General features: G+C 52.5%; 73 protein-coding genes. 47 read left to right on the top strand and 26 right to left on the bottom strand.

Features of this window, described 5'->3' with window-relative positions:
* The 4 genes from ACYVHX_RS04490 to ACYVHX_RS04475 form a co-directional block, all read left to right on the top strand.
* Window positions 1–232 (top strand): GDP-mannose 4,6-dehydratase (locus tag ACYVHX_RS04490; RefSeq protein ID WP_460670401.1); only part of this gene is annotated, 232 nt, incomplete at its 5' end.
* Between the two features lie 44 nt (window positions 233–276).
* Window positions 277–1,068, top strand: a complete 792-nt coding sequence (locus ACYVHX_RS04485; protein WP_460670400.1) for a WecB/TagA/CpsF family glycosyltransferase — start codon at window positions 277–279, stop codon at window positions 1,066–1,068.
* 20 nt (window positions 1,069–1,088) lie between these two features.
* On the top strand, window positions 1,089–2,567 hold the full coding sequence (locus ACYVHX_RS04480; protein WP_460670399.1) for a capsule assembly Wzi family protein: 1,479 nt from the start codon (window positions 1,089–1,091) through the stop codon (window positions 2,565–2,567).
* A 53-nt stretch (window positions 2,568–2,620) separates the two neighbouring features.
* Entirely contained in the window at window positions 2,621–3,751 is a 1,131-nt protein-coding gene (locus ACYVHX_RS04475; RefSeq protein ID WP_460670398.1) for an endo-1,4-beta-xylanase, read from the top strand.
* 9 nt (window positions 3,752–3,760) lie between these two features.
* Here ACYVHX_RS04475 and ACYVHX_RS04470 read toward each other — a convergent pair whose 3' ends face one another.
* From ACYVHX_RS04470 to ACYVHX_RS04430, 9 genes are all read right to left on the bottom strand, one after another.
* Window positions 3,761–4,912, bottom strand: coding sequence for a glycosyltransferase (locus ACYVHX_RS04470; protein WP_460670397.1), 1,152 nt, complete (start codon window positions 4,910–4,912; stop codon window positions 3,761–3,763).
* Window positions 4,913–4,925: 13 nt separating this feature from the next.
* Entirely contained in the window at window positions 4,926–6,008 is a 1,083-nt protein-coding gene (locus ACYVHX_RS04465; RefSeq protein ID WP_460670396.1) for an acyltransferase family protein, read from the bottom strand.
* Between the two features lie 19 nt (window positions 6,009–6,027).
* Window positions 6,028–7,152 (bottom strand): acyltransferase family protein, encoded by a 1,125-nt coding sequence (locus ACYVHX_RS04460; RefSeq protein WP_460670395.1) that lies wholly within the window; start codon window positions 7,150–7,152, stop codon window positions 6,028–6,030.
* A gap of 19 nt (window positions 7,153–7,171) precedes the next feature.
* On the bottom strand, window positions 7,172–8,305 hold the full coding sequence (locus ACYVHX_RS04455) for a glycosyltransferase (protein ID WP_460670394.1): 1,134 nt from the start codon (window positions 8,303–8,305) through the stop codon (window positions 7,172–7,174).
* Complete coding sequence (locus ACYVHX_RS04450) at window positions 8,302–9,624, bottom strand: O-antigen ligase family protein (RefSeq protein ID WP_460670393.1); 1,323 nt, start codon at window positions 9,622–9,624, stop codon at window positions 8,302–8,304. Before ACYVHX_RS04450 ends, ACYVHX_RS04455 begins: the two co-directional genes overlap by 4 nt.
* Window positions 9,621–11,054, bottom strand: a complete 1,434-nt coding sequence (locus ACYVHX_RS04445) for a lipopolysaccharide biosynthesis protein (protein WP_460670392.1) — start codon at window positions 11,052–11,054, stop codon at window positions 9,621–9,623. Before ACYVHX_RS04445 ends, ACYVHX_RS04450 begins: the two co-directional genes overlap by 4 nt.
* Before the next feature lie 40 nt (window positions 11,055–11,094).
* Window positions 11,095–11,751: a sugar transferase gene (locus tag ACYVHX_RS04440; protein WP_460670391.1), complete on the bottom strand. Its 657-nt coding sequence runs from the start codon at window positions 11,749–11,751 to the stop codon at window positions 11,095–11,097.
* 106 nt (window positions 11,752–11,857) lie between these two features.
* Window positions 11,858–14,203 carry a GumC family protein gene (locus ACYVHX_RS04435; protein ID WP_460670390.1) on the bottom strand — a complete coding sequence of 782 codons (2,346 nt, stop codon included), beginning with the start codon at window positions 14,201–14,203 and terminating at the stop codon, window positions 11,858–11,860.
* Window positions 14,204–14,276: 73 nt separating this feature from the next.
* Window positions 14,277–15,062: a polysaccharide biosynthesis/export family protein gene (locus tag ACYVHX_RS04430; protein WP_460670389.1), complete on the bottom strand. Its 786-nt coding sequence runs from the start codon at window positions 15,060–15,062 to the stop codon at window positions 14,277–14,279.
* 403 nt (window positions 15,063–15,465) lie between these two features.
* Here ACYVHX_RS04430 and ACYVHX_RS04425 point away from each other — a divergent pair, with 403 nt between their 5' ends.
* Window positions 15,466–15,789, top strand: coding sequence for a transposase (locus tag ACYVHX_RS04425; RefSeq protein WP_460670388.1), 324 nt, complete (start codon window positions 15,466–15,468; stop codon window positions 15,787–15,789).
* 551 nt (window positions 15,790–16,340) lie between these two features.
* Here the strand turns inward: ACYVHX_RS04425 and ACYVHX_RS04420 are convergent.
* Together ACYVHX_RS04420 and ACYVHX_RS04415 are read right to left on the bottom strand one after the other, a co-directional pair.
* Window positions 16,341–17,474, bottom strand: coding sequence for a lysophospholipid acyltransferase family protein (locus ACYVHX_RS04420; RefSeq protein WP_460670387.1), 1,134 nt, complete (start codon window positions 17,472–17,474; stop codon window positions 16,341–16,343).
* 10 nt (window positions 17,475–17,484) lie between these two features.
* Entirely contained in the window at window positions 17,485–17,685 is a 201-nt protein-coding gene (locus tag ACYVHX_RS04415) for a hypothetical protein (RefSeq protein ID WP_460670386.1), read from the bottom strand.
* 435 nt (window positions 17,686–18,120) lie between these two features.
* Between ACYVHX_RS04415 and ACYVHX_RS04410 the strand changes: the two genes are divergently transcribed.
* On the top strand, window positions 18,121–18,879 hold the full coding sequence (locus ACYVHX_RS04410) for a LytTR family DNA-binding domain-containing protein (RefSeq protein ID WP_460670385.1): 759 nt from the start codon (window positions 18,121–18,123) through the stop codon (window positions 18,877–18,879).
* 51 nt (window positions 18,880–18,930) lie between these two features.
* Here ACYVHX_RS04410 and ACYVHX_RS04405 read toward each other — a convergent pair whose 3' ends face one another.
* Entirely contained in the window at window positions 18,931–19,629 is a 699-nt protein-coding gene (locus ACYVHX_RS04405; RefSeq protein ID WP_460670384.1) for a LuxR C-terminal-related transcriptional regulator, read from the bottom strand.
* Window positions 19,630–19,949: 320 nt separating this feature from the next.
* On the opposite strand from ACYVHX_RS04405, the gene ACYVHX_RS04400 reads away from it, so the two are divergent.
* Complete coding sequence (locus ACYVHX_RS04400; protein WP_460670383.1) at window positions 19,950–20,375, top strand: helix-turn-helix domain-containing protein; 426 nt, start codon at window positions 19,950–19,952, stop codon at window positions 20,373–20,375.
* 86 nt (window positions 20,376–20,461) lie between these two features.
* Here the strand turns inward: ACYVHX_RS04400 and dnaG are convergent, their stop codons facing one another.
* Window positions 20,462–22,453 (bottom strand): DNA primase, encoded by a 1,992-nt coding sequence (dnaG, locus tag ACYVHX_RS04395; protein WP_460670382.1) that lies wholly within the window; start codon window positions 22,451–22,453, stop codon window positions 20,462–20,464.
* Between the two features lie 142 nt (window positions 22,454–22,595).
* Here dnaG and ACYVHX_RS04390 point away from each other — a divergent pair, with 142 nt between their 5' ends.
* The gene (locus tag ACYVHX_RS04390; protein WP_460670381.1) at window positions 22,596–23,960 is read left to right on the top strand and encodes a vanadium-dependent haloperoxidase; all 1,365 of its coding nucleotides are present in this window, start codon (window positions 22,596–22,598) and stop codon (window positions 23,958–23,960) included.
* A gap of 71 nt (window positions 23,961–24,031) precedes the next feature.
* On the opposite strand, the gene ACYVHX_RS04385 is transcribed toward ACYVHX_RS04390, so the two are convergent.
* The 3 genes from ACYVHX_RS04385 to ACYVHX_RS04375 all read right to left on the bottom strand — a co-directional run bounded on the left by ACYVHX_RS04385 (window position 24,032) and on the right by ACYVHX_RS04375 (window position 28,824).
* Window positions 24,032–25,924, bottom strand: a complete 1,893-nt coding sequence (locus ACYVHX_RS04385) for an amidophosphoribosyltransferase (RefSeq protein WP_460670380.1) — start codon at window positions 25,922–25,924, stop codon at window positions 24,032–24,034.
* A 219-nt stretch (window positions 25,925–26,143) separates the two neighbouring features.
* Window positions 26,144–27,259, bottom strand: coding sequence for a family 20 glycosylhydrolase (locus ACYVHX_RS04380; RefSeq protein WP_460670379.1), 1,116 nt, complete (start codon window positions 27,257–27,259; stop codon window positions 26,144–26,146).
* Between the two features lie 38 nt (window positions 27,260–27,297).
* Window positions 27,298–28,824 carry an NADH-quinone oxidoreductase subunit N gene (locus ACYVHX_RS04375; RefSeq protein WP_460670378.1) on the bottom strand — a complete coding sequence of 509 codons (1,527 nt, stop codon included), beginning with the start codon at window positions 28,822–28,824 and terminating at the stop codon, window positions 27,298–27,300.
* Between the two features lie 136 nt (window positions 28,825–28,960).
* Between ACYVHX_RS04375 and ACYVHX_RS04370 the strand changes: the two genes are divergently transcribed.
* Complete coding sequence (locus ACYVHX_RS04370) at window positions 28,961–29,620, top strand: hypothetical protein (protein ID WP_460670377.1); 660 nt, start codon at window positions 28,961–28,963, stop codon at window positions 29,618–29,620.
* Between the two features lie 60 nt (window positions 29,621–29,680).
* On the opposite strand, the gene ACYVHX_RS04365 is transcribed toward ACYVHX_RS04370, so the two are convergent.
* Entirely contained in the window at window positions 29,681–30,496 is an 816-nt protein-coding gene (locus tag ACYVHX_RS04365; RefSeq protein ID WP_460670376.1) for a TerC family protein, read from the bottom strand.
* A gap of 902 nt (window positions 30,497–31,398) precedes the next feature.
* Here ACYVHX_RS04365 and ACYVHX_RS04360 point away from each other — a divergent pair.
* From ACYVHX_RS04360 to ACYVHX_RS04265, 20 genes are all read left to right on the top strand, one after another.
* Entirely contained in the window at window positions 31,399–33,729 is a 2,331-nt protein-coding gene (locus tag ACYVHX_RS04360) for a GumC family protein (protein WP_460670375.1), read from the top strand.
* 45 nt (window positions 33,730–33,774) lie between these two features.
* Complete coding sequence (locus tag ACYVHX_RS04355) at window positions 33,775–35,148, top strand: nucleotide sugar dehydrogenase (RefSeq protein ID WP_460670374.1); 1,374 nt, start codon at window positions 33,775–33,777, stop codon at window positions 35,146–35,148.
* Between the two features lie 11 nt (window positions 35,149–35,159).
* Complete coding sequence (locus ACYVHX_RS04350) at window positions 35,160–36,320, top strand: DegT/DnrJ/EryC1/StrS family aminotransferase (RefSeq protein WP_460670373.1); 1,161 nt, start codon at window positions 35,160–35,162, stop codon at window positions 36,318–36,320.
* Entirely contained in the window at window positions 36,317–36,901 is a 585-nt protein-coding gene (locus ACYVHX_RS04345; protein ID WP_460670372.1) for an acyltransferase, read from the top strand. The genes ACYVHX_RS04350 and ACYVHX_RS04345 overlap by 4 nt, the downstream gene beginning before the upstream one ends.
* A gap of 36 nt (window positions 36,902–36,937) precedes the next feature.
* Window positions 36,938–38,086, top strand: coding sequence for a Gfo/Idh/MocA family protein (locus tag ACYVHX_RS04340; protein ID WP_460670371.1), 1,149 nt, complete (start codon window positions 36,938–36,940; stop codon window positions 38,084–38,086).
* Between the two features lie 36 nt (window positions 38,087–38,122).
* Window positions 38,123–39,508 carry a lipopolysaccharide biosynthesis protein gene (locus ACYVHX_RS04335; RefSeq protein WP_460670370.1) on the top strand — a complete coding sequence of 462 codons (1,386 nt, stop codon included), beginning with the start codon at window positions 38,123–38,125 and terminating at the stop codon, window positions 39,506–39,508.
* Window positions 39,509–39,529: 21 nt separating this feature from the next.
* Window positions 39,530–40,204 (top strand): acyltransferase, encoded by a 675-nt coding sequence (locus ACYVHX_RS04330; protein WP_460670369.1) that lies wholly within the window; start codon window positions 39,530–39,532, stop codon window positions 40,202–40,204.
* An 80-nt stretch (window positions 40,205–40,284) separates the two neighbouring features.
* Window positions 40,285–41,562, top strand: coding sequence for a hypothetical protein (locus tag ACYVHX_RS04325; RefSeq protein WP_460670368.1), 1,278 nt, complete (start codon window positions 40,285–40,287; stop codon window positions 41,560–41,562).
* Window positions 41,559–42,443, top strand: a complete 885-nt coding sequence (locus ACYVHX_RS04320; protein ID WP_460670367.1) for a glycosyltransferase family 2 protein — start codon at window positions 41,559–41,561, stop codon at window positions 42,441–42,443. Before ACYVHX_RS04325 ends, ACYVHX_RS04320 begins: the two co-directional genes overlap by 4 nt.
* Window positions 42,436–43,338 carry a polysaccharide deacetylase family protein gene (locus ACYVHX_RS04315; protein WP_460670366.1) on the top strand — a complete coding sequence of 301 codons (903 nt, stop codon included), beginning with the start codon at window positions 42,436–42,438 and terminating at the stop codon, window positions 43,336–43,338. The genes ACYVHX_RS04320 and ACYVHX_RS04315 overlap by 8 nt, the downstream gene beginning before the upstream one ends.
* Before the next feature lie 2 nt (window positions 43,339–43,340).
* Entirely contained in the window at window positions 43,341–44,198 is an 858-nt protein-coding gene (locus ACYVHX_RS04310) for a glycosyltransferase family 2 protein (RefSeq protein ID WP_460670365.1), read from the top strand.
* 63 nt (window positions 44,199–44,261) lie between these two features.
* A complete protein-coding gene (asnB, locus tag ACYVHX_RS04305) occupies window positions 44,262–46,127 on the top strand; it encodes an asparagine synthase (glutamine-hydrolyzing) (protein ID WP_460670364.1) in 1,866 nt (621 codons plus the stop codon).
* Window positions 46,124–47,278 carry an N-acetyl sugar amidotransferase gene (locus ACYVHX_RS04300; RefSeq protein ID WP_460670363.1) on the top strand — a complete coding sequence of 385 codons (1,155 nt, stop codon included), beginning with the start codon at window positions 46,124–46,126 and terminating at the stop codon, window positions 47,276–47,278. The genes asnB and ACYVHX_RS04300 overlap by 4 nt, the downstream gene beginning before the upstream one ends.
* 42 nt (window positions 47,279–47,320) lie before the next feature.
* On the top strand, window positions 47,321–48,487 hold the full coding sequence (locus ACYVHX_RS04295) for an N-acetyl sugar amidotransferase (RefSeq protein WP_460670362.1): 1,167 nt from the start codon (window positions 47,321–47,323) through the stop codon (window positions 48,485–48,487).
* Window positions 48,488–48,646: 159 nt separating this feature from the next.
* On the top strand, window positions 48,647–49,318 hold the full coding sequence (gene hisH / locus ACYVHX_RS04290) for an imidazole glycerol phosphate synthase subunit HisH (RefSeq protein WP_460670361.1): 672 nt from the start codon (window positions 48,647–48,649) through the stop codon (window positions 49,316–49,318).
* Window positions 49,275–50,042: an AglZ/HisF2 family acetamidino modification protein gene (locus ACYVHX_RS04285; RefSeq protein WP_460670360.1), complete on the top strand. Its 768-nt coding sequence runs from the start codon at window positions 49,275–49,277 to the stop codon at window positions 50,040–50,042. Before hisH ends, ACYVHX_RS04285 begins: the two co-directional genes overlap by 44 nt.
* Window positions 50,043–50,050: 8 nt before the next feature.
* A complete protein-coding gene (locus ACYVHX_RS04280; protein ID WP_460670359.1) occupies window positions 50,051–51,157 on the top strand; it encodes a DUF354 domain-containing protein in 1,107 nt (368 codons plus the stop codon).
* Complete coding sequence (locus ACYVHX_RS04275; RefSeq protein WP_460670358.1) at window positions 51,158–52,231, top strand: sugar transferase; 1,074 nt, start codon at window positions 51,158–51,160, stop codon at window positions 52,229–52,231.
* Between the two features lie 66 nt (window positions 52,232–52,297).
* Window positions 52,298–54,319, top strand: a complete 2,022-nt coding sequence (locus tag ACYVHX_RS04270) for a right-handed parallel beta-helix repeat-containing protein (protein WP_460670357.1) — start codon at window positions 52,298–52,300, stop codon at window positions 54,317–54,319.
* A gap of 99 nt (window positions 54,320–54,418) precedes the next feature.
* Entirely contained in the window at window positions 54,419–56,410 is a 1,992-nt protein-coding gene (locus ACYVHX_RS04265) for a right-handed parallel beta-helix repeat-containing protein (protein WP_460670356.1), read from the top strand.
* Between the two features lie 23 nt (window positions 56,411–56,433).
* Here ACYVHX_RS04265 and ACYVHX_RS04260 read toward each other — a convergent pair whose 3' ends face one another.
* Both ACYVHX_RS04260 and ACYVHX_RS04255 read right to left on the bottom strand, forming a co-directional pair.
* Window positions 56,434–56,769: a LytTR family DNA-binding domain-containing protein gene (locus tag ACYVHX_RS04260; RefSeq protein ID WP_460670355.1), complete on the bottom strand. Its 336-nt coding sequence runs from the start codon at window positions 56,767–56,769 to the stop codon at window positions 56,434–56,436.
* Window positions 56,769–57,206, bottom strand: a complete 438-nt coding sequence (locus ACYVHX_RS04255) for a hypothetical protein (RefSeq protein WP_460670354.1) — start codon at window positions 57,204–57,206, stop codon at window positions 56,769–56,771. The genes ACYVHX_RS04260 and ACYVHX_RS04255 overlap by 1 nt, the downstream gene beginning before the upstream one ends.
* A gap of 481 nt (window positions 57,207–57,687) precedes the next feature.
* On the opposite strand from ACYVHX_RS04255, the gene ACYVHX_RS04250 reads away from it, so the two are divergent.
* Window positions 57,688–59,637 (top strand): heparinase II/III domain-containing protein, encoded by a 1,950-nt coding sequence (locus tag ACYVHX_RS04250; RefSeq protein ID WP_460670353.1) that lies wholly within the window; start codon window positions 57,688–57,690, stop codon window positions 59,635–59,637.
* 179 nt (window positions 59,638–59,816) lie between these two features.
* Here ACYVHX_RS04250 and ACYVHX_RS04245 read toward each other — a convergent pair whose 3' ends face one another.
* Both ACYVHX_RS04245 and ACYVHX_RS04240 read right to left on the bottom strand, forming a co-directional pair.
* Entirely contained in the window at window positions 59,817–60,320 is a 504-nt protein-coding gene (locus ACYVHX_RS04245) for a hypothetical protein (RefSeq protein WP_460670352.1), read from the bottom strand.
* A 2-nt stretch (window positions 60,321–60,322) separates the two neighbouring features.
* Window positions 60,323–60,877 (bottom strand): DUF4468 domain-containing protein, encoded by a 555-nt coding sequence (locus tag ACYVHX_RS04240; protein ID WP_460670351.1) that lies wholly within the window; start codon window positions 60,875–60,877, stop codon window positions 60,323–60,325.
* 275 nt (window positions 60,878–61,152) lie between these two features.
* Between ACYVHX_RS04240 and ACYVHX_RS04235 the strand changes: the two genes are divergently transcribed.
* The 3 genes from ACYVHX_RS04235 (at window position 61,153) to ACYVHX_RS04225 (ending at window position 64,569) form a co-directional block, all read left to right on the top strand.
* On the top strand, window positions 61,153–62,307 hold the full coding sequence (locus ACYVHX_RS04235) for an esterase (RefSeq protein WP_460670350.1): 1,155 nt from the start codon (window positions 61,153–61,155) through the stop codon (window positions 62,305–62,307).
* A gap of 39 nt (window positions 62,308–62,346) precedes the next feature.
* Entirely contained in the window at window positions 62,347–63,885 is a 1,539-nt protein-coding gene (locus tag ACYVHX_RS04230; protein WP_460670349.1) for a carboxylesterase/lipase family protein, read from the top strand.
* A 288-nt stretch (window positions 63,886–64,173) separates the two neighbouring features.
* A complete protein-coding gene (locus tag ACYVHX_RS04225; RefSeq protein ID WP_460670348.1) occupies window positions 64,174–64,569 on the top strand; it encodes a response regulator in 396 nt (131 codons plus the stop codon).
* 153 nt (window positions 64,570–64,722) lie between these two features.
* Here the strand turns inward: ACYVHX_RS04225 and ACYVHX_RS04220 are convergent, their stop codons facing one another.
* A complete protein-coding gene (locus tag ACYVHX_RS04220) occupies window positions 64,723–67,830 on the bottom strand; it encodes a PAS domain-containing sensor histidine kinase (protein ID WP_460670347.1) in 3,108 nt (1,035 codons plus the stop codon).
* A 309-nt stretch (window positions 67,831–68,139) separates the two neighbouring features.
* On the opposite strand from ACYVHX_RS04220, the gene ACYVHX_RS04215 reads away from it, so the two are divergent.
* The 5 genes from ACYVHX_RS04215 (at window position 68,140) to ACYVHX_RS04195 (ending at window position 72,796) form a co-directional block, all read left to right on the top strand.
* Entirely contained in the window at window positions 68,140–69,282 is a 1,143-nt protein-coding gene (locus ACYVHX_RS04215; protein ID WP_460670346.1) for a putative sensor domain DACNV-containing protein, read from the top strand.
* Between the two features lie 125 nt (window positions 69,283–69,407).
* Window positions 69,408–69,767: a hypothetical protein gene (locus ACYVHX_RS04210; RefSeq protein WP_460670345.1), complete on the top strand. Its 360-nt coding sequence runs from the start codon at window positions 69,408–69,410 to the stop codon at window positions 69,765–69,767.
* Window positions 69,768–70,095: 328 nt separating this feature from the next.
* Window positions 70,096–71,439, top strand: a complete 1,344-nt coding sequence (locus ACYVHX_RS04205) for a Gfo/Idh/MocA family protein (protein WP_460670344.1) — start codon at window positions 70,096–70,098, stop codon at window positions 71,437–71,439.
* Window positions 71,440–71,733: 294 nt separating this feature from the next.
* A complete protein-coding gene (locus ACYVHX_RS04200; protein ID WP_460670343.1) occupies window positions 71,734–72,186 on the top strand; it encodes a cold-shock protein in 453 nt (150 codons plus the stop codon).
* Between the two features lie 211 nt (window positions 72,187–72,397).
* Window positions 72,398–72,796 (top strand): hypothetical protein, encoded by a 399-nt coding sequence (locus ACYVHX_RS04195; protein WP_460670342.1) that lies wholly within the window; start codon window positions 72,398–72,400, stop codon window positions 72,794–72,796.
* A 31-nt stretch (window positions 72,797–72,827) separates the two neighbouring features.
* On the opposite strand, the gene ACYVHX_RS04190 is transcribed toward ACYVHX_RS04195, so the two are convergent.
* Window positions 72,828–73,688, bottom strand: a complete 861-nt coding sequence (locus ACYVHX_RS04190; RefSeq protein ID WP_460670341.1) for a DUF2306 domain-containing protein — start codon at window positions 73,686–73,688, stop codon at window positions 72,828–72,830.
* Window positions 73,689–73,960: 272 nt separating this feature from the next.
* On the bottom strand, window positions 73,961–74,854 hold the full coding sequence (locus ACYVHX_RS04185) for an NmrA family NAD(P)-binding protein (RefSeq protein ID WP_460670340.1): 894 nt from the start codon (window positions 74,852–74,854) through the stop codon (window positions 73,961–73,963).
* Between the two features lie 100 nt (window positions 74,855–74,954).
* On the opposite strand from ACYVHX_RS04185, the gene ACYVHX_RS04180 reads away from it, so the two are divergent.
* On the top strand, window positions 74,955–75,338 hold the full coding sequence (locus ACYVHX_RS04180; protein WP_460670339.1) for a winged helix-turn-helix transcriptional regulator: 384 nt from the start codon (window positions 74,955–74,957) through the stop codon (window positions 75,336–75,338).
* Here the strand turns inward: ACYVHX_RS04180 and ACYVHX_RS04175 are convergent.
* Window positions 75,335–76,288, bottom strand: coding sequence for an NmrA family NAD(P)-binding protein (locus ACYVHX_RS04175; protein WP_460670338.1), 954 nt, complete (start codon window positions 76,286–76,288; stop codon window positions 75,335–75,337). The genes ACYVHX_RS04180 and ACYVHX_RS04175 overlap by 4 nt on opposite strands.
* A gap of 251 nt (window positions 76,289–76,539) precedes the next feature.
* Between ACYVHX_RS04175 and ACYVHX_RS04170 the strand changes: the two genes are divergently transcribed.
* From ACYVHX_RS04170 to ACYVHX_RS04150, 5 genes are all read left to right on the top strand, one after another.
* The gene (locus tag ACYVHX_RS04170) at window positions 76,540–76,893 is read left to right on the top strand and encodes a hypothetical protein (protein ID WP_460670337.1); all 354 of its coding nucleotides are present in this window, start codon (window positions 76,540–76,542) and stop codon (window positions 76,891–76,893) included.
* A 126-nt stretch (window positions 76,894–77,019) separates the two neighbouring features.
* Window positions 77,020–80,214 carry a TonB-dependent receptor gene (locus ACYVHX_RS04165; RefSeq protein WP_460670336.1) on the top strand — a complete coding sequence of 1,065 codons (3,195 nt, stop codon included), beginning with the start codon at window positions 77,020–77,022 and terminating at the stop codon, window positions 80,212–80,214.
* Window positions 80,215–80,474: 260 nt separating this feature from the next.
* Entirely contained in the window at window positions 80,475–82,001 is a 1,527-nt protein-coding gene (locus ACYVHX_RS04160) for a choice-of-anchor I family protein (protein WP_460670335.1), read from the top strand.
* A 3-nt stretch (window positions 82,002–82,004) separates the two neighbouring features.
* A complete protein-coding gene (locus ACYVHX_RS04155) occupies window positions 82,005–82,214 on the top strand; it encodes a hypothetical protein (RefSeq protein ID WP_460670334.1) in 210 nt (69 codons plus the stop codon).
* Between the two features lie 726 nt (window positions 82,215–82,940).
* Window positions 82,941–83,360 carry a response regulator gene (locus ACYVHX_RS04150; RefSeq protein WP_460670333.1) on the top strand — a complete coding sequence of 140 codons (420 nt, stop codon included), beginning with the start codon at window positions 82,941–82,943 and terminating at the stop codon, window positions 83,358–83,360.
* A 64-nt stretch (window positions 83,361–83,424) separates the two neighbouring features.
* Here ACYVHX_RS04150 and ACYVHX_RS04145 read toward each other — a convergent pair whose 3' ends face one another.
* Complete coding sequence (locus ACYVHX_RS04145) at window positions 83,425–84,657, bottom strand: PQQ-dependent sugar dehydrogenase (protein ID WP_460670332.1); 1,233 nt, start codon at window positions 84,655–84,657, stop codon at window positions 83,425–83,427.
* Window positions 84,658–84,886: 229 nt separating this feature from the next.
* On the opposite strand from ACYVHX_RS04145, the gene ACYVHX_RS04140 reads away from it, so the two are divergent.
* The 3 genes from ACYVHX_RS04140 (at window position 84,887) to ACYVHX_RS04130 (ending at window position 88,165) form a co-directional block, all read left to right on the top strand.
* On the top strand, window positions 84,887–85,489 hold the full coding sequence (locus tag ACYVHX_RS04140; RefSeq protein ID WP_460670331.1) for a cysteine hydrolase family protein: 603 nt from the start codon (window positions 84,887–84,889) through the stop codon (window positions 85,487–85,489).
* A 118-nt stretch (window positions 85,490–85,607) separates the two neighbouring features.
* A complete protein-coding gene (locus ACYVHX_RS04135) occupies window positions 85,608–86,843 on the top strand; it encodes a glycosyltransferase family 1 protein (RefSeq protein ID WP_460670330.1) in 1,236 nt (411 codons plus the stop codon).
* Window positions 86,840–88,165 carry a family 1 glycosylhydrolase gene (locus ACYVHX_RS04130; protein ID WP_460670329.1) on the top strand — a complete coding sequence of 442 codons (1,326 nt, stop codon included), beginning with the start codon at window positions 86,840–86,842 and terminating at the stop codon, window positions 88,163–88,165. Before ACYVHX_RS04135 ends, ACYVHX_RS04130 begins: the two co-directional genes overlap by 4 nt.
* Window positions 88,166–88,182: the final 17 nt, after the last annotated feature.

The raw sequence follows: 88,182 nt of genomic DNA, 5'->3' as shown, positions 1-88,182 counted from the left end.
TCCGGTGGAAGTAGGCAAAGAAGTGCTGGCGATCGACGAGCGGTATTTCCGGCCGACGGAAGTGGACCTGCTGCTGGGTGATCCGACCAAAGCGATGACCAAGCTCAACTGGCAGCCCAAGTATGATCTGGTGGGTCTAGTCAAGGACATGATGCGGGCGGACGTAGAGCTGTTCCGACGGGATCAACTGCTGGCCGGCGAAGGTCACCTGGTGCCCAATTATTACGAGTAACGAACACGAGGCCGGTTTTCGGGCCGGTAAACTGCTTATCATTTATGTCATTGACTTCGAACCAACGTGCCAAGGTGATTAGCCTCGATCTTTCACTGGGCAATTACCGGCAATTTCAGGAGGAAATCATACAGGCAGCAAAGGCAAAACAGGCGAAATCGGCCTGTTTTGCCAATGTCCACATGACCATCGAGTCAAAATTCAATTCGAACATCGCGCAGGCTGTCAACGGGGCCGACTGGGTTTTGTGTGATGGCGTGCCTTTGTTGTGGAGCCTGCGGTGGCTTTACGGGGTAAAACAAAACCGGGCTACCGGGCTGGATATGCTGCCTGATTTATTGCAGAATGCCGCCGAGACCGGGGTTTCTGTCTTTTTTTACGGCTCGACTCCGGAGATTTTGCAGCAGACCGTCGACGTTTGCCGGCAAAAATACCCGCAACTGACCGTTGCCGGAACGTTGTCACCCCCGTTCAGAGCCCTCACGCCGGAAGAAGATGAGCAGGTGATCGAGCAGATCAGGCAATCGGGAGCCGGTTTGGTATTCGTCTCGCTGGGTTGCCCGAAACAGGAACTTTGGATGGGTAAAATGCGGGGACGTATCCCGGCCGTACTGCTGGGCATTGGCGGAGCCTTACCGGTTTTGGCCGGTGATGTAAAGCGGTCGCCGGAATGGATGCAGCGGGCGGGGCTGGAATGGTTGTTCCGGTTTTTGCAGGAGCCGAAACGCCTGTTCAAGCGGTATGCGGTTACGAACAGTCTGTATACTTGGTATTTGGTGAAGCAACTGATGAAAGGGAACCAGTCCCCGCGCTACGAGGCAACGATGCATTCGTAGTTGAAAAGGATCGAAAGCCTATGCGGACTTACTTACGGCTTATTGTTTGTGCTTTTTTAGCCGGCCACACAGTCGATGCCCAGAACCAGCGGGCATCGACTGTTCAGTTTTCGGGCGAGCTGGGAGCGATGGCTTCAACAGCGCGCCAGACACCGTTCTGGTTCCGGGCAAATCAGTTCGGAACCGTGCCTTCGACGATGCCGTTGGGCATCGTCCGGCTGGGAAGTTCGGGCGTTTTTTACAAAGACAGCACCCGCCGGGGCTGGGCCTTCGGTTACGGGGCCGAACTGGTGGGCAATGCGGGTCCGGCGGGCCGTCTGCTGCTTCCGGAAGCTTATGTGACAATTCGAAACGGTTCTTTTGAGCTGTTGGCCGGGCGCAGAAAGGATGTTGTAGGTCTGGTAGACAGTACGTTATCCTCCGGTTCTTATTCGTGGTCCACCAATGCGCTGCCGCTCCCGAAAATCCAGCTGGGTACCCGCGGATTTATTCCCCTGCATTTTACGGGCGACCTGATTGCTATCAACGCGTTTTTTGCGCACGCCTGGTTTACCCGAACGGATTCCGTAAAAAAATCCTTTCTGCACCAGAAAGCGTTCTATGGTCGGGTCGGAAAGCCCAACTGGAAGGTGAAATTGTTCGGTGGAATTGTTCACAACGTGCAGTGGGGCGGCCGGTCGGAGTATCTGGGCATAGGAAGTTCGGTTAGCGGGCAATTGCCGTCTTCCTTCAAGGATTTTCTCCACGTCATCGTCGCAAAACCGCCCGTGCAGAACAACAGTGTGTCCTACCACGATCGGGTGAATCAATTGGGAAACCACGTCGGCTCGATCGACCTGGGGGCCGAAATCACTTTTCCAAAATGGGATGCGCTGGCGTATTACCAGCACCCTTTTGAAGACAAATCTGGAATTGCGTTCATGAATTTTCCGGACGGTTTATATGGTTTTCAGCTGAAACGCCGGTCGATAGAAGGGCCATACCCGGTTTTCCGCTTCAATCGGTTGCTGTTTGAATATTTAACGACCCTGGATCAGAGCGGTAATACCATCGAAACCCGGTATACAATGTACCAGGGTATCGACGATTATTTCAACAATTTCCAGTACAAAGACGGTTGGGCGAATGCGCAAACAATTCTGGGGACGCCTTTTTTGTCCCGGCGGCCGGATGTAAAAGAGCGGTGGCAGAACGTGCCCGGGAAGTACGAGTTGATGGTGGTCAACAACCGGGTAGCGGTTTTTCATGTCGGTCTGGAAGGAAAATTCGCGTCCGGAACGCAGCTCATGACGCGGTTTTCAGTGAGCCAGAATTATGGGACCTATCGCAATCCGTTTGGGCAATCGGCTAACCAGTTCTCGGGGGTAATCTGGCTCAAATGGCCAGCGAAATGGTTAGGCGGAACAGAGCTCAACACTGCCGTCGCACTTGATAACGGTAATCTTTATACGAAATCGCTGGGTGGCTGGATAAGTCTGAAAAAAATCTGGAACAGATGAGCCGGTTTTCAGGCTAACGTGGCATCGTAAATACTAAATAAACCGGAAGGAATATGATGCGTTCCCGCTCTTCTCTGTTTTCCTTTTCTTCAAGTATTGTTATTCTGTTTTGTCTACTGCCTATAAGGCAGGATAGCCGGCATTTGCCCGGTAAGCAAAACCGCAGCAATACATCGGGATTCGTCGCCGATCCGCCTGATAGCACAGCCACGTTAAAATCGGCCGCCCCGTTTCCGATTGGAGCGGCTTTTAATTCTGCAATTATTACGAAAAACGCCAGAAACCGGGTTTTATTTTTGAAAGAATTTAACGCTAAAACCGTCCACGTGTACATGAATATTGAGCGAAAACCGGGTCAATTTACCTTTAAAGAACCGGATTTCTGGGTCAATTTTACAGAGCAAAATCCGCTTCGTTTGCACGGGCATTGTTTACTTTATCACATCGGTGCGCCGAATTGGTGGAAGGGCTTTGGTTCTGATACAGCCGGTTTTGAAAAAGCCGTCGAGAGGCATATCAAAACAACGGTTGGGCGCTATAAAGGCAAAATAAAAAGCTGGGATGTCATCAACGAACTTTTCAAATATGATTCCGGTATAATCCGTCCAACTTTTTTTAGGGAGTATTACCCAAATGACAAAGCGTATGTAGCCTTCGTGAAACGATGTTTTCAGTGGGCGCACGAAGCCGATCCGAATGCATTGTTGTTTTATAATGATTTCAGTTTTGAGGATTATCCAGCTAAGGTGCAGGCTGTTCTAGACTTAATCGAGGATTTCAGGGAAAGTGGAACGCCCATTCACGGCATCGGAACACAGATGCATATCCGGTTTAATACCAGCAATAAAGGAATTGAAAGCTCGCTGAGAGCGTTAGCATCAACGGGACTATGGATTCATATTTCAGAGCTGGATATTCAGATGAATCCTAAGAATAACAATGCCATTATTTTTTCAAAATCCTATTTGGATCTGCAGCGTGTTAAGTATCAGGATATCGCCCGGATTTACAGAAAACAGGTTCCTGGGACTCAACAATACGGAATAACGCTCTGGAGCTTTGGCGACGCAGATAGCTGGTTGATTACAGATAAAAAGCAACGTGATATTCCCACTTTATTCGATACAAAATATCAAAAAAAACCGGCTTTTTACGGTTTGCTTTCAGGACTAAAAGAGAACTAATCTGATAAACTACATGATGTCTTTGTAAATAGACATCAAGATATCGTAATTCGATTTCGGCGTATAATTTGTCAAATATTCTTTCCGGCCTTCTAAACCCATCGCCGTTGTTAATTCAGGATTCCGGTAAAGTAATTCGATTTTATCGGCCAGATCCTCAGCGTTTCCACCTTCGTAAGTATAACCGGTAACACCATCTTTTATTAGTTCAGGAATACCGCCCATGCGGGAGCCAATCACCGCCGTACCTTTGGCATAAGCTTCAATAACAACCCGGCCGAATGGCTCATGCCAAAGGGAAGGAATGACCAAAATCCGCGCTTTACCAATAACATCGTACGTATCCAGCAAGGATAGTTTTCCGAGGTACTCTACATTATTTTTCTCCGCATATTTAATGACTTCAGGCGACAGCGGTCCTTCGCCAATTATTTTCAAATGCACTGAGGAACCGAGCAGTGAATGCGCTTTTAACAAATGTTCAATTCCTTTTTCGGTTTGCAGCCGTCCCACATACACAATATAGTTTTCTTTGGTTGGCGATATGCCCGGATCAGGATAAACAAAATTAGGTTTAACGTAGATTTTATCAGCGGGAAAACCACCAGTAATTAACTTTTGCCGGACAAACTGCGAAACGCTAACGAATGCGTCAATTTGCTGCCAGGTGGGCAGCAAATTATGCAGGGCTAACATGGACGATGCTACGGTGGTAGCTTCCCGGTTATCACGGTAGCATTTATGCTGAATAGCGGTCGTTTTAATGGATTTCGTTACGCAGCTTTCGCAAATATTTCCATCGCGATACATCGTTGCGCTGGGACATAATAGGCGATAATTCCGGACTGCTTGTACAACCGGGACATTTTCGGATTTTGCCGCATAATAAACCGAAGGGGATACTAACGGGAAAAAATTCTGGACATGGATAACGTCGTGCTTCTGATCGCGCAGTAATTTCTTTACGTGCTTGTAAGAATCCTGCGACCATAGCGACCGTAAGGCCAGCGAAATTTTTGAAAGCTTCGCAACCTTGGTATTGTTTTCAATGTACGAAGTAACCGTGTTGCCGAACTGTTCCAGTATCCCTACTTCGGCTCTTCGCGATTCGTCTTCTCCACCCTTAATAAGGTACTCGTTATGAATACTTAATACTCTCACGGTTTTAACTAATTTATAAAGGTTGTGTTGTTAATGACAGCATTGATGCCGGGCTGGTTTTAGCTTTCTTTTGGAACCTAACTTCAATATAAGTGTACGTTAATAGTGACATACAATGAATAATACCCAGGCAGAAAATAGCGTAAACGATTTCGTTCGTCAGGGTATGCGGAATTTTAACAACTTTAAAAACGATTAGATTGATAACTCGAACAACAAGATAATGATTTAAATAATACGAATAGGAGTATCGGCCTAAAAATTCAAGCTGATTCCTGGATAATAGTTTGGAAATAAATCCTTCTTCTTTTGAAAATACCAATACAACCAGACTGAACCACAAAGGCATTAACCAGCTTGTTGAAGGGGTATAAGCATATAAGAAATAGAGTGTGATGGCAAGAGTGGATATCTCAATGAGGGAATTAAACCGTAATGAGTTAAAAAATCGGGATTTGTAAACTAAATAAACCAACATACCTAAGATGAACCCATATAGGCACCTCAATGCACCATAATCAAAGGTATAAACGATGTTCCCTGCGTGCTTTACAATAAAGAAGAATAGGACAGGAAGAACCGAGAGTGTTAGAAGAAGCAGATTTTTACGAAAAGCAACTAAAAGCACGGCCCAAATGATGTAGACGTAAAATTCAGCGCTAATGCTCCAGCTTGGAACGTTCCATGATACGTAATCAAATATTCCCAGCGATTGGGTAAGCGTTAAGTTTCCTATAAAAGTGAAGATGTTTTCTTTTACAAAAATAGGATCGTCGATTTTGACAAAATAGCGATTCACTAAAAATCGGAGTGATTCGTATCCAAGTGCAAGAAACAATGTAAACAGATGCAATGGATAGAGTCGGTAAAATCTTCTTTTTAAAAACGGAATAATTTGTGCGTAATCTTTAATCTTTGGCAAACTGCTGTATGAAATCACAAAACCGGATAACACAAAAAAGAAATCGACGAAAATATCACTCTGCGAAATTAACACACTCTTGTTGGCGACTTGAATGCCAAACGATTTCATGTGAAAAAAAATCACCATGATCGCAGCAATACCCCGAAAAGAATCTAAGACCTTGAATCGCATGGTAGTATAAGAGTATCACTTACTTAGCTGACCTAACAAACCCTTTCTTAAAATAAAGAGATTCTAAAAATCTTCTTGGGTATACTTCAAAATACTGATACGTATATCTTGAAATGTAAAATAGTATAGCAACGTAAGGGATGATTGTCAAATCGTACCAGACTGATTCAACTTTCCAAAAGCGTAAGATTGCTATATCAAAGAACGTTTTTATCAAGGCATTATTCATATAGATCGAATAGGATAAAATGCCCAGTTCTTTAAAAAATGAAGTGTCCATTTTCTTTGAGATCCATCCTTGCTCGAATGAAAACACGATAATTGTTAAAAGAAAAAATAGGGGAGAGATGTAGCTAACGGAAGTCCAGTAACCTACTGACCAAAGAGAAATCGATAATGTGGCAAACTCTAGAACCGTAAATAAAGGAAAGTAAGATTTATTTTTTTGATTCAACGAAGGAATCTTTTGAGTCAGAAGGAAATAAACTTCCGCTGCAATACATCCTAGAAAAAAGCTATACGTGCATCTATAAATTCCAGGAATTCCTATTTTTAGTGATAAACTCCCAGTAACATAATAAATGATGATTAAGGAAGTAATCGAAAAGCCAAGAAAGATTAGTATTCTGGTAAATGATGGAAAACGATTGATGTAAACGATTGAAATGCAAAATATAATATAAGCAAAAACTTCGGCACTGATTGACCAACTTGATGTATTCCAAGATAGGTAATCTAACCCGGCTATTGGTAGTCCATATGTTTGCACTAAAAATACGTTAGCTACAAAACCGACAAATCGATGATTGTAAAAAGGTGGGTAATTGAAGAGTCCGTATTTGTAAAGAAACAGCTTGGTAGTCTCGAATAAAAGGAAGATAATCAAAAGAGCAAAGTGTAACGGGTAAAGCCTTATAAAGCGTTTAATCAGAAACTCTTTCTGCTGACTCACGGTCTGAATGTTATGGTAGTTGTAATAAATTACAAAACCACTAAGCGTGAAGAAAAAATCAACAAACAACCATCCATGTGAGATGACGGCAGTATGGCCAATAATACCCGGCCCTGGTTTGAAATGGTACAATGCTACAATAAGGGCAAAAATGCCTCTAAAACCATCTAAAATGTGAAAACGCTTACCCATTTTTATATCTATTATTCAATTAATAATTGGTATTGAAAGCTACCGCATAGTTCTTGAGACTCAATTGATTAAAAACATTTTCATAATGCTCCATAACAATGTTTTCATCATAGAGCCTAGCTCCTTTAATGAGCGTTTCTTTTGCAATTGGATTATCAATTGCGTATTCAATTTTATCTGCTAGCGCATCGACGTCATATACGGGAACGATATAGCCGAATTGTCCATTATCTAAAATTTCAGCCGGACCGCTCTTACAATCCGTTGCCACAATTGTTGTCCCGGCAGCCAGTGCTTCTACCAATATTACGCCAAAGCCCTCCCATTTAGAAGGTAAGACAAACACATCTGCTTTATTAATCCACGAAACCGGGTTTTTCTTAAAACCAACCAGCTTTGCAATATCGTTAATCCGATAGTTATCAATCTTTGATACTAGCTCATTGTGCAAAGGTCCTTCGCCTACTATAATCAGTTTTATTTTTCTCTTTAAAGAAATTTTATAGACAGCATCAATCAAGTCCGAAAAGTTTTTTTGATCCATTAAACGACCGACACCCATGATTACTGGACAGTCTTTTTCAATAAGCCAACTTTCATCTACAAATTCTTCAGCTTTGATTAATAATTCTTCATTATATGCCGGATTATAGATTGTTGTAATTCTATCTTCCGGAATTTTTGCAAACTTACTCAAGTCCTTTGCTACTCCGGTAGAAACAGAAATTATTGAATCGGCATAGCGATACAAGAGAGGTATAAACAAAAAGCTTAGCTTATAAACGGACCATGGTAACATCCTGAATTCTTCGAAAGTATTGCTGTGCTCGGAGATAACTACCTTTACATTAGCGCCTGCAAAATATTTCGCTGTAACTGCTAAAATATTGAAGCTTGGTACACCTGTAAATAGAATATCATATTTTTCAGATCTTAGATGTTGGATCAGATACTTTAGCAAAACGATCCGGTTTTTAGTATTGGGAGATATTACATTTATATTCTCATTTAGAAGATCAAGGTATTGACCGTTTTTTACTCCTAATAATAATGTGACTTCATAGCCATTATTAGCCAGATAATTTGCAACATGCACTATAATTCTTTGTACACCACCTTGGGCTAAATCACGATACATTAATATTATTTTCATAATTGACTTTTAAAAGCTTCTTTCTTCTGTAAGGAACCGTTGGTAGTTACCGGAGAAACACTGATTGCGCAAATCAAAAACATGACCCAGTATACATTGTTGTATTTTAATAGAAAGCTTTCTGTGAAACTTACGATAGTAAGAAATATTAAAACCAATATATACCAGTAAGAGTGATATTCAGGACTATTTTTAATGAAATTGAGAGAACGTTTATACGCTTTTGATAGGATTACAACAAAGAGAGACAAACCAAGTAAGCCTAACTCTAAAGTAATGTCGATAAAGCCGTTATGCCCTTGCTCTGGATTCCAGTCGGCGTCCGTCCAGACACCTTTGGATAATAATTTAGGAATCCAGAATGCACTGTATCCGTAACCGTATATTGGGGATTGATAAATGTATTCCATTAATAACGTCCAGAGTGGCAACCGACCACTGAAAGAATCGTCTTTTCCAATTGCGCTGTAAGCCGTTTCACTACTTTCGATGGCAAATGAAGCCAAAAATTGAGAAGATAATAGAAGGACGACGACTATGGCTATCAGTTTTGATTTCTGATAGTTTTTATAGGCCCACTTCAAGATAAAATAGATAGGGAATAGAGCGAAAAAGGCGATTTGGGAAGTTGATGATCTGGACATCAAAAGCAAGCCTAGACATAATAATGCAATGATTCCGATAGAAAGCCGACTTGACTTAGTCTGCTTGTAATAAAGGATAGTTGATATTAAGCACAATCCAGCAATACGCCCTAATCCATTTTTGTGAAAATATACGCCTTGCCACGCCCCCTGATGAACGCCTGACGCAATTCCATATTCTGGTACTAGTATTATTATTAAGTAACTGCTTGTAACAATCAGACAGGTTAAATAAAAAAATAATTTCAATAAGTTAAGGCCTCTGAATTTATCACTTATATAGAAGGCGAAAAGCAATGTAGATAGAAAAGAGCTTATTTTTCTCAATGTAACATCAGGAGCTTGCGACCAGCCAACTGAGGCAACAACCAGGATTGTTAATAAAACAATAAAAGTGTTCTTCTTAATATCTTTTAATAACTTATAATATCGCTTAGCGAAATAGTAAATCATAATCCCGTAAAGCACCAGCCAAAAGTATTTCACTGCACTGGCCGAGGCAGTGTTATTTTGTATAGCTTGCTCATCAGCAATTAAATACAAAATAGCCCCGCTCAGTATGTATAGAAGAAAAGCATTTACGATGTAAGTAAATGTCCTGACCTTTTTAACCCCTGGAAAGCCATTCGTTAGAAGAAAGGGCTGTTGTGCTTCAATTGGAAAAGCGGTATTCATACATTCGTTCGTTTACTGATTGATATGAATTTTAATTTCTCAATCATGGGATCAATTCTAATGATGTTTAGCTTAATTAAGATGATCACGTAAAATAGAATGCTAATGGTTGATTTAAGAATCAGTGCCGCGTAAATATTATTTATGTCAAGTATCGAGAATAAATAATAAAGTAGGGCGCTGACTACCAATAAGCTCCACATATAATTAAAATTAGGATGTGGAATGTAGTACTCTCGTTTGCCTATAATTATACTGAGCAGCATAATGAGGACATACGTCAAAACCGTTGAATAGGCTGCCACAATAATTCCGTATTGTTGCAGGAAAAAAACGTTAATAATAATTTTGAATACAGATCCTGTCAGATAGATATAAGCTAACTTGTCGGTTCTTCCTTTAAATTGAAAAGAATTGTTATAATGAAAGATGGACAAACCGTACAAAACCGTACTAACGACAATGTAAGGCATAATGAGTGTGGCGCTCGTCCGATAGGCTTCTCCAATAAATAGGGAGGTAATCTCTTTAGATACTAAAAAAAGCAGAGATCCAAGGACGGTAGCTACGATTAACAGAGTATTTCCATTTTCCTTCATTTTCTGAAGAAGCAGACTTTCCTTTTTCTCCTCGTAAATTTTGACGAGCATTGGAAAATTAGTCATATTAATAATCAGAAAAGGAACCCAGATAGCCTGTCTGTATAAATCAAAACCGACTGAATACAAACCAGCTTCTTTATTTCCCAGGAACTCGGCGATTAGTAATTTATCAATTACATTATTAATGAAACTTGACGAAAGCATCAATGCCAGCGGAATTCCGTATTTTAATATATCAACCGACTCTGCTTTAGCAAATCCTTTACCGGAAGACGACAAATTCTTGTCTTTATAAATCAGCAGGGGTACTGATTGTGACAGAATATAAGCGACAACGATGGAAATAAAACTTCTGTACACGTAGGCAAGACTTATCGATAATATTACGAATAACACCGATCGTATTAATTCGGACTTCGCATACGTTTTAGCTTGTAAAGATGACCGTTGCAGTTCCAGATTAACGTCATAAACCGAATAGACAATCAGCCAGATGAAGCCAAGTGTGTAAATGGCCAGTTGATCCGGTTTGAAGCAGACAATTATTGTACTTACGATGAGCGATATGAACAAGGTGATTTTGCCAAATTTTAATACCGTGTTTACAAACTCCTGTTTCGTTATGTCTTCGTATTTATGGATGTAACGCGCAATCGTAACGCGCAACCATTGGAACAATAACGAATTACTCAGCATGACGCCCGCAAAAATTACATTATACGTACCTAATTCTTCAGGTACTAATAAATAGCTGAAGACCGACAAGGTCAGGAAGGTCGCTACCGAAGGAGTGAACCTTGCTATTGTATATAAGATAGTTTGTTTCATTCGTAAGCTAGCCGAATAAATTCGTTGCTGAACGGGCCGTTTATCGGGCGTTCTTATCGCCTTTGATCATTTTTTCTACGGTCCACCAACAGATTTTTATGTCCAGGAGAACGGAAGGATATTTTGTGTACCAGACGTCGTACCGCACCCGGTGTCTCATCTGATTGATTTCGGCCGTTTCTCCCCGTAAACCTTTCGACTGAGCCAGGCCGGTAATACCCGGTTTTACGGCAAATCGTTGTTTATACTCCGGTATCAACGGTAAGTATTGCACGTCCAGCGGAATGGGGTGTGGTCTGGGCCCAACGACGCTCATGTGCCCGGCAATGACATTCAAAACCTGCGGTAATTCATCCAGATTGGTTTTCCGCAAGACGCGCCCGATGCGGGTTATCCGGATGTCATTGTGGGTGGCCTGCTTGAAGGAAGCATTTTTCTGGTACTTCATGGTCCGGAACTTCAGACACGGAAACGGCCGCCCATTTCGGCCTGACCGTAACTGGACGAACAGAATAGGACCCCGGGATTCCAGCTTGATCAGGAGTCCAATCAGTGGCAGCAGCCACGACAGGATGAACACCGTAACCAGAATAGCGACTGTGATATCGAAGAACCGTTTTCCTGCCGGTTGCTGCTTGCTCGCAGCCGTCTCACTGACGACATAATACGAGGAGTCAGGTTGTAATAGGTTGAGCATAACGTTTCCAGTTGAGGGGTGCAATTCGGGCAATCGTCTTACTAACCGGGTCCAAAATAACCCGGTCAGGAAAGATCAAAAGTTGAGAATTGAAGAAAAGCGGTTTTTAACTGCCCGGCAGCAGGCGTTTTAAAAATGGTTTCCGTTTGTCGGATTCCTGTTCGTAGTAACCACCGGAGCCATATCCGTACCCGTAGCCATACCCATATCCGTAGCCATTGCCTTCGTTGATCGAGTTCAGAATCAGGCTCAGCTTCCGGAACCGTTGCTCTTTGTACATCACGTCGACCATCTTCAGGTGCTGCTTTGGCGTTACATCGTGCCGCACCACATACATCGTCGCATCGGTTTTGTCGGCCAGAATCTGGGCGTCAGTAACCAGCCCGATAGGAGGGGAGTCGACAATAATGTACTGAAAACGCTCTCTCAGCTGCTGGAACAACTCATCGACCTTGTCACTAACCAGCAATTCGGCGGGGTTCGGCGGAATCGGGCCACTGGTCAGAATGTAGTAGTTGTCCATGCCCGGGATGGGTTGCAGAATGTCGTCCAGCGTCACTTGCCCCACCAGAAAATTACTGATACCGGCCGTGTTCGGCATGTCGAGCATGGAGTGCAGTTTCGGACGGCGCAAGTCCATTTCCAGAATAACCGTAGGACGGTCGATCAGCGCCAGACTGGCTCCTAGGTTTAACGAGATGAACGATTTTCCTTCCCCACTGATGCTGGATGTAAACAGAATGGCCAGACTTTCGTTGTTGGAGCGCAGGAATTGCAGGTTGGTTCGTAATGCCCGGACCTGTTCGGCCACGATCGACCGGCTGTTGCTCGTAACGACCAGCGGAAATTTGTGCTTGGCGTAGGCAATCTCACCCACGATGGGCGTGCTGGTTAACTCTTCGATATCGGTCCGTTTGCCGATGCGGTTATTCAGCATATCACGGGTGGCAAAAGCACCAATCGGAATCAACAGGCCAACCGCCCCGAACAAGAGGAAAATCAGCGGTTTTTTCGGCTTGATGGGTTTGCTGCTGCTGCGGGCTTTATCAATCGTTCGGCTATCCGCAATGGCTGACGCATACGACAGGGCGGTTTCTTCGCGTTTGGCGAGCAGGTACGTATACAGGTTGTTTTTGATGGCCTGCTGACGGGTAATATCCAGTAAAGCCCGTTCTTTACGCGGAACCGAGCGAATCATCGACTCAAACTTGCGGTTGTGCACCATGAGCTTCTGGCGAGTACCCGTCAGAATATTTTTCATGGTCTGGATATTGTCGCGAATATTGGACTTGGTCGACCGGATCTGATCGTCCAGCGAATGAACCAGCGGGTTATTCTCCGACGTCGTCTTGATCAACTTCTCCCGCTGGAGTTCCAGTTCGGATATTTTCGTAATCAAACCGAGCAGGGTCGGATCGCTCAGGCCCAGCGTGGACGGTGCCGCACCGGTTTCGCCTTCCTTCCGACTGATGTAGTTCGTTATATCGTCGAGCGCACCCAACTGAATGTTCACCTGACTCAGCTGCGCGTCGTTCTGCTGAACGTTTTGCAGGAAGATCTGCGATTCGGTGCTGATGTCCGTAATGCCCTGAGCCGATTTGTAGGTTTCTACATTTTTTTCAACGGACGCTAATTCGCCCGAAATTAATTCAAGCCGTTCTTCAATGAAATCCAGCGTATTGGCCGCCACAAGATTTTTATCTTTAAGAGCAGCATCGTTATACTCTTCGACGATTTTATCAAGGATATTACGTCCTTTTTCAGGAACGGCGGTTTCCAGGCTCAGAATCAATACTGTCGACTGCTTGCTGGTTGCTTCTACTTTCAGATCTTCAACGTATTTCTGAATAACTTCCTGCTTAGGAGCGACATAAACAACAACTGGAAGCGTGTCCAGTTTAGAAGTCCGCTTGGAAAACACCCTGATCCGGCCGTATTCTGTGTTAATGCTTTGATTAACCGGATACCTTTTTTCTCCAATCTTAACCGTAGATGGATTTACATACCCGATGGTTAAAGGCTCTTCGTACAACAGAGCGTTAGGGCGTTCGATAACGAGCCGAAAGGGCGCATTGTTGTAAATTTCGCGTTCACCGACCGGCGTATCATGGAAATAAGTAACGTCCAGTGCCAGAGCATCGTTTACTTTCTCCATGATGGTGTAGGACTTGAGAATTTCAATCTCGTTCTCGACCACTTTCGAGTCGGTGAAGAGATCCATCTCTTTCATGATGTTGTCGGCCGAAATTCCCTTCTTCTCGTCCTTAATTAAAATGCTGCTCTGTACTTTGTAGATAGGCACCTGGTACATCAGGTAGGCATAGCCAAGGCCTAAAGCCACAACGAGCGAGAGCAGGAACCATTTCCAGTTTTTTAAATACCGGAAGAGGATCAGCCGGAGGTCTGGCTCTTTTTCCTCCTGCTGATGGTAAACATACGGAGTTGTGATCATAACGTTGTTGAGTAATTGGGTACTATTGGTTGGCAGTTGGTCCACGCGGGATTTCGCTGCCGGTAATGCTTTATTAACGGCGCAGAATAACCGCTATCAGGGATAGCGCGCCGATAATTGATGGTAGAATGGTGTAAAAACGATCGGCATAGGCCAGTCGGGCTTTACCCGGTTCTACGTATACGACATCATTAGGATGCAGGTAATAATAGGGCGACTTAAACAAGTCCCGCTGATTCATATTGACCCGGCCAAATTCCCGCTTCCCGTTGGTCTCCCGAATAATCATGACATTGTCCCGGCGACCGTAGATGGTGATATCACCCGCCAGGCTGAGCGCTTCAGTCAGCGTCATTTGCTCGTTAGGCACACTGAACATGGACGGGCGGGCTACTTCGCCCAGCACGGAGATTTTAAAATTCAAAAACCGGACAGCCACCGTGGGTTCTTTCAGGTAGTTCTTAAGCTTTTCCTGAATCAGTTCCTGCGCACGAACGGACGTTAATCCGCTTACCTTCACTTTGCCCACAAGCGGCAATTGAATATTGCCATCGGGGTCTACCAGGTAACCCACCACGGCCGTTACCGGAATCTGGCCGTTATAGGTTTGGTAGGTAGACATGCGTTCGGCTCCCGCGTAGGGGTTGAAAAAGTTGCTGGCTTCCTGGTTTAGACTATTGACATTTATACCTAACAAATCGTTGGTCTGAATAGCCGGAATATACCGGTTTGTAATTTCCTGCGCTATGGCTGTGCTGTCGGTTACCGGACTTTGAAAGTAGGTAATCTGCTTTTGTGAGATGCAAGATGAGAAACCAATAATGAATAAGGCAAATACGAGCCAGTTCCAATTCTTCATGTGCTGTGAATGCGATCAATATTTAAATTCTTACCTACTTGTTTATTGCTATATGTCTGGTAAATGCCCCTTAACTGATTTCTCTTTTTCCTAATTGGAGGACTGTCTGAAACAGGTGATTTTGGACTACTCAAGAACGACGCAAAAATAATTTCATAGTTTTTAAGTAGTCATTTTTAGGTATTTTATACCGTATCCTAAATTTTGGGATCAGGATTTTAGGAATTGCAAAAATATTTTCTCATTTTTCGCCATCAAATTATTTGTCAGACTTCTTATTTGTAATTCATCCGTTCGCAGTTGAGGTGCTTACTTTGCTAGTCTACTAAAAATTTGAAATTTTTTTTGCAATTACTTAGTGAAATTAACCAGGTTTTTAATCTTTATCGCTTGTTCGTTTGCCATGCGTAAGTATGAATTGACCGACTCACAATGGGAGAAGTTAAAGGACATGATGCCTTCCAACAACCGCCCCGGCCGGCCGTGGCGTTCCCATCGCCAATCTATCAATGGTATTCTCTGGATCTTGAACTCCGGCGCGCCCTGGCGTGATTTGCCTGAGCGTTACGGTTCCTGGAAAACCATCTATGATCGCTTTCGTCGCTGGCAGCGTGACGGTACGCTCACGAAAATTCTAACGCTTTTGCAGTTGAATTTTCCTGCCGTAACAGCCGCCGAGAATTACACGCCGATTACTTCGGAACAGAATCTCTCAGCAGTTAATTAGGTAGTATTCTACCTCACTATTGAAAAACCGTGTACTTCAAAAGACGAAATAAGTGATACGTGTGGTTGTTGCAACGTTTGTTGAAAAATATCTAGCAGACAGAGGTGTAATAACTTCAACGGATGAAGTGCACTTAAGGCTCAGAGTAAATTATAAACTCTTAAATTACGCTGGAGCAAATTTGAATTCGTACAGTAAATACCTACAATTATCAGTCAATCGTTAAGCTATTTATACGCTTTTGCTCTTGCGAATTACAATTCAAATATAGATAAAATTGTTATAAAACAAGAGTTGTGTCCGTAAAATAAATGTTAATTAGGATTATTGTTATATTAACTTTGTTGAATTAAAGTTTTCTTAACAAGATAACCTTCTAATTAACAGACAAGGGATTCGACCTGTTCAGGCTTATGTAGTCGCAATTTCTGTGCCAGTAGTGATTTTGTCGATCAGTATTGTTGAGATAGTACAAAAGAAAAGTCGGATCTGAACAGACGTTCCGCGACCCGACTTTGGTAATCGAAAACAAGTATAAACTAGGGTGATGATCAGGCAATAATCTGTTTAGAAAGTAAATCAAGATACATTTCGGTGCCCAGCACCTCTTCCGGTGTATCGATCGTTGCTAGCTGAAGCAGAAAGTCGCGCAGATCAGGTGAAATCTCGTACGTGATGTACAACCGGCGGTCGAAAAGAACCGGGGCATCTTCCAGATCACAGATTGAATACCGATCTTGGTTGAATGCGATCCTTTTTTGAACGCGCTGCCGGTGGGGTTTTGGCGTGTCGGCCTGTTGTTCCAGTTCGTGCTGGTCGAGGAATTTATGAATGTAATTCCATCCTTCCCACTGTTCCGGATACTTGGTCAAATAGTGCCAAAACGAATCATAGAGGTGCTGAAGGCTCAGTTGACAATACGTGTCGCGGTCACCAGTAGCCTCCGGTGTAACCGGGTCAAGGAAAGACAGCACGTTGTTCAGGTTTCTATCGCGGTAGCCAATAACCGGAATGATGGGGGTTTTGGTTACATACGATAAGAAACCAACTCCTTTACGGGCCCAAACATTTTTGGCTCCGAAACGTACCTGAATTTCTTTATCTTCCTGACGGTTTACGCCCGTTGTGTTGGTCACACCGTCAATAAAGATAACCAGGGAGGTTCCAGCCCGCAGTTCGCGGATGACCTGCAGCGTCGATGACGGCTGTTCGGCCACAAGAATCTGGAAGGAGTTGGTTAAATTGTGCTTTTTTTGCAGGCCTTTAATGGTGGCCCAAATGTCTTTACCTTGTTCCTGATACGTACCTTTGCTGACTAACAAGGCAACATCGACCCCATTGCGGTAGAGATACGTGGCCATCAGGCGATAAGAACCCAAATGGAACGTGCAATAGATATTAGGTCGCTGGCTCTGAATCAGTTCCCGTATGGGACCTTTGGTTTGAATCAGGTCGTTTGCGGTCAAAAATTGCTGGTCAAACGTGGTATAAACCTGCTGGAGCAGCAATTTCTGAAAAAGATCCTCGTGCTTCTCTATCGGAATCTCAGGCAGAATGTTCTGGACACTGGCCGAGAACGTAGTAAACTTGAAGAGGTATCCTTTTTCTTTCCGGAGATCGAGAGACTCGAATTGTTGGCGACAACGATCCAGTTCCCGTTGATATTGATGCACGAAGTTGCTCATAAGAATTTACTTAAGAAAGGGCCAGTTGATCCGCACCGTTGGGTTGCAAACCGTGGAAAGAAGGCCACCAGTCGCAGCAGATTTGATCGTCTTTTCCGGCTTTCACCAGGTGCGCATTTTCGTTGGTTTCATTTTTGGCTACCACGTTCAGGTTAGCAGCAGCTGAGTTCAATAATTGTTTTGCTGAGTTGATAACAAAGTTCTTTTTCATGACGATAGATGATATGAGAGTGATTAAATTGTCTGTCATCAATCGGTCATTTTGCCCGGGATTATTTGCCGATTGACTGATACAAAAGTACCCGGTCAAGGCAGGCAAAAGAATGGCAACTTTTGTCTAAAATATTATGCAGCTTTAGTAACTAATTACTATTATTTGTTAGTAACTTAGCACAGTCCAAGAAATCGGACCCTGATTGGAGTAGCAATGACGGAAGTACCGCTAAATTTGAAGTATATTCGAAGACCCTTCAAGAGCCTTAGTATTCTGCTGTTAGCGGTGCTTACTTTTGAAGCGTTCAACTGGCTGTTTGCTTTTGAAAAGAAAATTTTAAAAGTTAAAGAGTACGGCGGTGTGCTCGGTTATATCTGGATCTTGTTCCGGGGCGGTATCTTACCGGAGCTCTGTACATTGATTATCCTACTGATGCTTCTGAACGTTTACCATGAAGCCTGCCGGATCAAACGCCTTGAACTGACGCCCCGAAATATCATCAATTACGAGGTGAAAGTTCTGCCCGTTATGCTGCTGGCTTTTTTCCTATTTAATCCGGTTACCCAAACCGTACGTTACCTGCTCGTTGAGTTTCCAAATTACGATCTTGAACTATACCTGGAAAACTACATCCAGGGAACCTACAATATCAAGTATTATTTCTTTTACCTGATTCCAATTCTGATCATGGGCTACGGAGCCGTCAACGGATCCTTGCTCACGGACGTTTTGGAACAACGCCGGCAACGGAAGCGAAACACCGAAACGGCAGACCCTTATCAGTCGCTGACTCCACAACCCGGTTCGTTCCTAACTCACCTCAAAGTCAAAAACACGTTTGGCGAAACCATCATCGCCGTTCAGGACTGCTATTGGTTTGAAACGGAAGACCGGTATTACTACGCCATTCATCCCACGGGCCGATTAGCCATCACCAAGACGATGAACGAGCTGGAGACGGAATTAAACCCGGAATTGTTTTTCCGAACGAAACGAAACTGTATTATTAACCTCAGCCTTGTTACCAGTTACGCCTATTGGGAGAATGGCAAATACATTATCCGGATGCAAACGCCCAATAATGACGAAATGGACATGCCTCGTGCCCGTTTGCAGGATTTTAAAAACCGGCTCCTACGGTTCTCCGCTCAGGAAGTGGAATATCTGCCTCCAAAAAGCGAAATTATATAAATACCTACGAGCAAATTTGTCTTTCGTATTTTTTTACTTCTGAATTATTATTCAAAGGTAGTCTTTTATGGAGATTCCGTAGCGCGTCAGGTTGCGGCAACTTCCTAATTCCAGCTTTTGCGCAATGTTGGTTTTGTGATTAGCGAGCGTCCGATAGCTGATGTGCAACTGATCCGCAATTTCATGTCCCGAGGTTCCCTGCGCCACCAATCGCAGAATTTCAAGCTCTCGTACACTCAGCCGGTTTAATTGTTGTTTTGTCTCATCGCTCATTACGTTCATGCCGTAATTTTTGAGCAGCAAAAGAAAACCGGGGCTGTAATAATAGCCTCCTTTAGTAATCGTCTGAAAACATTTGTACAGTTCGTCCAATCCGTCGTTTGCGTATAAAAAACCGTAAAAGCCCTGTTGCATGGCATTGGCAACCAGTTTTAGATCCGGTTTGCTGGTGTACAGGATGAATTTGGTGCGTTGATTGTCCGTACGAACCTGCTGAACAATGTCAACACTTCGCCTTCCAGAAATCTCCGATTCCAGAATGACGCATTGCGGCTGTTTGACCCGAATTTGCTGAAGCGTATCCTCCATTTCAATTGCCTTCCCAACTACATTGTATCCCTGCTCTTTGAGTAACTGGCAAAGTACCTCGCACGTGAATAGCTCAGCCTGGGCTACTAAAATAGAAAAGTCTTTTCGTCGCAGGGAAAACGAAAGAGCGGACGATTCTGATTGTGAATTTGTTTTGTTCATGGTAAACGATGGTAGCCTTGCATTTGAGTGCTACAAGTTAATAGACCTAACGAATTCGTTGAGCGGGTTGAAATCAATACTTTTATGCGTGAAATAACCAAAAAAGGTGCCAGGCTACCTCACGCTCTCCAATGGGTTGATACCCTTGAGAATCCGGGAGAATTGACAGAGAGAATTCGACGCTATATACACTAAATTTGGTTATTTCACACGGAAAAGTAGTCATTCCGTACGAAATGACTTTTTTGATCGAAATTGATGGCGTAGTTTTCACTTGTAAATCACACGAAAACAAGGATTGAACTACAAAATTAATAACAATGCGGAACGTTAAGAATTTAACTGCACAACAAGTGGAGCAACTCCGTCAGACAATTCGTGAGAGCCAAAACAACGTCCTGAAAAAACGTTGCCAGTGTGTGCTGTATAGCTACTATGGATTGACAGTTAGCGAACTAATGGATATGTTTGCGGTCGATCGTCGCAGTATCTATAATTGGATGAATCGCTGGCAGGAAGATGGCGTTCAGGGTTTACAGGATAAACCGGGTCGGGGCTTGAAACCGAAACTGAATCCGGAAGACAAGCAGCATGTTGAGAAGGTTATGAAAGCGATGATGACGTATCCCAAAGAACCGCGTCAGGTGTTGCAGCAAATCAATCACCAGTTGCCAAAGCCTATTAGCCAGGATACACTGCGTCGCTTTGTAAAGAAAATATCAAGTTTGGACAGCATGGCTGCCTGATTGTTACTATACTATACAAAAAAGAATGCATTTTGACAAGAGGAGCGTCTGGCTCTCGTCAAAATGCATTCTTTTTTATGAGTCCATCAGGAAATAACGGTTCCCAGTATCCGGCCGATTTCGATGTCTACTTTTTTGTAGTGCATATACTCCATCATCAGCCGGTCACTTTCCGCGGCATCGGTTGCCTGGCTGATGAGCTGCTTAATCTCCCTCATTCGCTGCTCAGCGACCATTTTCTTCAGTCGCAGAATATTGGTAAAAGCCGCATCAGCTAGCTTATCCACTTCGGTCGGAACGTATATTTCGTGCTTTTGCCAGTTTTCGCTGAGCTGATGCCGCACCGTAACCAGTCCAATGGCCTCATGCTGATACGTTGGATTCTGATGACGCAGAAAGTAATCGGCCGTTCGGATTTCATTGGCCAGAAACCCTTCCCGAATCTCCGTCAGCATTTCATTAAAAACCGGCGTTACAAATTCCATCGTTCCCAATTCACTCAGCATGTAATGGCAGACCGAAATGTCGGGTTCGAGTTCGTGAGCGCCGTAATTGATCAACAGGCGGACGCATTCTTCTTCCTGGTAAAAAAGAGGAGGGCGGTTTTTCTGGCTCGTTTTACTGACTGATCGTTGCTCGGCGGGTGAGGTTTCCACCGGAAAATCACCCAGAATCTCCGTTAGTTCTTCCGGAAACGAATCGTAGCTTTGCGGGGCCGCGCGGCCCGTCCCCGACGGTTTTTCCGGCTGTTGTTTAAGCTGTTGCTTTTGCTGCGTAAGCACCATTCGGTTGCTTTCTGAAATCAGCGTTTGCTCATCGACCTGCAACTGGCGGGCGGTTTTTTGAAAAAAAACCTGCCGCTTGATTGGGTCTGGTATTTTGGTGATACTCTGAATGATTTCGGTGATGATTTCCGCCCGTTTGAACGGATTCTCGCCGGCATCTTTCAGCAGCATGTCGGTTTTAAACGTGATAAAATCGTTGGAATGCCGGCTCAGGTAGGTACGAAACGCTTCGGCTCCGACTTTCCTGACGTAGCTGTCGGGATCATCACCGTCCGGAAAAGTCGCTACGCTCACGTTCAACCCTTCCTCGAGCACCATGTCCAGACCGCGCAGGGCGGCTTTGATTCCGGCCGCATCCCCATCATACAGAATGGTTACATTTTGGGTAAACCGGCTGATGAGTCGAATTTGCTCAATAGTCAATGAAGTACCCGAAGAGGCCACCACGTTCTTGATGCCGGCCTGGTGCAGGGATAAAACATCCGTATACCCTTCAGTCAGGTAGCAGACCTCTTCCTGTCGAATGGCGTTTTTGGCCTGAAAAATCCCGTACAGGACCTGACTTTTGTGGTAAACTTCGGTTTCGGGCGAGTTGATGTATTTGGGCTGGTTTTTATCCGCTTTCAAAATCCGGGCGCCAAATGCAATGACGCGACCCGCTACATTATGAATCGGAAAAATAACCCGCCCCCGAAACCGGTCGTACGTTTTGCCGCCTTCTTTCGATAAGATCAACCCGGCTTTTTCGAGCAATTCCGGCCGATAGCCCCGGCGACCGGCTTCCTGCAAGAGCGCATCCCATTGATCCGGACTAAAACCCAGTTCGAAGGATTGAACAGTATTGTCCAGAAAACCGCGTTCGCGGAAATAACTCAGACCGATGCTTTGTCCTTCGTCGGACGTCAGCAAATGCGAGTGGTAAAATTCTTTGGCAAAATTGAGGACGATAAACAGACTCTCGCGTTCATTTTGTTTAATCAGTTCGTCGGGCGTGAGCTGTTCTTCGGCGATTTCGATGCCGTATTTTTTGGCCAGATGGCGCAAAGCTTCCGGATAACCGATGTTTTCGATATCCATCACAAACCGCACGGGATCACCTGCCTTGCCGCAGCCAAAGCATTTGTAGATTTGCCGAACGGGCGAGACATTAAACGACGGGGTCTTTTCGTTGTGAAACGGGCAGCACGCAATCCAGTTCTGTCCCCGCTTTTTAAGCGAGACATAATCACTGATGACGTCGATAATATCCGCCGACTGACGGATGCGGTCGATGGTTTCCTCGGGAATACGCATACGTCAAAGGTACGCAACTCCACCCGCTTTTGGCAACGTTTTTGCTATTATCCGCTTGGACCGCCCGTTCGCTTTCCGGTGCGGTTTTTTTCTCATGGTGCATGCTACCTCCTCAAAATCAGCGACTTTAATATTATTAAATTTGCTTGTAAAAACAATTGAAGTTGGAGTTGTTGCTTTCCTGGTATTAAGTCTGGACGGCTGTACGAAAAACCGGGGCGATGAGGATGTGGCACCCTCGGCAAAAACCGCTGACCAGTTTCCGGCCGATGTTGCACTCCGGTGGTCGGCGATGCAATTGTACCTCATTCGGAATTCGGCGGGTTTTACACCCCCGGTCGCTTCGCGGGCGCTCGGCTACGGCGGGCTGGCTCTGTACGAAGCCATCGTTCCCGGTTTGCCAACCCAGCGGTCGTTGGCCGGGCAGTTGAATGGACTGACCACCTTACCCACAACCGATCCGCAGGCTATCTACCACTGGCCTGCTTCCGCCAACGCAGCCATGGCCTACATTTTAAAGAAGCTTTACGCCAACACGAGCGACGCCAACAAAACAAAAATTGATTCGCTGGAAAGCCTGATCCGGTCGGGCTTTGCCAAAGAAGCCGTGGAAAGTGACGTGCTGGAGCGGTCCGTAGCGTTTGGAAACCAGATTGCCGAGGCCCTTTTTGAATGGTCGAAAACCGATGGCGGCCACGAAGGCTACAATCGAAATTTTCCGGCCGACTACAAAGCACCGCTTTTCAACGGCTCCTGGCAACCGACGGAAAATGGCCGAAAAATTCCCATGCAACCGTATTGGGGCAAAAACCGCACGTTCATTGCCGACCACATGACCATGCCGATTGCAAAACCGCTGCCGGTTTCGGCGGATGTCAAGTCCCAGTACTTTGCCCAGTATCTGGAAGTTTATACGAAAAACAAATCGCTGACTCAGACGGAAAAAGAAATCTCAATCTGGTGGGCCGACGACCCAAGCGATACGTTTACGCCCCCCGGCCATTCGTACAATCTGGCCCGGATTGCCATTCAGTCAACTCAGGCCGATCTGGGTAAAGCCGCTGAAACGCTGGCCCGAACCGGAATGGCCGTTGCCGACGCCTTTACGATCTGCTGGAAGTGTAAATACCTTTTCAACAATGAACGACCGTATACCTTTGTGCGCCGGACCATTGATCCGGCCTGGATACCCTTCTGGCCCGCACCACCTTTTCCGGGTTACAGCTCCGGACATTCCACCCAGTCTGCGGCAGCCGCCATTGTGTTAAGTGCGGTTTATGGGGAAGCGTTTGCGTTCACGGATGATTCGCACGTCAACCGGATTCGGGACGAAAAACGGAATACGGAATTTAAAGCGCGGAGTTTTAAATCTTTCTGGGAAGCCGCCGAGGAGTCGGCTTATTCCCGATATCTGGGCGGTATTCACACCCGGCAGGATAATGAAATCGGCCTGAGCAGCGGAAAAACAATAGGGGAGAATATCAACAAATTGAGGTGGAAAAAATAAAGCGTTAAAAGCTGGGTACCGCATTTGTTCTACGCTTGCGGTACCCAGCTCTTAACGCTTCACGTTTCATTCTAATAAGCTCTAACGCCTTTTCCTTCCATAAAATTAACGAAGGATTTATTCACCACTTTATTACCGCCCGGTGTCGGATAATTGCCGGTGAAATACCAGTCGCCGGAATGATTCGGGCAGGCCTTGCGCAGATTCTCAACCGTCTGGAAAATCACCGCCACGTCGGCTTGCAGGTCTTTCGGCGTCACGATCTCCGCTACTTTATCCGAAATCTGGTCGTGCGTAAATGGCTCATACAGCGCCTTGACGTAATTGATCGAAGCGGCATTGCCCGATTCGATAGCCGCCACGCACTGCGCGTAAATTTCATCGACCCGGTTTTCGTACCCGCTCTCTTTCAGCAGTTGCAGGATGGCCCGGAAGGCCACAAATTCCTTCATTTTCGACATGTCGATCCCATAGCAATCGGGGAAACGAATCTGGGGCGCCGACGACACAATAATGATTTTCTTGGGACCCAGCCGGTCGAGCATTCGTAAAATACTTTTCTCCAGCGTCGTACCGCGTACGATGGAATCGTCAATAACAACCACATTATCAACGCCTTTCCGAATTACTTCAAACGTGGTGTCATAAACGTGCGAAACCATTTCGTCCCGCTGGGAGTCATCGGTAATGAACGTCCGGAGTTTGACGTCTTTCGAAACCAGCTTCTCAATCCGGGGTCGGAACGACAACAGCCGGTCCAGGTCCTGTTCAAACAGAATGCCCTCCATGATGGCTTTCTTCCGCTGCTTCGCCAGGTATTCTTCAATGCCTTCGACCATGCCAAAAAAGGCGGTTTCGGCCGTGTTCGGAATGTAGGAGAAAACCGTATTTTCCAGGTCGTAATCAATTTCCTGGAGAATTTGCGGAATCAGCAATTTGCCCAGCGTTTTGCGTTCGTTGTAAATATCGGGATCGGAAGCCCGGGAGAAATAAATTCGCTCAAAACTGCACGAACGTTTTTCCACCGGCTTGATAAACTCGTATTCGTCGTACTCGCCGTATTTGTCGATTATCAGCGCGTGACCCGGTTTTACTTCCTGAATCTGCTCGTATTCGACGTTGAAGGCGGTTTTGATGGCCGGTTTTTCGGACGCGACTACCACCACTTCATCGTCGGCGTAGTAATAAGCCGGGCGAATTCCGGCCGGATCGCGGGCGACAAAAGCTGCGCCAAAACCGGTCATGCCGACCATCGAATAACCGCCGTCGAAATCCCGGCAGGAGCGGTGCAACACCCGTTGCAGGTCCATGTTATCTTCGATGATGTCAGACAGATCGGGATTTTCGTAGATACCCTTGAACCGGTCGAAAACCCGCTGATTTTCTTCGTCCAGAAAGTGCCCGATTTTTTCCATAACCGTGACGGTATCAACCTCATCTTTCGGGTGTTGACCCAGCGAAACCAGCTTTTTAAAAAGCTCATCCACGTTGGTCATGTTGAAATTGCCCGCCATCACCAGGTTCCGGCTGCGCCAGTTGTTCTGACGGAGCATCGGGTGACAGTTTTCAATTTCGTTGGCTCCGTGCGTGCCATAACGCAGGTGCCCCATCAGCACCTCACCCGTAAACGCAAGGTTTTCCTGAAGCCAGCGGGCATCGCGGACTTTTTCCTTGTTGTTTTTGAGTGCTTTACGAAATTTCTTGTTGATCTTCTGGAAGATGTCGGCGACCGGCTGGCTGGCTACCGAGCGGTAGCGGCTGATGTAGCGGTGGCCCGGCGGTACGTCGATTTTGATGTTGGCAACCCCGGCGCCGTCCTGCCCGCGGTTGACCTGTTTCTCCATCAGCAGGTACAGTTTGTTGATGCCGTATAAATGAGTGCCATACTTATCGATGTAATATTGGTATGGCTTGCGGAGCCTTATCAGGGCAATACCGCACTCGTGCTTTATGGCGTCGCTCATGCCTGGTATTTTAGTTGGTATGAAGGTAACTCCCGAACTTTGCTTTTCGTTCAGTTGATGGTATAGCAAAGTTACGAAAACCGCAAAGCTGATGACGTACCCGGAACAATACTTTTTTTGATTGTTACCCATTGGTCGCCCGAGCGTCTCTTTTGTTATATATCGAATTGAAATATTTAAAGTTTTCGATTTTGCCAATAAAGCTCGATTGGCAACGGTTTAGGGTGTGGTGGTCAGCCTTTTAATTTCTTCGTACAGAGTTCTGAAACAGTTTGAAGCCGTATTCTCGCTGTTGTCGGTTTTTTTTCGCCCGTAATACTCGTCCAGGAACGAACCGGCATCCGACCAGACGGTTTGAATCATTCCGTGAAACCGGTCTTTCATTGTTTTGGTCGCCGTGGCCCGAAACCGTACCATATCCTGGGCTTGAGAAACCGCATTTTTGGGCATTCGCCACGGGCAGGTCATCACTTTCAGGCCCTTCATGGCGAAATAAACCGGCGTTTGATCCGGGCGTTCGTAGTGCCAGTCGCAGATCATGACGTCTTTCGGAATCAGGTCGATAGCGCGGTGTGTGTTGTTCATGCTGGCTTCCCACATGCCCAAACCGGTGGCTTTTCCGTCCAGAAGCCGGTCGCCCCAGATCCACAGCGTCCGGCCATGCTGGGCCAGATGGTCACGGATGGTTTTCACTTCACCGGCAAATAACTCGGCCTTATCGCGCCCCGAACAGCGCGGGCATTTATCATCACCGATGTAAAAAACTTCATCCATTCCGGCGTGAAAAGCATTGGCTTCAAAAACTTCGCAAATCTCGTCGACCAGATCGAACACCACCGGATGGACTTCCGGATGCAGGGGGCAGTAGCTTTTGCAGTACAGGCCGTCGGGGTTGGGCCACTGATAAGTGGCCGGCATTTTAACGTGGGGCGTTTCGTCGAACTGGGGGTAAACCCGCAGCAAATTGTGCGTTCGGCTGGCCCACGACTGATGCCCCAGCAGGTTGATCTGCGGAATCAGCCGGATGTTGTTCTTCTGGCAGACCCGCACCATTTTCCGAACATCCCGTTTCGAGAGGGCCACACTGTCCCGCAGTTCGGGATGACTTTTGAATTCGTAATTAAAATCCACCCTCAGAATCAGCGTGTTGACCTGCCGGGGAGCCAGTTCTTTTTCGATAAACGTCACAAACTCATCAACCCGGTTGGTTTGCGGAGCGCCAATGCAAAAGCCCCGAACCGGCAGCAGACTGTCGATGGGCGTCTGCGCCCGCGAGGGGTTCGGCAGCAAAAGCAGCCCGATCAGCGTGTACCATAGGAAAGAGAAACGTTTCATACTTAGGGGAGGAGTGAGGGTAAAAGGTTCGACACGGGTTACAAGCCTTCGATCCAGCGCAGCAGCCAGTCGGGTTTGAAAAAGAGCAGCAGCACCGGTAGCGTCAGCGCGGTTGCCAGCAGAAGCTGTGGGCGGTTTATCGAAACGTCTGGTAAAGAGGCTGTTGGGGCAGGACGGAAGTACAGCAAAAACGGAATTCGAAGGTAATAAAACAACGAAATAACGGCATTCAATAAGCCCAGTCCGAACAAGGCCATTAACCACGGATTGCCACCGGTTTGGTACGCTTCCAGCAGAGCCGAAAAAGCAAGTAATTTAGCCGTAAAACCCACCGTCGGCGGCAAACCGGTCAGGGCAATCATAACGGCCGTGAGGGCCGCGCTCAGGAGCGCCTGGCGGTTTCCTAAGCCGCTGAAATCCTGAAGAGTCAGGCTGCCGTTCCGGTGCCGGGCCAGCACGTCGATGAGCAGAAACGCGGCCATGTTGATGAACACGTAGGTGGCGATATAGAAAGTAGCAGCTTCAAAACCGGTTTCGTTGAAACTCACCACGCCCACCAGCAGAAAACCGGCGTGGGCGATGGAGGAGTACGCCAGGAGTCGTTTGGCATCCGTTTGCCAGAGTGCCGACAGGTTGCCGAGCGTGATGCTGGCCAGAGCAACAACCGTGAGCGGGGTCTGGAAATCGGCGGGCAAGGTCGTCAGAACGCGCATCAGCACCAGCAGGGCAGCCGCTTTGGGGGCTACGGAAAAGAACGCGACGACGGGGGCCGGGGCGGCCTCGTACGCGTCAGGCGTCCAGCTATGAAACGGCACCAGCGACAGTTTGAACAAAATACCGGCCAGCAGCAAAAAACCGGCGATGTAAATGACGAAGGAGTCGTTGCGGGTCAGCTCTTCGGCTGCGTCGGCCAGGGCAAGGGTGCCGGTCAGGCCGTAGAGCAACGACATGCCGTAGAGCATGATGGCCGAGCTGATGGCTCCGAAGAGCAGGTATTTCAAACCACCTTCCGAGGCTTTGCGGCTGGCCGAAAGGGCCGTGAGCAGGTAGGAACTCAGCGAAACCAGCTCGATGCTGAGGTAAATGGTTAGCAGATTGACCGACATGGTCATCAGATACAGGCCGAGGAGCAGGCCCAGCAGAATCGGAAGCCAGTCGAGCCGCAACGCATCGTGTGGCTGGGGGACCGTCCAGGCGTGTAAAATGGCAAAGAAAGCCGCTGCGGTGACGATGAGCTTGTAGAATACCGCCTGGTTATCGAGCAAAAGAACCGAATTGAAGAGGAACCCTTTTTCAGCCGTCCACTGTCCGACAACCAATGCGCCGGTTACCAAAACCGCCAGCAACGAAAGAGCGTAAAGAATGAAACGGTGTTGGTGGTGGGGGAGTTGGGCTGGTAGGAAAGCCGCCGGTTCGGGGGAAAAACCGGCCCGGCGGTTTTTGGAACGGGCGGTAAACACCAGGTCGGTCATGACAACAAGTCCAATGGCAACCAGTAATGCTACCTCCGGCCAGAAACCGGATAAGCTCAGTAAACTATCATTCAGTTGATCAGGGAGTTGCAAAGCGCAGACGGATAGGCGAATTTTGATGGCAGTAAAGGTACAAAAAAACCGTACGGGTTTTGGGATTGGTTCGTTATCTTGTCGGAGCGAATACGGGTTCGGATTTGTTCAATTGTTTTATCAGCAACCGATTCAAATGAAAACCACACTGATCTGGGGCCTGCTGGCCTTTGGCCTGGCGACGCAAACCCACGCGCAGGGCGTTTTTCTGACCGACGTCAACGGACAGGTCATACGGGCCAACAAATACGTTGATGTGCAGGGGTCGCCGTACCTGAACGAAGCCTGGAAACAGGGCACCGTTATGGCCGCGAACAGCAAGGCGTATCCGAACCTGAACGTGCGGTATGATGTCTATGCGGGCGAACTGGAATACCAGCAGAACAACCAGACGTACCGGCTGAGTCGCGACGCGATGAAAGAATTCCGGATTATGGACGGCAACGAACTGATCTTCCGGAACGGGTTTGCCGCAGTCAATAACAACACGCCAAAGACCTTTTACCAGGTGCTGGTCGATGGGTCGACGAAACTGCTGAAGCAGCACAAAGTAAACATGTCGGAAAACAAGCCGTTTAATTCGGCAACGGTAACGAAGGAATTCCAGAAGCAGGAGTTTTATTTTATTGCCAAACCGGACGGCACCCTCCAGCGGATTCAGAAAAACAAAAAATCGGTGCTGGGCGCTTTGGCCGATGACAAAGACCGTCTGGAGAAATTGATTAAAGAGCAGGATCTGAACCTGAGCGACGAAAACAGCTTGATTACGCTACTGGAGCGGTATAATACGAAATAAGAATAGCGAGGTGAGAAAAGCGCCAGCGCAGGCTTCGCTTGTCTCACCTCTTTTGCCTGCCTAAATAATTCCTTCCTGTTTGGCGCGTTCTTCGTATCCGTGCAACTGCACCGGTTTTTGGTTTTTCCGCAAGCGCATGTTCAGGAATTCAACCAGCAGCGAGAACGCAATGGCAAAATAAAGATAGCCCTTGGGCACGGAACCAATGGCTGAATTAAAGACTTCAATTTCGGCCAGGTGGGCGCCTTCGGCAATCAGCATAAAGCCAATCATGATCAGAAAAGCCAGTCCAAGCATCTGAATACTGGGGTGTTCGTTGACGAATTTGCCGACGGGGCCGGCGAAAAACATCATAATCAGAACCGATACCACCACGGCGACGATCATGACGGTGATGTTCTGCGTTAAACCGACGGCCGTCAGAATGGAGTCGATTGAAAAGACAATGTTGATCACGGCAATTTGCGTGACCACGCCGGAAAGGCTGGCTTTCCCTTTGGACGCCGACGTGCTTTCGTCCTCTTCTGACTGTCCTTCGAGCTTGTGATGAATTTCCGACGTTGCCTTGTATAAAAGGAAAAGTCCCCCCGCAATCAGAATAACACTTTGTCCGGTAAAAGCGGCCTTTAACCAACTGCTGTTGTAATGCATGAAGGGTTTGCTGAGCGAAATCAGCACTGAAATTCCGAACAACAGAATCACGCGGAAAATCATGGCCAGAATCAACCCCAGATTACGGGCTTTAGGTTGGCTGGCCAGGGGAAGTTTGTTGGCAGCAATGGAAATGAAGATGATGTTGTCGATTCCCAGAACGATTTCCAGAAACGTCAACGTGAGCATACTGACAAGGTTTTCGGCAGAGAACAATTGATCCATTCGGCTTTTAGTTGATCGGTCGTGAACAGGTTCGAAATTACCCGCTTTGCGGCATTTCAGCAAAACTTTTGTCGAAATGAACCCGCCGAGAAGGAAAAGGTTTGCGGTTTTGGATGAGTGTTAGGACCCGGTTTTTCGTCCTTTGGAAAGGCCTGTCCGTAAACTGTGATTATGCTTACAAATTATTTTCAGAAAATACGCGGGAATCTGCAAAAAACCGCTTTTAGTTATCAGACAAAGTAAGAAAATATTTATGCCGAAATAGGTACCATTTTTTGCGGTTAGTCTGCGTTTAATCAGAGCGTGATAAAAAACTAATTATCTGTTTACCTGATGGTTAGTAACTGGATGTAGAAGTCAGTACCCCTATTTTGGCTCAAAATCGAAGGTAGCGGATTAAAAGACAAAGAAAGTTATTGTGTATATACATACAAGAAAAAATGGTAAATTATTTTTGCTGCCATATAATAAATTTAGAGTTCGGTATTTGTTAGTTAAAGTCCATTTCGCGTAAATTTGTTGTAAGTAAACTCTGAATCTGAGTTAGAAAGACGTGTAGGATGCTTCGTTTTCCCGGTGATTTTTGCCCTTTTTAACGGGAAACAGCCCAACTCAACGACCATTGAAATAGTTCTTTAAATTCGCAAAAAAATAGTTGTAAATACTTAGGTATTTTAGAGTTCCAAAATCAGGAATAACGGGTGACTTCGTAGGATAAAATATACAACGTCAACCGGTTTTATTTGCTGATTTTTTAAAGAAGTAACCACGATTTTCCAGGGCTACTTCGTGCGAATGGATTACAATGGTCACAACCTCCTCCATAGATCAGTTATTAAGTCCATGAGCGGTCTTGACGGGCTGCCGGCCTAACTTTTACTATATATTTTAGTCACGGACGTATGAAGTCATCGAATATGTACACCTATCCCATGTATCCGCAGGGGGAGATTAACTCATCGGATGTGCAGGGAACATTACGAGACTATCTGAAACACTGGAAATGGTTTTTAATATCGCTGATCACGATGATCGTGGCCGGTTTTGTCTATATCTGGTTTACCGAGCCCATTTATCGAATTCAGGCTAGTTTGCTGGTCAAGGATGAGCAGAAAGGCATGTCGGACGACGGGATTCTGAAGGAACTGAATATCTACAGCCAGAACAAGGTCGTCGAAAATGAGATTGAAATTCTGAAGTCGAATACCCTGATGAAGAAAGTGGTGGATACCCTCGGCCTGAGTGTGCGCTACTTTCGGAGCACTCCCTTCGGAAAGCGGGAGATTTATGAGGATGTCCCGGTCCGCCTTGTCCTGAACGCCCCTACGCCCAACATCTACCGGGCCGATTTACAGGTGGGCATCATCAGCCCGACCACGGTGCGCCTGAACGATTGGGTTTATCCGGCCAATCAGATGATCAATACGCCCTTTGGCCGCCTGCAAATCGTGCTGAAACAGCCGGTGGTGTATACCAACGAACCCATTGTGGTGCAGGTCATGCAGGGGCCGCAGGCTATCCGGCACTATCTGAGTAAATTAAAAGTAGAACCCAGCAGCAAAGCGTCTACGGTTTTGTTGCTGACCATTGAGGATCCGGTTCCGGCCAAAGGAGAAGCCATCCTCAATCAGATGATCGCCAATTATAATTCGACGGCCACCGAGGACAAAAACAAGGTGGTGGCCAATACGCTGAAGTTTATTCAAACCCGGCTGAAGCTGGTTTCCGGCGAACTGGCGGGGCTGGAAAAATCGATTGAAAACTACAAATCGACCAACCAGATTACGGACATTGGCTCCAATGCCCAGGCGCTGCTGAACAACCTGCAAACAAACGACGCGCAGCTCAACCAGGTCGCCATTCAACTGAGCACCCTGGGCGACGTAGAACGCTACATCCGGGGCAAAGGCAACAACCGGGGCCTGGTGCCTTCAACCATGGGATTCAACGACCCGACGCTGACTTCGCTGATTAACAAGGTCACGGAACTCGAGCTGCAACGAAATCAACTGGTACGGACAACTTCCGAATCGAATCCGCTGCTGCGCTCGCTTGAGGACCAGATTGCCACCACCAAATCCAGCATCAACGAAACGATTGCCACGCTGCGCAGCATTCTGACCAATACGCGCAGCCAGTTGCAGGCGACAAACCAGCGGTATGAATCGCGAATTCGGGTCATTCCGGGCAAGGAACGGACGCTGATGAACATTACCCGCCAGCAGGCCATCAAAAACAATCTTTATACGTATCTGCTTCAAAAACAGGAAGAAACCGCCCTTTCGTATGCTTCCATTGTTTCAAACAGTCAGGTGATCGACATGGCCAGCGGGAGCCCGGAACCGGTAAAACCCGTTAAGCTGCTGATTCTGTTTTTGTTCGGAACCGTCGGCTTGGTGGTTCCGATTGCGATCATCCGGGTCCGGAAAATCTTCAACGAGAAAGTTTCGGGTCGGGCCGAAATCAATCAGGCGACGGAAACCCCGGTAATTGGCGAGATTGCCTACGTCCGGCACGAATTTCCGGTAATCGTCAACGGGCGGAAACGCTCCGTGGCCGCCGAGCAGATTCGGGCGTTGCGGACGAACCTGCAGTTTCTGCGCACGAATCCCCACGATCCGCAGGTCCTGCTGTTCACCTCCAGCCTGAGTGGCGAAGGCAAATCGTTTTTGTCGCTCAATGTGGCCGTTAGTATGGCCCTCGTAGGTCGTCCAACGGTGATTATGGACATGGACCTGCGCCGACCCAAGCTGCACAAAGCCCTGAACATGCTTAATTTCCGGGGTAGCAGCAGCTACCTGACGGGCGAAGCCACCTTGGACGACATTCTGCAGCAGGTACCCGGTTTTGAAAATCTGTTTATTATTTCGTGCGGCCCCATTCCGCTTAATCCGTCGGAGTTGCTCAGCACCCCGCGTCTGGGCGAGCTGATTAACGAACTGCGGATGCGGTTTGACAACATTGTGATTGATTCTCCGCCGATTGGCCTGGTCACCGACGCCCAGTTAATCGGGCCGTTTGCCGACGTAACGCTGTATGCCATTCGCCACAATATCACGAACCGCAGCTATCTGAAACTGGTCGATTCGCTGTATCAGGAGAAGCGGTTTCCCAACCTGAAGATTGTCTTAAACTCCGTCAAGAATAAATATTCGTACGATTACCGCTATTACTATTACCGGCGATCGGGCAACGACAAGCCCAATCTCCTGCGAAAGTATTTACTCCATTGAGACAACAAACCCTGAAACGTCCCCGACCCTAAAATCAGTAAAGCCATGAACCCACTTGTTGATTCACCCCTTGCCGGTTTGGTGAATGGGCATCCTCCCGCGGATGAACCGGCTGTCTCCACCAGCCTGCAACCGCAGTTTCCCGGTTTATCCCTGGCCCTGCAGGCTCCGTCCGTCATTGGTGTTTTGGGGCTGGGGTATGTCGGCCTGCCGCTGGCGGTTGAATTTGCCAAACAGTACCAGGTGGTTGGATTCGACATCAATTCAAAGCGGATTGATGAACTGACCCGCGGAACCGACTCGACCGGCGAAACGGATCTGAACGATCTCCAGGCCGCCGAAGGGCTTCTGCTAACCGATGAACTGGGGGCGCTGCAGGATTGTAACGTCTACATCGTGACGGTTCCGACGCCCGTCGATCGCTACAAACGCCCGAACCTGACGCCTTTGCTCAAAGCCAGTGAAACCGTAGGGCGCGTGTTGAAGCGGGGCGATGTTGTGGTCTATGAATCAACGGTTTATCCCGGCTGTACGGAAGAAGAATGCGTACCGGTTCTGGAAGCCATCAGCGGACTGGTCTACAATATCGATTTCTTTTGCGGTTATTCGCCGGAGCGCATCAATCCGGGCGATAAAGTCAATACGCTGACCCGCATTAAAAAAGTGGTGAGCGGAAGTACCCCGGAAATCGGGCGACTGCTGCAAAAACTCTACGGCAGCATCGTAACGGCCGGTATTCACCTGGCACCCACCATCAAAGTGGCCGAAGCCTGCAAAGCCATCGAAAATGCCCAGCGCGACGTCAATATTTCGTTTGTCAACGAGCTGGCCATCATGTTCGACCGGATGGGCATCGACACCACAGACGTGCTCGAAGCGGCCGCTACCAAATGGAACTTCCTGAATTTCAAGCCCGGTTTGGTCGGCGGACACTGCATCGGCGTGGATCCGTATTACCTGATGTATAAATCGGAGAGCCTGGGCTATTATCCACAGGTGATCCTGTCGGGCCGGCGCATCAACGAAGACATGGGCATGTTTATCGCCAACAAAGTGGTGAAACTGATGCTGGAGAAAGACCTGCGCGTCAAAAATGCGCGGGCGCTGGTGCTGGGCATCACGTTCAAGGAAAACTGTCCGGATATTCGCAATTCCCGGGTGGTCGATATCTACCACGAACTAAAGCAGTTTGGGATCCGGGCGGAGGTTTACGATCCCTGGGCGGATCGGCAGGCGGTTTCGGAGGAATACGGAATCGAGTTGATTGACCAACCGCAGGGCCCTTACGAAGTCATCATTCTGGCCGTGTCGCACCAGGAGTTTCTGCACCTGGATTTTAGCAGTCTGAAACGGGAAACGGCGGTTATTTTTGATAGTAAAGCATTTTTGGACCGTAACCTGGTAGACGCCCGTCTGTAATTCTGGCATCCATGACAGCTGTAGAACGTATCCAGATGGTGGATCTGAAAGGTCAGTATCTGCGTCTGAAAACCGAAATCGATGCTGCTATTCAGCAGTGCCTGGACCACACCGATTTTATCAACGGCGGTGCCGTTCGGGAGTTTCAGCGGGATCTGGAAGCCTTTCTGTGGGCGAATCGGGTGGTGCCCTGCGCCAACGGAACCGATGCCTTGCAGATTGCGATGATGGGTCTGGGACTAAAACCGGGTGATGAAGTGGTGGTGCCCGCCTTTACGTATGTCGCCACGGCGGAGGTCATTGCGCTGCTCGGACTGACGCCGGTTTGGGCTGATGTCGACCCGCTGACGTTTACACTGACGGCTGAAAACGTGGAGAAGGTGCTGACGCCCCGCACCAAAGCCATTGTCCCGGTTCATCTCTTTGGGCAGTGCGCCGAAATGGAACCCCTGCTGAACCTGGCTTCGGCCCATAACCTGTTCGTAATCGAAGATGTGGCGCAGGCCCTGGGCAGCGAATACGAGTTTGCCGATGGCTCGGTTGAATTTGCGGGTACGCTGGGGCATGTGGGATGCACCTCCTTTTTCCCGTCGAAAAACCTCGGTTGCTACGGCGACGGCGGAGCCATGATTACCAATGATACCGAATTGGGTGAGCGGTTACGCATGATTGCCAATCACGGCCAGCGGAAGAAATACATCCACGAAATCGTCGGCGTAAACTCGCGGCTCGACACGTTGCAGGCCGCCGTTCTAAAGGTGAAACTCCAGCACCTCAACGAATTCAACCGCCAGCGCCAGATTGCCGCAGCCCGTTACGACTATTTGCTGAGGGATGTGCCGGGCATTCAGACGCCGGTTGCGGCCGCTTCCTCGTCGCATGTTTATCACCAGTATACCCTGACGGTTCAGCCGGGAATGCGGGATGCGCTCCGGGCGCATCTGCACCTGCACGGTATTCCGTCGATGGTCTACTACCCGGTGCCGATGCACCTCCAGCCCGCTTACTACAACGACCGGTTTCCGGCCGGCAGTTTTCCGGTTGCCGAGCGGCTGAGCCAGCAGGTACTTTCCTTACCGATTCACACCGAAATGGATTCGCAGCAGCAGGAAACCATTGTTTCGGCGATTGCCGAGTTCATGACGGCCCAAAAAATAACTGTAAACGGATGACGACAATCGAAACTATTACGGTTCATCCAACGGCCGTGATCGACGACAATTGCACCATCGGTCACGGAACGAAAGTCTGGCATTTTTCGCACATCATGCCGGATTGCATCATCGGGGAAGGGTGTTCCATCGGACAGAACGTGGTTGTGTCGCCCGGCGTGGTGCTGGGGCGCAATGTCAAGGTGCAAAACAACGTCTCGATCTATACGGGTGTCATCTGCGAAGACGATGTTTTTCTGGGGCCTTCGATGGTGTTTACCAACGTCATCAACCCGCGCAGTGCCATTGTCCGTCGCGATCAGTTCCAGCCGACCCACGTCGGGCAGGGGGCTTCCATTGGGGCCAACGCCACCATCGTTTGCGGAAACGCAATCGGGGCCTACGCCCTGATCGGGGCCGGGGCGGTGGTGACCCGTCCCGTTCCGGCCTATGCCCTGGTGATGGGCAATCCGGCCCGGTTTTCCGGCTGGGTGAGTGAATACGGACACCGGCTGCACTTCGATGCGGAGAATCGCGCCCGGTGTCCGGAAAGTGGACAGGAATACCGTCTAAAGGATCATGAAGTAAGCCGAGTTCATTAGTGCCATTTACCCCTACCCCTAGAAATAGTTTAGAAGATGAACCAGTCAGAAAAACCAATTCGGTTTGCAGTTGTGGGCTGTGGCCACATTGGCAAGCGCCACGCCGAAATGATTAACAATCACCCGGAGGCTGAACTGGCCGCCCTGGTGGATGTCAGACACCACCGAGATCTGAAGTTAGAGGGCTATAATGTGCCTTTTTTCCGGTCGCTGGATGATATGCTGCATGCGGACCCGGCGGTTGATGTCGTAACCATCGCCACCCCCAACGGCCTGCACGCGGCCCAGGCCCAGCAGTGTCTGGAAGCCAATAAACACGTCGTGATCGAAAAACCGGTGGCCCTGCGCCGGCAGGATGCCGAGATGGTGCTGCACAAGGCGCTGTCCCGCCGGCGGGATGTGTTTGCGGTCATGCAAAACCGGTATTCGCCCCCCTCCGCCTGGCTCAAAGAAATTGTGGAATCCGGCGTTTTGGGGAACATTTACCTGGTTCAGATGAACTGCTACTGGAACCGCGACGAACGTTACTACACGACTGGCAGCTGGCACGGTCACCGCGAACTGGACGGCGGCACGCTCTACACCCAGTTTTCGCATTTCATCGATATCATGTACTGGCTGTTCGGCGATGTAACGCAGATTGAAGCCCGGCTGATGGATTTCAACCACCAGCACCTGACCGATTTTGAAGACAGCGGTTTTGTTTCGTTTAAATTTCTGAACGGTGGCATGGGCTGTCTGAACTTCTCCACTTCGGTCTGGGGCAGCAACCTCGAAAGCAGCATTACGGTGATTGCCGAAAATGGCAGCGTGAAAGTCGGCGGGCAATACATGGACAAGGTGGAGTACTGCCACATCCGGAACTATACCATGCCCGAACTGGCACCGACCAACCCCGGCAACGACTACGGCGCGTATAAAGGATCGGCTCAGAACCACAACTACGTGGTCGATAACGTGGTCAATGTACTGCGCGGCCGGGCCACCATCACCACCAACGCCATGGAGGGCCTGAAAGTGGTCGATATTATTGAACGGATTTACAAAGCGGCCAACCTGGAACAGGTCGAACCGCCGGTACAACGGATGCTCGATTCTTCGCCGGTGCAGCCCATGCGGGTGCACAAAGAAATGGATTCGTTCCTGTCGGTGCCGATGAACGGAGTCCGCCGGGTGTATCCCTAACCGCTGTCCTAGTCCAAAATTTTATACTCCCGAGGTATGTTAGCGAAGCTGCAGGCTTATTACCGGAGCGGTGATGCCCTGACCCTGACGGTCCGGAAGAACGTCCTGTATGCGCTCCTGATAAAAGCCGCCAGTATTGCGCTCAACCTGGCGTTGGTTCCGCTTACGTTAAGCATGCTGACCAAGGAATTGTACGGGGTCTGGCTGACCCTGAGTTCCATCGTAACGTGGTTTACCTTCATCGATTTCGGGTTGGGCAACGGGTTGCGGAACAAACTGACGGAACTGCTCGCGCGGGGCGAAAAGGAAGAGGCCCGCCGGAGTGTGGGGTCGCTCTACACCGCCACCATTCTGATCAGCCTGTCGTTTGGCATTTTGTACAGCTGCGTGCATCCGTTCATTGACTGGGGCGCGCTGCTGAAAGTGCCCGAACCAAACAAAGCCGAGATCAGCCTGCTGGCCTACGTCCTGTTCGCCACCTTCGGCCTGCAACTGGTGCTGCGGAACATCACGTTTATCCTGCTGGCGGTTCATAAATCGGCCCTGCAATCGCTGTTTCCGACCCTGTCCGGTCTGATTACCTTTCTGCTGCTGGTTGCTTTCCGGCCGTATGTAACCGGCTCGATTCTTCAGGTCGGTCTATTGCTGCTCCTGCCGCAACTCCTGGTTTTAGCGGGGTTTCACGTTTATTTCTTCGGGGGCGAACTGCGTTTTCTGCGGCCCCGCTGGCAGGCCAATGCCTGGGCCAGCCTGCGGTCGTTTGGCGGACTGGGTCTTTCGTTTTTCATTGTTCAGTTGGCGTACGTGGCGGTTTATACCTCGGCCAACCTGATGATTACCCGGCTGCTGGGACCAGCTTACGTGACGGAGTACGACATTGCCTTCCGGTATTTTGGCCTGTTGCCGATGGTGTTCAGCATCATTCAGGTGCCGTTGTGGTCGGCGTTCGGACAGGCCTACCACACCAACGATGCCGTATGGATTCGGAAAACCCTGGCCCGGACCAAGCAATTCTGGCTGCTCATTACGGTGGGGCAGCTAGGGCTGGTTCTCGTGGCCGACTGGCTGATTCCACTCTGGGTGGGCCGTTCGTTTGTCCTGCCCAGCCCGCTGATGGGTGGAATGGTGCTTTATTACGGCATCTACACCTTCGGTAGCATCCACGTCAATTTGCTCAATGGGGTCGGGCAGGTGCGGTTGCAGGTCATTGCCGCCAGTGCCAGCGCGCTCCTGATCGTGCCGATGACGTACGTGATGGTCGAGTGGTTGCAGCTCGGTTTGCCGGGCGTGCTGATCGCCATCATGATTTGTTCGTTCTACAGCGTGCTGATTGCACCCTTTGAAGCCCGGGCACTGCTGAACCGGATGAGCAGGAACGCACCGGCAAAACCGTCGTTCGAACTGGTAGAAAATCAAGTGTAATAGTGATTAAATGATGGTGAAATGAGACCCGATTTTTTGCTTTATAAAGTTATTCACGGTGTTTACCGGCACGTCCGCGCCCTTTTTGATCCGGCTTTTACCCGCTGGCTTTTCTCGTACCACGGCGTTGCGTTTGGAGCCGGTTTGCACAGCAAAGGCATCCCGGATGTGTACATCGCCAAAGGCGGAAAAATGAACGTGGGGGAGCGGTTTTACATGAACAACGGGCGCTACCACAACATGGCCGGTCGGGAGCAGGATTGCCTCTTTTCGGTGGAAGCCGGGGGTGTTCTGACGATTGGCAACAACGTGGCCGTCAGTTCGTTCGCGGTGATTTGTACCAACCGGATTACCATCGGCAACGACGTCCGGATTGGCGGCAACACCTGCATCTGCGACAGTGATTTTCATTCGCTGATACATACCGAACGGGCGGCCATTCCGGAGATCGTCGTGAACGTCGGTACCAAACCCACGGTTCTGGAAGACGGCTGTTTTATCGGGAGCCACTGCACCGTCGTAAAAGGCGTCCGGATCGGAGCCCGCTCGGTGGTGGGCTCGGGCTCGGTCGTCACCAAATCCATTCCGCCCGACGAGATCTGGGGCGGCAACCCGGCGCGGTTTATCAAGAAAATTGACGAAGAATTTCTCCGGACGTATACCGGTGAAAACCGGGCACTGACGGCGGTTAATTGAAGACTTCCCCCCGAACCAAAGCCGACCGACCCGGCCTGCGCGGCCCGGCTTTGGTTCGGGGAGACGAAAACAGCGATCGAATGGAGCAACAAAAAACAACCTGGCCTGAATACGCCCTCGTTTACGGGTTGATCGGTATTTCGGGAATGGAGTTTTTCTACCGCAGCCAGGAGTACGTCATCCTGTTGTTTCTGGGGGCCTGTGCGGTTGCGCTGACCCGGAAAACCGTGTTGACCGTCCGGCCGCTGGTTATCGTGCTGGTGGTTTTTATCCTGGAACAGCTTCATGCGGTTCAGTTCAGCAACTTCGTGCCGGTTTCGCTGCTGTCGATGCTCATCCGGTTGTTGGTGGTTTATCTGGTGATTCACATCTGTGGCCTGAAAACCATCAAAATGTACGTCGATATCCTCTACGTCTCGGCCCTGATCAGTCTGCCCGTTTATGCCCTATCGTTTATTCCCTCGATCGAACAATTCATGATTCAGGGCATCGCGAAGGTGTTTTTCAACCCGATTTTTCACATTGAGGAAGGAATGTATACGACCGGGCCAACCATTCTGATCTATAACTTCAACCCCTGGGCGTTTGAAATTATTGGTTCCTACCTCGTCAAACGCAATTCCGGGCCGTTCTGGGAGCCGGGCGCGTTCGGCGTGATGCTGAATCTGGCCATCGTGCTGAACATCATCCGGCAGAAAAGCCTGGTCAACCGGCAGAATATCTGGTTCGTCATTGCCCTGGCTACCACGCTTTCAACCGCCGGTTTTGTCACCTTGTTCGTGATTGCCATCGGCTATCTGCTCACCAGCCCGGTCATCAGCGATAAAGTTAAGCTGGCCTATCTGCTGCTGCTGATTCCGGCTGCGGGCCTGTTCTACAGCAAGGCGGTTTTTATGGAAGACAAAATCCAGCAGAACATCAGCCTGACGCAGGAAGACAACACGTCGCGGTTCGGAAGCGCCTACCTGGATCTGATCGATCTGGCCAAAAGTCCGCTCATCGGGTTTGGCCGGCTGGCCGAAAACCGCTTCGGGCAGGCCGCCGTCAGCCAGGATCTGTCCATCCACCGCAACAACGGCGTCACCTCATTGCTCATTACTTACGGCATTCCGGCCGCGCTGCTGTATTTTACCCTGCTGTATCTGTTTTTCTGGCGCTACTGCAAACTAACCGGCTATCCGACGCTGTTTGCGGTTTTTGCGTTTCTGTCGGTGCTGTCATCCGGTTTTTCGCAGGTGATTTTCGACCGGGCCATTCTGCTGGCGTTTCTGTTTCTGGCCGAGCGATTGCGCCAGATGGGCGTTCAGGAATTGTCCCTTCCGCGGCAACGCGTTCCCGTAACCAACAGCCGCGCATGATCACTGTCCTCACCGTCATTCCGACGTTCAACCGCAAAACCTACCTGCAAAAAATGCTGGATCAGCTGCTAAATCAGCAATTGACCGGGATTTCGCAGCAGATCGTCATCGTGGTCGATGGCTCCAGCGATGGTACGCTGGAAATGCTGCAAACGGAGTACGCGCAGGTTCACGTTGTTCGCGGAACCGGCGATTGGTGGTATACCAAAAGCATGAATGCCGGTTTTGAAAAAGCCCTGCAATTCCAGCCCGATTACATTCTCTGCCTGAACGACGACGTGGAGATTACGCCGGACTACCTGGCTACGCTGGTGGGGCAGGCCGAAACCCTGCAAAGCCCGGCCATCGTCGGTTCCGTCACGGCGTCCGTCCGGCCCCCGCACCCGGTTTTGTTTTCCGGCGTCCGCGACATCAACTGGCTGACCTACAGCTTCACGCTGTATCAAAAACCGGGTCGGCCCTACGATGCGAAGGATCAGCAACCGCTGTCGCCCACCTGGGTGCTGCCGGGCCGGGGCATGCTCATCAGCCGCCAGGTCATGAACCGCATCGGCCTGTTCGACGAGAAACTGGTGCAGTACTCATCCGACGATGAATACTGCCTGCGGGCCATCAAGTGCGGTTTTCAGGTCCGGGTTTGCTGGCTGGCGGTGGTGTTCAGCAACGAGCAACTGACCGGCACCGGGAGCGTCTATAAACTGCCGCCTTTCCGGACGTACGTCAGCATGATGTTCAACCGGTATTCACCGGCGTACCTGAAAAACGGCTTGTATGTCGTCACCAAATACGGCAAAAAATGGGCCTTGCCCATCACTTATACCTCGCTGGTAGCGGGTTCGTTTTACACTTATTTCAAATACCGACTGAAACGGCATGTGTAAAATCATCTACTACCACGGACTTTACAGCAGCTTTCCGGAACTCTCGTTTTCGGACCCGGCTTTCACGCGGCAGGACTTTGCCCGCCAGATCGACCTGCTGAGCCGTCGGTACGAACTGATTACACTCAATGAAGCCCTGGACCGGTCGACGGAGAAGAACGGCCTGAAACAAACACTCTGCGTCACCACGGACGACGGGCTGGTCGACAACCAGATTTTCGCGGAAATCCTGAACCGGAACAAAGCCCGGTTTACCTTATTCCTGAACAACAATTTCATTGGCAATCAGGACATGATGTGGCGCAACAAAATCCGGTATGTCGAAACCCAAACCGATCGCCACCGGCAAAACCGGCTGATCGATCAACTGGCCGGCAGCCACGGGTTGCGGGTGCCGACGGTGCCCATGACGCTGCTGGACTGGTCGCGGAGCTGGCCGATGGCGCTGAAGGATCACCTGGCCGATCAGCTCTGGGCCCTGGCCGGACTGGGGACGGTTTCGGAGTTTCTGGACCGCCGAAAGCCGTATCTGAGCTGGACGCAGATCGGCGAAATGACCCGGCAGGGCCACGCCATCGGCGGCCACACGCGCAGCCACCCGGACTGCTCGCTGCTGTCCTGGGACGAGTTGCAGGCCGAAACCGTGGGGGCGATGGACGACCTGCGGCAGCGGGCAAACGCCCCCGTTCATTTTCTGTCTTACCCGTTCGGCCGCCGGATTCGGTCGGACTGGGACCAGCGGCTCAAGGCCGAAAATCCGGATTTGAAACGCACGCTGGGCATTGCGCCCCGCTGGCAGTCGCCGGACCTGGAAGAACGGGAGGATATGGAAAAAGGCTTCTGGAAATCAATGGTTTATTTTTATTTAATGCCTGTAAAACGCGCTTTTTTCTGACGATGGATTACGTCATTATTACACCGGCCAAAAATGAAGGAGAGCGGATTGAAACCACGCTCCGGTCGGTTGTTGCGCAAACGGTTCAGCCGCGCGAATGGCTGATTATCGATGACCGCTCGACCGACGAAACGGCGGAGGTAGTGCGCCGGTATTTGTCCGAACATTCGGGCATCCGGCTGGTGACTGCCCCGGAAATTCTGCAGGGCGATTACAGCTCGCGGGTGGTGCAACTGGTCAATTACGGCCTGAATCTGTTGTCGGCCAAGGCCGAAATCATCGTGAAGCTCGACGCCGACGTGCAATTCAAGCCGGACTTTTTCGCCCACATTCTGGCGGAGTTTGAACAGAATCCCCGCTTGGGCATTGCCTCCGGTTTTCTGACCATCGACGGCGTGCGGGAGAAACTTGACATCAGTTCGGGCAACACCCGGGGCGCTACCAAATGCTACCGGAAAGTTTGCCTGGACGACATTGGCGGATTGTATCCGTACACCAGCTGGGATACCATCGACAACGCAGCCGCCCGCGCCCGAGGCTGGCAAACCCGGATTCTGCCGTACGAATTTGAGCACCTGAAACCGGAAGGCTCCAAAGCGGGCTCGAAGGTCTACAACCACTACCGGACGGGGCTGGCCAACGGCCGGATTCCGTACGTGAGCTGGTATTTTATGATCAAAGCATTTTCGAAACTGTTTGAATTTCCGCTGTTTATCGCGCCGTTCATTCAATCGTGGGGCTATTTCCAGGCGCGGTTCATTCGGCGGGAGCGACCCTTTCCGCCTTTTATCACGATGCAGATTCGAAAAGAACAGAAAATGTACCTGCGCCGTCGGTTGACGGGACGGCGGGAACCCTAAGAAACGGATTTCGGGCAGCATCGGCAATCGATAAAACCGTCATCCATAAACCGTAAATGTACGATGTGTGGCATTGCAGGTATTGTAAACTTCTCGGGCGAACCCGTTGACTCGTCGGCCATTGGCGCGATGCTGAAACGGCAGCACCACCGCGGCCCCGACGACCAGGGCCGGTTTCTGGAACACCACGTCGGGCTGGGGTTTGTCCGGCTGAGTATTCTGGATCTGTCGCCCGCCGGTCATCAGCCGATGGTGTCCGACGACGAACGCTATGTCTTGATTTTCAACGGCGAAATTTATAATTACCTGGAACTGAAGGAGCAGCTAAAATCGCATTTTTTGTTCCGGTCGCAGTCCGATACCGAAGTGTTGCTGAATGCGTACCGGCATTGGGGCGCCGACTGCCTGCACCGGTTCAACGGGATGTTTGCCTTTGCCATCTACGACCGGCACGAGCGCACGCTGTTTGCTGCCCGCGACCGGTTCGGGGTCAAGCCGTTTTATTATTACCAGTCGGGCGAATGTTTTGTGTTTGCCAGCGAAATACCGCCGGTTTTTGAGTACGTGCGTTCGCGGAACCAGGCGCTGGCCCCCGACGATACCAGTCTGTACAACTACCTGATGTATGGCCGGACCGATCTCAACGGGGATACGTTCGTCAAGCAGATTAAAAAACTGGAACACGGGCATCATTTGCAGGTGCGCGACGGGCAGGTTCGGATACGCCGCTGGTACCGGCTGGAGGAACAACTGAAAACCGGCTGGGAAAGTCCGGAGGAATATTACAGCGTTTTCGAGTCGTCGGTGAAATTGCGGCTGCGGAGCGATGTGCCGGTGGGCATCTGCCTGAGCGGGGGACTGGATTCGTCGTCGGTGGCGTCAACGCTCATCAAAGGGCTGCATAAATCGGATTTTTACGCCTTTTCGGCGGTGTACGGCGACGGTTTGCAGGGCGACGAAAGCCGGTTTATCAACGAATACAAAAATCAACTGGAGAATCTGGTGTACGTGCGGCCCACCGAAACCACCCTGCTGGCGGATTTCGATGAGCTGATGCGGTGCCATTTCGAACCGTTTGGCGGTCTGAGCATTTACTCGCAGTTCAAGGTGATGAAAGATGCGTCGCGCTACCTGAAAGTGCTGATGGACGGGCAGGGCGCGGACGAACAGCTGGCCGGCTACGTGTATTTCTTCGGCAGTTTTTTTCGGGAATTGCTCGCCACGGGCCAATACCGGCGGCTGGCGCAGGAGTGGAGGGCTTATTACCAGAACCACCGTTCGCTGAGCGCACTTTCGTACCTAGCGTTTTACATGGCCCCAAACCGCCTGAAAGCAGCCGCGACGTACTGGAAAACCCAGTTTATCGACGGTGATTTTTACCGGGAACAGGCGCGGCAATCGACCATCAACGCCGATTTGTTCAGTCCGAAAACGCTGCGGCAATCGCTCCTGCAGCATTTTGAAAGCAAGCTGGAGCACAACCTGAAGTGGAACGACCTGAACAGCATGTATTTTTCGATTGAGCTGCGCGAACCGTTTCTGGACTACCGGCTGGTTGAAAAAACGCTGGCGTCGTCGACCGATCTGCTGATGAACAAGGGAACCACCAAGTGGATTCTGCGCGAAGCAATGCGGAACCGCCTGCCCGAGCGCATCCGGACCCGGCAGGACAAAGTCGGTTTTGAAAACCCCGCCGATGCCTGGATGCGCAGCACCCTGTTTCAGCGCAAAGCCGAAGAAGCGCTGGCCGATCCGGCGTTCATCCACTCGGGGTATTTTGACGTCAAAGAATGCCGGTCGCGGCTGAAACTGCACAAAGAAGGCCGGATCAACATTGCCCGCGACATCTGGCAATGGATCGAAACCGCCCATTTTCTGGGTAAGTTTTCGGTAAAAACACAGGAATCAATTGTAGTAGAACGACTATGAAAACCGATCAGATCTGTCAGGAAGGAATATGGGATAACTCGGTGCCGGGGATTCTGTTCGACGAGCGGGGCGTATCGAATTACGCCACCATTCAGAAGAAACTATCGGCGGCTTTTCCGCAGGGCGAGAAAGGCTACGACGACTGGATCACCATGGTGGCCCGCATCAAAACAAGTGGTCCCCGCAACTCAAAATACGACTGCATCATTGGCGTCAGCGGAGGAACTGACAGTTCGTACCTGTTGCACATCGCCAAAGAATACGGTCTGAACCCGCTGGCGGTCAACCTCGACAACGGCTGGAACTCCGACATTTCCGTCAAGAACATCAAAAAGATGGTGCAGGCGCTGGAAATCGATCTGGAGACGTATGTGATTGATTACGAAGAGATCAAAGATATTTTGCGGTCGTATCTGCTGGCCGGTCTGCCCTGGGCCGACGGCCCGACGGATCTGGCGATTCAGTCGGTTCTGTACCAGATTGCGGCCAAGGAAAACATCAAATACGTGCTGATCGGCAGCGATTTTCGCTCGGAAGGAAAGCAGCCCACCGAGTGGACTTACACCGATCTGCGGCAGTTGAAACACGTCCACGGTTTGTACGGTCGGACCAAACTGAAGACCTATCCCCGGCTGCCCCTCTGGAAAATCATTTATTACGGCTACCTGAAAGGCATCAAACTGGTTTCGCCCTTCAATTATCTGCCGTACCAGAAAAAACAGGCGCAGCACCTGCTGAAGGAAGTTTACGGCTGGGAATATTACGGCGGGCATCACCACGAAAACCTGTTCACCAAATTTACGGTGGCCTACTGGTTGCCCCGCAAATTCAACATCGACAAACGGCGGATTACGCTGTCGGCCCAGGCGCTGAGCGGGGAGATCACCCGTGATCAGGCGCTGGAGCAGATCAGCCAGCCGCCCTACGCGCCGGAGCAGATGGAAGCCGACCGGGCGTATGTCATCAAGAAACTGGACATTACGCCCGAACAGTTTGAAAGCGTCTGGAAAGCGCCGAATAAGTCCTTCATGGATTACCCCTCGTATTACCCGATGATAAAGCGGATGCTGCACCTGGTGGTGCCGGTGTTGAAACGGGTGCTGCCGACGAAACCAAAGATTTTTTACGAAATGGAAGAACGGGCCGCCTGAAAACCGGGTGGTCGCTCAAATCAGTATACACGTTCTGTTCTTATGGAAACGACAACCAAAGCACTCACACTTACGCCCCTAACCGATTACCGCCGGTGCAACCGCTGCGTGCTCGATACGACCGTGGCCGACATCTGGTTCGATGAAGCCGGGATTTGCAAATACTGCCACATCCACGACGAAATGGACCGGCTGCATCCGGTCGAAACCATGCAGCAGGATCTGGAGCGAATTGTCGAGAAAATCAAACGCGACGGCCGCGACAAACCCTACGACTGCATTGTGGGCGTTAGCGGGGGCCGCGACAGCACCTACACGCTTTACATGGCGCGCAAGCTGGGCCTGCGCCCGCTGGCGGTGCATTTCGACAACGGCTGGAACTCCGACATTGCGGTGTCGAACATCCGGAAAGCCACCGATCTGCTGCGGGTTGATCTGCACACGGTGGTGGCCGACTGGGAAGAATTCAAGGGCCTGCAACGGGCGTTTCTGAAGGCTTCGGTGCCCGATGCCGACATTCCGACCGACTACGCCATTTATTCGGTGCTGTACGAAACGGCGGCCAAAGAAGGCGTTGGCTACATCCTGAACGGCCACTCGTTCCGGACCGAAGGAACTTCGCCGATTAGCTGGACCTACATGGACGGGCGGTATTTTAAGGACGTTCACAAGAAATTCGGAACCGGCGTGGTGCGGAGTTTTAAGGTGATGATGTTACCGTATTTGCTCTATTGCAGCTTTGTGAAGCGCATCCGGGAAGTTCGCTTGCTTGAGTACGTCGATTACAACAAGAAAAAAGTGGATGATGTCCTGGCGCGCGATCTGGGCTGGGTTTATTACGGCGGCCACCACCACGAAAACCTGTACACCAAATTCTTCCAGTCGTTTCTGCTGCCGAACAAATTCAACATCGACAAACGCAAAACCGAGTTGTCGGCCCTGATTCGTTCCGGGCAGGTGGCGCGGGAAGAAGCCATCGCCGAACTGGAAGGTAGTTCCTACGAATACGACCGCTCGGTGGTGACCTACGCGATTTCAAAGCTGGGCTGGTCGCTGGAAGAATGGGAGTCGGTTTACCACCGCGCCCCGCAGTCGCACCAGGATTTTAAAACGTATCTGCCGCTGATCAAACTGCTGCGGCTGCCCATTTGGGTGGCCTGCAAGCTGCGGATTTTGCCGCACATTTTATACCTGAAATACGCCAGTTAGTTTTAGGGTATACGGTTTTCGGTATACGGTTTTGGGTTTACGGTGGCTGGCGCAGTACGAATGAACAATTCATAATGAACGAGGATGCCATCGCCACCGTATACTGAAAACCGTATACCGAAAACCGCCAAACTGTATACCGCAAAACCGTATACTTCTATGAAAATTGTCATTGTCGATTACGGAATGGGGAATCTGCGTTCCGTTCTGAATAAGTTTCGGAAACTGGGCGTCGAATGCACCATCAGTGCCGACCCGCACGCGATCGAAGAAGCCACCGCCCTGATTTTGCCCGGTGTAGGCCATTACGGCCGGGCGATGGACAAGCTCCGCCAGATGAGCCTGCTGGACGTGCTGCATCAGCGAGTGCAGGACGAAAAGGTGCCGGTAATGGGCATTTGCCTCGGGATGCAGCTCATGATGGACCACAGCGAAGAAGGCGACGCCGAAGGACTGGGCTGGATCAAAGGCGACACCATCCGGTTTCGGCTCGACGACCGCCCGGCGCTGAAAATACCGCACATTGGCTGGAACAGCATCGACCCGGTGCGGCATCACCCCATTTCGGAAGGCCTGAACCAGGACGAGCTATTTTACTTCGTGCATTCGTTCCACGTCAGCCTGACCGATCCGTCGGACGCCCTTCACCGGACCCACTACGGCTACGATTTCGTGTCGGCGGTGCAGCGCGACCATATTTTTGGATTTCAGTACCATCCCGAAAAAAGCCAGGACGCGGGCGTTCAGGTGTTCCGGAATTTTATCAAACTGGCAAACGAAACCACCCATGTACCGACCGCGAGTAATTCCCTGCCTTCTGTTGCAGAATAAGGGCTTAGTGAAAAGCGTGCAGTTTCGCAACCACCGGTATCTTGGCGATCCGATCAATGCCGTCAAGCTGTTCAACGACCTGCGCGCCGACGAACTGATTTTTCTGGACATCCGGGCGACGGCCGAAAACCGCACCATCGACCCGGAACTGGTGCGTCAGATCGGCGACGAAACCAACATGCCGTTCACCGTTGGTGGCGGCATTCGCTCGCTGAAGTCGATTGAAGCCCTCATCAAAGCCGGGGCCGAGCGGGTTTGCCTGAATTCCTACGCGCTCGAAAACCCGGCTTTTGTGCGGGAAGCCGCCGAGGAGTTTGGCGCATCGACCATCGTGGTGTGCCTGGATGTGAAGAAAAATCTGTTTCGCAAAGAACTGGTTTACAGTCACGCGGGCAGCAAGTCCACCAGCCGGTCACCGCTGGAATGGGCGAAACAGATGGCCGACCTCGGCGTGGGCGAACTCGTCATTCAATCCATCGAACACGACGGCATGATGGGCGGCTACCACCAGGAGCTGGTCCGGAAAATTGCCGATGCGGTGCCGGTTCCGGTGGTGGCGCTGGGCGGTTGCGGCACGTTCGACGATGTGCAGAAAGTGGTTACCGAAGGACGGGCTTCGGCGGCTTCGGCGGGCAGTATGTTCGTGTTTCACGGCCCGCGTCGGGCGGTTTTGATCAACTTTCCCGCCCAAACCGAATTGCGTAAACTTTACCTGACGAACTGAACCCCACCATGAAAATTCTGATCGACATCGGTCACCCGGCCCACGTTCATTACTTCCGGAACGCCATCCGGCGGCTGGAACAGAAAGGCCACCAGATTGTCATTGCCGCCCGCGATAAGGAAGTGACTTTCAGCCTGTTGAATGCCTACGGCTTGCCGTATGTGTCGCGCGGAGCGGGGGGCAAAGGGCTGCTGGGCAAACTGCTTTACCTGCTCAGGGGCAATGCCGCGCTGGCCCGGGTGGCCCGCAAGTTTCGCCCCGATCTGTTTCTGAGTTTCGGGTCGCCCTACGCGGCTCAGGTTTCCAAATTGTTTGGAAAACCGCATATCGCGTTCGACGATACCGAACACGCCAAACTCGAACACCTGATGTATCTGCCGTTTACCGACACGGTGGTGACGCCCGGCTCTTTTCGGAAAGAACTGGGCGCGAAACAGATTCGCTACCAAGGCTACATCGAGCTGTGCCACCTGGCGCCTACGCAGTTCCGGCCCGACGAGCGGGTGCTGGCCGAACTGGGACTGACGCGCCAGGACCGGTTTGTGATCCTGCGGTTTATTTCGTGGGGAGCCAGCCACGACGTGGGGCAGCAGGGCATGAGCCGGAACCAGAAAATTGATCTCGTGCAGCAACTGAGCCAGCACGCCAAAGTCTTTATTTCGTCGGAAGGCGCCTTGCCGCCCGAACTGGAATCGCACCGGTTTCGGCTGGCCCCCGAAAAACTCCACGACCTGCTGGCGTTCGCCAGTCTGTACATCGGCGAAGGCAGCACCACCGCCAGCGAATGCGCCCTGCTGGGCGTGCCCAACATTCTGATCAACAGCCTGCTGGCTCCGGATACCTGCCCGGGTGTTCACATCGAATTGCAGCAGTACGGTTTGCAGGAATTGTTTGTCACGTTTGAGGGGGTCCTGGAAAAAGCCATGAGTTTGCTCACCAGTCCGTCGCGGGAACTTTGGCAGGAACGCCGGCAGGCCCTGCTGGCGGAGAAAATCGACGTGACGGCTTTCATGGTCTGGCTGGTCGAAAATTATCCAAAGAGTGCCGCCGACCTGCGGGCCAATCCGGCGGTGCAGGACACGTTTCGGTTGACCCTCAATCCGGCTTCGATTTAAATGGGAACTTCGATGGAAGCGATCCAGACCCGGCACAACCCATCCAGTGACCAGCCAGCGGCAGCGGGTTTGTTCAGCGAAGACGATATTCTGAACATCCAGACTGCGACGGGCGGTGCGGTAGACCGGGCGGTTTTACAAGGCTTTTCTGCGCCCAACCGCCCGACCACCGAGCCCGGCCGGGCGGCCATTATTCCGGACCTGCTGCGGATGCCTGCGGATCTGAATGCGGTTTTTCGGTTGATGTTCAGCCAACTCCGAACCGGCGGTTTTCTGATTTGCCGGCTGGAAACCTCCCAGCAACGGAAACAGCGTCTGATTCAGCACCTGCCGGCGGGTTTTCGGCAGGTCTATTACCTGGCGGATTATGCCCTGCACCGGGTGGCGCCCCGCATTTTTCCGACCCGAAAGCTGTACCGAAAGCTGTTTGTTTCACTCCGCGCCGTGTCGAAAGCCGAGGTGATTGGCCGCTTGTATTACGCCGGTTTTTCGGTCAATGCGGTTTTTGAATCCACCGGCACGATGCTGATCGTTGCCCACAAATCGGCGGAGCCCTACGTCGAGCGCCGGCCGTCGTCGGAGGGCGTTTTGCTGCGGTTGTGGCGGATTGGGCGGGCGGGCAAGGCGTTCTGCGTCTATAAATTCCGGACCATGCACCCGTATTCGGAACACCTGCAGGAATACCTGATTCAGACGAACGGCCTGGAAACCGGCGGAAAATTTAAAGACGATTTCCGGATCACGACGCCGGGCAAATGGATGCGGAAATACTGGATCGATGAAATCCCGATGATTCTTAACCTGCTGAAGGGCGACATGAAGATCGTGGGGGTGCGGCCGCTCAGTCCGCATTACCTGAGTTTGTATCCGAAGGAAGTGCAACTGGCGCGGTTTCAATTTAAACCGGGGCTGTTGCCGCCTTATTACGCCGACATGCCCCGGAATTTTGCCGAAATCGTTGAGTCGGAACGGCGCTACCTGGAAGCGTACGCGAAAGCGCCCTGGCAAACCGACCTCCGGTATTTGGGCAAAATTGCGTACAACATTCTTTGGAAGCGGGCCCGGAGTAAATAATGGAAACGGCAAACGCAGCGGGCCAGAGGGGAGGCCGGTTTGCTTGGCGATTAATAGATTTAACCAATGGCATGGAGTAGCGTAAAACGGAATGTGGTAATCGGCTGTTGTTTGCTGCTGACGGTTGTCGGGCGGGCCCAGCCGACGTTGCGCCTGAACGAAGACCGGACCGAGCAGAGCGACACATCCGCCAACTTGTACATGGACGTGGCCGGTTGGATGGATTTTGCCTGGTTCCAGCCCGCCGGTGACGGCGCCACGGACGATTCGCCGAAACTGCAACAGGCGCTGACGCTCTGCCGGGCGCGCAACCTGGGCCTGCTGGTCGACCCGGCTAAATCGTATTTTCTCCAGTCGCCGGTCAATTTCGCGTTTACCGGCACCGTTGCCATCAAATCCAAACGACCGGGAAAACCGGCTATTTTTTACCTGACCGATGCGCAGCGATCGCCGTTTCGAATGGCCGCAACCGCCGGAGCCCTCCGCACCACGCTGGCCGTCAACGTGTTTGCGGGCGACAAAACGATGGTGCTGGCCAGTACGACCGGCCTGAGTGTGGGCGACCTGCTGGTGATTCAGTCCACTACGGACTGGCCGATTGAAACCGGCACTAAAAAAGGGGAGTACAATGTCGTTGAAGGCATTTCGGGCCAGACCGTGACGCTGCGGCAACCGTGTCAGGACAGTTACACCATCTCCGAAATCCGGTCCGTTACGAACTTCCTGCCCGCCCGGTTTTTTTTGCAGGATATTGAAATCAACGTCCGGAAAACGGCAAACCGCTCCGTCATCGGCCTGGGCCTGAACAACCTGCAATTCAGTATCATCAACCGGGTCATCGTCCGAAACGCCCAGTATTCGGCCACGGAGTTCGACGGCTGCTACAACACGGAGATTGCGCACTGCATTTTTGAAAAAGCCAACGAAGAGGGGCAGGGCTACGGCATTGCCACGGTGGGTGGACTGTTGTACAATGTGCACGACAACCAGTCCATCGGCTGCCGGAAACTCTGCGATTTTTCGAGCGGGGCCATCGGCGGGCCCACGCGACTCAGCCAGGCCACCGGCAACGTCGCCATCGGCGAAGGAACCACCAACACCGGCAAAGACCTGTTCAGCACGGATTCGCAGTGCATTGCCACCCACGGCGGGGCCGAAGGGATTCTGATTCAGGGCAATACGGCCAGCAACTGCCGGACCGGTTTTCAGCTCCGGGGTAAGGACATCACGCTGAACGGCAACCGGATTCTGGGGCGGAGCTTACTGCCCATCTCGTTGACGGGCGGGCAAAACCACGTCGTTACGAACAACACCTACCAGTGTCTGCTGAAGCTGGACGGTTCTTCCGGCGAAGCGCCCGGCTACGCCAACTATCCCTCGGCGGTGATTGGGCTTTCCGGCACGCTCCTGCCCGAAGGCTATCTGACGATCAAAAACAATTCGTTCGATTTCGTGCGGGAATACGGCGTGTACATCGACGGGGTTCGGCAGCGGGCCTTGATTCAGAACAACCATTTTGAGTTTAACGCCCTGGGCGGGGCCACCACCAACCCGGTTTTGGTCTATGTCGATCAGGTCAGCGCGCCCATTGCCGGACTGCGGGTTCGGGAAAACACGTTCAGCCAGCCGTCGGCGGATTCTACGCAGGTGACCAACCTGATGATGCTGGCCCGGAGCGCGGCCTATCCGACCGGCCCGCTCCTCGACTGGCCGACCTGTGAGGTGCAGGGCCTGCGGGCCGATGCCGTCCTGCGGCTGACCACCGAAACCGGCGATACGCCCGCGCAGCATTCGTTGCAGGGCTTGTACATCGACAAAAAAGACAACGCGGTCAGCCTGTCCGGCGGTTTTAATTTCCGCTACCGAACCACCGCGCAGCCGCTGCTGGAAGGGCTGCCCGCGACGAATTCGCCCATCAATTTCGGTTTTGGCGTCCAGAACGACAATAATCTGTACGTTGGCAAAGTCCTGGCCGGAACGGGGCAGATCATCTTCGGGGCCCAAACCGGGACCTTCGGGGCATCGTTCAACCCAACGACCCGCTACACGGTTGGCATCGATATCCGGTATCGGACCCCGGCCCCTTGACACCCGAAAAGAACGTCATTTTGGGGAAGAGAAACCGCTCTTTGATTGGCTCAGTCTTTGCTGTTAACGTCCTGTTACCGGACAATTGTTGTTACTAGGATGAAAGAACTCGGGTTTCTCTGCCTCTTCATAGGCATAGCGCTGACCACACGGGCGCAAACACCGGAAAATCAACCGGAAAACGGCAGCGGCATTGCGACCGCCGACCAGCGACGGTATCGCCTGAACGCCAATAGCTGGGTCGATTTCGCCCAGTTTAAACCGGCGGGTAATGGCACTTCGGACGACACGCCAAAACTGTTGCAGGCTTTTGAGCATTGCCGGAAAAATAACGTCGGCTTACTGGTCGATCCGGCCAGAACGTATTTGCTGAAAACGCCCATCGATTACGCCTTTGCCGGAACCATCGCCGTCAAATCCAAAACCATCGGAAAACCGGCGGTTTTTCTCCTGCCGGATTCGGATCTGTTTCCGGTTTTGCTATCGGCCCGGGGGGGCGATTTGACGACGAAACTGGCGAAAAATGCCAAGGCGGGCGACAAAACCATCACCCTGGCATCGACCAGCGGCCTGAAAGCCGGTGACCTGATCGTGATTCAGTCAACCAAAGACTGGCCCATTGAATCGGACACGAAAAAAGCCGAATGCAACGTCGTCGAGTCCGTTTCGGGGAAGCTCATCAAGTTAAAGCACCCCTGTCAGGATGACTATACGACCTCCGAGGTCAAGTCGGTGCTGAGCTTTCAGTCCGCGACCCTGCGTTTGCAGGACATCGAGTTTCAGGTTCGCAAAACCGGTAATAATTCGGTGGTAGGATTGGGGGTCATGAACATGCAGAACTGCGTGATCAACGGCGTGATGATCCGAAATGCACAGTATGCCGCCAGTCAGTTCTACGGCTGTTACAATACCGAAGTTGCCAACTGTGTTTTTGAAAAAGCCAACGAAGAAGGACAGGGCTACGGCATTGCCACGGTGGGCGGACTCCTGTACAACATCCACGATAACCGCTCGTACGGTTGCCGCAAACTCTGCGATTTTTCGGGCGATAGCCGGTTTGGAGCAACCCGACTCAGCAAGGCGACCGGCAATGTGGCGGTGGGCGACGGCACCACCAACCGGGGGAACGACCTGTTCAGTACGCAGTCGTTTTGTGTGGCTACCCACGGCGGGGCCGACGGCATTCTGATTCAGGGCAACACGGCCATCAACTGCCGCTCCGGTTTTCAGCTTCGGGGCCGGAACATCGTTCTGAACGACAACCGGATTCTGGGCCTGAGCGACGTGCCGATTTCGCTTTCGGGCGGGCAAAACCATACCGTGACCGGCAACACTTATGCTGCGCAGATTGGCGACAAAAAGAACCCGGATTATAGCCGGTATCCGCGGGCGGTAATCGGGCTGGCCAGTGCGTTGCTGCCCGACGGCCAGATTACGATCAAAAACAACTCGTTCGATTTTGTGCGGAATTACGGGATTTACATCGATGGCATCCGGCAAAAGCTGGTGATTCAGGGCAATCATTTTGTGTTTAATTCGCTGGGTGGAATGGACACCAACCCCGTTCTGGTGTATGCCGAAGAAATCAAAAAACAGCTTTCCAACCTGCAGGTTCGGGAGAACACATTCGGCAGCGCATCGTCGGTCAAACTGAAAAACCTGATGATTCTGGTTCGTCATTCGTCGTATTCGGGCGGGAGCCTCGTCGACTGGGCGAGCTGTGAAGTGCAGGGATTGCGGGCCAGCGACATTGTAACGCTAAAATCCGAAGCGGGTGAGAATCCCGTTCAGAAGTCGATCGAAAACCTCAAAATCGATAAGAAGGACAACGTGATCAGCCTGTCGGGCGAATTCGGGTTCAAGTTTAACAAGGAAGCCCGCCCGGTTTTCAGCGGAATGCCGGCCACGAAGAAACCGATGAGTCAGTCGTTTAATTTTAAAGTACTGACCGACAACAGCTCGCGCGTTGGAAAAGTAGCGGGTGAAAAAGGGCAGGTCTTGTTTGGCGCGCAGGCCACTACCTACGGCGCGAACTATCAGGCCAAGAAAGATTTTGCGATTGGCGTCGACCTGCGCTACGCCACGCAATAGACCCCGAAAACCGCCTGATGGGGCTAATTGATCATCTTGATCGTCCGGAACACTTCGGCGATGCGTCGGCGGGCCACCTGCAACACCGTCCCGTTGGTCAGGGTAATTTCGACCTGATACGTCGAAACCCGGTGCAGCCTTAAAATATGGTAGGGATTGACGAGCGCGCTTCGGCTGATGCGGATAAAACCGGGCAGCTGCTTTTGCCACCGGACCAGCGTTCGGGCCGTCATCAATTTGGGCGCATTATTTCGGTGCAGGAGGCTGTAATTGCTATTTCCCTCCAGCCAGATGAGATCGGAGAGGGGTAGCGGAAGTTTGTAGCCTCGCAATTGGAGAAAACCCGCTTGTTGCTGCATCAGGAAAAGGCGGGCAATTGCCGGGCGACGTTCCGTAGAAACGAGCGAACATGCCCCGCTTCGGTGGTTAATTCACATCGTTCGGCCTGTAAATAATCATCCAGGGTGGTTTTGTCGGTTGCAGTGGCTATCGGCTGAATCCGACCGCTCTGACGAGCCCATAAACTGTAGCCGTAGATCGCATTGGCAGACTCCTCCAGAACCGCAAACCCGTAGGGCGTCGCTTCGTTGGACGGATGGTGCCAGAGCACAAACCAGCGGGCCTGCGCCAGAATCTGTGGTAGAGGAAGCCGATGCTGCTTCCAGGTTTGCAGGTGATCGAAAATTTCGTTGACCGGAATGTCGACCGCTGCCGGATTGGTGGCGGGTGTAGTCCGGTGGAAGAATTCTTCAATTTCAGGTTGTGTACCGTAGCGTTGAGTAAACCAGAATGACATTGTTCAGAAAGAGGAAGACCCAGGTGCAAAGACACCAAATCTGATCAGAAGTAATCAATTTGGCTGGGGAACACCCGAGAAGATTAGTTCATTGACTTTCGACCAATTACAATGCCATTTTATGCAGGTACTAGTGCTATTCGTCAATTTTTAATAAAAAAGTAAATTATCCTTCCACCACCTGTCGAATCAGTTACCAAAAAATCACTTCATGAATTTAAGGTTGGTTTACGGCCATTTGGCATAGTAATTGTCTGTCAGCCGCTTTCCATTTAAGCCCGCATACTGGTTTCCCCTCGTAAGCGGTTTTCTCCTGACCAGAACGACCTTCTCCCCGCCCTGGCAGCCGGATTAGTAAAAACCGGCGTCCCGATCCTTTCAGCTAAAAAAGGTACCAAATGCCGGTCTGATCGCCTGGGCGCAGCTTCCCCAAGGGCTGGGCGACGCGCAGACTGGTTTCCTGACCCTAAACTCCTGCGGCATGAAAACAGTGTTACGATGGCTTTTGATCCTGCCGGTTTGTTTCCCGTCCCTCGCGCAATCACCGAATCTGCTGAGTGGGAAATACACCGGTGACGCCTTGCAAAAGGTTTTGATTCCGCAGGCGAAATGGACGCCTTTTCCGAAACGCGACGACCGCGCGGGCTGGGCCAAAGCGGACCAGGACATGATGAAGGCGTATCTGAAGAAAGCCGAAACTTATCTGACGTACCAATGGCCGACGGTCCCCGCCACCAAATCGCTGCTGATCGAGCGCACGGGCGACCGCAACGAATACCAGGCCATCAGTTTCCAGAAGCGCGATGTGCTCGGAACGCTGCTGCTGGCCGAGATTTACGAAAACAAAGGGCGGTTTATTGATCCCATCATCGACGGCGTCTGGTCCATTTGCGAGGAGTCGTTCTGGGGCGCGTCGGCCCACCTGCCCAAATCGAAGGAGTATGCCGGGCTGATGGATGTTTCGCGGCCATTTGTCGATCTGTTCGCGGCCGAAACCGCCACCTACCTGGCCTGGGTTGATTATTACCTGGGCGATAAACTCGATGCGGTTTCGCCCCAGCTCCGGAAACGGATTTACCACGAAACCAACTGCCGCATCTTTGAGCCGCTCATGACGCAGCACCACGGCTGGATGGGCAAAAATGCCAACGGACGACCACCCAACAACTGGAATCCCTGGATTTGTTCGAACTGGCTGAATGCGGTTTTGCTGCTCGAAAAAGACGAGGAGAAGCGGACGGCTTCGGTGCAGAAACTGCTGAAGGTGCTGGATGAATTTCTGAATCCGTACCCCAACGACGGGGGCTGCGACGAAGGACCGAGCTACTGGGGGGCCGCGGCTGCCTCTTTATACGACAACATTTCGATGCTCAATCTGGCGAGTAACAACGCGTTTCAGTACGTCTACGCCGATGAAAAATTCCGGAATATGGGCAAATTCATCTACCGCGCCCAGATCAGCGAAAACTACTTCCTGAATTTTGCGGATGCCGACCCGCAGCCCGTCATGGCCGCCAGCATGATTTATCGGTACGGTGTTGACATTAACGACCCGGAGATGGTGAAATTCGGCGCTTTCTACCGAAAACCGGCCGACGGCAGCCTGGGGCGGTTTCATTATTTCCGGAATTTCTACGCCCTGTTTATTCAGGATGCCTACCAGAAAGCCCCCCAGGGATTGCCGCTGCCCCAGAACGTCTGGCTGCCTGATCTTCAAGTGTTTGCCGCCCGCGACCTGCCCGGCACCACCAACGGGTTTTACGTAGCCGCCAAAGGGGGGCACAACGAGGAAAGCCATAACCACAACGACGTTGGAAATTACGTGGTTTACTACGACGGCCAGCCGCTATTGATTGATGTCGGACGGGGCACGTATACGGCCAAAACCTTCAGTCCGAAACGGTACGAAATCTGGTACAACTGCTCGGATTACCACAACCTGCCAGCGATTAACGGCCAGACGCAACCGCCGGGGATGAACTTTAAAGCCACGAACGTTTCGTACAAACCGGACGGTTTAACCACCCAGTTTTCCGTCGATATGACGAAGGCGTATCCGGCCGGCGCGGGGGTAAATAACTGGCAGCGAACCGTTCAGTTAAACCGGGGGAAAAATGTGCAGATCGAAGATGCGTTCAGCCTGAAAAAAGCGGATGCGCTGACCCAGTATTTGATGACCTGCTACCCCGCCGAAGTGGGTAAAAACGGCGAACTGCTCATTCATTACAAACCGGAAAAGGGCGAAGCGAAAGATTTTATCGTGAATTACGACGCGAAAAAGATGCGCCCTTCGGTTGAAAAAATAAAACTGGAATCGGCCGAAGATCAGGGTATTATTACCAAGTGGGGCGACTCCATTTACCGGATTTCATTTAAAGTTTTAAAGCCCAAAACCACGGATAAGCACACGTTCAGAATCGCACGGAAATAAAGCGTCGGTATACGGATTTCAGTTTTCGGTATACGGTTTCCGGTTTTCAGATCGCGGTAGCACCATGCGGTTTTCGGTTATCGATTGCAGTAATGCTGGCCGAAAACCGTATATCGTATACCGAAAACTAAAAACCGTATACCGAATACCGAAAACCGTAACCTGAGAACCGAAAACCGTCAGGCGCTTGTGTTTTTAGCGAAGGAAGCGAGCCAGAAAAGTAAACCGATGCAGGACGAAAAACCGCCGATCAGAATCAGGGTCCATTTCAAAACCGGCAGAAAATTCCACTTCGTTAAAAAGAAAAAAGATGCGACGATAGCACCCCCGAACAGGGTCATGTAGCCCAGGCCGATGAACAGCGCAAAGGCCGTGCCGACGCCCGAATTGCGGCTGTCGTGGTAATCGACCGCACCGCAGACGATGCCGGTTAGCCAGACCACGCCGATCAGGCCGGCCAGCCCGATCCGGAGCAGCCACCACCACGGAACGCCCGGCGCCCAGAAAAGCGGCACGAACGAAAGCAGCACGGCGACCATTGGTAAATACCAGCCCAGACTGAGCAACTGGTCGTTGCCCGCTTCGGTGATGGGTTCGTTGCGGCTGGCCAGAAAGGCGGTGAGCGCGAACATCAGCAGCCAGAGCACTTCCGGCCCCAGCAGGTAAGCCACGGTGCGGTTCATGCTTAAAACGCCTTGTAATTCTTCACCTCGTCCTGCAGCGACGCCAGCACGGTTTTTAGTTGTTTGTCCAGCTCGGTATAGGCCGCCCGCAAGTCTTTTTCGTTTTTCTGGCAGTAACTTTCCACCGGAACCGACTTGGTATCCGCGCCCCCTTCCAGCCATTCGATGTGGCTGATCGTGGCCCGGTATTTCCGGTTGGCGCACTCAATCACCACGGTGTAGCGGAAGCTGTAGACGCCACCGGCGGACGTTTCCGAACGCGGCAGGGTCACGACCTGTACGGCTTTCCCGACCAGATCGCCGGTTTCCCTGTCGCTCAGACTAAACGGTTCGCCCGCCGACCGGAACGTCTGGGCCGCCCACAGCCGGGCGCGCCGGAACAGCTCGACCTGCGACACGCTGCCGCAATCGACCACCTCGGCATACACCACTTTCTGGTTGGTGACGGGCAGCGTTCCGTGGAGTTTTCCGTCGACAACGGCGGGGGGGCAATCGGCCTGGGCTGAGTGGGCGTAGGTCATACCGGCGAGCAGCAGGGTAAAAAAGATCCGTTTCATGAGGTAGTATTTGTTAGTATTCCGATGATGGGTACAAAACTACAGCGACCGGAGCCGCCCTGTCCAGCCGGAAGCCACAACCGGCCGGTTTGGGTGCACAAGTAGGGGAGAAGGGCCACTAACTGCCGGATCGGCGGGTGGTTCAGCCGGAGTGAATGGTGTGTAAATTCTGCTAATCGATCCTGAAATAATCAAAAAAAAGCTTTCCGTATTTTTTACGCTAAGAAACGTTTTCTACATTTGGTTAAGCGATTCAACCTTGATCCGATCCGTTTATGACCGTTACGTCTGCCTTCACCCGCTTGCTGCTGGCTGGTTTGTTCCTGAGCGTTCAGGTACTGGCGCAAACGCCCCCGCGGCAACCCACCCCGAACGACACCCTCAAGTCGCCAAAAGTCCTGGCCGACAAGCGGGTAGTCCTTCAGATTTACGCCCCCAAAGCCAGTGATGTGAGCGTGGTGGGTGATTTCCAGTCGGCCATGAAACCGCTGAATCTCACCAAAGACGAACACGGCGTCTGGTCGGTGACGGTGGGGCCGCTGAAACCGGATTATTACACGTACACCCTGACCGTAGACGGCGTTCGGACGATGGACCCCAAAAATCCGGTGATCAAACAGGGCATCAGCAGTCTGGAAAATGTGATGGCGCTGCCCGGTGCCGAGACGGTTTTTCAGGACAACCGCGCGGTGCCGCACGGGGAGCTGCGGCAGGTCTGGTACCAGTCCAACACGCTGGGCATGACGCGCCGGATGCACGTTTACACCCCGCCCGGTTACGAAAAAGGCACGACCAAATACCCGGTTTTTTACCTGCTGCACGGCGGGGGTGACGACGATTCGGGCTGGCCCACGGTGGGTCGTGCCGGTTTCATTCTCGACAATCTGCTGGCGGCCGGGCAGGCCAAACCCATGATCGTGGTGATGCCCAACGGCAGCATGCCGCTTCCGCCCTCGACCGGAATGCCCAGCCCGGATGCGATGCAGAAAATGCGGGCGCTGTTTGCCGACGAACTGCTGAAAGAAATCATGCCCTACGTGGAGAAAAACTACCGCACGCAGCCGAACCGCGAAAACCGGGCCATTGCCGGCTTGTCGATGGGCGGTTTTCAGACGCTGGACGTGACGCTCTCCCGCCCGGAACTGTTCAATTACGTCGGCGTTTTCAGTTCCGGTTTTTTCGGCCCAACCATCGACGAAGCCGAAACCAAGTACGCCCGCGCGCTAAATGACCCCGGGTTTAATAAAAACAAAAAGTTATTCTGGATCGAAATCGGCAAGGATGACTTTGTCATGGATGCCAACAAGAAAACGATGGCGCTGCTCGACAAACACCAGATCAAGTACCAGTACAAAGAGACGGCGGGGGGCCATACCTGGACCAACTGGCGGCAGTACCTGAACGAATACGTCCCGTTGCTTTTCAAATAAACCCGGTTTTTGAACTTTTACTCCGCCCTCATCTCTTCGGTGAAAAAACTCTTTGTCTTCTGGCTGAACGTACTCCTTCCCGCCCTGGTATTCGGACAGGGGCCGGTCGTCAAAACCGCCAGCGGCCGCCTGGAAGGAACCACCAGCAAAACCGGCGGCATCCGGATTTTTAAAGGCATTCCGTTTGCCGCTCCGCCCGTGGGCGATCTGCGCTGGAAGGCTCCGCAGCCCGTTGCCAACTGGTCGGATGTGAAAAAATGCGTGGCTTTTGGGCCCAGCCCGATGCAGGGAAAACCGGCTCCGTTTCTCTACTGGTCGACGGAGTTTCTGATTCCGGCGGAGCCCATCAGCGAAGATTGCCTGTACCTGAACGTCTGGACCGGAGCCAAATCGGCGGCCGACCAACGGCCGGTGCTGGTGTATATTTACGGGGGCGGTTTTCGGAGCGGGGGCGCGGGTTGCCCGATTTACGACGGCGAAGCAATGGCCAGAAAGGGCGTCGTGCTGGTCAGTATCAACTACCGGGTGGGCGTTTTCGGTTTTCTGGCGCATCCCGAACTGTCGGCGGAATCGGGCTACCAGGCTTCGGGCAATTACGCTTTGCTCGACATGATTGCCGCCCTGAAATGGGTCCGGGAAAACATCGCGGCCTTTGGTGGTGATCCGGGCAACGTGACCATCGCCGGGCAGTCGGCGGGGGCGTTTGCGGTCAATTTCCTGACGGCTTCTCCGCTGGCGAAAGGGCTTTTTCACCGGGCCATTGCCGAGAGCGGGGGGAGTTTTCTGACCAGCCCGATCCGGCCCAAGCTAAGCCTGTCGGACGCCGAGAAACTGGGGGTGGAATTTGCGCAGAAGCTGGGTGCGGCTTCGTTGAGCGACCTGCGGGCCAAACCGGCGGAAGAGGTGCTGAAAGCCGGCGGGTTCAGCGCCCCGATTGTGGACGGCTACCTGCTGCCCAAAGGCATTGATGAGATCTATAATAAAGGGCAGCAAAACGACGTGCCGCTGCTGCTGGGCTGGAACGGCGACGACAAGGTGATGGGCGCGCCGGTCGGGGCTGCGGTTTTTCGGGAGCAGGTTGCCAAACGGTTCGGCGACCGGGCGGAGGCTTATCTGGCGGTGTATCCGGCCCGCACGGAAGAAGAAGCCGCGCAGTCGCAGGGGCACAGCAACCGCGACGAAACCTTTGCCATTCAGGATTACACCTGGGCCAAAATTCAGAACCAGAGCGGCAAGGCCCCGGTTTTTGTGTACAATTTCACCCGCCAGGTGCCCGCTCACACCCCCCAGACGCAGTTCGGCGCGTTTCATACCGGCGAGGTGCCGTATGCCTACAACAACCTGCATACCGTAAACCGCCCCTGGGAAGCCATCGACCGGCACATTGCGGATGTGATGTCGTCGTATTGGGTCAATTTTGCCAAAACCGGCAACCCGAACGGGCGGAATTTGCCGAGCTGGCGGGCCTTTCGGAACGATACCGAACTCGTCCAGATCATCGACAAAAAGATCGAACACCGTCCGTTGCCCACCAAAGACCAACTCCGTTTCTGGGAGAGCTATTACCGGCGGAAGTAAGCGGCACGGGATCGAAAAGCAGAATCCTGCCTGTCAAATGATGCATATCGACTGTAGAAGGCTCTCAATCCGGCACTTTTACGTTCAACATGCATCATTTGACAGGCAAGATTCCTTTTTTATTTTAATCTGGACTATTTAGTAAGAAAAGGGGCAAATAGCGGTTTTTAATTCATAAAAGCGCAAACAACCGGGGTTTAAACCAGTTAAGCCAAGAAGAGTTTTTTCTGGCCCGCAATAAATGAGCCAAGGCCCGTTTTTGGGGCAACTGTCCGTTGATTGAATTTTATGAAGCCACTTGTATTGGTAGTAGACGACGATGATGACGATTTGTGGCTGATGCAGCGAGCCATGATTCAGATTGGCGGAATCTGTCAACTCAATCCATTTAGTGATGGAGCCAGTTTATTGCTGTATTTGGAAAGCTCAAAAATCATTCCCAACCTCATCCTGATTGATTACCACCTGCCCCGCATGGATGGCATGGAACTAACGGAAGGATTACGGGCCCGGTCGGCCTTTCAAACGGTGCCCATTGCCTGGATGAGTTCCGAAATTGATCCCAGCTGGGAAAGCCACTGCCGCCAGCTGCACGTGAGTTGGTGCTGGATTAAACCCAACAACTACACCGCCTGGCAAACATTCATGCACCAGCTTTGCGGGACCCTGATCGATCCGAAATAGGGGTACGGTTTTCAGTTTTCGGTTTTCGGTGAGCCACCGGAGCGCCGGGCCGCCGTTTCGGGACGCTTCTCCGCCGGAACCACTGCACTCGGGTCACATCGTGCGTCAGCTACCGAAAACTGAAAACCGTATCCCGAAAACCGTATCCCGTACTCAAACCGGCAGATACACCCTGAACGTACTGCCCTGCTCCGGCTGGCTGTGGGCGGTGATGGCCCCTCCGTGATTTTCGACTACTTTCTGGCAAATCGCCAACCCGACGCCCGTGCCGCTGTAGGCCAGTTTTCCGTGCAGCCGCTGGAATACTTCAAAAATTCGGTCGGCGTATTTTTCATCAAAACCGATGCCGTTGTCAATGACACTGATCCGGTGGAAGAAAGGGGCCGATCGGCTGGTTCGGATGGGATTCGGCAAGTCGCTGGCCGCTAACTTCTGGTACGTTATCCGAATCTGTGGCGCAATACCGGGCCGGCTGAATTTGATGGCGTTGGACACCAGATTCTGAAAAAGCTGCCCCAACTGCGACGCATCGCCGTGGATGGTGGGCAGGTCGTCCTGAACCGTCAGCGCGGTATGGGTTTGGTGAATCTGGAGCTCCAGCACTTCAAAAACTTTCGACAGAATATCGGGCAAGGAAACCGGGTCGAAGATGCGCTGCCGGGTGGAAATGCGCGAATAGGCCAGCAAGTCCTTGATCAGTTCCGACATGCGACTGGCCGACGACTGCATCCGGCTGATCAGGTCGAGCCCGGTTTCGCCCAGTTCCGCAGCGTACTGACCCTGCAACAAGCTCCCGAACGACTGAATCTTGCGCAGCGGTTCCTGCAAATCGTGGGAAGCCACGTAGGCGAAGCGCGTCAGGTTTTCGTTTGAACGAAGCAGGTCCTGATTCGACTCGTTCAGCTCATGCGTGCGGGCCTGCACCTGGCGCTCCAGTTCGGCTTCAATGCTTTTTTGTTCGTGAATATCGGTTGCCGTCCCGACCCAGAGCGTAATGGCCCCGGTTTCGTCGCGGATGGGCAGCGCCCGGTTCAGGTGCCAGCGATACATCCCGTCCGAGCCCCGCCGGTAGCGGTTTTCAACCACGAAAAGGGTGCCTGATTCCAGCGCCTTCAGGTACATTTCCAGCGTGTTGGGCAGGTCGTCGGGGTGAACCACCGCCTGCCAGCTCCAGGCCCTGGTCTGATCGTAGTCCAGCCCGGTGTAATTGTACCATTGCTGGTTGTAAAAATTGACTTCGCCTTCGGGCGTGTTGGTCCAGGTCATCGGCGAAATGGCCTCCAGGAGCGTCCGAAACCGGGCTTCGCTCGCTTCCACCCGCCGTCGGGCCAGCACCTGTTCCGTCACATCGATGGCCACATCGAGGATAGCGTACACCTCGCCGTCGGCGTTGCGGAGCGGTTTGTAGGTGAAATTGAAGTAGTAAATACCCCGTTTCCCGTCCACCACCAGTTCGGCTGCGGCTTCCTTCGAAGCGTATTCGATGCCGGTGGCATACACCTCGTCCAGAATTTGCAGGAAGGGCTGGCCGACCAGTTCGGGAACCGCTTCCCGCAGCGGTTTTCCGATGGCGGTACTGGTTTTTCCCCAGACTTTCAGCATGGCTTCGTTGGGCAATTCGACAATCATCTCCGGGCCGACAAACAGGGAAATGGCGGCCGGTGCTTCTTCGATCAGGTTCCGAAACCGCTGTTCGCTTTCTTTCAGGGCCAGCTGCGCCCTGACCTGCGACGTGACTTCCGTGGCCAGCACCATCACATCCGTAATGGGCCCGTCCTCGTCGCGCATGGGCGCATACACGAAGTTAAAATACGCGTCTTCCAGTTGGCCGTTGCGGTGCAGACGCGCCAGGGTTTCAAAACCGTAGTGGGAAACCCCGGTTTCGTAGACGGTTTTTAACAACTCCAGGAAGCCCTGCCCTTTGATCTCCGGAACGGCCTGGGTAAACGGCCGACCCAGAACGTCGGCGTCTTTGCCCCACAACGTCAGCATGGTCTGGTTGGCGGTTTCGACCACAAAGTTTTCTCCGCTCAGAATCCCAATCGCCACCGGCGCCTGCGCAATCATGTTCCGAAACCGTTCTTCGGCCTTTCGGCGCGAAGCTTCGTTTTGTTTTTGTTGCGTAATGTCGAGCACGATGCCGGAGAAGGAAACCGGCTTTCCGGCGGTATTGTAGAGGTACTGCGCCAGCACCTTGACCCAGTGAACCTCCTGGTTAATCCAGACAAAACGCGCTTCGAAACTGAGCGTTCCCGTACGCAGTGCGATTCGGTAGGCCTGGTCGCGGATCGGGTGGTCCTGCGGGTGGAGGTATTTGACCAGCATATCCCGGGGCAGGCCGAGCCGTTCTTCGCCGGTCAGAATGCGGGCGAGCGAGGGCGAATAGAGAATCTCGTCGGTGGCCAGATCAACCGAAAACGAACCCGAACCGGAGCCTTCCAGCGCCAGCCGGGCCTGCTGTTCCGACAAGGCGGTTTTTTCGCGCGCCAGCACCTCGTTGGTGGTGTCGTGCACGACGCCCGAGAAGCGGTACGGCTGGCCGGCGTCGGTGAAGTAAGCCTGTCCGATGAAACGAACCCAGCGAATTTTGCCGTCAACGACGCCGATGGTGCGGTAATTAATGTCGTAACTGCCGCCCGATTCCGGCTGCATCGCCCGTTGCGAGGCTTCGTGAACCCGGGCCTGATCTTCCGGATGGATGTGGCTCAGGGCTTCGTCGTACGTCATGGGGTGGTCGGCGGGCAGTCCCAGAATTTCCCGGGAGCGGTTGTCCCACTGGACGGTGTTTTGAATCGGATCATAGTCCCAGGTACCCAGTTGCGCCGATTGCAGGGCAATCCGGAGCCGCTCCTCGCTTTCGATGCGGGCCTGCCGCAAAACCGCCTGTTCGGTAATGTCCTGCATGGAGCCAATCATGCGCACCGCTTTCCCGCTGCGGTGCAGGATGTAACCCCGGTCGTACACGGTGGCATACGTTCCGTCGGCCCGGCGAAACCGGTACTCGTCCGCCCAGTTGGTTCCGGCCTGATCGATGACGTGGTGAATGCTACCCAAAACCCGGTCTTTGTCGTCCGGGTGCACATAATCATACCAGGATTCCGGGCCGGTCTGGGGCGCAGGAACCGAATGGCCGAACAAAATGGTGTATCCCTCGTTCCACCAGACCGTATTGGCTTCCAGGTTCCAGTTCCAGACGGCGTCGCGGGTCGCCATCGTCAGTAAATGGAATAACTCGCTATCGGTTCCTGATTCCGTATTCACAGACGTATTTTCCTTCACTCGTTGGGTGATGTAACCTTACATCATAGATACTAGTAATGACAAATAAACGCAAAATTAGTTTACAGTCGGAGGGGAAAGATTGGCCGAGCCGGGTTGTAAACTAACGCTTCGTGACCAAATTCGAATGAGATTCAGTATTGATAATCAGATACATGAAACAAAAAGGCGGTTTTTTGATTGTTTACACAACTGAAAAACCGGAAACAATAAACCGACTGCCGAAGCCGGATGCGGAACTTAAAGCGGGTTGACTTTCCTTAGTGGTAGTAACAGCGGTTTACTCTGAATATGCACTTCAAATCGACCTACCAGGCAGCCCGGGCAGTGGCCGGGACCATCGAAAATTATTTCGCCCATCATTTCGCCACCGCAACCCTGAACGGCGAACCGGAAGCGGGGCATCAGCCCCATGCGCCGGTGATTGAAGCGGTCATCGACACGGCGTTCTGGGCGAGTCTCCAGCACGAAGAAGGCAATTCGCCCAATGTGTCGCTGGCGCTGCTCCCGCCCGATCAGGCCGGGCAGCCGCTGCTGTTCGGGCATCGCCTGCGGTTCACGCCCGCTACGCTGACCAAGCTGGCCCCGGCCGTTGAGCGCCCCGGCATTCACCTGGGCGTCTGGTACGAAGACGATATGCTGTACATCTGGGGCACCACCCGCGAAATTCCGGGCAACTGCTTTGTGCTGGAGGTGATCGAACCCGGTTTGCTGGTGATCAAACACCGGCGGCTCGACGGGTTTGGCAAGTTTGTCAACGTCGCCATTCTGAAGGGCGATCAGGTGAAAATTGTAGACGAAAGCGCGGCCGGAACGCCCGACTGCCCGTTTGTGCTGACCTCGATGCTCGGTTTTACGCTGCCCTCGTTCTGGAACGACTCGATGAATGTGCTGGTGCAACTGGCGGTTTCGATGCGGGCCCACCGGCGGGGCGGCTCGCTGCTGGTGGTGCCCTCAGGCAGCCAGCGCTGGCGCGAATCCATCCTTGATCCCATTTCGTATCCTATTGTGCCGGTTTTCTCGCAACTGCAGGAGTTGCTGCAGAACGACATCGGCGAGATGGAGCAAAATGTCTGGCGCGGATCGGTGAATCTGTCCGTCGACTGGATCGCGGGCCTGACGGCGGTCGATGGGGCCACGATCATCAACGACCAGTATGAAGTAATCGGCTTTGGCGCCAAAATTGGCCGGTCGGCCATCAGTGAGCGCGTTGAGCAGATCGTCATCACCGAACCCATTGTGGGCAACGAGGCCCAGGTGGTGCATCCGGCCCAGACGGGCGGCACCCGGCATTTGTCGGCGGCTCAGTTTGTGTTCGATCAGCGCGATGCGGTGGCGCTGGTGGCTTCGCAGGACGGTCGGTTTACCATATTTACCTGGTCAGACAGCGCGCAGATGGTCCACGCCCACCGGGTCGATTCCCTGTTGTTATAACTAAAACGGGGCAAAAACCGTAAAATTTGTACCGGTTACTAAACTTATATAATTATTTTTTGATACAATTAACTTGTAGTATAGCATTTCTGCTTATTTTGGCAAAACCCTACGTTATCCGCACGATGGTCCAACGCCCCAAAGCGCACCGCTATTATCTCCTTCATAATGAGCCTGTTCTCCTAACTGAAAAATTACTGAAGGAACTTCAGCCGCCCAATCGACCCCAACCGATCAAATTAACGAAACCCTGGCTGCTGGCTTTTGGCTTCTGGCCCGATCCCTCGGCCAACTCCTGGATGTTTGAAGACGCGCGGCTGGTTCCGGGCATGAATTGCTGGCTTTGCGTACAGACCCGCCGTTACCTCCAGTATGTACACGAGCTTCAGGATCTGTTTGAAGAAGCGTTTGCGGACCTTGAACTCCAGTTGCGGACGGAGCCTACCAAACTGCACCTGCCGACGGTTCGTCAGCAGTTCGTATAACCGCTGTTTCCAAAGGCCGTTTGCCAACCAGCCTGCTGCTCCAATGCGGTTTTCCGGTTTTTAGACGAAACCGGGGCCGGTCTTTTTCTTTCGGGGTGAAGCCGCGCCCGCGCCACCCGCGTTCTCCTTAAAACGACCCGCCGGTTCTGCCGACTGATTTCCGGAGCCACAATCAGCGTTATAAAAGACCGGCAGCGGGGAAACCGGTTCGGATCAGAGTATTTTTCAGCCCGAATCTGCTTACCTTCATCAGAAGCAACGGCTGCGGCATCACCTGGCGGTTTTGTCCGTCTTGCCAGCACCGGGAAACTTTATGTAACCTTTTTCCATGGAAAATTCCAGAAGAGATTTTATCAAAAAAGCCGCTTTAAGCACCGCCGGAATTACGTTTGGCGGCCTGGCTACGGGCATGTCGGCAAAGAGTTACGCCAAAATAATCGGGGCCAACGAACGGTTGAATATAGCCATTGCCGGGTTGGGCCGACGGTTGGGGGCCTATTATGACCCCATTTCCAGGAAAGATAGCAATGTCGAGCTGGTCTATTTGTGCGATGTGATGCAGAAGCAGCGCGAAGAGGGCCTGAAGAAATTTTCGAAGCACATCGACTACAAACCGAAACTGGAAAACGACATTCGGAAGGTCATTGCCGACAAGAATGTTGATGTGCTGATCAATGCGACGCCCGATCACTGGCACGCGCCCGGAACCTGGCTGGCGGTGCTGGCCGGCAAGCACGTATACGTTGAAAAACCGTGTAGCCAGAATCCGCGGGAGGGTGAAATTCTGATGGAAATTCAGAAGAAATACGGCAAGGTGATACAGATGGGCAACCAGCAACGCTCGGCCGTGGAGTCCATCGATGTGATCGGTCAGATCCACAACGGCGCAATCGGAACGCCCTACAAAGCCGTGGCTTTTTACACGGCCAACCGGGGCGAAGTGCCCGTTCCGAAGAAAGCGGCCGTGCCCGACGGGCTGGACTGGGAGTTGTTTCAGGGCCCGGCCCCGCGCATGCCGTATACGCACGACACCTGGGATTACAACTGGCACTGGTACGGCTGGAACTACGGCACCGCCGAAAGCGGGAACAACGCCACCCACGAACTGGACGTTGCCCGCTGGGCCTTGCAGGTCGAATACCCGGAATACGTTTCGGTGGAAGCGGCCAAACGGCATTTTATGGACGACGGCTGGTCGATGTACGACACAATGGACGCCACATTCCGGTTTCCGGGCAATAAAATCATCAAGTGGGACGGCAAGAGCCGGAGCGGATACAAAACCTACGGAACCGACCGCGGAACCATCATTTACGGCAGCAACGGCAGCGTGTACGTGGATCGGGACGGTTATAAACTCTTCAACCGCGAAGGCAAGATGATGAAAGACAGCAAGTCGGCGGGTTCGGAAGCGGGCACGGCGCTCGGCGGTGGGGGCGACATGACCACGCGCCACGTCGTGAACTTCTTTAACGCGATCCGGGGCAAGGAGAAACAGAATTCGACCATCGACGAAGGAGCCAAAAGTACGCTGCTGTGCCACCTGGCCAACATTTCGTACCGCACCAACAAATCGCTGGAAATTGACGCGAAAAACGGTCACATCCGCGACAAGGAAGCGATGAAATTCTGGAGCCGGCAATACGAAAAAGGGTGGGAGCCGCCGGTATAGCCGGACAATCGCCACCCGGTTTTTGCGTTGCAGAATGCCCGCAGTGCAAGTGCATTGCGGGCATTTTCGTGGAGCCGAACTGGGCCGGATTGCCGGCCAGAAAAACCGGGCCGGTCGGCAATTGGCGGGACAATGAACTTATTTGCCGGGAACCCGATTAAAATACTATACCCTCCCGTCAGCCTGCTGCTTTCTTGACAGATCTTCAGTAATCGAACAAGCCTCCGGATGCCAGGGAACGCCGTGCGCGGTTGTGCATGGCCGTATTTAACCGCTAAAAATCAGTCTATAACTATGGCTAGAAACCAGGAGACATTTAATAAAAAAGAAAAAGAAAAAAACCGGCTAAAAAAGAATCTGGAAAAAGCGGAAAAGAAGGAAGAACGCAAAGCCAATTCGGGCAAAGGAAAAGGCCTGGATGAGATGATGGCGTATGTGGACGAAAATGGTAACCTGTCGTCAAGTCCGCCGGATCTGCGGAAAAAACGGACCATTAACTCGGAAGATATCCCCGTCGGAATTTCCAGACAGGAAAATGTAGCGCCGGAGGTGATCCGGAAAGGGGCGGTAACTTTTTTCAACGAATCGAAAGGATACGGTTTTATCAAAGACCAGCAAACGCAGGAGAGCATTTTTGTGCACATCAGCGGGCTGACCGATCCGGTCAAAGACGGAGACAAAGTTACCTTCGAAATTGAAATGACACCGAAAGGTCCCAACGCCCGGGACGTCAAAAAAGCAGTCTGATCGGTTGTGAAAACCGGTTTGCGATGCGTAACGGACACTGGGATCGTTGTAATTATTTAGTGCAAATTTTGAATTTCTGCTAACAACGGCGATTTTTCTTTTGCAGATCAGAAATAATGCACGCCTGTTTGCATCTCGAAAGCCAGAGGGAGTCCTCTGGCTCTGTTTTTTCAAAGAAAATCCATCCTTTTTCGGAAGGCATCCGCACCGGATGGCCAGCGACAGCATCCCAAACCCTGGTTTGTGGGGAGTGCCGGTGCCTTTCGGGGCCGTCGGAGACCTACGAAGGTGGCACTGGGTGTCGTTTATCGCGTACTGGAAGGGCCACACGCCGGTCGGCAAAACCGTGTACGACCGGCTGAGCGGCATCGCCATTTTGCCCGCACTTGCCGACATTACGAAGGCTCCGCTGCCGAAAAACCGGACGCTCGATGGGTCTTCCGGGGCGAATGGGCTGCTGGGAAAACCGGGTAAGCGACCCCACCCGGAACTGGAACCAACCTGTTCAACCTGGCCGTTGATCCGGGCGAATGTGCTCCGTGACCATCCGGACAAAGCCCGTCAACTGAAAACCCTGTTGGATACCTTTCCCAGGGCGGCTGAGAACTGATCGCGTCGGGAATGGGATCGAATGCGCTGACCTACCGACCCGTCAACCCGTTCCAGATGGCCGGGCCCCAATAATACAGGGTGAAATAATAAGTGCCAATCAACAAAAAACCGGTCGCCAGCAGCAGGAGCACACTGGCCAGCAACCGCAGCCCCGGCGAAGCCCGGTATTGGCGGGTTCGGCTGATGATTTCGGCCACGAACAGATTGGGGATGTAAAAGAAAAAGGCCATCACCTGATCGAACGGCCCGCTGAACGTGCGGGTGTGTCCCAGGCCGTCGGCCAGCAGGAGCCAGAAACCGTAGTCCATGCGGTATAACCACGAACCAATCGCCAGCGCGTAGAGCCGCAGCGCCCAGCGCCGGTGCGTTTCCACGGGGCCGGACACCGCCGAGCGGTACGTCTGAATGGCAGCCACCAGCATCAGGACGCCGTAGAGGGCAAATCCGATGTCCATCACCCAACCGCCAAGGGTTCCTTTCAGCAGAATGAACACCAGCCCGCCAACGGCGGCCAGCAGCGACGAAACGACGTAAATCCGCCCAATCCAGCGGTGAACGGCCGGAAAGCGAACCCGCACCGCATCAATCAGCTGAATACTTCCCAGCACCAGAATAATGCCGCCGGCGGCAAAATGCAGGCCAATGCCGGTGGTTGCCGCCCGGGTCCCCGACTCGTACAGCCGGGGCAGCACGTTGTTCCAGCGTTCCATGTTGCCTTCGTAAAGAGCGGCCGCGTAGAACGCCAGAATGTACAAACCAAACAAGCCCGCACTGACCCAAACCGTGGTGACCAGAATGACGCCCGACCAGTGCAGGGCTTTGAGGCTAAACGTACGCAGGAGCGGGTGGGGGTTTGCTGGCGCGGTCGTATCGGTTAAAACGCGGGTCATGAACAGGTTTTTTAGAACGGCGGCTGATTTCGGAACGAGCCCCTTAAATTACCAAAACCGGATGGCGTTTCCTCATCCTGCGTGATTTATTCCTTATAGCCGGGGCGTCGGTACGCCTTTCCTGGCTACCTGGATTTCGCTGCGGGATGGTTAACAGCTGGTCCGCAGGTGGCCCGAATCGTCCGCGGATTTAGGAATAAAACCGTATGCTAGCTCCTGAAAAGCAGAACGGGCGAAGCTAGCTGCTTCGCCCGTTCCGTCGCGCCTTGTTTTTACTGGTTCTGATAAGCGGGGGCGAACTCCTGCGCGGCAAATTCTTCCAGCGTGGTGGGCGTGGTATTTTCGGCCGTTCGGCTAAAACCATCCATCAGGCTGTTGTCGTTGATGCGCTGGCAAAAGGCAATGTAATTATCGGCCAGACTCGGTTTAAATCCGGCCTGGAGCATCCCCGCCCGCGCCTGATCATCCGAAAAAGCCGTCCAGGTCAGTTCTGGTTTTCCCACGGCCCGGCCCAGAATTTGGGCGACTTCGTCGAACGTCAGCTCGCGCGGACCGGCGACGAACTGGACGGTATTGCCCGCAAAATCCAGCGCCAGCAACCGGCGGGCGGCCACATCGGCGATGTCACTGGCGTGGACCAGCGCCAGCGGTTTGTTGTTCTGGATGGGAAAACCGCCCAGCAAACCGGCTTCTTTCAGTAAACCGATGTTGCTGAAAAAATTCTGGAAAAAGAAGCCCGCCCGCAGGTGCAGCACGTTCAGACCGTCGATGGCATTGAGCCGGTTTTCGAGGTACGTCATGCCCTCGATCACGCCGTTGTTGTCGGGCAGGTGTGCGCCGAAACTGCTCAGCGAAACCGCGTATGGCACCCGGTTTTGCTGGATGGCGGTGGTCAGGGCATCGGCGACCCGTTTCTGGTAGGGCGTGAAATCATCGACGACAAAATTAGGCGGAATCATGACGTAAACCGCCGTAGCGCCCCGGAAGGCTTCCGTCAGAAAATCCGCATCTTCCAGGCTGCCGATAGCGGCCTGCGCCCCCTGATCGGTGAAGGCTTTCAAATGGTCGGCCGAGCGGCCAACAACGGTGACCGGTTTTCCGGCGTCTAACAACTGGTGGGCAATGCGTTTTCCTGTATTGCCACTGGCTCCTGTGATAACGTACATCGTGATGGTAGAAATAAATTTTTTGCGATAATGCTTGCCAAAACTACGTCCAATGGTTTACTTTTGTCAAGTAATTACTTTAAAGTAGCTTAGTATCGAAATGGAAACCATAATTGATAATGAGGCCGTTGACGAAAAAGATTTTCCGGAAGAATTAGCATCTTTTGCGATGACGAAGTGTCCGGTGACGCTGACCAACCTCATCATCGGCGGAAAATGGAAACCGGTCATTATTCACAACGTGTCGCGCGGGATCAACCGTTTTGGCGAACTGCAACGCGCCATGCCCGGTGTTAGCAAGAAGATGCTGACGCAGGAACTTCGGGATCTGGAGCGCAACGGCATCATGAACCGAAAAATTTACGCCGAAATTCCGCCCCGGGTTGAATACAGCCTGACGGAGCGGGGCCGGGCCACCCTGCCGGTTTTGCAGTCGATGGTGGTGTGGGGGCTGGATTACGCGAAAAGCCTGGGAATCGGCTAGCGGTTTTTATTTTTGGCGGGCCGCGCGGCCAGGACTTCCCGCACGGAAGTCCAGTGGAAAGCGGGGTAGCGGTTGTTGTCGAGCGGCTCCAGTTTTGGCCGTCCGCTCAGCATATCGTGCAGATACTGCATGCCCTGCCAGGGCGGAAACACCTCTTCAGGCTTGGGAAACAGCCTGCGGGCAACTTTGATCAGGATCGCCAGCACGCCCAGACCGCCCACCCGCAGCCGCCTGAATTTTCTGCCGGTTGCCTCGCTGGCGGCTTTTTGCAAGGTTCGGATGGTGGCCACTTCGCCCGCGATGCGCAAAAACCGGGGGGTGGCCGATTCGAGCGCAGCCGTAGCGGTGAAGGCGGCCGTGTTGTCGGTGGTCGTAAAATCCATCGGCTGATCGGCATCTCCCCAGTAAATTATCCGGTTCAGGCCGAACTGAATAAGCGGAGCCGGTCCGGTCAGCAGGTCCGTAAACATCCCGTTCAGAATCGAGGTGGCGGCAATCGGGGCCTGATCGAGCCGCGCCCGAAATTCCCGGCGCAGATCGAGATTGCGGTTGGAACCGGCCGGAAGCCGGGTGTAGTCGATGCAGTAATCGGACGGTATGAAGCGGGGCACACCCGCGGCCACGGCGGCCTGTAGCAGGCGCGTCTGGGCTTCCACAATGACGTCGTGCAGACCCGACAGCGCCGACACCACGCAAAAACCGCCCGCGCAAGCCCGGGTCAGGGCCGCAGCATCGTTGAAATCCACCTCGACGATGGAGGCTCCCAATTCCCGCAGGGCAGTTACCGCCGGGCTGGTTTTTCCGGGACGCACCAGCGCCCGAACCGGAGCGCCCGCTTGACGCAGATACCGGGCAATGCTCCGGCCCAGTTGACCGGTTGCGCCCGCCAGAATGATGGTTTTTGGTTCAGAAGAAGGATAGAGACTGGATTTTTCGGTGCCGGAAAGCATAGGTGGACAGTTGATTCGAACTTGTTAACCCGCTGTTTCTCAAAATTGATTGGGAAGGGCCGCACGATCAGCGCGAAAAACCGGGGTTCACCCGCCGTTTATGGGCAAATCAATCGGGCTCCCGAGGCTGAAAAACCGGGTCTGAAGGAGCAATTGGGCTGATTTTTACCGTTAACTAACCTTTTGGTTACACCTGAACGTGCTGGCTCAGTTTGTGTTGCGGTTCGGCAAAACCGCTATCTATCGTTACAATGTCCCGTCAGCCTAAACTTAACCGGTATTATTACGTCCAGACTGAACCCGTTTTACTGACCGATTCCCATTTACATCCCGTTTACGGCCGCCCGACGCCGATTCGATTGTCCAAAACCTGGCTGACGGCGTTCGGCTTCCGGCCCGACAGCCGGGCGCACTCCTGGCTGTTTGGCGACGCCCGCCTGATTCCCGGAACCAACTGCTGGCTGTGCGTCGAAACCCGGCGCTATATTCACTACGTCCACGAATTGCAGGACTTATTCGAAGAACATTACAACGCCTGCCTGGACCTGCGAACCCAGCGCAGTGTGACAATGGCGACGACCGTCCGCGCCAAAGCCACGGTGTAGAAGCCACCCGGTTTCGGGGCGATTTGGTGAGTTTATCCTGATAATGACAAATTGGTAACAATGCGTTAACAGCCAGGTAAAGTAGGAACACTCTCTTTGCAGCGGAAAATTTTCACAACCTGTTGCATGACTAAGTATCTACTTTCAATCCTTTTAGTACTGTTGACTTGCCTTGTTACCGACAAGGCCGTTGCTCAAACAACTCAGGCCTCCATTGCGGGGGTTATTTCGGACAATCAGAAAGCACCGCTGCCCGGTGCCACCGTTCAGGTTCGCAACCAATCGACCGGTTTTACCACCGGAACCATCACCAACGCCAAGGGCGAATATTCGTTTAAAGAATTGCCGCTGGGTGGTCCCTACACCGTCAAAGCGACTTTTGTGGGCTACGGTGAGCAAACCCGGACGGGCTACTCGCTCAACCAGGGCGACGCCGTTCGGCTGAACCTCACCATGCAGGAAGACGCCCAATCGCTGGAAGTGGTGCAGGTGGTGGCGTCGGGCCTGAAAAACAAAACCGAGGATCTGGGAGCCGCCACGGCGGTTTCGGCCCGCTCCATTGCAACGTTGCCGGTCAATGGCCGGAATTTTACCTCGCTGATGGACCTTTCGCCCCTGAGCCGCGGAGGTAACATTTCGGGGCAGCTGGGTTCATCGACCAACTACACCATCGACGGGATGAACGCCAAAAACCCGACTTCGGCCGGTTCGACCACCAGCCGCAGCGGGGCGCCGTATTCCATTTCCATCGAAGCGGTGCGGGAATTCAAGGTTGTGACCAACCAATACGACGTTACGTTTGGCCGCAGCGGGGGTGGAACCGTAAGCGCGGTGACCAAAGCCGGTACCAACCAGTTGCACGGAAGCGCCTTTAACTACACGCGGGCCAACTGGCTGTCAAGTCCTTACGACATTCGCGGCAACCGGCGCACGAACGATTTTGCCACCTACCAGTACGGTTTTTCGCTGGGCGGTCCGATCGTCAAAGACAAGCTGCACTTCTTCCTGGTCTGGGATCACCAGCAGGATTCACGCCCGCTGATCATTGCCGATGTGCAGTCGCCGGCCGACGAAAACCGCTTCAATGTGACCCGGACCACGCTGGATCGGTTCGTCAGCATTGCCCGCAGCAAATACGGGGTGGCCAACACGCCCCAGTACGGCACGTTCGACAAAGCCCGGGGTTCCGACGCGGCTTTTGCCCGGCTCGACTGGCAGATCAATCATAAAAACCTGCTGACGATTCGCAACAACTTCACCAGCGACCGGAACAAACTGGGGCTGGCCGACAACACCTCGATCAACATCTACGAGTCGTACGGCAATGACTACAACATGGACAACAGCCTGTTGGCCACGCTGCGGACGTCGATCAACCCGAAGGTGACGAACGAGTTGAAGCTGCAGCATTTGTATACTTACCAGAAAAGCAGTCCGGGCGATCAGCTGCCGGGGGCCAACATTCCGCGCGCCATTGTCGAAAACGTGGTTTCCAGCATCGACGGAGCCAATCGTTCCACCAACATCCAGATGGGCGGCCACCGGTTTGCGCAGGAAGGCTTTACGAACAATGTGCTGCAACTGGTCAACAACCTCTATTACAACACCGACAAGATTCAGTACACGTTTGGTCTGGATGTGATGTATACGCACGCCAAGTCGCTGTACGGCAGCGAGGTGAACGGGCGGTTTCACTACACGGTGGACGGCAGCCTGTCGGCACTGGACAAGTTTGACCAACTGCAACCCTACCGGTATTACCGCGAGGTGCCGCTGGTGGCCGATCCGACGGTGCGCGGCAGCATCCTGAACGCCGGTCTGTACGGCCAGATGAGCACCCGCCTGGCGCAGGGCATGGACATGACCGCCGGTTTGCGGTTCGATTACGCCCATTATCCGTCCACCTCGCTTAATCAGGTGGTGTTTGACGACCTGGGCCTGCGGACGGACAACAAGCTGAAATCCTTCGTGGTGCAGCCCCGTCTGCAGTTGAACTGGGATGTGAACGAGCGGCACACGGATTACATCCGCTTCGGAGCCGGTATTTTTGCCTCCGACATCAACAACTACGTCGTGATCAACAACCTGACGTTCGACGGCAAGCACCTGGCCACCGTGGACGTACGCAGCCCGAACCTGCCGACGCCGGATTTTGCGGCTTACCGCAACAACTACGGCAGCATTCCGTCGCTGGACCGGTTTCAACTGCCGACCATCAACATGACGGGCTCGGACGCGCGGGTGCCGGTGATGTACAAGATGAACCTGTCGTATAACCGCTACCTGACGGACAAACTGAAGGTGGGTATTTCGGGGTACGCCACGCTGGGCCGTCATAACTACATGTATGTGGATCGGAACATGGTCGCTGACCCGTTTTTCCGGCTGGCCAACGAAGACAACCGGGGCGTGTATGCTCCGCTCAACACCATACCGGCCAACGGCGCGGGCGACTGGCTGCAGGGCCGGATCAGTCAGAGGCTGGGCCGGGTGCTGGAGCTGAACAGCGAAGGCAAAGTGAATCAGTTTGCGGTGGTGGCCGATGCCACCTACCAGTACTTCAAAGACGGCGAGGTTTCGTTCAGCTACACCTGGAACGATACCAAAGACAACACCTCGTTCAACGGAAACGTCGCCAACACGGCCACGTTGTCGCTGCCGGTGAAAGACGACCCGCGTAACCTGAGCCGGATGACGTACTCGGACAACCACTTCCGCAGCAAAGTGGTCTTCTACGGTACATTGCCCAGCTTCTACGGCATCACGGTCGGCGTTCGGTACTCCGGCATTGGCGGAACCCGGTATTCGCTGCTGTCGGGCGCCAACAGCAACGCCGACTTCGTGTCGGGAACCAACGACCTGGCCTTTATCTTCGACCGTACCAACGAGGGTGTACCGGCCAACGTAAAAACCGGCTTGCAGGCGGTTTTGGACAATCCCAACGCCAGCCAGAGCATCAAGGATTACATCCTGAAATATTCGGGCCAGATGGCCGAGCGCAATGGCGGCATCAACGGTTTTTACGGGGTGTTCGACGTGCGGGCCAGCAAGAAGTTTAAATTGTATAAAAACCATAACCTGGAAATTTCGGCGGACGTGTTCAACTTTGCCAACCTGCTGAAAAAGACCTGGGGAGTAAACGAGTCGCTGGGCTCGCAGGCGCTGTATGCACTGGGCATTCCGGCGACCTCCACCACGCCCGCCGTACCCGGTTTTGACCGGGCCGCCCAGCGGTTTAATTACCGGGTCAATACGGCCGGAATCGTTTCGCCGTCGGGTAATCCGTACCAGATTCAGATCGGTGCCCGCTATAATTTCTAGCACTCAACCCCGCTAGGTTTCCAAAACCGTACGGGTTTCTTTTCCAAAGCGTTCAGACCTGAACTTTCGCGTACTTCTCTTGCTCGGACAAATCCCGCCAATCGGTGGGATTTTGTTTTTCAGGGCCGCACCGCCCGAAAGCACACCCGGTTTTGTCCCCGTAATTTCATGGTAAGTTAACGACGGCGGGTCGGGGGTTTACACGGAGGTAATATTGGAGCCGTAGGTTTGCCTGTTTGTAACCCCGCACATCTGTTTTTATGAAAAAACCGGTATTATCTGTTTTACACACCAGTTCGAGCCTCATCCTCAGTTCGTTACTGGTTGTTGCCTGTAGTGTTCAGGATCACATCCGCCCCGGGCTGACGCCCGAAAACCCGGCATCGTTTAAAGAAATTTCGTCCACGGATCTGGGTGGCGAAGCGGCCTCCGAAATCTCGGCTTACGACCCCGCCTGCAAGCGCCTGTTTGTGGTCAACAACGATCAGGGTGTGGCTAGAGTCGAGGTGCTGGACCTTTCCAGTTACCCGGCCGTAACCCGATTGCCCGTCATTGATCTGTCAACGCTGGGCGGAGTCGCCAACAGCGTGGCGGTGCACGATGGCAAACTGGCGATTGCGCTCGAAGCCCTCAACAAGCAGGAAAAGGGCAGCGTGCTGGTGCTGAATACCTGCACGCTCGCGCAGATCAAACGGGTTTCGGTGGGCGCTTTGCCGGATATGGTGACCTTCAGCCCCGACGGAAAGTACATTGTAACGGCCGACGAGGGCGAACCCAACGATGCCTACACCGTTGATCCGGTGGGCTCGGTTTCGATTATCAACGTGGCCGATACGTACAGCGTTAAGACCTTGGATTTTTCACCGTTCGAGAGTCAGCAAACCACGCTGATGGCGGGCGGTTTCCGGATTTTTGGCAAAAATGCGTCGTTCGCGCAGGACATCGAGCCGGAGTACGTGGCGATTTCTGCCGATTCGAAAAAGGCGTGGGTGACCTTGCAGGAAAACAACGGAATTGCGGAAGTGGATCTGGAAGCGGGCGCGATTCTCCAAATCAAACCGTTGGGAACCAAAGACCTCAGCCTGGCGGCCAACGCCATTGATCCCACCAATACCGGGAATACGATCAGCTTCGGAACCTGGCCGGTGAAATCCTTTTACCTGCCGGACGCCATCGCGTACTTTGCGGTCGGTGGCAAAGGCTACCTGATTACGGCCAACGAAGGCGATACGCGGGCCTATACCGGTTTTAACGAAGAAGTGCGGGTGGGCGCGCTGACGCTGGACCCCACGGTTTTTCCGGCTGCCGCTACGCTCCAGATGAACGCCAACCTGGGCCGTCTGCTCGTGACCAGCACGGCGGGCGATGCCAACAAAGACGGGAAATACGAAGCCCTCTACGCCATCGGCGGACGCGGTTTCAGCATTCTCGATGCCGCCACCCAGAAGCTGGTCTACGAAACCGGACGGAGCCTGGAAGACGAAGTGGTGAAAGCCGGTTTGTACGACGATGGCCGTTCGGACGACAAAGGCGTGGAGCCCGAAGGCGTCACCACCGGTATCTTGAACGGAAAAACCGTTGCTTTCATCGCCCTGGAGCGGGCCGACGCCATTGCCGTTTACGATGTGAGCAACCCGGCTGCCCCGCAGTTTTTGCAGATGATTGCCACCGGCGATGCACCCGAAGGCGTTTTATTCGTTCCGGCCGCCAACAGCCCGAACGGACGGAGTATGCTGGTGGTGAGCAGTGAAGGCGACGGCACGGTAAAAATTTATCAACCCAATTAATGTATGAAGATCGAAAAGAAGTCGCTCAGCCACGAGATTGCCCAGTCCGTAAAAACGCAGTTAAACGGCGGGGCGGAGTTGTCGAAAAAAGTAAAGAAAACCATTGATCAGTCCGCCGAAAAGCTCGCTGAAAAGGTAATGAAAATCCGCAAGAAAGAAGAAAAGAAAAAGAGCGCCGAGCCCGAATCCAAGGCGCCGGTGAAGGCGGAATAAAGCAGCGGTTTTGGGATTCTGTTCGCAGAACAACAGCTTGTTTCCTGAATAAAACCGGAGCGGTAATCTGACTATCCAGTGTCGTCAGATTACCGCTCCGGTTTTCAGGTCTATCAGGCCATGACCGTGGCGGATAACCAAAACCTAATAACCGGCTTTGGCAAGTTGGGAGATCAATAATTTTCGGCACAGCGCACCATCGTCCGCGAAAGAAATCTTAACGTTCCGTTCGTTTTGATGGGATCGTCCCTGGGCGGAAACTCCGATGGATACCCCGGCTGTTGTTTACTCGCATTTCAGAATTATAAGACAAAAAATAAGCGATTAACGGAATGGTCTTATTAAACGAATGCGGTTTTGTGAAACGGCGAAGTGGAAGAGGTAAGTGGACGGTTCTGAACTAAATACAGGACTGGAAACGAAATAGGCGCGCTTTCGCTAGAAAAGTAAAAAAGAGGCTGAAAATAAGAGCTATTTGGTAATTCGAATTTTTCGTCCTTTCGGATCAGTTGAAAAATGTAATTATCAGACGAACATTTTTATTCTTTTGTGAGTACTAAAGAATAAGAAAACATACACTAACCAAAACAGGCCCTGGTAATTACCGGGGTTTTGTTTTGCAAACTAACCAGTCAGTTAGTACAATCCGGCTCTTTTAGCGATGCGGGCAGGTGGAAAATTTTACGTAAATTTAGGGCTTTAAAAAAAGAAGAACAGAGCTGAGGAATGAATCCAGTGTGTGCTACGTCGTGCGTGTTTATTGTCGATGACGATGAAGACGATCAATTTTTACTGCAACAGGTTTTTAGACAATATAGTCCGGAATGCCGGATCAAAACGCTGGTCAATGGCGTGGAGCTGCTGGATGCGCTTCAGACGATCTCCGATTTGCCGGCACTGGTGCTGCTCGACCTGAACATGCCCCTCATGAGCGGTTTTGAAGCCCTGGCGCAGATTCGGCAAAACGGTGCCTATGATTCACTGCCGGTCGTGATTCTGACGACCTCCAGCCTGCCGGAAGACCAGGAGCGCGCCGAGCAGCTCAAAGCCACCGGTTTTGTTACCAAACCCGCCGATATGGAAGAATACAGTCAGCTGGTGTTAAAACTGCGCCGGGACTTTCTGATCGGGCGGTGCGTGGAATGATTCTGGGAAAAACAAACCCCCGGTTGGGCCGGGGGCTGTTCGCCGAAAAGATGTCTTGATTTCCTTATTTTTTGTAGATTCGGTATAAGCGGCCCTGGTCCGTCACGGCGTACAACGCGCCATCCTTCCCCTGGGTAATGTCCCGAAACCGCTGGCTTTCGCCGGCCAGCAGGCGCTCTTCGCCCACCACTTTGTTTTCTTCAATCACCAGCCGCACAATGTGCATGCTGCTGAGTCCGCCAATGAAAAGGTTGTTTTTCCATTCGGGAATGTTGTCGCTGTTGTAAAAGGTCATGCCGCTCGGCGAGACGACCGGATCCCAGTAGTAAACGGGTTGTTCCAGACCGTCTTTCTGCTGAATACCGTCGCCAACTTTTTCGCCACTGTATTCGATGCCGTAGGTAATGGTGGGCCAGCCGTAATTCTTACCCGCTTCCACCCGGTTGAGTTCATCACCTCCGCGGGGCCCAAATTCGTGTTCCCACAGATCGCCGGTGGTCGGGTGGAAGGCCAGCCCCTGCACGTTCCGGTGTCCGTACGAATACAATTCCGGTTTGGCGTTGGCCTGTCCTTCAAAGGGATTTCCGGCCGCCGGTTTTCCGTCTTTCGTAATGCGGATCACTTTGCCCAGGCTGGAATTGAGGGACTGCGCCTGGGGCCGGGTCACCTTGTCGGAGCGCTCGCCGGTGCTGATCACCAGATTGCCGTCCTTGTCAAAAACAACGCGCCCGCCGTAGTGGAGGTTGCCTTTGTAAGCGGGCGTGGCCCGGTAGATGACGGTTACACCTTCCAGCTTTTTGTCATCGGCCGAAAGCTTGCCTTTGGCGATGGCGGTCAGGTTTCCTTCGGGCAGCGCTTCTGAAAAGGCCCAGTAAACCATCCGGTTCTGTTCAAAAGCCGGATCGAGCCGGATGCCCAGAAGCCCGCCCTGTCCGTCGGAATTAACGGCGGGAACACCGGCAATGGGCTCGCTCAGCGCGCCGGCCGGGGTCACGATGCGCAACGTACCGCCCTTCTCGGTAACCAGAAACCGGCCATCCGGCAGGGCAGCAATGCCCCAGGGGCTTTTCAGATCGCTGGTCAGCACTTTCCCTTCATAATCAACGCCCGATTTAACGCTGCCAATTCGGGTCTGGCCCGCAAAAGCCGGTTTGTAGGCGGTGTTGGCGGCCTGGGTTTCAACCGGGGCGCCGGTGCTGTCTTGTTGAGTCGTTGCCGAGTGGTCGGTCGAATTTTTTCCGCAGGAACCCAGCGTAAGCGTCGCTCCGGTCAGGATTCCCAGAAGTAGTTTAGTCATCGCGAATTTGGTCTTTCGAGTGAATACGGTTTCAAAAATAGGAGTTTTATCGAACAGGCGTTCCCCGGAAAACTAAAATCCAGATTCCGGTTTCGGTTGCGGACGCCTAAAACCGGGTCCGTCGTCGATTCCGGCCAAAACCGGCGGGTTCCTGGCTAACAAACCGGCGCAAATTTCTAACCTAAACCGGTCAAAACCGTTAGATAGCGCAGAATCAACTCCTATACGCATGAGCGAAGACTTACACGGAAACGTCCCGGATTCCTTTCCGGTGGTGCTGTTGATCATCGACATGATCAACGACCTCGAGTTTCCGCAGGGCGCGGACTTTCTGAAACCGGCCGTGGCCGCAGCCGACCGGATTGCGGTTTTGAAGCAGCGGGCGCGCCAGCTGAGGATTCCGGTTGTTTATGTCAATGATAATTTTGGCCGCTGGCGGTCGGATTTCAGTGAGGTGGTGGATCACTGCCTGCACGATGGCGTACGGGGCCAGCCGCTGGCCGAACGGCTGCAACCGGCACCCGATGATTATTTTGTGCTGAAGCCCAAGCACTCCGCATTTTACGCCACTACCCTGGCAACCCTGCTGGATTACCTGAAAGCGAGTCGGTTGATCATTACGGGGCTGAGCGCGGATGTCTGCGTCCTTTTTTCGGCCAGTGAAGCTTACATGCGGGAGTTCAAACTCAGCATCCCCGCCGATTGCGTAGCTTCCGATTCGGAAGAACACACGCGGGCTGCGCTGGACTACATGGGGCGCGTTCTGAGTGCCGACACCACCGTTTCGGATCAGATGGATCTGTCGGCACTGTGCGAGGTCGGGGAGGAATGAGAACACGCCGGGGCCGTTTCCTAATTTGAGTCGGTTCAACTTGGCCATTGCTGAGCGAAATCGGGTTGAATAAGACAAGCACGCAGAGGTCCATTGGCGACTCTTAAATCCGCATACCATGTCGAATCATCCAACCATTGCCGGGATCAAAGCAGGTTCCGAGCCATTAGCCAGGTTATTAGTAACAAATCAGGAAGCAGCCAATCCAGCCGCCAGTCAGATCCAGGATTTACTTTGTTTTTCGCACCTTCGCTGGGACTTTGTTTACCAGCGCCCGCAGCATTTACTGAGCCGGGCCAGCCAGCAGTACCGGGTCTGGTTTTGGGAAGAGCCCGTCGGCGATGATCACGACTGGCTGGAAATCCGGTCGGTTAGCCCGAAACTCTATCTGGTAACGCCCCATCTTTCACCGGCTACCTCGGCGGAAGCGGCAACCGAGCAGCAACGTCGCTGGCTGAGCGACCTGCTGACTCAAAACCGCATTGCCGAGTATCTGACCTGGTATTACACGCCGATGGCCCTGGCGTTTACCGATCAGTTAAACCCGCGGCTGACCGTCTACGACTGCATGGATGAACTCTCCGCCTTTCAGGGGGCCTCACCCCAGCTGCGGGAGCAGGAAAAGCGGCTGATGCAGCGGGCGGATCTGGTGTTTACGGGAGGCTACAGTTTATTCGAAGCCAAGCGGAAGATGAGCGCATCAGTTCACGCCTTTCCCAGCAGCATTGATTACGGCCATTTTGTCAAAGCCCGGCAGGGACTGCCCGAGCCCGCCGACCAGGCCGGTCTGGCCAGTCCGCGCATCGGCTACAGCGGAGTGATCGACGAACGAATCGACCTGCCGCTTTTGGAAGCGCTGGCCCAGCGCCATCCCGACTGGCAGTTTATTCTGCTGGGGCCGGTTGTCAAAATTGATCCGGCAACCTTGCCGCAGGGACCTAATCTGCACTACCCGGGGATGAAGTCCTACGCGGACTTACCGGCTTATTTCAGTCATTGGCAGGTGGCGCTGTTGCCCTTTGCCCTCAACGAGTCTACGCGCTTCATCAGCCCGACCAAAACACCGGAATACCTGTCGGCTGGCCTGCCGGTGGTTTCGACGCCCATTCGGGATGTCGTCACGGCCTACGGGGAGTGTGAGCCGGTTTGCATTGCCGATTCGGTGGCGGCATTCGAACAGGGCATTGAGCGGATGTTGCAAAACCGGATGGTGCTCGACTGGACGGACACCGATACCCAACTGCGCCAGCAATCGTGGCAGCAGACCTGGCAGGATATGCTGGCGTTGATTGAAGAGCAATTGGCGGTTCAAAACGTGGTTTCGCCCACCTCGCAAGCCGCCTTATCCGTATGAGCGAGCCAACCAGGTCCGCAGCCTCCGAACGTCTGGGGCTGCGGCCGCTGGCGCTCTGGGGCGGCATCGAGTGCACCGTTAACCGGGTGAGAGACCATTACCAGGATCAACTGCAATCCAGCGGGCATCACCACCGCGCGCACGATTTAATTCCGATTGCCGAGCTGGGTCTGAAAACGCTGCGCTACCCCATTCTCTGGGAGCGCACGGCACCGGAACGAATCGACCAGCCGGACTGGCGCTGGGCGGATGAGCGGCTGGGGCTGCTGCGTCAACTCCAGATCCGGCCCATTGTCGGGCTGGTTCATCACGGCTGCGGCCCCCGCTATGCGCCTTTCACCGGGCCGAATTTTGAGCAGCTACTCCCCCGGTTTGCCCGTCAGGTCGCGGAGCGGTTTCCGTGGGTCGATGCCTACACTCCCGTGAATGAACCCCTGACAACCGCCCGGTTTTCGGGTTTATACGGGCACTGGTTTCCGCACAAAACCTGCGTCAGGGCGTTTGCCGAAATTCTGCTCCGGCAGTGCAGGGCAACGGTTTTGAGTATGGAGCAAATCCGGCAGGTCCGGCCGGATGCCCGGTTGATCCAGACTGAAGATCTGGGGCAGGTGCACACCACCCCGCTGTTAGCCTACCAGGCGGAATGGGAAAACCACCGCCGGTGGCTGACCTGGGACCTGCTCTGCGGGCGCGTCACGGACGATCATCCGCTCTGGGATTACCTCGGCTGGGTGGGGATTTCGCAGAAAGAACTGGCGTATTTCAGTGAGCATCCGTGCCCCCCTTCGCTGATTGGGGTTAACCATTACATCACCAGCGAACGCTACCTGGACGAGCAACTCTGGCAGTATCCGCCCGCTCTCTGGGGGGGCAACGGGCGTCACCAGTATGTCGATACGGAAGCGGTCCGGGCGGCACCGGAAAAGCGAATCGGTTTGCAGGGGCTGCTGCAACAGACCTGGGACCGGTATGGGCTGCCCATTGCTGTAACGGAAGCCCACCTGGGGTGTACGGTCGATGAGCAGATGCGCTGGCTGCTGGATATGTGGCAGCAGGCGGAAGAGGCCCGCCAGGGTGGGGCCGACGTTCGGGCGGTGACGGCCTGGGCGCTGCTGGGTTCGTACGACTGGCATTGCCTGATGACCCGACAGGAGGGGTGCTATGAACCGGGCGCGTTCGACGTTCGGTCGGGGCAGTTGCACCAGACCCCCCTGGCTGAACTGTTGCAGCGACTGGCTACCCACCAAACACCGGATGAACTGGTTCCGCCCGGACCGGGCTGGTGGCAAGCCGTTCCGAATAAAAAAATAGTTGCTCTATAAATTAAATAGATTAAAAT

This window comes from Larkinella ripae, from assembly GCF_054780775.1.
The sequence above is the reverse complement of the archived record's forward strand: the minus strand, read 5'-3'. Positions and strand labels throughout refer to the sequence as shown.

What these genes read in the sequence shown, in the direction of transcription:
- ACYVHX_RS04245 (WP_460670352.1), bottom strand. Translation starts at nt 60,320, where the DNA reads ATGAACCGCACCGTGGCTTACCTGCTGGGGCCGGAAGTGCTCTGGCTG.
- ACYVHX_RS04430 (WP_460670389.1), bottom strand. Translation starts at nt 15,062, where the DNA reads ATGAAGAATTGGAACTGGCTCGTATTTGCCTTATTCATTATTGGTTTC.
- ACYVHX_RS04400 (WP_460670383.1), top strand. Translation starts at nt 19,950, where the DNA reads ATGCGGAACGTTAAGAATTTAACTGCACAACAAGTGGAGCAACTCCGT.
- ACYVHX_RS04285 (WP_460670360.1), top strand. Translation starts at nt 49,275, where the DNA reads ATGTACCGACCGCGAGTAATTCCCTGCCTTCTGTTGCAGAATAAGGGC.
- ACYVHX_RS04365 (WP_460670376.1), bottom strand. Translation starts at nt 30,496, where the DNA reads ATGGATCAATTGTTCTCTGCCGAAAACCTTGTCAGTATGCTCACGTTG.
- ACYVHX_RS04460 (WP_460670395.1), bottom strand. Translation starts at nt 7,152, where the DNA reads ATGGGTAAGCGTTTTCACATTTTAGATGGTTTTAGAGGCATTTTTGCC.
- dnaG (WP_460670382.1), bottom strand. Translation starts at nt 22,453, where the DNA reads ATGCGTATTCCCGAGGAAACCATCGACCGCATCCGTCAGTCGGCGGAT.
- ACYVHX_RS04340 (WP_460670371.1), top strand. Translation starts at nt 36,938, where the DNA reads ATGAACCAGTCAGAAAAACCAATTCGGTTTGCAGTTGTGGGCTGTGGC.
- ACYVHX_RS04425 (WP_460670388.1), top strand. Translation starts at nt 15,466, where the DNA reads ATGCGTAAGTATGAATTGACCGACTCACAATGGGAGAAGTTAAAGGAC.
- ACYVHX_RS04240 (WP_460670351.1), bottom strand. Translation starts at nt 60,877, where the DNA reads ATGAAACGGATCTTTTTTACCCTGCTGCTCGCCGGTATGACCTACGCC.
- ACYVHX_RS04260 (WP_460670355.1), bottom strand. Translation starts at nt 56,769, where the DNA reads ATGCAGCAACAAGCGGGTTTTCTCCAATTGCGAGGCTACAAACTTCCG.
- ACYVHX_RS04435 (WP_460670390.1), bottom strand. Translation starts at nt 14,203, where the DNA reads ATGATCACAACTCCGTATGTTTACCATCAGCAGGAGGAAAAAGAGCCA.
- ACYVHX_RS04185 (WP_460670340.1), bottom strand. Translation starts at nt 74,854, where the DNA reads ATGTACGTTATCACAGGAGCCAGTGGCAATACAGGAAAACGCATTGCC.
- ACYVHX_RS04450 (WP_460670393.1), bottom strand. Translation starts at nt 9,624, where the DNA reads ATGAATACCGCTTTTCCAATTGAAGCACAACAGCCCTTTCTTCTAACG.
- ACYVHX_RS04135 (WP_460670330.1), top strand. Translation starts at nt 85,608, where the DNA reads ATGTCGAATCATCCAACCATTGCCGGGATCAAAGCAGGTTCCGAGCCA.
- ACYVHX_RS04455 (WP_460670394.1), bottom strand. Translation starts at nt 8,305, where the DNA reads ATGAAAATAATATTAATGTATCGTGATTTAGCCCAAGGTGGTGTACAA.
- ACYVHX_RS04485 (WP_460670400.1), top strand. Translation starts at nt 277, where the DNA reads ATGTCATTGACTTCGAACCAACGTGCCAAGGTGATTAGCCTCGATCTT.
- ACYVHX_RS04345 (WP_460670372.1), top strand. Translation starts at nt 36,317, where the DNA reads ATGACGACAATCGAAACTATTACGGTTCATCCAACGGCCGTGATCGAC.
- ACYVHX_RS04355 (WP_460670374.1), top strand. Translation starts at nt 33,775, where the DNA reads ATGAACCCACTTGTTGATTCACCCCTTGCCGGTTTGGTGAATGGGCAT.
- ACYVHX_RS04205 (WP_460670344.1), top strand. Translation starts at nt 70,096, where the DNA reads ATGGAAAATTCCAGAAGAGATTTTATCAAAAAAGCCGCTTTAAGCACC.
- ACYVHX_RS04410 (WP_460670385.1), top strand. Translation starts at nt 18,121, where the DNA reads ATGCTTCTGAACGTTTACCATGAAGCCTGCCGGATCAAACGCCTTGAA.
- hisH (WP_460670361.1), top strand. Translation starts at nt 48,647, where the DNA reads ATGAAAATTGTCATTGTCGATTACGGAATGGGGAATCTGCGTTCCGTT.
- ACYVHX_RS04195 (WP_460670342.1), top strand. Translation starts at nt 72,398, where the DNA reads ATGGCCAGCGACAGCATCCCAAACCCTGGTTTGTGGGGAGTGCCGGTG.
- ACYVHX_RS04145 (WP_460670332.1), bottom strand. Translation starts at nt 84,657, where the DNA reads ATGACTAAACTACTTCTGGGAATCCTGACCGGAGCGACGCTTACGCTG.
- ACYVHX_RS04165 (WP_460670336.1), top strand. Translation starts at nt 77,020, where the DNA reads ATGACTAAGTATCTACTTTCAATCCTTTTAGTACTGTTGACTTGCCTT.
- ACYVHX_RS04325 (WP_460670368.1), top strand. Translation starts at nt 40,285, where the DNA reads ATGGAGCAACAAAAAACAACCTGGCCTGAATACGCCCTCGTTTACGGG.
- ACYVHX_RS04350 (WP_460670373.1), top strand. Translation starts at nt 35,160, where the DNA reads ATGACAGCTGTAGAACGTATCCAGATGGTGGATCTGAAAGGTCAGTAT.
- ACYVHX_RS04295 (WP_460670362.1), top strand. Translation starts at nt 47,321, where the DNA reads ATGGAAACGACAACCAAAGCACTCACACTTACGCCCCTAACCGATTAC.
- ACYVHX_RS04270 (WP_460670357.1), top strand. Translation starts at nt 52,298, where the DNA reads ATGGCATGGAGTAGCGTAAAACGGAATGTGGTAATCGGCTGTTGTTTG.
- ACYVHX_RS04275 (WP_460670358.1), top strand. Translation starts at nt 51,158, where the DNA reads ATGGGAACTTCGATGGAAGCGATCCAGACCCGGCACAACCCATCCAGT.
- ACYVHX_RS04160 (WP_460670335.1), top strand. Translation starts at nt 80,475, where the DNA reads ATGAAAAAACCGGTATTATCTGTTTTACACACCAGTTCGAGCCTCATC.
- ACYVHX_RS04420 (WP_460670387.1), bottom strand. Translation starts at nt 17,474, where the DNA reads ATGAGCAACTTCGTGCATCAATATCAACGGGAACTGGATCGTTGTCGC.
- ACYVHX_RS04380 (WP_460670379.1), bottom strand. Translation starts at nt 27,259, where the DNA reads ATGAAACGTTTCTCTTTCCTATGGTACACGCTGATCGGGCTGCTTTTG.
- ACYVHX_RS04480 (WP_460670399.1), top strand. Translation starts at nt 1,089, where the DNA reads ATGCGGACTTACTTACGGCTTATTGTTTGTGCTTTTTTAGCCGGCCAC.
- ACYVHX_RS04265 (WP_460670356.1), top strand. Translation starts at nt 54,419, where the DNA reads ATGAAAGAACTCGGGTTTCTCTGCCTCTTCATAGGCATAGCGCTGACC.
- ACYVHX_RS04320 (WP_460670367.1), top strand. Translation starts at nt 41,559, where the DNA reads ATGATCACTGTCCTCACCGTCATTCCGACGTTCAACCGCAAAACCTAC.
- ACYVHX_RS04440 (WP_460670391.1), bottom strand. Translation starts at nt 11,751, where the DNA reads ATGCTCAACCTATTACAACCTGACTCCTCGTATTATGTCGTCAGTGAG.
- ACYVHX_RS04415 (WP_460670386.1), bottom strand. Translation starts at nt 17,685, where the DNA reads ATGAAAAAGAACTTTGTTATCAACTCAGCAAAACAATTATTGAACTCA.
- ACYVHX_RS04445 (WP_460670392.1), bottom strand. Translation starts at nt 11,054, where the DNA reads ATGAAACAAACTATCTTATATACAATAGCAAGGTTCACTCCTTCGGTA.
- ACYVHX_RS04330 (WP_460670369.1), top strand. Translation starts at nt 39,530, where the DNA reads ATGAGACCCGATTTTTTGCTTTATAAAGTTATTCACGGTGTTTACCGG.
- ACYVHX_RS04150 (WP_460670333.1), top strand. Translation starts at nt 82,941, where the DNA reads ATGAATCCAGTGTGTGCTACGTCGTGCGTGTTTATTGTCGATGACGAT.
- ACYVHX_RS04360 (WP_460670375.1), top strand. Translation starts at nt 31,399, where the DNA reads ATGAAGTCATCGAATATGTACACCTATCCCATGTATCCGCAGGGGGAG.
- ACYVHX_RS04175 (WP_460670338.1), bottom strand. Translation starts at nt 76,288, where the DNA reads ATGCTTTCCGGCACCGAAAAATCCAGTCTCTATCCTTCTTCTGAACCA.
- ACYVHX_RS04215 (WP_460670346.1), top strand. Translation starts at nt 68,140, where the DNA reads ATGCACTTCAAATCGACCTACCAGGCAGCCCGGGCAGTGGCCGGGACC.
- ACYVHX_RS04405 (WP_460670384.1), bottom strand. Translation starts at nt 19,629, where the DNA reads ATGAACAAAACAAATTCACAATCAGAATCGTCCGCTCTTTCGTTTTCC.
- ACYVHX_RS04335 (WP_460670370.1), top strand. Translation starts at nt 38,123, where the DNA reads ATGTTAGCGAAGCTGCAGGCTTATTACCGGAGCGGTGATGCCCTGACC.
- ACYVHX_RS04235 (WP_460670350.1), top strand. Translation starts at nt 61,153, where the DNA reads ATGACCGTTACGTCTGCCTTCACCCGCTTGCTGCTGGCTGGTTTGTTC.
- ACYVHX_RS04310 (WP_460670365.1), top strand. Translation starts at nt 43,341, where the DNA reads ATGGATTACGTCATTATTACACCGGCCAAAAATGAAGGAGAGCGGATT.
- ACYVHX_RS04280 (WP_460670359.1), top strand. Translation starts at nt 50,051, where the DNA reads ATGAAAATTCTGATCGACATCGGTCACCCGGCCCACGTTCATTACTTC.
- ACYVHX_RS04465 (WP_460670396.1), bottom strand. Translation starts at nt 6,008, where the DNA reads ATGCGATTCAAGGTCTTAGATTCTTTTCGGGGTATTGCTGCGATCATG.
- ACYVHX_RS04140 (WP_460670331.1), top strand. Translation starts at nt 84,887, where the DNA reads ATGAGCGAAGACTTACACGGAAACGTCCCGGATTCCTTTCCGGTGGTG.
- ACYVHX_RS04300 (WP_460670363.1), top strand. Translation starts at nt 46,124, where the DNA reads ATGAAAACCGATCAGATCTGTCAGGAAGGAATATGGGATAACTCGGTG.
- ACYVHX_RS04385 (WP_460670380.1), bottom strand. Translation starts at nt 25,924, where the DNA reads ATGAGCGACGCCATAAAGCACGAGTGCGGTATTGCCCTGATAAGGCTC.
- ACYVHX_RS04190 (WP_460670341.1), bottom strand. Translation starts at nt 73,688, where the DNA reads ATGACCCGCGTTTTAACCGATACGACCGCGCCAGCAAACCCCCACCCG.
- ACYVHX_RS04180 (WP_460670339.1), top strand. Translation starts at nt 74,955, where the DNA reads ATGGAAACCATAATTGATAATGAGGCCGTTGACGAAAAAGATTTTCCG.
- ACYVHX_RS04475 (WP_460670398.1), top strand. Translation starts at nt 2,621, where the DNA reads ATGATGCGTTCCCGCTCTTCTCTGTTTTCCTTTTCTTCAAGTATTGTT.
- ACYVHX_RS04210 (WP_460670345.1), top strand. Translation starts at nt 69,408, where the DNA reads ATGGTCCAACGCCCCAAAGCGCACCGCTATTATCTCCTTCATAATGAG.
- ACYVHX_RS04315 (WP_460670366.1), top strand. Translation starts at nt 42,436, where the DNA reads ATGTGTAAAATCATCTACTACCACGGACTTTACAGCAGCTTTCCGGAA.
- ACYVHX_RS04370 (WP_460670377.1), top strand. Translation starts at nt 28,961, where the DNA reads ATGAAAACCACACTGATCTGGGGCCTGCTGGCCTTTGGCCTGGCGACG.
- ACYVHX_RS04250 (WP_460670353.1), top strand. Translation starts at nt 57,688, where the DNA reads ATGAAAACAGTGTTACGATGGCTTTTGATCCTGCCGGTTTGTTTCCCG.
- ACYVHX_RS04200 (WP_460670343.1), top strand. Translation starts at nt 71,734, where the DNA reads ATGGCTAGAAACCAGGAGACATTTAATAAAAAAGAAAAAGAAAAAAAC.
- ACYVHX_RS04170 (WP_460670337.1), top strand. Translation starts at nt 76,540, where the DNA reads ATGTCCCGTCAGCCTAAACTTAACCGGTATTATTACGTCCAGACTGAA.
- ACYVHX_RS04155 (WP_460670334.1), top strand. Translation starts at nt 82,005, where the DNA reads ATGAAGATCGAAAAGAAGTCGCTCAGCCACGAGATTGCCCAGTCCGTA.
- ACYVHX_RS04255 (WP_460670354.1), bottom strand. Translation starts at nt 57,206, where the DNA reads ATGTCATTCTGGTTTACTCAACGCTACGGTACACAACCTGAAATTGAA.
- asnB (WP_460670364.1), top strand. Translation starts at nt 44,262, where the DNA reads ATGTGTGGCATTGCAGGTATTGTAAACTTCTCGGGCGAACCCGTTGAC.
- ACYVHX_RS04130 (WP_460670329.1), top strand. Translation starts at nt 86,840, where the DNA reads ATGAGCGAGCCAACCAGGTCCGCAGCCTCCGAACGTCTGGGGCTGCGG.
- ACYVHX_RS04225 (WP_460670348.1), top strand. Translation starts at nt 64,174, where the DNA reads ATGAAGCCACTTGTATTGGTAGTAGACGACGATGATGACGATTTGTGG.